General features: G+C 68.5%; 103 protein-coding genes (1 of these 103 only partly in view). 57 read left to right on the top strand and 46 right to left on the bottom strand.

Annotated elements, in window-relative coordinates; all coding sequences use genetic code 11:
* Positions 1 to 399: the 3' portion of a RibD family protein gene (locus KHC24_RS17320; RefSeq protein WP_213364568.1), read on the top strand. 306 nt of this gene lie to the left of the window's left edge; only the last 399 of its 705 coding nucleotides appear in the window; its start codon lies beyond the left edge, outside the window; the stop codon is at positions 397 to 399.
* 67 nt (positions 400 to 466) lie between these two features.
* A complete protein-coding gene (locus KHC24_RS17325) occupies positions 467 to 1,714 on the top strand; it encodes a flavin monoamine oxidase family protein (RefSeq protein WP_213364569.1) in 1,248 nt (415 codons plus the stop codon).
* Between the two features lie 51 nt (positions 1,715 to 1,765).
* Here the strand turns inward: KHC24_RS17325 and KHC24_RS17330 are convergent, their stop codons facing one another.
* From KHC24_RS17330 to KHC24_RS17360, 7 genes are all read right to left on the bottom strand, one after another.
* The gene (locus tag KHC24_RS17330) at positions 1,766 to 3,004 is read right to left on the bottom strand and encodes a (R)-mandelonitrile lyase (RefSeq protein WP_213364570.1); all 1,239 of its coding nucleotides are present in this window, start codon (positions 3,002 to 3,004) and stop codon (positions 1,766 to 1,768) included.
* Positions 3,005 to 3,044: 40 nt separating this feature from the next.
* A complete protein-coding gene (locus KHC24_RS17335) occupies positions 3,045 to 3,755 on the bottom strand; it encodes a DUF4405 domain-containing protein (RefSeq protein WP_246547099.1) in 711 nt (236 codons plus the stop codon).
* A gap of 54 nt (positions 3,756 to 3,809) precedes the next feature.
* Positions 3,810 to 4,280, bottom strand: a complete 471-nt coding sequence (locus KHC24_RS17340) for a cytochrome P460 family protein (RefSeq protein WP_213364571.1) — start codon at positions 4,278 to 4,280, stop codon at positions 3,810 to 3,812.
* Positions 4,281 to 4,341: 61 nt separating this feature from the next.
* Positions 4,342 to 5,658, bottom strand: a complete 1,317-nt coding sequence (locus KHC24_RS17345) for a multidrug effflux MFS transporter (protein ID WP_213364572.1) — start codon at positions 5,656 to 5,658, stop codon at positions 4,342 to 4,344.
* Between the two features lie 5 nt (positions 5,659 to 5,663).
* Entirely contained in the window at positions 5,664 to 6,404 is a 741-nt protein-coding gene (locus KHC24_RS17350; protein ID WP_213364573.1) for an SDR family oxidoreductase, read from the bottom strand.
* Between the two features lie 78 nt (positions 6,405 to 6,482).
* Positions 6,483 to 7,088, bottom strand: coding sequence for a flavodoxin (locus KHC24_RS17355; RefSeq protein WP_246547101.1), 606 nt, complete (start codon positions 7,086 to 7,088; stop codon positions 6,483 to 6,485).
* Between the two features lie 20 nt (positions 7,089 to 7,108).
* Positions 7,109 to 8,098: an aldo/keto reductase gene (locus KHC24_RS17360; RefSeq protein ID WP_213364574.1), complete on the bottom strand. Its 990-nt coding sequence runs from the start codon at positions 8,096 to 8,098 to the stop codon at positions 7,109 to 7,111.
* 461 nt (positions 8,099 to 8,559) lie between these two features.
* Here KHC24_RS17360 and KHC24_RS17365 point away from each other — a divergent pair, with 461 nt between their 5' ends.
* Entirely contained in the window at positions 8,560 to 9,909 is a 1,350-nt protein-coding gene (locus KHC24_RS17365) for a YadA-like family protein (protein ID WP_271180602.1), read from the top strand.
* The gene (locus tag KHC24_RS17370) at positions 9,903 to 10,646 is read left to right on the top strand and encodes a hypothetical protein (protein ID WP_213364576.1); all 744 of its coding nucleotides are present in this window, start codon (positions 9,903 to 9,905) and stop codon (positions 10,644 to 10,646) included. Before KHC24_RS17365 ends, KHC24_RS17370 begins: the two co-directional genes overlap by 7 nt.
* Positions 10,647 to 10,679: 33 nt before the next feature.
* Here KHC24_RS17370 and KHC24_RS17375 read toward each other — a convergent pair whose 3' ends face one another.
* The 6 genes from KHC24_RS17375 to KHC24_RS17400 all read right to left on the bottom strand — a co-directional run bounded on the left by KHC24_RS17375 (position 10,680) and on the right by KHC24_RS17400 (position 18,633).
* Positions 10,680 to 11,543 carry an alpha/beta hydrolase gene (locus KHC24_RS17375; protein ID WP_213364577.1) on the bottom strand — a complete coding sequence of 288 codons (864 nt, stop codon included), beginning with the start codon at positions 11,541 to 11,543 and terminating at the stop codon, positions 10,680 to 10,682.
* A complete protein-coding gene (gene fhuB / locus KHC24_RS17380; protein ID WP_213364578.1) occupies positions 11,540 to 13,576 on the bottom strand; it encodes a Fe(3+)-hydroxamate ABC transporter permease FhuB in 2,037 nt (678 codons plus the stop codon). The genes KHC24_RS17375 and fhuB overlap by 4 nt, the downstream gene beginning before the upstream one ends.
* Complete coding sequence (locus KHC24_RS17385; RefSeq protein ID WP_213364579.1) at positions 13,569 to 14,495, bottom strand: ABC transporter substrate-binding protein; 927 nt, start codon at positions 14,493 to 14,495, stop codon at positions 13,569 to 13,571. Before KHC24_RS17385 ends, fhuB begins: the two co-directional genes overlap by 8 nt.
* Complete coding sequence (locus KHC24_RS17390) at positions 14,492 to 16,963, bottom strand: TonB-dependent siderophore receptor (protein ID WP_213364580.1); 2,472 nt, start codon at positions 16,961 to 16,963, stop codon at positions 14,492 to 14,494. Before KHC24_RS17390 ends, KHC24_RS17385 begins: the two co-directional genes overlap by 4 nt.
* A 121-nt stretch (positions 16,964 to 17,084) precedes the next feature.
* Positions 17,085 to 18,080, bottom strand: coding sequence for a FecR family protein (locus KHC24_RS17395; protein ID WP_246547105.1), 996 nt, complete (start codon positions 18,078 to 18,080; stop codon positions 17,085 to 17,087).
* A 58-nt stretch (positions 18,081 to 18,138) separates the two neighbouring features.
* Positions 18,139 to 18,633 (bottom strand): RNA polymerase sigma factor, encoded by a 495-nt coding sequence (locus KHC24_RS17400; RefSeq protein WP_213364581.1) that lies wholly within the window; start codon positions 18,631 to 18,633, stop codon positions 18,139 to 18,141.
* Positions 18,634 to 18,969: 336 nt separating this feature from the next.
* On the opposite strand from KHC24_RS17400, the gene KHC24_RS17405 reads away from it, so the two are divergent.
* From KHC24_RS17405 to KHC24_RS17430, 6 genes are all read left to right on the top strand, one after another.
* Positions 18,970 to 19,422, top strand: coding sequence for a (2Fe-2S)-binding protein (locus KHC24_RS17405; protein ID WP_213364582.1), 453 nt, complete (start codon positions 18,970 to 18,972; stop codon positions 19,420 to 19,422).
* 5 nt (positions 19,423 to 19,427) lie between these two features.
* The gene (locus tag KHC24_RS17410) at positions 19,428 to 21,644 is read left to right on the top strand and encodes a xanthine dehydrogenase family protein molybdopterin-binding subunit (protein ID WP_213364583.1); all 2,217 of its coding nucleotides are present in this window, start codon (positions 19,428 to 19,430) and stop codon (positions 21,642 to 21,644) included.
* 457 nt (positions 21,645 to 22,101) lie between these two features.
* Positions 22,102 to 22,698 (top strand): D-sedoheptulose-7-phosphate isomerase, encoded by a 597-nt coding sequence (locus KHC24_RS17415; protein ID WP_213364584.1) that lies wholly within the window; start codon positions 22,102 to 22,104, stop codon positions 22,696 to 22,698.
* On the top strand, positions 22,680 to 23,900 hold the full coding sequence (locus tag KHC24_RS17420) for an HAD-IIIA family hydrolase (protein WP_213364585.1): 1,221 nt from the start codon (positions 22,680 to 22,682) through the stop codon (positions 23,898 to 23,900). Before KHC24_RS17415 ends, KHC24_RS17420 begins: the two co-directional genes overlap by 19 nt.
* A gap of 15 nt (positions 23,901 to 23,915) precedes the next feature.
* On the top strand, positions 23,916 to 24,911 hold the full coding sequence (locus KHC24_RS17425) for a GHMP family kinase ATP-binding protein (RefSeq protein WP_213364586.1): 996 nt from the start codon (positions 23,916 to 23,918) through the stop codon (positions 24,909 to 24,911).
* A 122-nt stretch (positions 24,912 to 25,033) separates the two neighbouring features.
* Positions 25,034 to 30,271, top strand: coding sequence for a glycosyltransferase (locus tag KHC24_RS17430; RefSeq protein WP_213364587.1), 5,238 nt, complete (start codon positions 25,034 to 25,036; stop codon positions 30,269 to 30,271).
* 76 nt (positions 30,272 to 30,347) lie between these two features.
* Here the strand turns inward: KHC24_RS17430 and KHC24_RS17435 are convergent, their stop codons facing one another.
* The 7 genes from KHC24_RS17435 to KHC24_RS17465 form a co-directional block, all read right to left on the bottom strand.
* Positions 30,348 to 31,193 carry an amidoligase family protein gene (locus KHC24_RS17435; protein ID WP_213364588.1) on the bottom strand — a complete coding sequence of 282 codons (846 nt, stop codon included), beginning with the start codon at positions 31,191 to 31,193 and terminating at the stop codon, positions 30,348 to 30,350.
* A 366-nt stretch (positions 31,194 to 31,559) separates the two neighbouring features.
* Entirely contained in the window at positions 31,560 to 31,886 is a 327-nt protein-coding gene (locus KHC24_RS17440) for a hypothetical protein (RefSeq protein WP_213364589.1), read from the bottom strand.
* Positions 31,887 to 32,020: 134 nt separating this feature from the next.
* Entirely contained in the window at positions 32,021 to 32,563 is a 543-nt protein-coding gene (locus KHC24_RS17445; RefSeq protein ID WP_213364590.1) for a flavin reductase, read from the bottom strand.
* A 40-nt stretch (positions 32,564 to 32,603) separates the two neighbouring features.
* Entirely contained in the window at positions 32,604 to 33,917 is a 1,314-nt protein-coding gene (locus KHC24_RS17450; protein WP_213364591.1) for an NtaA/DmoA family FMN-dependent monooxygenase, read from the bottom strand.
* Between the two features lie 5 nt (positions 33,918 to 33,922).
* Positions 33,923 to 34,759, bottom strand: coding sequence for an ABC transporter ATP-binding protein (locus tag KHC24_RS17455; RefSeq protein WP_213364592.1), 837 nt, complete (start codon positions 34,757 to 34,759; stop codon positions 33,923 to 33,925).
* A complete protein-coding gene (locus tag KHC24_RS17460) occupies positions 34,760 to 35,578 on the bottom strand; it encodes an ABC transporter permease (protein ID WP_213364593.1) in 819 nt (272 codons plus the stop codon).
* A gap of 340 nt (positions 35,579 to 35,918) precedes the next feature.
* Positions 35,919 to 37,001, bottom strand: a complete 1,083-nt coding sequence (locus tag KHC24_RS17465; RefSeq protein ID WP_213364594.1) for a putative urea ABC transporter substrate-binding protein — start codon at positions 36,999 to 37,001, stop codon at positions 35,919 to 35,921.
* A 148-nt stretch (positions 37,002 to 37,149) separates the two neighbouring features.
* Here KHC24_RS17465 and KHC24_RS17470 point away from each other — a divergent pair, with 148 nt between their 5' ends.
* From KHC24_RS17470 to KHC24_RS17480, 3 genes are all read left to right on the top strand, one after another.
* Positions 37,150 to 37,782, top strand: coding sequence for a TetR/AcrR family transcriptional regulator (locus tag KHC24_RS17470; protein WP_213364595.1), 633 nt, complete (start codon positions 37,150 to 37,152; stop codon positions 37,780 to 37,782).
* 323 nt (positions 37,783 to 38,105) lie between these two features.
* Positions 38,106 to 38,786 (top strand): cysteine hydrolase family protein, encoded by a 681-nt coding sequence (locus KHC24_RS17475; RefSeq protein WP_213364596.1) that lies wholly within the window; start codon positions 38,106 to 38,108, stop codon positions 38,784 to 38,786.
* A gap of 29 nt (positions 38,787 to 38,815) precedes the next feature.
* Entirely contained in the window at positions 38,816 to 39,871 is a 1,056-nt protein-coding gene (locus KHC24_RS17480) for a dipeptidase (protein WP_213364597.1), read from the top strand.
* A 9-nt stretch (positions 39,872 to 39,880) separates the two neighbouring features.
* On the opposite strand, the gene KHC24_RS17485 is transcribed toward KHC24_RS17480, so the two are convergent.
* On the bottom strand, positions 39,881 to 41,605 hold the full coding sequence (locus tag KHC24_RS17485) for a chloride channel protein (protein ID WP_213364598.1): 1,725 nt from the start codon (positions 41,603 to 41,605) through the stop codon (positions 39,881 to 39,883).
* Positions 41,606 to 41,753: 148 nt separating this feature from the next.
* Complete coding sequence (locus tag KHC24_RS17490; protein WP_213364599.1) at positions 41,754 to 42,011, bottom strand: DUF2188 domain-containing protein; 258 nt, start codon at positions 42,009 to 42,011, stop codon at positions 41,754 to 41,756.
* Positions 42,012 to 42,226: 215 nt separating this feature from the next.
* Between KHC24_RS17490 and KHC24_RS17495 the strand changes: the two genes are divergently transcribed.
* From KHC24_RS17495 to KHC24_RS17510, 4 genes are all read left to right on the top strand, one after another.
* A complete protein-coding gene (locus KHC24_RS17495; RefSeq protein ID WP_213364600.1) occupies positions 42,227 to 43,768 on the top strand; it encodes an MFS transporter in 1,542 nt (513 codons plus the stop codon).
* Between the two features lie 170 nt (positions 43,769 to 43,938).
* A complete protein-coding gene (locus tag KHC24_RS17500; protein ID WP_213364601.1) occupies positions 43,939 to 45,654 on the top strand; it encodes a solute carrier family 23 protein in 1,716 nt (571 codons plus the stop codon).
* Positions 45,655 to 45,764: 110 nt separating this feature from the next.
* On the top strand, positions 45,765 to 46,097 hold the full coding sequence (locus KHC24_RS17505) for an STAS domain-containing protein (protein ID WP_213365172.1): 333 nt from the start codon (positions 45,765 to 45,767) through the stop codon (positions 46,095 to 46,097).
* A 28-nt stretch (positions 46,098 to 46,125) separates the two neighbouring features.
* A complete protein-coding gene (locus tag KHC24_RS17510; protein WP_213364602.1) occupies positions 46,126 to 46,548 on the top strand; it encodes an ATP-binding protein in 423 nt (140 codons plus the stop codon).
* 15 nt (positions 46,549 to 46,563) lie between these two features.
* On the opposite strand, the gene KHC24_RS17515 is transcribed toward KHC24_RS17510, so the two are convergent.
* The 4 genes from KHC24_RS17515 to KHC24_RS17530 all read right to left on the bottom strand — a co-directional run bounded on the left by KHC24_RS17515 (position 46,564) and on the right by KHC24_RS17530 (position 52,244).
* A complete protein-coding gene (locus tag KHC24_RS17515) occupies positions 46,564 to 48,144 on the bottom strand; it encodes a Na/Pi cotransporter family protein (protein WP_213364603.1) in 1,581 nt (526 codons plus the stop codon).
* A 140-nt stretch (positions 48,145 to 48,284) separates the two neighbouring features.
* Positions 48,285 to 48,656 (bottom strand): response regulator, encoded by a 372-nt coding sequence (locus tag KHC24_RS17520; protein ID WP_213364604.1) that lies wholly within the window; start codon positions 48,654 to 48,656, stop codon positions 48,285 to 48,287.
* A 5-nt stretch (positions 48,657 to 48,661) separates the two neighbouring features.
* Entirely contained in the window at positions 48,662 to 51,013 is a 2,352-nt protein-coding gene (locus tag KHC24_RS17525) for a response regulator (RefSeq protein ID WP_213364605.1), read from the bottom strand.
* A 58-nt stretch (positions 51,014 to 51,071) separates the two neighbouring features.
* On the bottom strand, positions 51,072 to 52,244 hold the full coding sequence (locus KHC24_RS17530; RefSeq protein WP_213364606.1) for a PP2C family protein-serine/threonine phosphatase: 1,173 nt from the start codon (positions 52,242 to 52,244) through the stop codon (positions 51,072 to 51,074).
* Positions 52,245 to 52,395: 151 nt separating this feature from the next.
* On the opposite strand from KHC24_RS17530, the gene KHC24_RS17535 reads away from it, so the two are divergent.
* Entirely contained in the window at positions 52,396 to 52,584 is a 189-nt protein-coding gene (locus KHC24_RS17535; RefSeq protein WP_213364607.1) for a hypothetical protein, read from the top strand.
* A 51-nt stretch (positions 52,585 to 52,635) separates the two neighbouring features.
* Here KHC24_RS17535 and KHC24_RS17540 read toward each other — a convergent pair whose 3' ends face one another.
* The gene (locus tag KHC24_RS17540; RefSeq protein WP_213364608.1) at positions 52,636 to 53,391 is read right to left on the bottom strand and encodes an SDR family NAD(P)-dependent oxidoreductase; all 756 of its coding nucleotides are present in this window, start codon (positions 53,389 to 53,391) and stop codon (positions 52,636 to 52,638) included.
* A 144-nt stretch (positions 53,392 to 53,535) separates the two neighbouring features.
* Here KHC24_RS17540 and KHC24_RS17545 point away from each other — a divergent pair, with 144 nt between their 5' ends.
* Positions 53,536 to 54,429: an AraC family transcriptional regulator gene (locus KHC24_RS17545; RefSeq protein ID WP_213364609.1), complete on the top strand. Its 894-nt coding sequence runs from the start codon at positions 53,536 to 53,538 to the stop codon at positions 54,427 to 54,429.
* Between the two features lie 104 nt (positions 54,430 to 54,533).
* On the opposite strand, the gene KHC24_RS17550 is transcribed toward KHC24_RS17545, so the two are convergent.
* From KHC24_RS17550 to KHC24_RS17565, 4 genes are read right to left on the bottom strand one after another with little or no spacing between them, the layout of a single operon-like run.
* Complete coding sequence (locus KHC24_RS17550; RefSeq protein ID WP_246547107.1) at positions 54,534 to 55,259, bottom strand: SDR family NAD(P)-dependent oxidoreductase; 726 nt, start codon at positions 55,257 to 55,259, stop codon at positions 54,534 to 54,536.
* Between the two features lie 5 nt (positions 55,260 to 55,264).
* A complete protein-coding gene (locus KHC24_RS17555; protein WP_213364610.1) occupies positions 55,265 to 55,702 on the bottom strand; it encodes a GlcG/HbpS family heme-binding protein in 438 nt (145 codons plus the stop codon).
* A 3-nt stretch (positions 55,703 to 55,705) separates the two neighbouring features.
* Positions 55,706 to 56,605 (bottom strand): NAD(P)-dependent oxidoreductase, encoded by a 900-nt coding sequence (locus KHC24_RS25560; RefSeq protein ID WP_213364611.1) that lies wholly within the window; start codon positions 56,603 to 56,605, stop codon positions 55,706 to 55,708.
* Positions 56,606 to 56,610: 5 nt separating this feature from the next.
* Positions 56,611 to 57,444, bottom strand: coding sequence for an alpha/beta fold hydrolase (locus KHC24_RS17565; protein ID WP_213364612.1), 834 nt, complete (start codon positions 57,442 to 57,444; stop codon positions 56,611 to 56,613).
* A gap of 373 nt (positions 57,445 to 57,817) precedes the next feature.
* Between KHC24_RS17565 and KHC24_RS17570 the strand changes: the two genes are divergently transcribed.
* From KHC24_RS17570 to KHC24_RS17610, 9 genes are all read left to right on the top strand, one after another.
* Positions 57,818 to 58,771 (top strand): cyclase family protein, encoded by a 954-nt coding sequence (locus KHC24_RS17570; protein ID WP_213364613.1) that lies wholly within the window; start codon positions 57,818 to 57,820, stop codon positions 58,769 to 58,771.
* A 93-nt stretch (positions 58,772 to 58,864) separates the two neighbouring features.
* Positions 58,865 to 59,797: a 3,5-dioxohexanoate:acetyl-CoA acetone transferase gene (gene kce, locus KHC24_RS17575; protein ID WP_213364614.1), complete on the top strand. Its 933-nt coding sequence runs from the start codon at positions 58,865 to 58,867 to the stop codon at positions 59,795 to 59,797.
* A gap of 49 nt (positions 59,798 to 59,846) precedes the next feature.
* Complete coding sequence (locus KHC24_RS17580; RefSeq protein ID WP_213364615.1) at positions 59,847 to 60,848, top strand: Gfo/Idh/MocA family protein; 1,002 nt, start codon at positions 59,847 to 59,849, stop codon at positions 60,846 to 60,848.
* Between the two features lie 11 nt (positions 60,849 to 60,859).
* On the top strand, positions 60,860 to 61,618 hold the full coding sequence (locus KHC24_RS17585) for an SDR family oxidoreductase (RefSeq protein WP_213364616.1): 759 nt from the start codon (positions 60,860 to 60,862) through the stop codon (positions 61,616 to 61,618).
* Positions 61,619 to 61,951: 333 nt separating this feature from the next.
* Positions 61,952 to 62,980 (top strand): ABC transporter substrate-binding protein, encoded by a 1,029-nt coding sequence (locus KHC24_RS17590; RefSeq protein WP_213364617.1) that lies wholly within the window; start codon positions 61,952 to 61,954, stop codon positions 62,978 to 62,980.
* Entirely contained in the window at positions 62,977 to 63,810 is an 834-nt protein-coding gene (locus KHC24_RS17595) for an ABC transporter ATP-binding protein (protein WP_213364618.1), read from the top strand. Before KHC24_RS17590 ends, KHC24_RS17595 begins: the two co-directional genes overlap by 4 nt.
* On the top strand, positions 63,810 to 64,619 hold the full coding sequence (locus KHC24_RS17600) for an ABC transporter permease (RefSeq protein WP_213364619.1): 810 nt from the start codon (positions 63,810 to 63,812) through the stop codon (positions 64,617 to 64,619). Before KHC24_RS17595 ends, KHC24_RS17600 begins: the two co-directional genes overlap by 1 nt.
* Positions 64,616 to 65,470 carry an ABC transporter permease gene (locus KHC24_RS17605; protein WP_213364620.1) on the top strand — a complete coding sequence of 285 codons (855 nt, stop codon included), beginning with the start codon at positions 64,616 to 64,618 and terminating at the stop codon, positions 65,468 to 65,470. Before KHC24_RS17600 ends, KHC24_RS17605 begins: the two co-directional genes overlap by 4 nt.
* Complete coding sequence (locus KHC24_RS17610) at positions 65,467 to 66,162, top strand: hypothetical protein (protein ID WP_213364621.1); 696 nt, start codon at positions 65,467 to 65,469, stop codon at positions 66,160 to 66,162. The genes KHC24_RS17605 and KHC24_RS17610 overlap by 4 nt, the downstream gene beginning before the upstream one ends.
* Here the strand turns inward: KHC24_RS17610 and KHC24_RS17615 are convergent.
* The 7 genes from KHC24_RS17615 to hisD all read right to left on the bottom strand — a co-directional run bounded on the left by KHC24_RS17615 (position 66,159) and on the right by hisD (position 73,515).
* A complete protein-coding gene (locus KHC24_RS17615) occupies positions 66,159 to 67,034 on the bottom strand; it encodes a polysaccharide deacetylase family protein (RefSeq protein ID WP_213364622.1) in 876 nt (291 codons plus the stop codon). The genes KHC24_RS17610 and KHC24_RS17615 overlap by 4 nt on opposite strands.
* 2 nt (positions 67,035 to 67,036) lie before the next feature.
* Entirely contained in the window at positions 67,037 to 68,128 is a 1,092-nt protein-coding gene (locus tag KHC24_RS17620; protein WP_213364623.1) for an amidohydrolase family protein, read from the bottom strand.
* Positions 68,129 to 68,219: 91 nt separating this feature from the next.
* Complete coding sequence (locus tag KHC24_RS17625) at positions 68,220 to 69,296, bottom strand: ABC transporter substrate-binding protein (protein ID WP_213364624.1); 1,077 nt, start codon at positions 69,294 to 69,296, stop codon at positions 68,220 to 68,222.
* A gap of 104 nt (positions 69,297 to 69,400) precedes the next feature.
* Entirely contained in the window at positions 69,401 to 70,282 is an 882-nt protein-coding gene (locus KHC24_RS17630) for an ABC transporter permease (RefSeq protein WP_213364625.1), read from the bottom strand.
* Position 70,283: 1 nt separating this feature from the next.
* Positions 70,284 to 71,084: an ABC transporter ATP-binding protein gene (locus KHC24_RS17635; protein WP_213364626.1), complete on the bottom strand. Its 801-nt coding sequence runs from the start codon at positions 71,082 to 71,084 to the stop codon at positions 70,284 to 70,286.
* A gap of 198 nt (positions 71,085 to 71,282) precedes the next feature.
* Positions 71,283 to 71,927: a GntR family transcriptional regulator gene (locus tag KHC24_RS17640; protein WP_213364627.1), complete on the bottom strand. Its 645-nt coding sequence runs from the start codon at positions 71,925 to 71,927 to the stop codon at positions 71,283 to 71,285.
* Positions 71,928 to 72,198: 271 nt separating this feature from the next.
* The gene (hisD, locus tag KHC24_RS17645; RefSeq protein ID WP_213364628.1) at positions 72,199 to 73,515 is read right to left on the bottom strand and encodes a histidinol dehydrogenase; all 1,317 of its coding nucleotides are present in this window, start codon (positions 73,513 to 73,515) and stop codon (positions 72,199 to 72,201) included.
* Positions 73,516 to 73,710: 195 nt separating this feature from the next.
* Here hisD and KHC24_RS17650 point away from each other — a divergent pair, with 195 nt between their 5' ends.
* The 13 genes from KHC24_RS17650 to KHC24_RS17710 all read left to right on the top strand — a co-directional run bounded on the left by KHC24_RS17650 (position 73,711) and on the right by KHC24_RS17710 (position 86,513).
* Positions 73,711 to 74,187 (top strand): VOC family protein, encoded by a 477-nt coding sequence (locus tag KHC24_RS17650; RefSeq protein WP_213364629.1) that lies wholly within the window; start codon positions 73,711 to 73,713, stop codon positions 74,185 to 74,187.
* A gap of 11 nt (positions 74,188 to 74,198) precedes the next feature.
* The gene (locus KHC24_RS17655; protein ID WP_213364630.1) at positions 74,199 to 75,413 is read left to right on the top strand and encodes an acyl-CoA dehydrogenase family protein; all 1,215 of its coding nucleotides are present in this window, start codon (positions 74,199 to 74,201) and stop codon (positions 75,411 to 75,413) included.
* Between the two features lie 38 nt (positions 75,414 to 75,451).
* A complete protein-coding gene (locus KHC24_RS17660) occupies positions 75,452 to 76,144 on the top strand; it encodes a TetR/AcrR family transcriptional regulator (RefSeq protein ID WP_213364631.1) in 693 nt (230 codons plus the stop codon).
* A gap of 200 nt (positions 76,145 to 76,344) precedes the next feature.
* On the top strand, positions 76,345 to 77,088 hold the full coding sequence (locus tag KHC24_RS17665) for an FCD domain-containing protein (RefSeq protein WP_213364632.1): 744 nt from the start codon (positions 76,345 to 76,347) through the stop codon (positions 77,086 to 77,088).
* Positions 77,089 to 77,231: 143 nt separating this feature from the next.
* Positions 77,232 to 78,470, top strand: coding sequence for an LVIVD repeat-containing protein (locus tag KHC24_RS17670; protein ID WP_213364633.1), 1,239 nt, complete (start codon positions 77,232 to 77,234; stop codon positions 78,468 to 78,470).
* Between the two features lie 22 nt (positions 78,471 to 78,492).
* A complete protein-coding gene (locus KHC24_RS17675; protein ID WP_213364634.1) occupies positions 78,493 to 79,497 on the top strand; it encodes a CobW family GTP-binding protein in 1,005 nt (334 codons plus the stop codon).
* Positions 79,498 to 80,019: 522 nt separating this feature from the next.
* The gene (locus KHC24_RS17680) at positions 80,020 to 81,042 is read left to right on the top strand and encodes a tripartite tricarboxylate transporter substrate binding protein (RefSeq protein ID WP_213364635.1); all 1,023 of its coding nucleotides are present in this window, start codon (positions 80,020 to 80,022) and stop codon (positions 81,040 to 81,042) included.
* 395 nt (positions 81,043 to 81,437) lie between these two features.
* Positions 81,438 to 81,890, top strand: coding sequence for a tripartite tricarboxylate transporter TctB family protein (locus KHC24_RS17685; protein ID WP_213364636.1), 453 nt, complete (start codon positions 81,438 to 81,440; stop codon positions 81,888 to 81,890).
* Positions 81,891 to 81,907: 17 nt separating this feature from the next.
* On the top strand, positions 81,908 to 83,437 hold the full coding sequence (locus KHC24_RS17690) for a tripartite tricarboxylate transporter permease (RefSeq protein WP_213364637.1): 1,530 nt from the start codon (positions 81,908 to 81,910) through the stop codon (positions 83,435 to 83,437).
* Between the two features lie 9 nt (positions 83,438 to 83,446).
* Positions 83,447 to 84,472, top strand: coding sequence for an amidohydrolase family protein (locus KHC24_RS17695; protein WP_213364638.1), 1,026 nt, complete (start codon positions 83,447 to 83,449; stop codon positions 84,470 to 84,472).
* Entirely contained in the window at positions 84,469 to 84,939 is a 471-nt protein-coding gene (locus KHC24_RS17700) for a cupin domain-containing protein (RefSeq protein WP_213364639.1), read from the top strand. The genes KHC24_RS17695 and KHC24_RS17700 overlap by 4 nt, the downstream gene beginning before the upstream one ends.
* Positions 84,936 to 86,033 (top strand): Ldh family oxidoreductase, encoded by a 1,098-nt coding sequence (locus KHC24_RS17705; RefSeq protein ID WP_213364640.1) that lies wholly within the window; start codon positions 84,936 to 84,938, stop codon positions 86,031 to 86,033. The genes KHC24_RS17700 and KHC24_RS17705 overlap by 4 nt, the downstream gene beginning before the upstream one ends.
* 18 nt (positions 86,034 to 86,051) lie before the next feature.
* Positions 86,052 to 86,513: a cupin domain-containing protein gene (locus tag KHC24_RS17710; RefSeq protein WP_213364641.1), complete on the top strand. Its 462-nt coding sequence runs from the start codon at positions 86,052 to 86,054 to the stop codon at positions 86,511 to 86,513.
* Here the strand turns inward: KHC24_RS17710 and KHC24_RS17715 are convergent.
* Complete coding sequence (locus KHC24_RS17715) at positions 86,489 to 87,460, bottom strand: LysR family transcriptional regulator (RefSeq protein ID WP_213364642.1); 972 nt, start codon at positions 87,458 to 87,460, stop codon at positions 86,489 to 86,491. The genes KHC24_RS17710 and KHC24_RS17715 overlap by 25 nt on opposite strands.
* 71 nt (positions 87,461 to 87,531) lie before the next feature.
* Here KHC24_RS17715 and KHC24_RS17720 point away from each other — a divergent pair, with 71 nt between their 5' ends.
* The 5 genes from KHC24_RS17720 (at position 87,532) to KHC24_RS17740 (ending at position 92,123) form a co-directional block, all read left to right on the top strand.
* Positions 87,532 to 88,104, top strand: coding sequence for a flavin reductase family protein (locus KHC24_RS17720; protein WP_213364643.1), 573 nt, complete (start codon positions 87,532 to 87,534; stop codon positions 88,102 to 88,104).
* On the top strand, positions 88,101 to 89,201 hold the full coding sequence (locus KHC24_RS17725; RefSeq protein WP_213364644.1) for an LLM class flavin-dependent oxidoreductase: 1,101 nt from the start codon (positions 88,101 to 88,103) through the stop codon (positions 89,199 to 89,201). Before KHC24_RS17720 ends, KHC24_RS17725 begins: the two co-directional genes overlap by 4 nt.
* A 78-nt stretch (positions 89,202 to 89,279) precedes the next feature.
* The gene (locus KHC24_RS17730; protein WP_213364645.1) at positions 89,280 to 90,314 is read left to right on the top strand and encodes a Gfo/Idh/MocA family protein; all 1,035 of its coding nucleotides are present in this window, start codon (positions 89,280 to 89,282) and stop codon (positions 90,312 to 90,314) included.
* A 236-nt stretch (positions 90,315 to 90,550) separates the two neighbouring features.
* A complete protein-coding gene (locus KHC24_RS17735) occupies positions 90,551 to 91,099 on the top strand; it encodes a carboxymuconolactone decarboxylase family protein (RefSeq protein ID WP_213364646.1) in 549 nt (182 codons plus the stop codon).
* Between the two features lie 64 nt (positions 91,100 to 91,163).
* Positions 91,164 to 92,123, top strand: a complete 960-nt coding sequence (locus tag KHC24_RS17740; RefSeq protein ID WP_213364647.1) for a LysR family transcriptional regulator — start codon at positions 91,164 to 91,166, stop codon at positions 92,121 to 92,123.
* Between the two features lie 134 nt (positions 92,124 to 92,257).
* Here KHC24_RS17740 and KHC24_RS17745 read toward each other — a convergent pair whose 3' ends face one another.
* The 5 genes from KHC24_RS17745 to KHC24_RS17765 all read right to left on the bottom strand — a co-directional run bounded on the left by KHC24_RS17745 (position 92,258) and on the right by KHC24_RS17765 (position 97,678).
* A complete protein-coding gene (locus tag KHC24_RS17745) occupies positions 92,258 to 93,766 on the bottom strand; it encodes a tripartite tricarboxylate transporter permease (protein ID WP_213364648.1) in 1,509 nt (502 codons plus the stop codon).
* A 10-nt stretch (positions 93,767 to 93,776) separates the two neighbouring features.
* Positions 93,777 to 94,223: a tripartite tricarboxylate transporter TctB family protein gene (locus KHC24_RS17750; protein ID WP_213364649.1), complete on the bottom strand. Its 447-nt coding sequence runs from the start codon at positions 94,221 to 94,223 to the stop codon at positions 93,777 to 93,779.
* Between the two features lie 144 nt (positions 94,224 to 94,367).
* Complete coding sequence (locus KHC24_RS17755) at positions 94,368 to 95,384, bottom strand: Bug family tripartite tricarboxylate transporter substrate binding protein (protein ID WP_213364650.1); 1,017 nt, start codon at positions 95,382 to 95,384, stop codon at positions 94,368 to 94,370.
* Between the two features lie 90 nt (positions 95,385 to 95,474).
* Positions 95,475 to 96,611, bottom strand: coding sequence for a Gfo/Idh/MocA family protein (locus tag KHC24_RS17760; protein ID WP_213364651.1), 1,137 nt, complete (start codon positions 96,609 to 96,611; stop codon positions 95,475 to 95,477).
* Positions 96,611 to 97,678 carry a Gfo/Idh/MocA family protein gene (locus tag KHC24_RS17765; RefSeq protein ID WP_213364652.1) on the bottom strand — a complete coding sequence of 356 codons (1,068 nt, stop codon included), beginning with the start codon at positions 97,676 to 97,678 and terminating at the stop codon, positions 96,611 to 96,613. The genes KHC24_RS17760 and KHC24_RS17765 overlap by 1 nt, the downstream gene beginning before the upstream one ends.
* A gap of 352 nt (positions 97,679 to 98,030) precedes the next feature.
* Between KHC24_RS17765 and KHC24_RS17770 the strand changes: the two genes are divergently transcribed.
* The 11 genes from KHC24_RS17770 to KHC24_RS17820 all read left to right on the top strand — a co-directional run bounded on the left by KHC24_RS17770 (position 98,031) and on the right by KHC24_RS17820 (position 110,223).
* Entirely contained in the window at positions 98,031 to 98,612 is a 582-nt protein-coding gene (locus KHC24_RS17770; RefSeq protein WP_213364653.1) for a (2Fe-2S)-binding protein, read from the top strand.
* The gene (locus tag KHC24_RS17775) at positions 98,599 to 99,594 is read left to right on the top strand and encodes an FAD binding domain-containing protein (RefSeq protein WP_213364654.1); all 996 of its coding nucleotides are present in this window, start codon (positions 98,599 to 98,601) and stop codon (positions 99,592 to 99,594) included. Before KHC24_RS17770 ends, KHC24_RS17775 begins: the two co-directional genes overlap by 14 nt.
* 4 nt (positions 99,595 to 99,598) lie before the next feature.
* Positions 99,599 to 101,797, top strand: coding sequence for a xanthine dehydrogenase family protein molybdopterin-binding subunit (locus KHC24_RS17780; RefSeq protein ID WP_213364655.1), 2,199 nt, complete (start codon positions 99,599 to 99,601; stop codon positions 101,795 to 101,797).
* 146 nt (positions 101,798 to 101,943) lie between these two features.
* A complete protein-coding gene (locus KHC24_RS17785; RefSeq protein WP_213364656.1) occupies positions 101,944 to 102,816 on the top strand; it encodes a phosphate/phosphite/phosphonate ABC transporter substrate-binding protein in 873 nt (290 codons plus the stop codon).
* Positions 102,817 to 103,009: 193 nt separating this feature from the next.
* Positions 103,010 to 103,945, top strand: a complete 936-nt coding sequence (locus tag KHC24_RS17790) for a LysR family transcriptional regulator (protein WP_271180604.1) — start codon at positions 103,010 to 103,012, stop codon at positions 103,943 to 103,945.
* Positions 103,946 to 104,154: 209 nt separating this feature from the next.
* Entirely contained in the window at positions 104,155 to 105,138 is a 984-nt protein-coding gene (locus KHC24_RS17795) for a TRAP transporter substrate-binding protein (protein WP_213364658.1), read from the top strand.
* Complete coding sequence (locus KHC24_RS17800; RefSeq protein WP_271180605.1) at positions 105,135 to 105,614, top strand: TRAP transporter small permease; 480 nt, start codon at positions 105,135 to 105,137, stop codon at positions 105,612 to 105,614. Before KHC24_RS17795 ends, KHC24_RS17800 begins: the two co-directional genes overlap by 4 nt.
* Before the next feature lie 17 nt (positions 105,615 to 105,631).
* A complete protein-coding gene (locus KHC24_RS17805) occupies positions 105,632 to 106,918 on the top strand; it encodes a TRAP transporter large permease (protein WP_213364659.1) in 1,287 nt (428 codons plus the stop codon).
* A 30-nt stretch (positions 106,919 to 106,948) separates the two neighbouring features.
* Entirely contained in the window at positions 106,949 to 108,208 is a 1,260-nt protein-coding gene (locus KHC24_RS17810; RefSeq protein WP_213364660.1) for an aspartate aminotransferase family protein, read from the top strand.
* The gene (locus KHC24_RS17815) at positions 108,205 to 109,011 is read left to right on the top strand and encodes an SDR family NAD(P)-dependent oxidoreductase (protein WP_213364661.1); all 807 of its coding nucleotides are present in this window, start codon (positions 108,205 to 108,207) and stop codon (positions 109,009 to 109,011) included. The genes KHC24_RS17810 and KHC24_RS17815 overlap by 4 nt, the downstream gene beginning before the upstream one ends.
* A gap of 27 nt (positions 109,012 to 109,038) precedes the next feature.
* Complete coding sequence (locus tag KHC24_RS17820) at positions 109,039 to 110,223, top strand: MFS transporter (protein ID WP_271180606.1); 1,185 nt, start codon at positions 109,039 to 109,041, stop codon at positions 110,221 to 110,223.
* 33 nt (positions 110,224 to 110,256) lie between these two features.
* Here the strand turns inward: KHC24_RS17820 and KHC24_RS17825 are convergent, their stop codons facing one another.
* Positions 110,257 to 111,162 carry a dihydrodipicolinate synthase family protein gene (locus tag KHC24_RS17825; protein ID WP_213364663.1) on the bottom strand — a complete coding sequence of 302 codons (906 nt, stop codon included), beginning with the start codon at positions 111,160 to 111,162 and terminating at the stop codon, positions 110,257 to 110,259.
* A gap of 11 nt (positions 111,163 to 111,173) precedes the next feature.
* Complete coding sequence (locus KHC24_RS17830) at positions 111,174 to 112,667, bottom strand: aldehyde dehydrogenase (RefSeq protein WP_213364664.1); 1,494 nt, start codon at positions 112,665 to 112,667, stop codon at positions 111,174 to 111,176.
* Positions 112,668 to 112,715 lie beyond the last annotated feature (48 nt).

Consider the following 112,715-nt stretch of genomic DNA (forward strand, 5'->3'; position numbering starts at 1 on the left):
GACATGAGCGGCGACCATGTCGTGGTGCTGCTGGGGCCAGGCGTGCCGGACAGCCATCTCGCCGAGCTCGCGGCGGACGGGGTCTCCTACATCGTCGCCGATACCGAACCGATGGATCTGCGGGCGATGCTCGACGTGCTCGGCCGCGAGCTCGGCATAGGTCGGCTGCTGCTGGAAGGTGGCGCGGCCGTCAACGGCTCCTTCTTCGCCGCCGGACTGGTCGACGAACTCAGCCTCATCGTCGCGCCGGCGGTCGACGGCCGGCTGGATAGTCCCGCGATCATCGCCGCCGGCGAGAGCGGGCTTGCCGGCAAGGTGCAGCTGTCGCTCACCTCCTGCACCGCCCTGGAACATGGGCTTGTACATCTGCGCTACGCGGTGCAGACGACTGAAACCTGACGGCTTATCCGGCTCTACCTCCGGCCGCCGCCGGAAGTGCAGCTTCCGAGACACAACGGCAGACGCCATGACCGCCGAACCCGATATCGTCATCGTTGGAGCCGGTGCCGCCGGCATCGGCGCCGCGCGCCGGCTGGCCGGGTCCGGCCTGTCCGTGCAGGTGATCGAGGCCTTGCCGCGCACCGGCGGACGCGCCTGGACCTGCAAGGCCGCCGGCGTCCCCCTCGACCTCGGCTGCGAATGGCTGCATTCCGGCGACCGCAATCCGTGGACGCGCATCGCCGGCGAGGCCGGCTTCACGGTGGATCGCCGCCCGCCGGCATGGGGAACCCAGTATCACGATCTCGGCTTCCCGTCGGAGGAGCAAGAGGAGGCCGACCGCGCCTTCACCCAATGGAACCAGCGTCTTGCCGCCCTCGCCGGCACCAGCGATCGCGCGGCAGACGCGCTCGAGCCGGGCGGGCGATGGAATCCCTATCTGCAGGCGCTGAGCGGCTTCATCAGCGGCGACACGCTGGAGCGCATCTCGGTCCAGGATTATGCCGCCTATGACGCCGCCTCCACGGGCCAGAACTGGCGGGTGATGGAAGGCTACGGCACGCTAATCACCGCGAGCCTTCCCGACGGCGCCGCCCTCCGCCTGGCCACGCCGGTGGAAGCGATCGGGCTGGAGGGATCCGGCGTGCGGCTCGCCACCCCGGCGGGCACCATCAATACCCGGCTGGCGATCCTCACCGTATCGACCCATGTGCTGGCGAGCGACGCCATCCGGCTGCCGCCGGCGCTCGACCCATGGCGCGAGGCCGCCGCCCGCCTGCCGCTCGGCCGCGACGAAAAACTGTTCCTGGAGATCGTCGGCAACGGCCCCTTCGCGCCCGAAAGCCACGTGACCGGCGACCCGCACGACGCGGCGACCGGCGCCTATTACATCCGCCCCTTCGGCTGGCCGGTGATCGAGTGCTTCCTCGGCGCCGATGGCGCGCGCGCCGTTTCGCTGGAAGGCGCCGATGCCGCGTTCGAGCGGGCGATCGGGCAGATCGTCCGCCTGTTCGGCGCGCAGGCACGGCGCCACCTCCGGCCTTTGGTGGCATCCGACTGGTTCGGTACGCCCTCGATCGGCGGCGCCTACAGCCATGCCTTGCCGGGACAGGCGGCGGCGCGCGGCGAACTGGCGCGGCCGTTCGACGGCCGCCTGCTCTTCGCCGGCGAGGCGACGCACGCGACCGATTTCTCGACCGCGCACGGCGCCTATGAAAGCGGGCGGCGTGCCGCCGAGCAGGCGATCGCCATCCTGCAACCGGATCGCCGGTCCTAGGAGACGGGCCAGCCACGACACATGCAGGTCATGGCTGCCCCCCGCGGTCGATCAGCCCGGATTGCCATCCGCCGGCCGTGGGCCGGCGAGATAGGCGTCGTCGGCGACCTTCTCCATCCAGGTGACCACGTTGCCGTCGAGAGCCTCGGCAATGGCGAAATGCGTCATCGCCTCGTTGGCGGCGGCTCCGTGCCAATGCCGCACCTGCGGCGGAATCCACACCACATCGCCGGGCCGTACCTCCTCGATCGGGCCGCCTTCCTTCTGCACCCAGCCCCGGCCGGAGATGATGAACAGCGTCTGGCCGAGCGGATGCGTATGCCAGGCGGTGCGAGCGCCCGCCGCGAAGGCCACGGTGGCGCCACCGATGCGCGCCGGCGCGTCGCTCTGGTAGCGCCCGGACACCCGCACCTCTCCGGTGAAATACTCGGCCGGACCCGGCGTTCCGGCGCCGGGCGTGGCGCGGACGATCCGCAGATCGACCGGGGCCTGGGTCAGGGCTGGGGCCGGGGCATTGGCGGACGCGGCCGCCTCGCGGCTGGCGAACACACGCTGCAGCACGGGCACCGCCGACATCGCGCGCGGCCAGCCGGCATAGAAGGCGATGTGCGCCGCCACCTCGGCCGCCTCCGCACGGGTCAGCCCGTTGTCCATCGCGCGATTGGCGTGGAACGGAAGCTGCTCCGGCTGGCCGATGGCGATGAGGGCCGCCATGGTGACGAGGCTGCGGTCGCGCGGCGCCAGCTCCGGCCGGCGCCACAGATCGCCGAACAGCACGCGATTGGTGAGATCGGCGAGCGCCGGCGCTGTCGGCGCCACCGCGGTATCGACGGTGGCGGTGCGCGCGGCTTCCGCCGCCGCCTCCAGCTCGATCCGCGCCGCGTCACTGTCGACGACCGCGCCGATCTTGCGCTCGTCGAACACTTTCTTGATCTCGGCGACGGCGGAGATCGCGTTCGGCCAGCCGGAATAGAAGGCAAGCTGGGTCACCAGTTCGCCGATCTCTTCCGGCGTCATGCCGTTGTCGAGCGCGCGGCGCACATGGCTGCCGATCTGCGCGGTCTTGCCGGTCGAGACCAGCGTCGTCACGGTGACGAGGCTGCGGTCGCGCGGGGCGAGCGCCCCGCTGGGCCAGACCTCGCCGAACAATATGTCGTCGGTGAAATGGCCGAGACCCGGGGCGACGTCGTACACCGCCGGCGGCGCGACGCGCGGATTGCGGCGCTCCTGTGCATCGGCGGCGGTCGCGGCGAGCGCCGAGATCGCGACGGTGGCTGCAATGTTCCTCATGAAAACGCCTCCTTCAGGGGTGGGAATGCCGGGATGGGGCTCAGCGATGCTCGGGGAGCACCGGGAGCGGGGATGAACGCCGGCCGCGCCTCGGGATCAGCGCCAGGGCGTAATGTGCGAGCGCGGCATAGAGCCCGATGATCGATAGGTAGTTCACGAAGAAGCGCGGCGTCTCTTCGTTGAAATCCCACATGTCGAGCGTGGTGTGCAGCAACAGCTTCGAGCCGAAGGTCATCGCGAAAGAGTTCTCGATGCCGAAGGCAGCGATCACGCCGGCAACCACGCGAAGCGCCCAGCTGCGCAGCGGTCGCGCCCCCACGAGGCCGAGCGCATGGCGCACAACATTCATGACGATGGACCAGTTCAGGCCGAGGTGAAGGCCGAGAACCGCCACCGCCCAGTAGGCGGCAAGCTTGTGGATCTGCCGGACGGCGACATCGTCATCGAGAGCGAACGCGGTAAGCAGCGACCGCGAAACGATCAGGCTGGTGATCGCCAACGCCAGCATGACGGCCAGAAACGACAGGTTGACCGCGATGCCGATCCGCCTCCGCGTGTCGTAGCGGCCGTCGAACAACGCGCGATACCAGCGCCGGTTGAAGACGGCATGGGCGATGAGCAGCAGGAACAGCCCTGTCCCCATGAGCTCATGCGCCAGATTGTCCAGCCAGTAATAGGCCAGGCAGGCAAGCAGCAGCCCCATGCCGATCAGATCGAGCATCAGGCGCAGCAGGAAGCGGTGGCTCAGCATGTGCCGTGCCCTTCGCAATGACGCGGGAACAACACCGGCGCGCGCCGGATGCACCTAATCGAACGCGGTCATGTCCCTGAAGGTGAACATGTATTCGCTCTCCGCCCGCGACTGGTGGCAGGACTGGCAACGCGCGGTGTTCTCGCTGGTATTGATCGAGCGGTCGGGCCAGAACCACTGGAACTGCCAGTCGCCGGTGCGCCGCCGCGGCTCGAAGTCCGCGCCCCAGCCCTCGCCCTTCTGCATGACGAAATAGCGGTGGATCTTGCCGTCCCGATAGTCGGCCAGCACGACATGCGTGCCGGCGGGGACCGGGCGACCCTTCTTGACGGCTTCGATTGCCTCGCGGCTGGTCAGCATGTGCTCGGTGACCTCGCCGCGCGTCACCGTCGTATAGTGGACGAGCTGATCGATGTTTTCGGGAAACACCACGCGCGTGCTCTCGGCATGAACCTGCCAGCCGGCAAACAGGGCGACGCCGAATACCGGAATGATCGGCAACAGGTACCTGGAGATGTTCCGCATGGACGTCCTCTTCCGTGGTAATCGATCGTAGCGAGGCGGCGCCTGCCGGCGTGCCGGAGGTTCAGGCGGCATGGGAAGGCCCGGCCCCGGAAATCAGCCGTGCGCACAGCAGGCTGCCCACGCCGGTCACGGCGATGACGGCGGCCATCGGCCACGGCGTGCCATCGGCAAGGGCACCGACCAGCGCCGAGCCCAATATGCCGCTGCCGTAATGGATGGCGCCGATCAGCGCCGAGACGGCGCCGGCGCGTTCCGGGAAGCCGGCAAGCGCGCCGACAATCGAGTTGGCGACGATGAAGCCGGTTGCCGAGACGAAGAAGAACAGCGGGATGACCAGCCCCCAGAGCCCGCCCCAGCCGATCGAGGTCGTGCCGGCGAGAGCCATGCCGGACAATGCCGCCGCGGCCGTTCCCCACAGCAGCAGCCGGTCGCTGCCGAAGCGCAGGACCAGCCGGGAGTTGAGCATGTTGGTCGCCATGATGCCGACGATGCCGACGGCGAACAGCGCGCCGTAAAGCGCGGCCGGCACATGGTGGTAGGAGATGTAGGCGAAGGGCGTGCCGGCGATATAGGCAAACATGCCGCCATAGAAAAAGCCGCCTGCGCCGGCATAGCCGAGCAGCCGGCGATGGCGCAGCAATTCGCCATAACGCAGCATCGCCCTGCCGAGCGGCGACGGATTGCGCTGCGCCGGCGGCAGGGTCTCGGGCATCCGCAGCACCGCCACCAGCGTCGCCAGCCCGACGCCGACCAGCGCCCAGAAGATGGCATGCCAGCCCGCGACGGCGAGGATCTGTCCCCCCAGCAGCGGGCCGATCAGCGGCGCGATCGCCATCACCGTCATCAACCGCGACATCATCTGCGCCGCGCGCGGGCCGGCATAGAGATCGCGAACCATGGCCCGCGCCAGCACCACCCCGGCACTGGCGCCGACGGCCTGCACCACGCGCCAGCCGATCATGGTCCAGGCATCGTAGGACAGCGCACAGCCGGCCGAGCCAACGATGAACAGCACCAGCCCGATCGCCACCGGCCAGCGCCGGCCGTAGCGATCGCTGACCGGGCCCCATAGAAGCTGGCCGATGCTGAAGCCGACGAGATAGCCGGAAACCGTGAGCTCGATGGTGCCGGCATCGGCGCCGAGCGCCCGGCTCATGGCCGGCATGGCCGGCAGATAGAGATCGGTCGAGACCGAGGCGAAGCCCATCAGCGCGCTCAGCGTGCCGAGCACGCGCCAGCCGTGCCGGCCCGCCTCGGATCGCGCCGCGCCGCTGGTGCCGACCGTCGCCGCGGCTTCGGCCGCATCGCCGGGAAACACGTCGGCGGCCAGCGGCGCGGCGGCGTATGCGCGCTTGTCTTCGTCGGGATCGGCCAGCATCGGCGTCACAGTTCCTGCGCGGTCGGCCGGAACAGGATCTCGTTGATGTCGACCTCCTCCGGCTGGCTGATGGCGAACGCGACCATGCGCGCGAAGCTCTCCGCCGGAATGGCGTAGGCCTCGTAGAAATCCTGAATGCCGGCGGCGACGTCGGCCTCGGTGATGCTTTGCGGCAGCTCGGATTCGACCGCACCGGGCGAAATGATGGTGGTGCGGATATTGTACGGCTTCACTTCCTGCCGCAGGCCCTCCGACAGCATGCGCACCGCCGCCTTGGTGGCCGCATAGACCGCGCTGCCCGGCCGGACCTTGTGGCCGGCGACCGAGGACACGTTGATGATGTGCCCGCTCTTCTGCGCCTTCATGTACGGCAGCGCGGCGGCGATGCCGTACAGCACGCCCTTCAGGTTGACGTCGATCATCCGGTCCCAGTCGGCGATCTTGCCGCGCTCCAGCGGCGAGTGCGGCATGAGGCCGGCATTGTTGAGGATGACATCGACCCGCCCATGCGCGCTCACCGCCGCATCGACGAGATGCTGCACCTGGCCGGCATCGGTCACATCGGTCTGGACCGCCGCGCCCGCACCGATGTCCAGTTCGCGCGCCAGCGCCTGCAGCCGGTCGAGCCGGCGGGCGCCGAGAACCAGCCGGGCGCCCCGCGCGGCGAGATAGCGGGCGGTCGCCTCGCCGAGGCCGCTGCTGGCCCCGGTGATGACGACGACCTTGCCGTCGATATTCTCCGTCATGTCCTTCATCCTTCCATCTTCGGTTCCGTCGGCGGCGCCAAGCCCCACCTGGCGTGCGCCCGGCACGCGCCACGCCCGCTAGAGGGGAGCTTCGATCCTCGCCATCCATTGCGTGACGCGGGCGAGCGTCTCGCGCTCCTGGTCGGCCCGCAGCACGAACGGGTCGAGCACCCGCGCCCGGGGTGCATGCGCCGCGACGACGGCGAGGCTGTCGCCGGGGCCATAGCCGCCGTGAGTGATGAACGGCACCAGCGTCTTTCCCGACAGATCGTGCCGGGAGAGAAAGGAGCGGATCGTCGCCGGGGCACTGGTCCCCCAGATCGGGAACCCCAGGAACACCGCGTCATATGACGCGATATCGGCCACGTTGCGCGCCAGCGGCGGCTCATAGCCGCTGGCGCGTTCGCGCGTCGCCTGACGCACCGTCTCCTCATAGTCTTCCGGGTAGGCGGATGCCGGCAGGATCTCGAAAAGCTCGGCATCGTGCACCCGCCGGATCTGGCGGGCGACGACGCGGGTATTGCCGGTTCTGGACAGATAGGCGACGAGGATCCGCGCGCCTCCCCTCGCTTGCCGAACCGCCGCGGACTTGGCGGGCACGGTCAACCCGGCCGCCAGCGGCCACGACAGCGCGCCGCCAAGCGCCGCGCGCCGTGACATCGCTCCGATGTTGCCCTTGTCCATCCGCGTGCGTCCTGCGCCGGTCAGCGCCCCGTGGTCGCCATCAGGTGCGCGGGATAACGCTCGCCCTCGATATGGATTTCGCCGGCCGCGCGCGCGATCTCGGCCAGATCGCTCGCATTCAGCGCCACCTCCGCTGCTGCGGTGTTCTCCTGCAGGCGATGCAGCTTGGTGGTGCCGGGGATCGGCACGATCCAGGGCTTCTGCGCCAGCAGCCAGGCAAGCGCGACCTGCGCCGGCGTCGCCCGCTTCTCACCGGCGATCCGCTTGAGCAGGTCGACCAGCGCCTGGTTCTTCTGCATCGCCTCCGGGGTGAAGCGGGGCAGGATCTTGCGGAAATCATTGTCTTCGAGCTTGGTATCCTTGGTCATCGCGCCGGTCAGAAAGCCCTTGCCGAGCGGGCTGTAGGCGACCAGGCCGATACCGAGTTCCTCGCAGGCCTGCAGGATGCCGTTAGTCTCCGGGCCGCGGGTCCAGAGCGAATATTCGTTCTGCAGGGCGGTCACCGGCTGCACCGCATGCGCGCGGCGCACGGTCTGGGCCCCCGGCTCGGACAGGCCGAAATGCTTGACCTTGCCGGCGGCGATCAGGTCCTTCACCGCTCCGGCGACGTCCTCGATCGGCACGTCAGGATCGACGCGATGCTGGTAGAGCAGATCGATGACATCGACGCGCAGGCGCTTCAGCGACGCTTCGACAGCCTCGCGAATACGCTCCGGGCGGCTGTCCAGTCCGGCCTGCTTGCCGTCGGCGAACTTGAAGCCGAACTTGGTGGCGATGACCACCTTGTCGCGGACCGGCGCCAGAGCCTCGCCGACGATCTCTTCATTGGTGAACGGGCCATACACCTCGGCGGTGTCGAAGAAGGTGACGCCGAGGTCGACGGCCTCGTGGATGAGCCGGACGCTATCGCTCTGGCTGAGGGCGTGCCCATAGCCGAAATTCAGCCCCATGCAGCCGAAGCCTATCGCCGAGACCTCGAGGCCACTTTTACCGAGTGAACGTTTTTCCATCGTTCGTCTCCCGAATAGGTACAGACGCAGCAGTGCCGCTGCATCGGCCGGGAGAATAGGCGCCGCGCCGCCCGGCGATTAGAGGCCGCAAACGGCATGACGTGATATCGCCCGTTCATGAATGGCGCAGACGACCCGGCATCCGGCATGCGGCCGCCAGCTCTTGCCGATCCGTCGCCACCGCGCGGCGCCGGCATCCGTTTCCGCGCCATTTGCTCCGGCAGGTCGCTTGCGCCGGCGACCTCCCGGCAAGCGTTCCGACACCCCGATCTCCGAGCTGAATCAAGGTATTATAAAACCTTTATCGGGCAAAATTTACCGGGCGTTAACCATCCCGCGCTCATGCTCGCATCCGAGTCGGCCTCACTGAGAGGATGCGGCAGCTGGGCAAGGCGATCATGCTGACGAGACCGCAACAGCCGCGAAGCGGATGGAGGCAAGGCCTCGGCTCTTCCGTTGCCGTGCTTGCGGTCCTGCTCGCCGCACCGGCCCGCGCCGCCGATATCGTCTGCGATCTCACCGCCGCGGCGCTGAGCTGCGCGGGATCGGCGACCGGCGCCGACTCCACCGCCATCGGCGAGAGCGCGGAAGCGACGCAGGACGGCACCACCGCCATCGGTCAGGGCGCCAAGGCATTCGGCAGCAATGCCAGCGCTTTCGGCCAGCTCTCGGTGGCAAACGGGGTCTCGTCCACCGCCGTCGGCCAGAACAGCGCCGCCAACGGCGCCTCGTCCACCGCCGTCGGCCGCAACGCCGCCGCCAATGCCGACCAGGCCACCGCGATCGGCACCGATGCCGCCGCCAATGCGGTGGCGGCCACCGCCATCGGCCAGGGTTCGAGCGCCAACGGGCTGAACGCCACCGCCATCGGCCAGGGCGCCAACGCCAATCTCGACTACACCACCGCGGTCGGTTCCGGCGCGGCCGCGCAAGGAACCAATGCCTCGGCTTTCGGCTATGGCGCACAGGCCAATGCGACCGGTACCACCGCCCTCGGCCAAGGCGCCAGCGCCGGCAAGGAGCAGGCCACCGCCGTCGGCCAAGGGGCGGCCGCCAATGGCACCGGTTCGACCGCGCTCGGCCAGCAGGCGATCGCCAATGGCGATTCATCGACCGCGCTCGGCCAGAACGCCACCGCCAATGCCGAAGGCGCCACCGCCGTCGGGCGCATCGCCGCCGCCAATGCCGCGAGTTCCACCGCACTCGGCTGGAACGCGACGGCGAACGGGGTCGGCTCGACCGCGCTCGGCCAGGGCTCCATTGCCGCGTTCCAGGGCTCGACGGCAGTCGGCCAGGGCGCCAATTCCTCGGCCGCCAACGCCACCGCCATCGGCACCGCCGCCAACGCCTCGTTCGAGAACTCGACGGCCATCGGCAGCGGCGCGGCGACCACCCGCGCCAGCCAGATCGCGCTCGGCACCTCCTCCAGCACCTATACGATGCCGGGCCTCACCTCCTCGGCGAGCCGGGCGGCACAGTCCGGCGCGGTGCAGATCGTCACCACCGACGCCGCCGGCAACCTCGCCACGGCGCCGTTCAGCGACATGTACAATCTCGAGAACGTCTATCAGCAGATAGACCGCGTGCAGGAAGGCGTCGCCATGGCGCTCGCCATGGACACCCCGAACCTGCCCTCCGGCAAGGACATCGCGATGAGCGCCCAGTGGGGCACCTTCGGCGGCCAGAACGCGATGGCGTTTTCCGGCATTGCGCGGCTGATGGACGATACGCTGTTTCTCACCGGCGGCATCGGCTTCGGCCTCCAGGAAGGCACGGTCGGCGGCAAAGCCGGATTGGTGATGGCATGGTGATCCTGCGCGTCGCTCTGCTCGGGCTCGCCACGGGCACCGGGATCATGCTGGGATGGCCGGCGCAGACCAGCCAGCCGGCTGGCTTCGTCACCGCGACGGCGCCGGAGCCGGTCGTGCCCGCCCTGCCTGCCGCCGCGCCGGTGCTGACGCCGGTCTCGACCTCGGGCGCCGTGCCGGGCGAAAAACTGCACACCCCACCCGCCCCGGTGCTGCTTGCCCTGCTGCGCGGCACGCTGGCCGCCGTCAATCAGGCCAATGTCACCGGCAATTATTCGGTGCTGCGCGACCTTGGCGCCCCGGCCTTCCGCGAAAACTACAATGCCGCCGAGCTGGCCGACCAGTTCCGGCCATGGCGCGACAACGCGCTCGATTTCGCCGCCATCCTGCTGCTCGACGCCAAATTGTCGCGACCGCCCTCCATCGACACGAACGGCAACTTGCGGCTCAAGGGCTATTTCCCGACCGCGCCGCTGCGCATCGGCTTCGACCTCGGCTTCGAGGCGATCGGCGGCAACTGGCGGCTGGCGACGATTTCTGTCGATGCGCGCAAGCTGGAGGCCGGCGATGACGAGATCGCCATGGCCCGGCCCAAGGCTGTCGCGCGCCCTGCTCCGCCGCCGGTGAAAGTCACGACGGCGCCCATCACGCCCGTGCCTGTCACCAAGCCCGCCGCGAGCCCTGCGCCCGCCCCGTTCGCCATGGGCCAGCCGCCCCGGACCGGCAGCTGGTGGAACTGACCGAGGCACCCGGCGCGGCGGTCAGGCCCGAGGTCATCCCCGCCCGAAGGCGAAGCGGATGGCGAGGTTGAGGCTGGCGGGCAGCACCGACATATGCGTCTCGCCGGGCACCAGCGTGTAATCGGTGTGCAGGCCGGGAACCGCGGCGAGGCGCTCGGCCATCAGCCGGGTGTTGTCGACGATGCGGCTCTCCTCGAAGGCGGCGAGGCGCTTGGCCTCGTCTTCCGCCCCGATCTGGAATGGCGCCAGCGCCTGCTCGTATTCGCCGGCGATCAGCAGCGCCTTTCCGTTCGCCGGGCGCTGCTCGGCGATGAACGCCTCGGCCGCGCGCACGATGCCGGCGCCTTCCCACCAGATGGCCGGGCTCGCCGAAATCCAGCAGGAGAACGCCTCCGGCCGGCGGAACAGGGTGTGCAGCACGAACAGCCCGCCGAAGGAATGGCCGAGGATCGCCTGCCGGGCGGGGTCGATCGCCACGCGGCGGGCGATCTCCGGCTTCAGCTCGTCCTCGATGAAGGCGAGGAAGTGGTCGGCACCGCCGGTGCGCACCTCGGGACCGTCCGGCGTGTAGGGCGGATAGCTCTGGCCCGGCGGCGGCCCCATGTCCCAGCTGCGCCGGAGCCCGTCATAGGCGCCGTCCACCGGGTAGCCGATGCCGACCATCACCCCCCAGCCGATGCCGGTGCCGAGCGGCCAGGCCGCCTGGACCCGCATGATGTCCGCCGCGGTGCCGGCGACCGCATTGGCGTCGAGATAATACAGCACCGGCCACCCGCCCTCCGGCGCCTCGCCCGGCGGGCGGTACAGGAAGATGCGCCAGGGCGCGCCGCCCGCGCGGGAGGCGATGTCGAAGGTGACGGTGTCTGGGATCGCTACGGATGCCGATGCGAGGGTCATGACGCATTCTGCTTTCGGGACAGGAGCCAGAGGAAGGCCGGGGCGCCGATCATCGAAGCGACGAGGCCGGCCGGCATCTGCCAGGGGAACGCGACGACGCGGCCGGCGAAATCCGCCAGCACCATGATCAGCCCCCCGAGGAGCGCGGCGCCGTACAGCTCCGGCAGCGGACGCCGCAGGCCGATGAGCCGCGCCAGATGCGGTGCCATCAGCCCGACGAAGGACAGCGGTCCGACGAGCAGCGTCGCCATTGCCGTCGCCACCGCGGCGAGCACGAGCAGCAGCAGCCGGCTCAGCGCCGGCGGCACGCCGAGGGCGCGCGTCGCGGCGGCTCCCAGCGGCAACATGTCCAGCCAGCGGGCCAGCAGCGGCAGCAGTGCCAGCACCAAGGCGGCGGCGGCGAGGCTGGCGGCCGCCGTCGCCGCCCCCATGCCGTAGGTCGAGCCCGCCATCCAGTTGAACAGCAGCACGGCGCGCGGGTCGCCGCTCGCCATCAGCACGCTTACCAGCGCGTCGAGCAGCGCGCCGACGGCGATGCCGACCAGGATCACCCGCTCCGGCGCGCCCCGCGCGGTGCGGCCGAGCGCCAGCAGGGCGAGCAGCGCCAGCAGGGCGCCGAGCGAGGCGGCGGCGGTTTGCTCCACCGGCCCGAAATCGGCCAACAGGAACAGCGCGACGGTGAGGCCGCAGGCGGCACCGGCGCTCACCCCCATCACTTCCGGGCTTGCCATGGGGTTGCCGGTCATGCGCTGGAGCAGGCAGCCGGCAACGGCGAGCAGCATCCCGCCCGCCAGCGCCGCCAGCGCCCGCGGCAGGCGCAGGCTCCAGAGCGAGGCCGGATCGCCGGGCCACGCCAGCGACCATCCGTCGAGACCGGGCCCAAGACTGACCGAGACGAGGATCGCCAGCACCAGCAGCCCGGCGACGAGTGCCAGCACCCGCGCCGGACGAACACCGCCGGATCCGGCACCGGTGGGCAGCCCGGCCAGGGCATGCGGCGGCAGCCGCAGGCGCGGCACCAGCCACAGCAGCAGCGGTGCGCCCAGCAGCGCGGTGACCGCGCCGGTGGGCAGCATCTCGCCATAGGCACCCGCGGCGAGTTGTACCCCCTGGTCGGTCGCCCACAGCAGCACGGCGCCGAGAAGCGCCGAGACCAGCAGTTGCGCTCCCGCCCGGCGCGCGCCGCTGATGCGCGCCAGCGCAGGCGCGGCCAGCCCGATGAAGCCGATGCAGCCGACGGCGGCCACCACGCAGGCGGTAAGCGCCACCGCCACGAGGAGCGCGCCGAACCGCGCCGCCACGAGCGACAGCCCGAGGCTGCGGGCGCTGGCATCGTCGAGCCCGAGCAGCGCCAGCGGCCGCACCAGCAGCGCGGCGGCGAGGCCGAAGGCGGCGAGGCGCGGCGCCAGGAACGCCGGTTCCGACCAATCCTGCTGGCTCAGCGAGCCCGCCCCCCACAGGAACAGGCCGGCGAGGTAGTGGCTGTTGAACAGGGTGATCGACGCAGCGAGCGCGGCGCAGGTGAGGCTCGTCACCATGCCGGCGAGGATCACCACCAGCGGCGAGAAGCCGCTGCGCCGGGAAAGCAGCAGCACCATGGCGAGGGCGAGCACGCCGCCGCCCAGCGCCACCCATTCCCGGCCGAAGCCGATGAGGCCCGGCGCCCAGACCAGCCCCGCCGCCAAGGCGAGATTGGCGCCGGCCTCGATGCCGAGCGTGGTCGGCGAGGCGATGGGATTGCGCAGCACCTGCTGCAGCAGCGCGCCGGCAAGACCGAGCGCCGCCCCGGCGAGCAGGCTGACCGCCAGCCGCGGCGCGAAGCTGTAGGCGACCAGCATCTGCGCCGGGGACAGCGCGTCCGGCGCCAGAAAGGCTCCCCACCACAAGGCCGCCGGCAACCGCGCGGCGAGGTTGCCGATGGTGGCACCGATGGCGAGGAGGCCGAGCAGGATCACCAGGCCGGCCGGGCCGAAACGGCGCAGGCATCTCGCGACGCCGCCGGCGGGAAGCCGCTGGGCGGCGAGTTCAGCCATTGCCCCTCTCCTCCGCGAGCACGCCCGCCAGCAGGCGGGCGAAACGCATGGCCGAGGGCAGCATGCCGAACATCAGCGCCGCCGGCATGCGCTGCACCTGGCCGGCCCGCACGAAGGGCAGGCTGTTCCACAGCGGGCTCTCCGCCAGCCGGGCCAGCGTGTCAGGGGAGATCGGCTCGAGATAGACCAGCCGGCTCGCCGGGCTGTCGGCCAGCGCCTCGATGCCGACGGTGTTGAACCCCCAGTAATTGCTCGGCCGCGTCCAGCCATTGACGAGGCCGCAGCGCTCCATCACGTCGCCGAACAGGCTGCCGGCGCCGTAGACGCGCACATGGCGGGTATCGAGGAAGCTCACCACCATGATCGGCCGCCCGGCGACGCCGCTCTCGGCGAAGCGCCGCCGCAGCGCCGCCATCTCCGCCTCGGCGCGGGCGACCAGCGCCTCGCCTTCCCGCTCGCGCCCGAGGATGGTGGCGAGCGCGCGGGTGGCGGTCACGCTGCGGTCGAAGGGATGGCCGACCGGCGGCGCGTAGATGGAGAATTCGCGGGTCGGCGCGATGCCTTCGAGCAGCGGCCGGATGCCGGCGAGATAGGGCGTGGTGACGATGAGGTCCGGCCGCAGCGCGGCGAGCAGTTCGAGATTGGGCTCGCGGTCGGTGCCGATATTCACGGTATCGGCAGGCAGCGCCGGCTCGACCACCCAGTCCCCCCATCCGCCGGGGTCGGGCAATGCGATGGGAGGCAGGCCGATCTCGATGAGGGTTTCGGCAAGGCCGAAATCCATCGAGACGATCCTGCGCGGCGGTCGAGCCGGCACTTCGGCGCGCGCCGCACCCGCCAGCAGAGGGTGAGCGAGCGCACCGAGACAGAACCCGCCGCGCAGCACCGCCCGGCGGGAAGGAGGCGTCGGCTTGGTCACCAGCGATACTTCACACCGGCGAGGACGGTGCGCGGCGCACCGAGATAGCAATAGCCGGCATCGCAGGTGACATATTCCTCGTCGAGCAGGTTCTGGGCGTTGACCTGGAAGCTCCAGCCCTTGAACTTCTCGTTGAGCACGCCGAAATCGTAGCTCAGCTTGGCATCGACGAGGGTGTAGGCGTCGTTCTCGAAGCTGTTGAGCGAATCGCCCCAGGTCGCGCCGGTGTAGCGCACGCCCGCGCCGAGGCCGAGGCCGGCAAGCTTGGAGCCGGGCTGGAACTGGTAGTCCGCCCACAGCGCGAAGGCGTTCTGCGGCTGGCCCGAGGGCGTCAGCCCGATCGTCGTCGGGTCGCCGGCGACATTGGTGAGGTCGAGATAGGTGTAGGCGCCGCGCAGCCGCAGCCCGGCGCCGAGATTGGCCACCGCTTCCAGTTCGAAGCCGCGGGCGCGCACCTCGCCGGTCTGCACCTGGTAGAGCGGATTGGTGTCGTCGGTGACGAGACCGTTCTCCTGGTTGATCTGGAACACCGCGGCGGTGAAAAAGCCGTCGAAGCCGGCCGGCGCGTATTTCACGCCCGCCTCGATCTGCTTGGCCGTCGTCGGCGAGAAGGGATCGCCGTTGATGTCGACGCCGAGATTGGGCGCGAAGGAGGTGGAGTAGGTGACGTAGGGCGCGATGCCGTTGTCGAACAGATAGGTCAGGCCGACGCGGCCGGTGAACTCGCTGTCGTCATTGTTCTCGGTGGTACCGTTGAGCAGGTCGTCATCCTTGGTATCGACCCAGTCCTGCCGGCCGGTCAGGGTGAGGATCCAGCGATCGAGCTGCGCCTGCTCCTGGATGTAGAGCCCGGTCTGGTTCTGCTTCTGCTTGTAGCGGGAGTAGTTGAAACCGGGATCGTAGGTCGGGCCGAGCGGCTGCCCGGTGTTGAAGTCGAAATCGGAAGCGGTGCCGAAGCCGATGCCGCCGTCGAGCGACAGATAGGTGTAGTCGAGGCCTACAAGCAGCTTGTGCTCGACGGCGCCGGTGACGAAGTCGGCCTGCACCTGGTTGTCGACGGCGAAACTGTCGAGGATGTCGTGCACGTAGCCGGTGCCGCGCGTGCCGATATTGGTGTCCGGGTCGATGCCGTACAGGCTGGTGTAGCGGACCGTGGTGTCGGCGTTGCCGTAGCGCAGGTTCTGGCGGAAGGTGAAGATGTCGTTGAACTCGTGCTCGGCCGAATAGCCGACGCGCCACTGCTCCTGCGGCTGGCTGTTGTAGTCGCCGGGTGTGCGGCTGAAGGTCTCGGTGCCGGTGCCGTCCCAGCCATAGAAGGGCAGCGAGGCCGGGGTCTCGGATTTCTGGTATTCGCCGAGGAAGGTGATCTTGGTCTGCTCGCTCGCCTTCCAGGTCAGCGCCGGGGCGATGTAGGTCATGTCATTGACGCCGCCGCCGAGCGTGTTCGGCGAGCCGGCATCGCGCAGCAGGCCGGTCAGGCGGTAGAGCCACTGGCCATCCTTGTCGAGCGGGCCGCCGACGTCGAACTGGCCCTGCCACCAGTCGTAATTGCCGCCCTGTACCTCTACCTCGCCGAAGGCTTCCTCGGTCGGGCGCTTGGAGGTGACGTCGACCAGGCCTCCCGGCGAGCCGAGGCCATAGAGCGCCGAGCTCGGACCGCGCAGCACGGTGATGTTTTCGACGCCATAGGGCTCGATCTTGAACACCGACATGTTGGCGCCCGGCCAGCGCAGTCCGTCGCGATAAATGCCGCTATAAGTGGTGTCGAATCCCCGGATGGTGAAAACGTCGAAGCGCGGGTCGTAGCCACTCTGGCCGGTGCGCACGCCCGGCGTATAGGCCACCGCCTGGGTCAGCGACTGCACGTTGCGGTCGTCAAGCTCCTGGCGGGTGACCACCGAGACCGATTGCGGCGTCTCGATCAGCGGCGTGTCGGTCTTGGTGCCGGCGGTGCTGCGGGTGGCGACATAGCCGACCGTGCCGTCGCCGCTGCCCTGCACGGCGATGGTGTCGAGCTCGATGCCGACGGTCTCGCCGGAACTGGCCGCCGAGGCGGCGGGATCGACGATGGTCACGCGGTTCGGCGCGGTGAAGCGATAGCTGAGGCCGGTGCCGCGCAGCAGCGCGTCCAGCGCCTGCTGCGCGCTCATGGTCCCCGAGACGGCGGAGGAACGCCGGCCGCCGAACTTGGCGGTATCGAAGAACACCCGCACCCCGGCCTTCTGCGCGAAGGCGAGCACGGCGCCGTTGAGATCCTGCGCCGGGATGTCGAAGGCGATCCGCGCGGGAGCGATGCTTGCCGCCGCCTGCGAAGAGGCTTGCGACGGGGCCTGCGTCTGGGCCTGGGCGCGCTGCATCGGCGCCCCGAGGGCCACCGCCGCCACGCCGAGAACGAGGGCATGGCTGGCCGTGCCGCCGAGATAATGCCGCCGCAGGCGCTGCGCGCCGCCAGTCACCCGAAGCCTCATCGATCGTCCTTCCCTGCCAGATCGTGCAATCGCCGCGCTAGCCGGCTCGCGCCGGCTCGCAGGAAGGAAGACAACTCACGGGACCGTGACCGTAAAAAAAGTTACGGTTTCGTGAAAATTTTCAATAAAGCACGGTAATCAATGGATAAATCGACCGTGAGCTGATCCCGAGCTCGGCGGTGATCGTCTCGATGGCGTCGTCGAGGTCGCGGGTCGGGAACACGCCGCTGACCCGGCGCCGTGCCAGCTCATCGTCGAGAATGACGATGCGTCCGCGACGGTAGCGATTGAGCGTCTCCACCACATGGCCGAGCCGGGCGCCGTTGAACACCAGGAGCCCGCGCCGCCACGCCGTCGCCGTCTCGATGTTGCGGGTGCGGACACGACCGATGCCGCCATCGCGCCGATAGCGCACCTCCTGCCCCGGCGACAGCACGACGGCCTTGCCGGCTTCCGCCGTGCCGGGCGCGACTTCGACCTGGTGCTCGATGGCGAGCACGTCCGCCGCGTCGCCGCTCTCCTCGATGACGAACTGGGTGCCGAGCGCGGTGGTGGTGCCGCCGGCGGCCTCGGCGACGAAGGGGCGCGTCTCGGCACCGGCCCGCGGCGCCACCGCGAAGAAGACCTCGCCGGCGAGCAGCTTCACCCGGCGCTCGCCGTCACTGAAATCCAGCGCGATGGCGCTGGACGGGCCGAGTTCCACCGTGCTGCCGTCCGGCAGCGGGACGGTGCGCAATTCGCCCGGCGCGGTGCGGTAATCGGCGGCGAGCATCAGCCAGGGATCGCCGAACTGGAAGCGGGCGACGCCGGCGGCCAGCACCAGCAGCCCCACCAGCGCCCCGGCGCGCGCCGCCTTGCGGGCGGTCGAGACCCGTCGGCGCGGCGGCACCACCGCACGCAGCGGACCGGGATCGAGACGCAACGCGGCGAGTTCGCGCCAGGTGGCGCTCGCCTCCTCGAAGGCAGCGCGGTGCTCGGGATCCTGCCCCAGCCAGTGGCGCAGCTCCCCCTTCTCCGCCTCGCTCAGCGGCGAACCGTCGAGCCGCGCCACCCACTCCGCGGCCCGCTGCTCGATATCCTCCGCGCCCTGCCCGCTGTCGTTCACCGGCCGTTCCATGAAACGTGCATCCGCCCCAATATGACAACCGAGCCGGGGCGTGACCGTAAAAATCGCCTCAGCGCGCCCGCAGGCGCCGGGTCATATGGGCGATCGCCAGGGCGAGATGCTTCTGCACCGCGCTCTCGGAGAGGCCGAGGCGCTGGGCGACCTCGGCATGGGTGAGGCCGTCGATACGGTTCAGCACGAAGATTTCCTGCGTCCGGCGCGGCAGCTCCTGCACCAGCAGGTGGATGCGCTCCAGCTGCAGGCGGGAATCGACCGCCTCCTCGGGAGAGGGCTGGTCGGCGGCGATGTCGCCGAGGGTCTCCGGCGCGACCACGTCGGTGCGCCGCCGCGCCTCCTGCTTCAGATGGTTGAGCAGCAGATTGCGGGCGACGGTGTAGAGATAGGCGCGGAAGTCCTGGACGCGGGTTTCCGGCCGCTCGATGACGCGGACGAAGGTGTCCTGCACCAGATCGCTCGCCATGTGCTGATCGCCCAGCCGGCGATTGAGGTAGCGCCTCAGCTCGGTCCCATGCGCCGAGAAGACGAGCGACAGGTCTGGCTGCATGCGAGAGCGATCCACCATCCGCATCGAGAGGACATGAGGAGGCGTTTAACATGCGTGGGCGCGCGAAGTAAGCTCGGGAGGACCTAATTGGAATCGCTATAACTTGAGATATGTGAATCTGATTTGAACTGTTCTTATATATACACGGCTCCACCTGCCGAATTCCAGCCTCCCGCCCGCCGGTTTCGCGGCTGCCCGCCAGTCACGGACTGGTGATTAGATGATGCCCGTCATGAAGCCTAGCCTTTTGGCGGGAGCGTAGTGGTGTTCGCCGTCGGCCGGGAGTTCGGCGGTGCAGCATCCGCGCGTCCTCATCCCCGAAGGAGAGGGCGAAATATGAAATTCACACTCAATGGATCCGAACGCACCGTCGAAGCCGACGGCAACATGCCGCTGCTGTGGGCGCTGCGTGACGTGGTCGGGCTGACCGGAACCAAGTTCGGCTGCGGCGCGGCGCTGTGCGGCGCCTGCACCGTCCATGTCGACGGCGCGCCGGTGCGCTCGTGCCAGACGGCGCTGTCCGATGTCGAGGGCAAGAGCGTCATCACCATCGAAGGCGTCGGCGGCGAGGTCGGCACCGCCGTCGTCGCGGCGTGGCGCAAGCTGGACGTGGTGCAGTGCGGCTACTGCCAGTCCGGCCAGATCATGTCCGCCGTCGGGCTGCTCAGCGAGAACCGCAAGCCCACCGACGAGGACATCGACACCGCGATGGACGGCAATGTCTGTCGCTGCGCCACCTATCAGCGCATCCGCGCCGCCATCCACGAAGCCGCCTCCAACCTCGCGTGAGCGCCATGCACATCATCAAGCCCGCAGACTATGCCCGGATGCTTGAGCGCCTCGCGCCCGCACCGGCCCTCGCCGCCCCCTCGCGCCGCGGCTTCCTCAAGGCCGCCGCGGCCATTTCCGGCGCACTGGTCATCGGCGTGCGCCTCGGCCCGTCCGAGGCCTTCGCGGCCGCGCCGACCGACGGCCCGATGCCGAACGCCTTCGTGAAGATCGCGCCGGACAGCACCGTCACCGTGCTGATCAAGCATCTCGACATGGGCCAGGGCGTCACCACCGGCCTCGCCACCATCGTCGCCGAGGAAATGGACGCCGACTGGAGCCAGATGCGCGCCGCCTTCGCCCCCGCCGACGCCCAGCTCTACAACAACCTGCTGTTCGGGCCGGTACAGGGCACCGGCGGCTCGACCTCGGTCGCCAACAGCTGGGATCAGCTGCGCAAGGCCGGCGGCGCCGCCCGGCAGATGCTGGTCGCCGCCGCCGCCGAGAAATGGAAGGTCCCGGCCGACAGCATCACCATCGAGAAGGGCACGCTGAAGAGCGGCAGCCACACCGCCAGCTTCGGCGAGCTGGCCGCCGATGCCGCCCGCCAGCCGATCCCCGCCGAGGTGAAGCTCAAGGACCCGAAGGACTTCAAGCTGATCGGCACGCGGCTGCCGCGCCTCGATTCCGCCGACAAGACCGACGGCAAGGCGGTCTATGCGCTCGACATCCGCCGCCCCGGCATGCTCACCGCCGTCATCAAGCGTCCGGAGCGTTTCGGCGCGACGGTGAAGAGCTTCGACGCCGCCGCCGCCAAGCAGGTGCCGGGCGTCGTCGATGTGGTGGCCGTCCCCGCCGGCGTCGCCGTGCTGGCGCAGAACACCTGGGCGGCGCTCCAGGGCCGCGAGGCGCTCACCACCGTCGAGTGGGATGAAAGCAACGCGGAGAACCGCGGCACGGCCGAACTGCTCGACGAGTACAAGAAGCTCGCCGACACCGCCGGACGCAACGCCGCCAAGCGGGGTGATGCCGCCAAGGGCATTGCCGGCGCGGCCAAGACCATCGAGACCGAGTTCGCCTTTCCCTATCTCGCGCATGCGCCGATGGAACCGCTGAACTGCGTGATCGAGAAGACCGGCGACGGCGTCACCATCCATACCGGCTCGCAGTTCCAGACCATCGAGCAGGCGGTCACTGCCGGCATCATGGGCATCAAGCCCGAGCAGGTGAAGATCGAGACCCTGTGGGCCGGCGGCTCGTTCGGCCGGCGCGCCAACACCGCCGCCGACTATGTCGCCGAGGCCGCCACCATCCTCAAGGCCATTGACGGCCGGGCGCCGGTGCACCTGGTGTGGACCCGCGAGGACGACATCAAGGGCGGTTATTACCGGCCGATGTTCTACCACAAGGTCCGTGCCGGGGTGACCGCCGACGGCAAGATCGCCGGCTGGGAGCAACGCATCGTCGGCCAGTCCTTCATGATCGGCACGCCGTTCGAAGCCTTCGCGGTGAAGGAAGGCGTTGACGCTACTTCGGTGGAAGGCGCCTCCGACACCCATTACGACATCGGCAACCTCATGGTGGAGCTGCATTCGCCGCAGGTGAAGGTGCCGACGCTGTGGTGGCGGTCGGTCGGCCACACCCACACCGCGCATGTGGTGGAGGTGACGATCGACGAGCTCGCCCGTGCCGCCGGTCGCGACCCTGTCGAGTTCCGGCTCGAACTGCTCAAGGACAAGCCGCGCCACACCGGCGTGCTCAAGCTGCTGGCCGAGAAGGCGAACTGGGGCACCAAGCCCGGCGCCGGCAAGGGTCGCGGCATCGCGCTGCATGAGAGCTTCAACACCGTGGTCGGCAGCGTGATCGACATCTCCGTCGTGAACGGCCAGATCAAGGTCGACAAGGTGGTGTGCGCGGTCGATTGCGGCATCGCCGTCAACCCGGACGTCATTGCCGCCCAGATCGAAGGCGGCGTCGGCTTCGGGCTCGGGGCGGCGCTGCATGACGAGATCACACTGGACAACGGCGTGGTCGAACAGGCCAATTTCGACACCTACATCCCGCTGCGCATGTCGGAGATGCCGAAGGTCGAGGTGCATATCGTGCCGTCGGCCAACGCGCCGACCGGCATCGGCGAGCCGGGCGTGCCGGGCGTCGCCCCGGCGCTGTCCAACGCCATCTTCGACGCCACCGGCCAGCGGCTGCGCTCGCTGCCGTTCCGGCTCGAAGACTTCAAGGCGTGACGTGCCGGACGGGGGGAGGGCCGACACCGGCCCTCCCCCCGTCCTACGGTGTAGTGCGTACCCCGCCTCGGATTCGGCGGCATGGGATACAGGCCGCAGGAGAGCGGTTCGGACCGTTCGCGCGCCCATGCGAAGCCGCCGGCAAAGACGCCGGCCTGGGCCGTCACCGCCCCGCTGATATTCAAAAAACATCAAATACGACAGAGACTTAAATCAGAGCTACCCTCGGAGCCCGGTTGACCCGGACGCCGCCCATCCGGTGTGCGCGTCACCACGTCCGGCTCGCCGGCCTGGCTCCCGATCCCAGATCGTCATCCGACTGTTTCTAATTTTGAACTGTACAAAGCAGACACTGGCGTTTTCCGGGAGGAACGGCTATGTCGGATTCTCGCATTCGGGGAAGACGGACCGAAGCGATGAAAGGCCGGGGGGCACACCCGGCAAAGTGAGAGAACGCATGCTGACAAGTTCGACCGACCGGGCGGCGGTCATCTCGGCATATTTCGCTGAAACCGAGCGGTTGATGAAGCGGCTCACCGAGGTGAGCGACGATGTCGCCCATGCCGCCGAAGCGTGGATGACCGCGCTGACCAATGGCGGCAAGGTGATCTTCTGCGGCAATGGCGGCTCGGCCGCCGACGCCCAGCATCTCGCCGCCGAGCTCATGGGCCGCTTCCTGTTCGACCGCGAGCCGATGGCCGCGCTGTCGCTCACGGTGGACACCTCGGCCCTGACCGCCATCGGCAACGACTATGGCTACGAGAACACCTTCTCGCGCCAGCTCCGCGGCATCGGCCGGGCCGGCGACGTGCTGGTCGGCATGTCGACCAGCGGCAACAGCGCCAACGTGGTCAAGGCCTTCGAGGTCGCGCGCGAGATGGGTATCGTCACCATCGGCCTCACCGGCGCCAATGGCGGCAAGATGACGGCGCTGTCCGACATCCTCATCGCCGTGCCGCACGGCCAGACCAACCATATCCAGGAAGCGCACATCACGGTCGGGCACCTGATCTGTGCGCTCGTCGAGTCGACCCTTTGCTCTCCCAAGCGCTGATCCTCTGCGGTGGGCTGGGCACGCGCCTCGGTGAGCTGACCGCCGCCACCCCGAAGCCGATGCTGCCGGTGGCTGGCCGGCCGTTCCTGGATCACCTGATCCAGGAGGTCGCCCGCTACGGCATCACCCGCATCGTGCTGCTGGCCGGGCGCTTCGGCGAGCAGATCGTCGAAGCGTTTGACGGCAAGCGTCTCTACGGCGCCGATATCGAGGTGCTGGTGGAGCCCGCTCCCCTCGGCACCGGCGGCGCGCTGGCCTTCGCCGCGCCCGTGCTGGATCCCGAATTCCTGCTGCTGAACGGCGATTCTTGGATCGACGCCGATCTCGTGCGCTTCGCGCGCGCCTTCCACGACGCCAGCGCCGCCGAACCCGGCCTCGCGGCGCAGATGCTGTTGCAGCAAGTGCCGGATGCCGGGCGCTTCGGCAGCGTCACGCTGGAGGGCAGCCATGTCCGCGCCTTTCTGGAGAAGAGCCCGGAACGCGCGGGCAAGCCGGGCCTCATCAATGCCGGCGTCTATCTGCTGACGCGGGAGATTCTCGATCTCATCCCCGCTGGCACCGCGTGCTCGCTGGAGGCCGACGTGCTGCCGCGCCTCGTCGCCGCCGGCCGGGTGGTCGCGGTCGCCGCGCCGCCGGGCAGCTATTTCATCGATATCGGCGTGCCCGAGACCTTCGCCCGCGTGCAGGAGGAACTGCCGCGCGTGCGCACCCGCCCGGCGGTGTTCTTCGACCGCGACGGCACGCTGAACCGCGATGCCGGCTACACCCATCGCGTCGAGGATCTCGTCTGGATGCCCGGAGCCCGCGAGGCCGTCGCCCACGCCAATGCGGCCGGCTACCTGGTTTTCGTGGTGACGAATCAGGCCGGCGTCGCGCGCGGCCACTATGACGAAGCCGCCATCCTCAGCTTTCACCGGGCCATGCAGCACCAGCTGTCCGCGGTCGGCGGGCACATCGACGCCATCGAATGGTGCCCGCACCATATCGAGGCCACCGTCGAGGCCTATCGCCGCGACTGCCGCCGCCGCAAGCCGGGGCCGGGCATGCTCGAAGATCTTCTCGCCGCCTGGCCGGTGGACACGACGCGCAGCATCATGATCGGCGACACCGAGGCGGACATGCAGGCCGCCGCCGCCGCCGGCATTCGCGGCCGGCGCTACGAGGGCGGTTCCGTGCTGGATCTGCTGCGACAATCGATCTGAACCCCGAGGCACGACATGTGGATCAGCAGAACTCCCTTGAGGGCGAGCTTTCTCGGCGGCGGCACCGACTACCCCTCGCATTTCCGCACGCATCCCGGTGCCGTACTCGGCGGCACCATCGACAAATACGTCTACATCCAGGCGCTGCCGCTCGCCGCGATCGCCGAGCAGTCCTTCCGCGTGACCTACCGCACCACGGAGAGCGTCGCGCGGGTCGAGGACATCCAGCACCCGGTGATCCGCGAGGCGCTGAAGCTGCACGGCTGGACCGCGCCGCTCAACATCGCCACCATGTCGGATCTGCCGGGCTCGACCGGGCTCGGCAGTTCCTCCTCCTTCACCGTCGGCTTCCTCAACCTGCTCAACCGCATGCGCGGCATCGAGCTCACCCGCTATGAGCTCGCCCGGCAGGCGATCCACATGGAGCAGGACATCCTCAAGGAGAATGTCGGCGTGCAGGACCAGATCCACGCCGCCTTCGGCGGTCTGGCGCGCTACGAGTTCACCGGCGATTCCTTCTCCATCGAGCCGCTGCGGCTGACCACCAGCCGCCTCACCCTGCTGAACAGCTCCATGCTGCTGGTCTATACCGGCGGGCAGCGCAGCGCCTCCACCGTGCTGCAAAACCAGGACCAGCGCACCAAATCGGGCGCCAATGAGAGCTATCTGCGCGAGATGTACGAGATGACCCGCATCGGGGCATCGCTGCTGGAGGCGGCGGGCGACGACCTGTCGACCATCGTGCGTTTTGCCGAGTTGCTCGATCATGGCTGGCAGCTGAAGCGCCAGCTCGGCAACTCGGTGTCGAACTCGGCCATCGACGAGTTGTACATTCACGGCAAGGAACTGGGTGCCTGGGGCGGCAAGCTGCTCGGCGCCGGCGGCGGTGGCTTCGTGCTGTTCCTTGCCGATCCGAACCTGCACCCGGCATTTTCGGAACGTTTCGGCAGCGGCAACGTCGTCAAGGTGGCGCTCACCAATGGCGGCTCCACCGTCACCAATATTCACTAGGTCGCGGGGGCGTCGGGCGCGCGGCCAGATCGGGGACAGCCCGCCGCGGCCTTCCCCGCTTTCAGCCGATCCGCTCGACCACCGATCGGCATGCCGGCCCGAGACGCAGACAAGGACGTTCCATGAGCACAGGCCGCATCATCCTCGTACCTCCCGCCTCACCGGGCAGCAAGGGCGATGAGGGCATGGTGCGCGGTGCCCTGGAGTTGTTCCGCGACCATGCCGTCGTCATCGTCAATCCCTCGCCGGAATGTCTGTGGCTCGACCGGCTCGCCCTGTCGGCGGAGGGAGCAAGCGTTAGCGAGGCCCCCGGCCCGATCCGGGACTTCGGCGGTCAGTTGCGGCCGGACGACGTCCTTTTTCTGCTTGGCGCCGACATCATCGATGGCACGTGCGGGCTTGAGCCGAGCTTCGAGCGGCTCGATCTCATGGCGGAGGCGCTTCTGCACGGGCTTCCGGTTTTCGCCTCCTGCTCGTTCCGTTCGCGGGTCGCGTCGGAAATCCTCGAACGCCTGCGCCTCATGCCGGGCGTCGACTTCCTGCTGCGGGACGATCATTCGCTGGAGAATTTCCGGCGCCAGACCGGCTTGAAGGGGCGTTACTTCCCCGACATCTCCTTCTTCTGTTCGCCATTGCCCAGCGCGACGACGGAATCCGTGCTGGCGAAGATCGCCGCGTCCGAGGGTCGCCACCCGATCATCGGCCTCAATTTTGCCGAGCACTCGTTCCGTTCGTTTTTCAGCGAGCATACGCAGGAAAACCGGCTTCTCTTCATCGCGAGTATCTTGGAAGAACTGTCGCAGGCGCATCCGGAAGCGCTGTATGTGCTGTTCTCCAATGATGAGCGCCGCTGGGACAACCATCCCTCCGACAACGACTATCAGGATCTGGCTCTCGACTGGATCACCCGAAATCTCGGCGAAGGCTGTGCCGTCAAGGTCGATCCGGAGATCGGCTATAGCGGCAATATCATCGTGCTCGGCGCCGTCGATTTGCTCGTGACCGGACGCATGCATCTGTCGCTGGCGGCGTTCCGAGCGAGAACGGTACCGCTGGTGATGATGGCGGAGGGCACCGGCTATTCCTCCATCGACAAGATGCGCGGTGCCTTCGAGAAGCATCTCGGCACCACCGCAGCCGTCGTCTCCGATGTCGGGCGGCTCGGAGAGGTCAGCAAGACTTTCCTGTCGGAGCGGCCACAGCTTCAGGCTCGCCTTGCCGAGTTCGCCCTCGAACAGACATCATCCAACCTGCGGGACGTTGAACGACTCATGACGGACATCGAGGGCAGCCGGGTTTTGGCGGAAGACGACGGCGCCCCGTTGCGGGCCGCGCTGGTATCGGCGCTCGCCAGCGTCATCCGGCGGTCCGATGAGCTTGCGAAAGAGCGCACGCTGTCCGACAGCCTGCGCGACCGCATCGATGGCCTCGCCGCCGCCGCCCATGATGAACGGCTCAAGGCCACCGAACTTGCCGCCCGGCTACAGGTGAGCGAGCATGCGCTGGCCGAATTGAGCGGTCAGCTTCAAGAGCGCGAACGCATCGCCCTCAATCTTCAAGCGGGCATCGAAGCCCGGGAGCAGGCGCTGAAGGCGCGCGAACTCAAACTCACCGGCCAAGGTGAGGCACGCCACCGGCAAGAGATCGACGATCTGCGCCGGCAGCTCGCCGAGGCGAAATTCGCCGGAGAAGCGACACATCGGCAGGCTGAGCAGCGCAGCGCCGCCATGACCGCGGCCGGCGACCGGCTGGTGCGTGAGTTGCGCCGGGCCTATTCGAAGCCGCTGCGGCCGCTGCGCAAAAGCCTGGAGCGGGCGGCGCTGCGCTTTCTTCTTCTGGCGACGCCTGTGCTGCCCGAGCGCACCGCCTCCAGCCTCCGCCGCTCGCTGCAAAGCCGCAAGCCGGCCCGCTTCCAGCAGGACTGGCTGGTGGCCTGCGGCCATGCCGTCGAACCGGCCCGGCAGCGGACGAAAGCCGGCTCGTCTCTGCACGCCCTGGCGCTGCGCACGCTTGCGAGCCTGGTGGCACCGGTCTCGGCGTCCCGCGCGGTGCGCTTGCGCCGCTCCGCCGACAAGCGCGATCCCAGGAAGATCGCCGAGGCGCGGCGCGACGCTGAATTGCTCATCAGCCTGACCGCCGAGGCGGCGGAGCATGGCAAGGCCAAGGCACCGGTGGTGGATCCGCTGCGCGCGAAGCGGATCCTGGTCGCGGACTACCGGTTGCCACGCCCCGACGTGTCGGCCGGCGAGCGGGCTACCTTCGGCGTCATCGCCGATCTGCGTGCCGTCGGCTTCGAGGTGGTGTTCTGCGCCACCGACCTCACCGACACCGCGCCCTACCGGCAGAATCTCGAGGCGCTCGGCGTCACGGTGATCACCCATGCCAGCGGCTATAACAGCGCCAGCGATTACGTGCGGGCCGAGGGCGGGAAATTCGGCGCCTTCTACCTGGTCCGCTTCGATGTGGCGGAGGCACTGCTGCCGGCGGCGCGGCAGGTGGCCCCCGACGCGCTGGTGGTGCTGCACGCGCCCGATCTCTACTTCCTGCGCGAGGGCCGTGCCGCCGAGCTGAGCGGCGACCCGGCCATGCGCGCCAAGGCGGAGGCGACGCGCGCGCGCGAGGTGGCGATGATGCGCGCCGTCGACCACGTCATACTGGTCAGCCCGGCCGAGATTCCCTTCCTCGCGGAATATGTCGATCGCGACAGGATCTCGGTGTTCCCCGCGCTCTACAGCCCGGTCGACGAGAACCCGCCCGGCTATGCCGGCCGGGCGCATCTCTTCTTCCTCGGCGGCTTCAAGCATCCGCCGAATGTCGATGCCGTCCTGTGGTTCGTCGGCAAGGTGTGGCCGCGGATACGCGCGGCAATGCCCGATGTCGAATTCCACATCGTCGGCGCCGAGGCGCCGCCCGAAGTGGTGGCGCTGGCCAGCGAGCCGGGCGTACGCCATATCGGCTATGTCGCCGATCTCGAGCCGGTGCTGGCCTCCTACCGGCTCAGCGTCGCGCCGCTCCTCTATGGCGCGGGGATCAAGGGCAAGCTCGGCGCCAGCCTGGGCGCCGGCGTTCCTTCGGTGTGCACCACCATCGCGGCGGAAGGCATGGGCATCGTCGATGGCCTGCACGCGCTCATCCGCGACGAACCGGAAGCCTTCGCCGACGCCGTCGTCGCCCTCTATCGCGACAGCGCGCTGTGGTCGCGCCTCGCCGATAATGGCCGGGGACTGGTGCGGGAGAATTTCGGCGAGCTCGCCAATCGCTCCTCGCTGCTGCGGGTGCTGGACCGGGCGCGGGTGCTGCCGCTCGATCTCTATGTCGAGAGCTGCCGCGCCGCGGAGCCGGTGGCCTTCCCGTCCTACGACGCCAGCACGCCGATCGACGTGTCGATCATCGTGCCCGCCTACAATAAATGGGAGCTCACCCGGCCCTGCCTCAGCTCGGTGCTGATCGCCGGACGCGCCACCGGCATCCGCTACGAGGTGATCCTGGCCGACGACGGCTCGACCGACGAGACCGTGGACGCGGCGACGCTGTTCCCCGGCCTGCGGGTCGCCAAGGGCGAGCGCAATCAGGGCTTCCTGCTCAACTGCAAGACCGCCGCCGCCCGTGCCAGCGGCCGTCACCTTCTGTTCCTCAACAACGATACCGTGGTCCTGCCCGGCTGGCTCGAACCGCTACTGTCGGAGATGGACGCCGATCCGCGCATCGCGATTGCCGGCTCGAAGCTCATCTATCCGGACGGCGCGATCCAGGAAACCGGCGCCGTGCTCTATTCCGACGGGTCCGCCGGCAATATCGGTCGCGGCCGCGAGCGGCAGACGCCGCTCTATTCCCTGTCCCGCGAGGTCGACTACGCCACCGGCGCCTCGATGCTGGTGCGCGGCTCGTTCTGGCGCGAGCTCGGCGGCTTCGACGAGCGCTACGTGCCGGCCTATTGCGAGGATTCCGACCTTGCCATGACCGCCCGCGCCAAGGGCCACCGGGTGGTGTGCGTGGCGCCGTCGCAGGTGATCCATTTCGAGCACGGCTCCTATGCCGCTGAGAGCACGGCGCAGCCCAAGCAGCTGGCACAGCGCCACGGCGCCATGCTCGTCGAGAAATGGCACGACACCTTCCTGATCGACCACCTGCCGGCCGGCACGCCGCCGGACGTCGCGAGCGCCCATGCCGAGCGCCAGCCGCCGCTCGCCGCGCTGGAGCGGCGGCGGTCCGGGGCGCTGAACGTGCTGTATTTCAGCCCGTTCCCCTCGCATCCAGATAATCACGGCAACCAGGCCACCATCCAGGCCTTCGCCCGCAAGTTCCAGCAGATGGGTCACAAGGTGCATTTCGCGCTGCTGGAAAGCCACATGTACGACGCCAGGACGCTGGCAATGATGCACGCGGCATGGGACAGCCTCGACATCCTGCCCAACAGCTGCGGCCTCGGCTCCGACGGCCAGCCGATCCCGTTCGACGGCTGGTACGAGGAGGGGCTGGGCGAGCACATCCGGCTGCTATGCTCCACCCATGACATCGACGTGGTGTTCTGCTCCTACGTGTTCCAGTCGCGCCTGCTCGACTACGTGCCGGCCCACATCCTCAAGGTCATCGACACCCACGACAAGATGGGCGACCGCTACGAGATGCTGCGCCGCAACGGCCAGCCGCTCGAATTCTTCTCCTGCTCGCCGGAGGAAGAAGGCGCCTATCTGCGCCGCGCCGACCTCGTCGTCGCCCGCCGCGCCGAAGAGGCGGCCTATTTCAACTCGATGACCGGGCGCGAGACCGCCATCGTCATCCCGCATGTCGAGGAAGCGCGCTTCCTCGACCGCTCCTTCACCCGCATGGCCCATGTCGGCATGGTGGCGAGCGCCAACCGCATCAACCTTGCCATTGCGCTGCAGCTACTGCAGGCGATCGAGCGGCAGCTCGACGGCAAGCCCTGCCCGTTCACCCTGCATATTGCCGGGCAGGTGCGCGACATGATCCAGGATCTCACGCCCGAGGAAGCCGCGCTGTTCGCCCGGCCCTGGGTGAAGCTGCACGGCTTTGTGCCGGATATCGGCACCTTCTACGCGGCGGCCGACGTCGTCGTCTCGCCGGTGACCATGGGCACCGGCATCAATGTGAAGACCGTGCAGGCCATGGCCTATGGCATGCCGCTGCTGACCACCAAATGGGGCGGCAAGGGCATCGAGACCGGCGACCCGATGCACGGCCATGCCGATCTCGACGAGCTGGTGGCCAGCCTGCTGCGTCTCGCCAAGGATCCGAGCCCGCTGGCCGGACTCGCCGACACCAGCCGGCGGCGCTACCAGGCGTTCTATGACGACAGCATCGCGGCCATGGAAGGCATGTTCGCCGCGGTGAAGCACTAGCCATCCGGCCGGGTAGCCATCCGACTTGCCGGCGTTGCCGGCACCGCCTCCCCGCGCGCCGTCGCCGCGGCTCCGGTCAGTCGGCGGTCAGCGCGGCCGGAAGCGCACCCTGCGGCGCGAAGGCGGCGATCTCCTCCGCCAGCCGTTCGACCGTGCGCCACCGCTCCCAATCCTCGGCGATCGTCCAGCCGGTGCGGCCGACGCAGGCGAGCGGCAGGCGATAGTGGAAGGCCGGCCGCGACTTGACCTTGCCGGCGAAGCGGGGAAACGCCGCGTCGGCGCTGAAATGAAGCAGCAGCGGCAGCATATCGAGCGAGCGCTTGCGCGTCGGGTTTGCGGCGAGGTAGTCGCGGGTGAACGTCGCGAGATCGGGCCAGTATCCGGCCGCCAGCACCCGCCGGACATAGTCGGGCGGAAAAGCCGGCGGCGCGTGGGCGCGGGCGAGCAGGCCGGCGCCGACCTCGCGCCGCAATTGCGGCTCGAGGGTCAGGAACGCCTTGAAGGTGGCGACGATCTGGCGCGGATCGCCGCTCGGCTGCGCCACATTGAAATGCAGCCCCAGCCCGTCGAAAAGCGTGGCCCCGTCGCCGCGCGCCCCGGCTTCGTGAAGAACGGCGACGAGTTCGTTCACGCGCTCGAGCTCGGAGCGGTCGAACGGGCCGACGATCAGCTCGCGCGGCACGAAGGGCGCGAGCAGGTCGCCCAGCCCCATCACCAGGGCGGCCGGCAGGCCGGACAGCGGGTTGCCGGCGCCGCGATGCGGATGCACATGGCGGATATCGAGTTCGATCCGCATGTCGCCGAGGCGGCTTCCCAGCACGTGGAACGCCTGCGGATCCTCTTGCGCGACCCGGCCGCCGAAGCCGCGCTGCAACGCCTGCGCCGCGTCGCGGACGGAGAGGCTGGTGAACTCGATTTCCACGCCGACCCGGCTGGACGAAGGCTGAAAACCTCTGGTTTCGATGGATGTTGCCTGCATCGTAAGGACCGACATCATCCATGCATGAACCGATACTGCCGCAGGGTCAACCGGAGGCCCGATACCTCCCCCGCCGAATGCGGCCCGACCTAAAACCCACGCCGGTAAACGCGCCTGTCCGCGTCATACCCGCCGCCGACCTGCACGGCGTCCCCGCGCGCTGAGCACCCCTTGGTCCGAGGGCGCGGTCTCGAATGACAGCGATCACCGCCCTCAGCCGCTCCCGGCCGGCGTGCCCGGCAGCGGCACCGCCGGCGCGCTCCTGCCCCGTACGGCGGCGAGCGGCCCGGGACACCGCCCCCTGACGGATCAGGGAGTGGTGATGATCTTCGGCGTTCCGCAATTGGGCGGGGCACAGTTCGGCGTCGGCATGTCGTTCACCGATCCCGAGGGCGTCGTGGCGCCCGGAGGCGGTTGCCGCACCGCGGGCGGCGCCGGCGGCGGCGGCATGGTCGGCGTGGGTTGGTTCGCCGAGGGTTGCTGCAACGTCGGGTTGCCGGCCGGCGGCGACGAGAGCGCCGGGGCGGAGCTGTTGCCCGTGGAGGTCCCGCCGGATGTCTGGGCGCCGGCCGGTGTTCCGGCGGCCAGGATCAGCAGCGCGCCGGCCGCCAGCGATGTCAGATTATGCCCGTTCATGCGATCCTCCCTGCTCGGGAGGCAACGCGGCAATCGCCGGCCTGTTCCGGCCGCGAGGTCCGGCCTCGCCCGCCGCTCGCCTTGTCCACCCGGCTTGCGGGCAAGTCTGGCCGCCCCTCGGCCGGCCCCCGGCCTCAGTCGGACGAGGCGCCGCGCAAGGCGTGGTAGCCGCGCAGGAAATACATCAGCCCCTCGCGCGCGCCCTCGTCGCCGAGGCCGACCACCTCGCAGAACAGCACGTCATGCGTGCCGACCTCGACGAAGCGGGCGATCCGGCAGTCGAAGCTCGCCAGCGCGCCCAGAAGCACCGGCGCGCCGGTGACGCCCGGCTGCCACTTCCCCGCCTCGAAGCGCTCGGCGGGCGGCACCCGGCCGCCGAAGCGGTCGGACAGCTCCTGCTGCCCGGCCGCCAGCGTGTTGACGCACAGGACCCTGTTGGCGTGGACGATGGCGCTCGCCGACGAGCCGCGATTGAGGCACACCAGCAGCGTCGGCGGATCGTCGGTGACGCTGCACACGGCTGAAGCGGTGAAGCCGTGGCGCCCGCCGGGCCCGTCGGTGGTCACAACATTCACCGCCGCGCCGAGCCGGGCCATCGCGTCGCGGTACGGCTGCCGGCCGACCGGCACCAGCTCCGGCTCGGCCGGCACGACCTCCTGTCGCAGGCAGGGGCTCATCCTCGTCTCCTCTTCCGCTTCGGCTCGTGGGAAAGCCGCCTCAGAATTCGCGCAGATTGTCGCGCAGAAGCTGGTGCTTGTATTCGGTGCGCACAAGCCCGCGCGCCTGCAGCTCTGGCACCAGCCCATCGCAGATCTCGGTGATGTAGCGGCGCGAGACGCGCAGCACCGGGGTAGTGATGAGGAAGCCGTCGCCGCCGACCTCCGCCATCGCCTCGCCCATCTTCTCCGCCACCTGCGCCGGGGTGCCGATCAGTTCCATCGAGGAGACCAGGCCGCCGCCGCCGGCCGCCGCCAGCTGGCGCAGCGTCTTGCCGGAGCCCCATTGCTGGAACTTGTCGAGCGTGCCGGATTCGCCGTTGGTCACCAGCTTCGAAGGCAGCGGCTTGTCGAGGTCGTATTGCGAGAAGTCGATCTCGGTGATGGCGGAGATCGAGATCAGCACGTCGGTGACGAAATTATCCGACATGGTGACGTTGTCGTAGCGGGCGCGCGCCTCGGCCTCGGTCTCGCCGAGGCTGGGGCAGATGCAGAAGAACACCTTGATGTCGTCCGGGTTGCGGCCGAGCTTCTCGGCGCGGGCGCGGATGTCGGCGCGGAACGCCTTCATGCCCTCGACGCCGTTCGCCACCGAGACGATGGCGTCGGCATGCTGGGCGGCGAAGTCGCGCCCACGCGGCGAGGCGCCCGCCTGAAGGTAGACCGGGCGGCGCTGCGGCGAGGGAACGGTGTTGAGCGGGCCGCGCACCTTGTAGAACCGGCCTTCATGGTCGACGGTGTGCACCTTGGAGCCGTCGGCATAGATGCCGTTCTTGCGGTCGAGCACCACCGCGTCCGGCTCCCAGCTCTCGAACAGCTTGCCGACCACTTCCATATATTCGTCGGCCATGGCGTAGCGGTCCTCGCGCGGAGGCAGCTGGTCCATGCCGAAATTCTTCGCCATCAGGTCCTCGGCCGAGGTGACGACGTTCCAGCCGAAGCGGCCCTTGGTCAGGCTGTCGATGGTGGAGGACAGCCGCGCCAGCATGAAGGGCGGGTAGGCCATGGTCGACATGGTGGCGACGACGCCGAGATGCTTCGTGGCCATGCCCATGGCGACGGCGAGCGGCGCCGGATCGGCCTTCGGCACCATCATGGCGTGCTTGAGCGACAGGTCGCGCGAGGCGCCATAGGTCTCCGGCACCATCAGCTTGTCCTCGATCATGATGAGATCGAAGCAGGCCCGCTCCATCGATTGCGCCATCTCGATGTAGAACTGGCCGTCCCACGGGTTGCCGCCCTGCCCGAACGGCTCGCGCCACTCGTCGGGCGTGAAGTTCATGAACCAGGCGAGGTGGAAGCGCTTGTCGGCCATAGCTGTCAGTCCTTCACGAGTGCCGGGGCGCTGGCGCCGCCGGCGGAAACAAAAGAGTCGGAAACCAGGGTGAGGCGTGCCTGGGTGCGCTCGGCCTCGAAGCGGCGACTGTCGCGCACGATCCGGCACTTGGCCTCGTAGTCGGAGACGATGGTGGCGCCGAAGCGCTCCGGCGCCTGCGGATCGGTGCGGGGCCGGTCGACGGCGATGACCCGGGTGCCGAGCAGGAACGCCTCGGGCAGATCATGCGTCACCATGACGATGGTCATGGCGTTCTCCTCCCACAGCTCGCCGACCAGCTGGTGCATCTGCTTGCGGGTGCCGGGGTCGAGGGCGCCGAACGGCTCGTCGAGCAGCAGCACCTTCGGCTTCATGATCAGCGCCTGTGCCAGCGCGAGGCGCTGCTGCATGCCGCCGGACAGCTGCGCCGGGTATTTGCCGGCATGCTCGGCGAGCCCGACCCGGGTGAGCATCGCCATGGCGCGCTCCTCGACCGCGCGGCGGCGGGCGCCGAACAGCCGGCCGAGCAGCGGCGCCTGCGCCCATTGCGGGCCCATCATCACATTGCCCAGCACGGTGCGGTGCGGAAAAACCGAATAGCGCTGGAACACCACGCCGCGGTCGGCGGTGGGCTCGGCGGCGATCGGCTCGCCGTCGATCAGGATGCGCCCGCGGCTCGGCGTCTCCTGCGACAGCAGCATGCGCAGCAGCGTGGTCTTGCCGACGCCGGAAGGGCCGATGATGACGAGGAACTCGTGGTCGTCGAGCGTCAGGTTGACGCGCTCGAGCACGATGCGCTCGTCATATTCCTTCCAGACATTGTCGAATTGGATGGTGGTCATTCAGGCCGCCTTGATCCGGTCCCAGGGATAGGCCGCCGCCGCCAGCTTGCGCAGGGCGAAGTCCATGAGGAAGGCGAGCAGGGTGATCCAGGCGACATAAGGCAGGATCACGTCCATCGCGAGATAGCGGCGCACCAGGAAGATGCGGTAGCCGAGGCCGCCCTCGGCGGTGATCGCCTCCGCCGCGATGACGAACAGCCAGGCGGCGCCGAGCGAGAGCCGCACCGAATCGATGAGGCGCGGCATCACCTGCGGCAGGATCACCCCGATGATCATCTGCCAGGTGGAGGCGCCGAGCGTCTGCGCCTTGATGATCTGCTCGGTCGGCAGCGAGGCCACGCGCAGCATCACGTCGCGGGTGATGAAGGGGGCGATGCCGAACACGATCAGCACGATCTTGGACAATTCGCCGAGCCCGAACAGGATGAACAGGATCGGCAGCACCGCCAGCGGCGGAATGAGCGAGAAGGCGGCGAAGAACGGCTCGAAGGTCGCCCGCAGATAGGGCACGAAGCCGACGAGGATGCCCAGCACCAGCCCGATCAGCGCGGAGATGCCGAGGCCGAGGAACAGCCGCTGCAGGCTCAGCCAGGTGTCCCACCACAACAGGTACTGCTTGGTGGCGATGTCGAGCGTGGTGCCGAGCCGCATCATGCTGGCATAGAAGGAGGCGAAGCCCGGCATCAGCTTGTCGGCGGGATCGATGGCGAGCCGGGCGCTGGAGCCGAGGAAATAGACCCCCACCAGCAGCACGAATGGCAGGACGGCGAGGATCACCCGGACGCCCGGGCGGGGCGCATAGTTGATGATGCGACGCATGGATCGGCCTTTCCTGTAGCGGTCTTCTACGAGCCCGCCCTCTTGCTTCTTGCTTCCCTCTCCCCGCCCGAATCCGGCTGTTGCCGCGTTCAGGTCCGGCAAGGCCGACGCCGGAAACATCCGGCTTCGGTGGGGAGCCCAGCGGGCCTCTTCTGCTTCTTCTGTCCCTCTCCCCGTTGGGGAGAGGTGGCCCGCGCAGCGGGTCGGTGAGGGGCTCTAGCGATCGGGAAGCGTGGAGCCCCCTCACCCCACCCCTCTCCCTCACGGGGAGAGGGAGCCGGTCCTTCGGCTTGACGTGGCAGGCGCCCCCCAAACGCAACCTGTTGCGGGAAGGGAGCCGTCAGAGCTTGCCGTCGACGGCGAGCTTGGTGAAGGTCGGGTTGATGCGCATCTTGATGTTGCCCTTGTCGCCGAGCACCGTGCCGTCGGCGACTTCGATGCCGATGCTGTCGACGCTGGTGGCGCCCTGGCCGAACAGGCCCTGCGAGAAGCAGAAGGTGCGGATGCTGTCCCAGATCTTGGCGTTCTCCGCCGAGGTCAGGAACGCCAGCGCCTCGGCCGGGGTGTAGAAGAAGTGGGTGGTGTCGAGCTGGCTCTGCAGGCCGCCGGCATCGGTGCCCATGGCGCTGGTCATCACCGCCCGCATCTCGTCGCCCTTGGCGCCGCCGGCCTTCAGCACGCCGAGCGCCTCATACCAGGCGCCGATCACCGCCTTGGCGAAATCGGGATTGTCCTTGAGCACCTCGGTCTTGCCGACGAACACGTCCATGATCTCGCCGGGGATCTTCGACGAGTCGAACAGCACGGTGGTGCCGGCGACCTTCTCCATGTCCTCGGTCAGCGGCTTCCACGACACCGCATGCGCCAGATCCTTCTGCGAGACATAGGCGGCGGCAATCTCGCTGTCGGAGATGTTCACCGTCTTGGTCGCCGTCGGGTCGGTGACGCCGGCCTGCTGCAGGCCGCGGTTCAGCAGGTAGTGCGACACGCTGTATTGCAGCAGGTAGACGTCCTGGCCGGCCAGTTCCTTGATGTCCTTGGCGGTCTTGGAGAGGACGATGTCGTTGCCGTTGGAATAATCGGTGATCAGGAACACCGAGGTGTCGACGCCGCCGGCCGCCGGCATGGTGAGGCCGTCCATCGAGGCGACGCCAACCGCGTCGATCTCGCCGGCGATGAACTGGTTGACCGAGCCGACATAGTCGTTGGCCTGGATCAGCTCGATGTCGAGGCCGTATTTATCGGCCCACTTCTTCATGATGCCGGACGACTTCATATAGGCCAGCGGCATGAAGCCGATATAGACCGTGTAGGCGACCTTGAAACTCTTCTTGGGGGCGGCGTGCGCCGGGCGGTCGGCACCGGCAAGGACGACGGCGGCGAGGCCGGCGGCAAGCGCGGCGGCTCTCAGGAAACGCTTCATGGGGCGGGGCTCCGGGTCGCTGGGATACCTCGCTATTAAGCGTTGACTTAATACGGCATGCAAGCCTAACAAACAGGCACGCATAGCATATGAGCAAGGCAGAAAATGCCGTGCTTTTCCGATCGGTACTTCTACGGAGGAACGCATCATGACCGCAAAAACGGCACGCCGGCGCCTGCCCCCGGCCGAACGCCGGGCAATGATCCTCGACGAGGCGCTGCGGCTGTTCGCCGAGCGGCACTATGCGGTGGTGACGGTGCGCGACATCGCGCAGGTGTGCGAGATGAATGTCGGCTTGCTCTACCATTACTTCGACAGCAAGGACGATCTGGTGCGCCGGGCGCTGGAGCACGCCATCCAGCAGCTGATGCTCGGCTATGAGGCGCGCCGCACCCAGCAGCCCGACCCGCTCGCCGAGATCCTCGCCTGGCTGGAGAGCCATGTCGAGATCGCGCCGACGCTGATTCGCATGGTGAAGCTGATGGCGGATTATGCCAGCTCGGGGATGCAGGACGAGGTGCTCGACGCGCTGATCGCCGGCTTCTATGGCGGCGAGAAGGAGTTGCTGGAGGATGCGTTGCAGCGGGGCATCGCGGCCGGGCTGTTCCAGCCGCACGATATCTCCCGCACGGCGCGCCGCATCGGCCTGATGCTGGACGGCATCTTCTTCGCCTCCACCAGCCGCGGCGACAACCGCGTCGCCCAGGACATCCGCGATCTTGCCGAGGTGCTGCCGGGCTGGATCGGTGCCAGCTCCCCGCACGCACTTCCCGCCTCTTGAGAGTCCGCCCCTATTGGCCGAAAGAGCAGCGAGGCTCCCTCTCCCCGTCGGGGAGAGGGGTAGGGTGAGGGGTCTCCGACGCCTCCCAATATTTCCCAACTTGCCTCCCCTCGCCGCCTGCCTCGCGGGCCACCTCTCCGCCTAAGCCGCATGTTTCCGGCTTACGCCCTGCCGGAGCCGAACCCGACAACAGCCGGGTTCGGGCGGGGAGAGGGAATGACAGGCGGAGCCCGCCGTCGTAGCGGCATCTTGGAACCGGCGGCCGCTTCAGGCATGGTCGGCACGACTCGAGCCCCTCTCCCCATCCATCGAGACCTCCCCGCATGCCGAGCGTCGCCGCCCGCCCCTATGACTGGCCGCATGGCCGCGACCTCGTGCCGGCCACCACGGCACTCATCGTCATCGACATGCAGCGCGATTTCTGCGAGCCCGGCGGCTATGTCGACGCCATGGGCTACGATGTCGGTCCGGCGCAGGCGCTGATCCCCCGCATCGCGGCGCTGCGCGAGGCGGTGCGCGGCTTCGGCGGCCTCGTCGTCTACACCCGCGAAGGCCATCGACCGGACCTCAGCGACCTGACGCCGCAGAAGCGCTTCCGCTCGCGCGCCGCCGGCGCGGAGATCGGCAGCCAGGGCCCGCTCGGCCGGCTGCTGATCCGCGGCGAACCGGGCTGGGACATCGTGCCGGCGCTCGCCCCGGCGCCGGGCGAGCCGGTGATCGACAAGCCCGGCTTCTCCGCCTTCTACGCCACCGATCTCGACCGCATCCTCGTCGCCCGCGGCACCCGGCATCTGGTCATCTGCGGCGTGACGACGGATATCTGCGTGCACTCGACCTTGCGCGAGGCGGTCGACCGCGGCTACGAGCCGCTCCTGGTCACCGATGGCTGCGCCGCCACCGTCGAGGCCAATCATCATGCCGCGATCGATACCATCTGCACCGAGGGTGGCATCTTCGGCGCCGTCGCCGAGAGTGCGGCGGTGATCGCCGCCCTTCGCGGCTGAACTCTTGAAGACGGAACGGACGAACGGCAATGGAAGCGGTTTTCGACGGCCATAACGATGTGCTGCTGCGGCTGTGGGAACATGCCCGCGCGGGCGCCGACCCAGTGCGCGAGTTCGGCGAGGGCACCGAAAGCGGCCATATCGACGTCCCCCGCGCCCGCAAGGGCGGGCTCGTCGGCGGGCTGTGCGCCATCTACATCCCCTCCGGCGAACTGATCCTGAAGGAGGCCGACGCGAACGGCCATTATGCCACCCCGCTCGCCGAGCCGCTGGAGCGATCACCCTCACTGGACATCGCACTGGACATGGCGGCCATCGCCTTCCGGCTCGACCGGGCCGGCCTGTGGAAGCTGTGCCGCTCCACCGCCGAGATCCGTACCGCCATGGCCGCCGGCACCTTCGCCGCCGTGTTGCACATGGAGGGCTGCGAGGCGATCGGCCCCGACCTCGCGGCGCTGGAGACATTCTACGCTGCCGGCTTGCGCTCGCTGGGGCCTGTATGGAGCCGCAACAACATCTTCGGCCACGGCGTCCCCTTCGCCTTCCCGATGAGCCCGGACACCGGGCCGGGGCTGACGGAGGTCGGCTTCGAGCTGGTCCGCACCTGCAACCGCCTGGGAATCCTCATAGATCTCGCCCACATCACCGAGCGGGGGTTCTGGGACGTGGCGAAGACCACCGACCAGCCGCTGATCGCCAGCCATTCCAACGCCCATGCGCTGACGCCGGTGGCGCGCAACCTCACCGACCGCCAGCTCGATGCCATTCGCGAGAGCGAGGGGCTGGTCGGGCTCAACTACGCCACCACCATGCTGCGGCCGGACGGTAGGGAAGACGCCGACACGCCGCTTTCGGCGATGGTGGCGCATATCCGCCATCTGGTGGAACGCGTGGGCATCGACGGCGTGGCGCTCGGCTCGGATTATGACGGCGCCACCATCCCCGCCGCCATCGGCGACGCCAGCAGGCAGCAGATATTGGTGGAAGCGCTGGCGGCAGACGGTTTCACGGCGGAAGAGCTCGCCAAACTGTGCCGGGAGAACTGGTTGCGGGTGCTCGCCCGCGCCTGGCACGAGGCCGGCTGAGAACCGCGCTCAATCGGCGCGCTCGCCGGTGATCTCGCTCAGGCGACGACTCATCTCCTCGCTGTAGCGGCGAATGGCATGCGTTTCGCTGAGCACGCCGGCAAGCCGCCGGTGGCTTGTGTCGTCCACCACCGCGAGCACGTCCGCCTCCGCATGGTCGAAGGCATCCAGCGCCTCGCGAATGGTCATGTCGGGCAGCAGCACGTCGTCGGCCAGATGCAGCAGCGGGCGCAGCGTGGCCGGCGCCTCGCCTTCCGCCTCGGCCGCGGCGTAGAGCGACGCCGTCGGCACCATGCCGGCATAGCAACCATCCGCGGTGGTGGCGACGATATAGGCGGTGGCGCCGGCCGGATAGGTTCGGCGTGCAGTGTCGAGCGTGGTGTCGGCATCGAGCTGCGGCACCTCGATCCGCATCAGGTCCCGCACCTTGAGGTCGCGCAGCCAGCCGATGTCGTGCGCGCCGCGAATGCTCTCGCCGCGCAGATGGAAGCGCCAGGTCGCGAAGGAGAAGCCGAACAGCCGGCGCGTCATCAGCGAGGAGACGCCGGAAGCCGCCAGCACCGCCAACGTCAGCTGCAGGTCGCCGGTCATCTCCAGCGCCAGCAGCGTCATGGTCATCGGCCCGCCGACGACGGAGACCGCCAGCGCACTCATGCCGATCAGCGCATAGAGGGCATGGTCCGCCGCCAGGCCGGGCAGCACGAATTCCAGCCCGCCGGCGAATACCCGCCCCGCCAGCACCCCCATCAGCAGCGAGGCGAAGAACAGGCCGCCGCGAAAGCCGGAGCCGATGGAGACCGAGGATGCCGCCACCTTGGCGAACAGCAGCAGCGCCAGCGGCGCCAGCAATTCGGCGCTGACGATATGCTGGTAGACGGCGCCGTGACCGGCGGAAAGCACGGCGGGCGTGCCGAGCGCCATCAGCCCGACCACCAGCCCGCCCAGCGCCGGCCGGGCATAGACCGGCACCGGCGCGCGGCGGAAACCCGCCTCCACCAGCGTGGCACCGCGCATCACCGCGATGCCGATGAGGGCGCAGACCGCGCCGAGCAGCAGCACCGGCGGCAGGTCGGCGAGTGCCGGCTCGGCAAGCGACGGCAGCGACGGCACCGCCTCCGGCATCAAAAGCCGGCGCGTGAGGGCGGCGGTGAAGCTCGCCGTCATCATCGGCGCGAAGGCCGGTATGGCATAGGTGCCGAGGATCAGTTCGAAGCCGTAGAAGGCGCCCATGAGCGGCGCATCGAAGGCGGCGCCGATCGCCGCGCCAGAGGCGCAACCGACCAGCAGCCTCAGATCGGCACGGCGCAGATGCAGTGCCTGGCCGAGGCGGGAGGCCAGCCCGCTCGACGCCTGCGTATAGCCGGCTTCCAATCCGACCGACGCGCCGACGCCGCTCGACGCCATGGTCTGCACCGCGACGATGAGGCTGTCCCGCAGCGACATGCGCCCGCCATGCAGCGCATTGGCCTCGATGGGATCGACCGGCGCGCCGGAGGAAATCCGCCGCACCAGCAGACTGGCGATACCGAAGGCGAGCCCGCCGAGCGAGGGCACCAGAACGAGCAGCAGCGGCGCGAGCCCCACCGTCGTGGAGAGATGGGCATCCGGCGCGATGCCGAACAGCAGGACATGCAGAAACTGGGTCGCCAGCCCCAGCGCGACCACCACCACGCCGGCCAGGACGCCGATCACACCGGCAAGCGCGACGATCGCCAGCTCGCTCGTCCGCACCATGGAGCGCAGCCGGGCGGCAACGGATCGCGGTAGCGGAGCGGGATCGGGCGTCACGGGGCAGCCTTGCGGAGCGGCATTGCTGTCCCGTGTTTAGGCAGCACCGGCGTCGCGGGCAACCGGGACACCAGGGCAAAAATGCGGATCTGCGTCAGGACCTGCCGGCGCTCGGGTCTTCGATCTCGGCTTCCGGCCGGTCGGTGCCGTCGGCGGTCTCCTGATGCCAGGCCCCGGCGGCGTCCTGATAGAGGATCGGGCGGGTCTCGCCGGTCAGCGATTGGCGCGCCGCCGCCTCGCGGGCCGCCCTCAGCGCGCCCTCGTGGGTGGCATGGGTTTCGGAGAACACATCGCCGAGCTTGTAGGCCCAGCCACCGTCATGCTCGACGATCTCGTAACGTATATGGCTCATCTCACATTCCTCCCGGCCCTGAAAACGGCCGGCGCCGACGCCGGTTCCGACCGAAGCTGTGCCACCAGCCTAGCACCGTCGCCGCGGCGCGACTTGTCCATTCCCATGGCACCGGCACGCCTTCCGATGCGGAAAGCGGGTGGCGAGGGCGGTCGGAATGGGCTATCGAGCCACGCCCGGCCCGAGCGGCCCGTGCAGAGTGCGGAGTGCCGACCATGCGTGCCGAACCCTACGAGCCGACCGGGTCCGGCGTGCGGGCCACGCGCAAGGAGTGGGTCGGCCTCGCCGTCATCGCCCTGCCCTGCCTCGTCTATGCGATGGACCTGACGGTGCTCAACCTCGCGGTGCCGCAGCTCGCCCTGCATCTGGCGCCCAGCGCCACCCAGCTTCTGTGGATCATCGACATCTACGGCTTCATGGTCGCCGGCACGCTGATGCTGATGGGCACGCTCGGCGACCGCATCGGCCGCCGCCGCCTGCTGCTCATCGGCGCCGGGGCGTTCGCCTGCGCCTCGGTGCTGGCGGCCTTCTCGCGCAGCGCGCAGGAACTGATCGCCGCGCGGGCGCTGCTCGGCATCGCCGGGGCGACGCTGGCGCCCTCGACGCTGTCGCTCATCCGCAACATGTTCCTCGACGAGCGCGAGCGCACGCTCGCCATCGGCGTGTGGATCGCCTGCTTCTCCGCGGGCGCGGCGATCGGGCCGCTGGTCGGCGGCGCGGTGCTGGCGCATTTCTGGTGGGGGGCGGTGTTCCTGCTCGCCGTGCCGGTGATGCTCGGCCTGATCCTGCTCGGCCCGATCCTGCTGCCGGAATATCGCGACCCGCATGCCGGCCGGCTCGACATCGTCAGCGCCGCGCAGTCGGTGGTCGCGGTGCTGGCGCTGATCTACGGCATGAAGCATGTCGCCGAAGCCGGGCCGGGATGGCCGGCGATCGCCGCGGTGGCGCTGGGGCTGGCGGTCGGCGGGCTGTTCATCGCCCGCCAGAAGCGCCTCGCCGATCCGATGATCGACCTCTCCCTGCTGCGCCACCCGATGATCGGCACCGCGCTCGGCGTCAACATCATGGCGATGTTCGGAGCGATGGGGATCTTCCTCATCCTGTCGCAATATCTGCAGCTCGTGCTCGGCATGGGGCCGTTCGAAGCCGGATTGTGGACCGCGCCCTCCGGCGTGTGCTTCGCCATCGGCTCGCTGGCGACGCCGCATCTGGTGCGCCGCGTGCGTCCGGTCGATCTGCTGGTGGCGAGCCTCGTCCTTGCCGCGGCCGGCTTCCTGCTGCTGACCCAGATCGAGCGCGCGCCGCTGCCGGTGATGTCAGCCTCGATCATCATGCTCTGCCTCGGCCTGTCGCCGGTCGGCACCCTCACCACCGACCTGATGATGCGCGTGGCGCCGGCGGAACGGGCCGGCGCCGCCTCGGCGATCTCGGAGACCAGTTTCGAGTTCGGCGGCGCACTCGGCATCGCCGTGCTCGGCAGCATCGTGGCGGCGACCTACCGGGTGAACATGGAGCGCCTGGCGCTGCCGGAAGCCGGCGGCGAACTGCCTACCACCGAGCTGCTCGCCACCGCGCGACGCACCCTCGACGGCGCGGTGACGGCGGCGCAGCAGCTCGGCGGCCCGGCGGGAGAGGCTCTGATGCAGGCGTCGCATGAAGCCTTCGCCCGCGGGCTGGTCTTCGCCACGCTCGCCTGCGCCGTCATCACCCTCTTCGCCGCCCTCGTCGCCCGCCGGCTGTTGCGCGGGGTACGCTAGCCGACCCGGCAAAGGATCGAGTTGCGGCGGAACCGGGGAGGTTTCATAGTCAGCGCAACGGATTCCCCGATCGATGATCGCAGCGCGTGCGACCCCGCCGAGGTCGATGGCGGCGGAGGGAAGCGAGGCATCCGTCCCTGCCCTATCCAAACCCGCCGGTGCCTCCCTCCATGCCGCGTAAACCGTCCAACATCGTCTATGCCGCCGACGATAAGATTCCGCTCGGCACCTTGCTGATCCTCGGCGTGCAGCATGCCACGCTCGCGCTCCTGTTCGTGGTCTATCCGCTGGTGGCCGCCGTCGAGGCGGGATTGTCTTTCGACGACACCCAGATCCTGATCACCAGCTGCATCATCTTCATGGGGGTGGCGACCATCCTCGAATGCCTGCCGCGATCGAAATCCGGCGCCGGCCTGCTGCTGGTGCAGATCCCCAACATGGCGCATCTGCCGCTCGCGGTGCAGTCGCTCGCCGCTGGCGGAACCGCGCTCTACGCGGCGATGAGCCTCGTCGCGGCGATCTCGCAATTCTCGCTGACCCGTTTCCAGAGCGCCATGCGGGCGCTGTTCCCGCCCGAGATCTGCGGCGTGGCGGTGACCATGCTGGGCGTCGCGCTGGCGGCGCCGGCACTGCGCCGCATGTTCGGTCTCAGCGCCCATGAGGTGACGACGCTGCTCGACCTGCGCTTTCCGCTGGTGAGCTTCACCACGCTGCTGATCATCATCGTGCTGGCGATCTTCTCGCGCGGGCCGCTGCGGCTGTTCGCGGTGGCCATCGGTGCCGCCGTGGGCTGGGCCCTCGCCGCCTCTGTCGGCGTCGCCCGTAGCCCTGCGGAACCCGGCCTCGGCGCGCTTGCCTTCATCGACCTGCCGCGCCTCGGCTGGCCGGGGCTCGCCTTCTCCTGGGCCATCCTGCCCGCCGCGATCCTGACCGGCATCATCTCCGCCGTCGACATGCTGGGCACGGTGGTTTCCATGCAACGCATGGACGACGCCGATTGGCGCCGCGCCGATATGGGACAGGCGGCGCGGGCCATCCGCGCCAACACGCTGAGCGATGCCGGCGCGGCCGTCACCGGCGGCTTCGCCAGTGCCTCCTCCTCGGCGGCGATCGGCGTCGCCTTCGCCACCGGCGCCACCGCCTGGCGCATCGGCGTGGTCTCGGGGGTGATGATCCTGCTCGCCGCCTTCTCGCCGAAGCTGATCGGCGCGCTGACGGTCATTCCCGATCCGGTCATCGGTGCCATCCTGGTCTACAGCGCCGCCTTCCTGATCGTCGCCGGCATGGACCTCATCCTGTCGCGTCGGCTGAGCGACCGGCGCATCTTCACTGTCGGCCTGGCCGTCATGGCCGGCCTCGCGGTGGCGATCCTGCCGGAGCTCGTCCGTGCCGCGCCGAACTGGGCGCAGCCGATCCTCGAATCGCCGCTCTCGGTGTCAACAGCCATCGCCGTGGCGCTCAACCTGTTCTTCCGCATCGGCATCCGCCAGGAAGCCTCGGTGACGGTCACCGCCGCCGACAACCCGTTCACCGTCGTCACCGAGTTCCTTGAGGGTCAGGGTGACGTGTGGGGCGCTCGTCGGGACGTGATCGCCACCGCCATTCCGGTGGTCGCGGAGGCAGTGGAGATGCTGCTCGACACGGGTGTGGCTCCCGGCACGCTGGAGATGCGGGCGCATTTCGACGAGATGAATTTCGATATCGTCCTGCTCTATCAGGGCGAGCCGATCGAGATTCCGACCTTGCGCCCCTCGCCCGAGGACCTGCTCGGCGACAGCGCGGCGGTGGCCCGCTTCGTCGGCTACATGCTGAGCAAGCGCGCCGACAAGCTGGTGATCGGCAAGACCGGCGACCGGCAGGCGCTCACCCTGCGCTTCGAGCACTGAGGGCGGCGAGCCGGCTTGCCGGCAGGCGCCGATCTCGGATAGTTCTGGTGCGACCGAATGCGGTCGCACCCTGCGCCCGCCCGAATCCTTGAGCCGGAGCCGTGTCTTTTATGCAGATCGACCGCTTTGTCGAAAAGAATGTGGTGATTACCACCGTGAAGGGGCGCCTCGACAGCTCGACCTCGCCGAAGCTCGACGCATTCATGGCCGCGATCCCGGACGGCAGCAGCGTGCTGCTGCTCGATTTCGCCGAACTCACCTATATCAGCTCGGCCGGGCTGCGGGTGGTGCTGAAGGCCGCCAAGCTGGCGAAAGGCTCCGGCGTCGTCCTCGCCATTTGCGGGTTGATCCCGCCGGTGCACGAAGTGTTCGACGTCAGCGGTTTCTCGACCCTGATCCCGATCCATCCGAACCGCGACGCCGCGCTGGCAACGCTGGCCTGACTGTTCGATCCGATATGGCCGGGGGCACATGATCATCGACCGGATCGACTTTCGCCTCGCAAATGACCTAGCGGAACTTGAACCGCTGGTGCGGGCGCTCGACTGCTTCGGCGAAGCCGTCGCCCTGCCACCCAAGACGGCGCACCGGCTCACCCTCGCCATCGACGAGTTCGTCAACAACGCCGTCGACTACGGTTATCCCGACCATCGGCAGGGCGAGATCACGGTGTCGATCCGCCATCGCGTCGAGCATCTGGAAATCGTGATCGCCGATGACGGCGATGCCTTCGACCCCCTGACGGCGCCGGCGCCGGATCTGTCCGGCTCCATCGAGGAGCGCCGCATCGGCGGCCTCGGCGTTCATCTGGTGCGCACGCTGGCCACCAGCTTCGCCTACCGCCGCGAGGACGGGCGCAACGTGGTGACGCTCGCCCTGGCGCTCGACGCCTAGCACCCGGTTCGGCGCTCAGGCGCGATACGCCTGGGTGAGGCTGTTGACCAGCTGGCGCGCCAGCCAGACGATGCGCTCGAACAGGATGGTCATCCGGAACAGCGCATCCTGCTGCGTCGGCGTGACGGCGTTCTGCGAGGACAGGCGCTGGCGCAGTGCCTCCATCACCTGGTCCCGGTGCCCGAGCAGGCTGAGCACCATTTCGGGATCCTCGGCACCGAGGCTTTCGCCATGCTCCGCCACCGCGCCGAGCAGCGCGTGCAGCGACTCGATCAGTCGCCGGGCGGTGGGCAGAGCCTGCGCCGGCCCGGCGACCTCGGCGAATTCGCCCAGCGCGTCGTGCAGCGCGCTGACATTGGCGGCGGCATCGTCGAGCAACAGCGCCACCGATATCTGCCGCCGGCTCATCTGGCCGTCCAGCAGCGCGGCCAGATAGGCCTTGACGCTGCCGGAGAGGGTGACGCCCGCCACCCGCAGCAGCGCCGGCGCGGGCGTCGTCGCATCCGGCTCCTCGCGCACCTTGTCGAGCATCATCGGCAACCGGTCGGCAAGCCGCGCCAGTTCGCGGACGGTCAGGTCGAGCGCGGCGGCGGGATCCGACAGCGATTCCCGCAGCAGGAAGGCCGGCTGCGCCAGCGTCTCGGCAGGACTGGCCGGCAGATAGCGCTCCAGCAAGCGGCGGGTCGTCGGCTGGGCGAGCGAGGCAATGAAAGCGCCGCCGATCTGCGCCAGCAGGAACAGCACCGCGATCTGCGCTCGCGGATCGCCATCGGCGGGCAGCCCGCCGGCGACGGCCTGAGGAAAGACCGCGGCGACGACGCAGACCGCCGCCAGCAGCAGCGAGCCGGCCCCCTTCTGCACCACCTGGATGGCGAAGATCTGCCGTCCCGCCATGGTCTCGCCGGGCACCATCACGGCATTGTTGATCATGCCGGCGGCATTGGCGCCGGCGACCAGCGGCAGCGCCGAGCTGAGGTCGAGCAACCCGCCGCCCACCGCGGCGACGGCGATCGCCGCCGCGACCGAGGACGACTGCGCCGCCAGCGAGAAGCCGAAGCCGATCAGCGCCAGCAGCAGCGGATGCTGGAGCGCGACCTCCCACCAGGGATTGTGCATCAGGCTGTCGCGCACCGGCCCCACCGCCACCGCGACCAGATGCATGCCGAACAGCAGCAGCGCCGCGCCGAGCGCGGCTTCCACCACATGACGCATGCGCTCGCCGCGCGCGAGCTTGAAATAGGTGATGAAGCCGGCGACGCCGATGACCACCCCCGCCGCCGTCGAGGTATCGATGGCGACGATGAGCGGCAGCAGGGCGGTGCCGACATTGGCCCAGTTCGGCGCCCCGAGCGCCGGGCCGGGCGGCAGCACGCCGCCGCGGATGAAGGAAACGATGATCCAGGACACCGCGGTGGAGCTCTGGGTCACGATGCCGGCGAGGGTGCCGCTGACCGCACAGCTTATCGGCCCGCGCAGCGCGCGGGAGAAGGCGGCGCGTCCACGCCGGCCGACCAGCGGCACCAGATTGGCGGACAAAGCGCGCACGCCAATGAAAAACAGGCCAAGGCCGCTAAGCAGCAACGCCAGGGTCGCCATGCGATCAACGACCCCTAGGAAGCAAGAACGGCATTCAATCCCCTTGAAGGCATACGCACGAATGGTCCGGACAGGCTTTATGTAGCCCGGCCGCCGCCCCATGCAACACCAGGGCCGGGGGGCCCGGCATGGGAGCCGCCTCAGCCTGCCTCGCCGAGCAGCGCCTTGATCTTACCCATCAGGCGCGGCAGTTCGACCGGCTTGGTGTCGAAATCGTCGCAGCCGGCCGCCATCGCCGCCGCGCGGTCCTGCTCCATCGCATGGGCGGTCAGCGCGATGACCGGAATGGCGGCGGTGTCGGGATTGGCCTTCACCCGCCGCGTCGCCTCCCAGCCGTCCAGCACCGGCAGGCTCATATCCATCAGGATGATGTCGGGCCGGCGCGAACTGGCAAGGTCGACGCCCTGTTGCCCGTCCACCGCCAGCAGCACCTCGAAGCCGTTGCGCAGCAAGCGCCGCGAGAGCATGTCGCGGTTCATCTCATTGTCCTCGACGAGGAGTATCGTCGGCATGGCTGTTACCCTCCCCGGCCGGTGGTGATCTTGCTGCGCCCGGCGATCGCCGCCAGCGCCGCCCCCAGCGTGCCGATCGGCTGGGCGCTCTTGTTGAGGATGAGCAGCGTGTTCTGCGCCAGATAGCTGCGCTCGTCCTCGGTGAGTTCCTTCGCCGTCAGCACCACGATCGGCAGGTCGGCATGGGCGGGGTTGGCGCGCGCTTCGCTGAGGAAGGTGAATCCGTCCATCACCGGCATCATCAGGTCGAGCAGCACCAGCGACGGAGCCGGGTGGACGTTGAGCCACGCCAGCGCCTCGCGCCCGTTGCCGGCTTCGGCGGCGTGCAGCCCGCCATCCTCGATGGCGGCGCGCACCATCGCCCGCACATCCGGGTCGTCATCGACCACCAGCACCTGGCCCGCGCCGTCGCCGGGAGTGAATTTGTGGATCAGCCCCAGCAGGCGCTGACGGTCGATCGGCTTGGTCATGTATTCGGAAGCGCCGAGCGCGTAGCCGAGGTTCCGGTCGTCGACGATGGTGAGCATGATGACCGGGATATGCGCCAGCTCCGGCTCGGACTTCATGATGCCCAGCACCGACCAGCCGTCGATCTTAGGCATCATCACGTCGAGCGTGACGATGTCCGGCGGGTCATGGCGCATGATGTCGAGCGCGTCGATGCCGTCATGGGCATGGCGCAGCACATAGCCTTCCTTGCCGAGGGTGGCGGCCAGAACCTCGTGGACGGCGGGATCGTCGTCGACCACCAGCACGGTGATCGCCCCGGCATCGGCCGGCGCCCCGGCATCGATCAGCGGCTTGGCCGGCTCGCCGGCGACCGCCGTCTCGGCCGGCAGCTCGATGAGGAAAGTCGAGCCCTCTCCCGGCACGCTGGTCACGAGGATGGTGCCGCCGAGCATGGCGACGAAATGCTTGGTGATGGTCAGCCCGAGCCCGGTGCCGCCGAAATTGCGGGTGGTGGAGGAATCCGCCTGGGTGAAGGCCTGGAACAGCCGCCCGATCTGCTCCTCGGTCATGCCGATGCCGGTGTCGCGCACCTCGAAGCGCACCGAGCCGACCCCTTCCTTGTTGTGCCGCCGCGTGACGGTGAGGCTCACCTGCCCGTCCTTGGTGAATTTGGCGGCATTCGACAGCAGGTTGATGAGGCTCTGCTTGAGCTTGGTGACGTCGGTGCGCAGCGAGCCGAGATCGAGCGGGCAGTCGATGACGAGGCGGTTGCCGTTCTTCTCCATCATCGGGCCGACGATGGTGCGCACCTCGTCCACCGTGCGGTTGAGGAACACCTGCTCCAGATAGACGTCCATGCGGCCGGCCTCGATCTTGGACAGGTCGAGGATGTCGTTGATGAGGCCGAGCAGGTGCTTGCCGGCCGCCTGGATCTTGTCGAGGTCGGCCACCATAGCGGTGTTGCCCTCGTCGGCGGCGTCCTCGCTGAGGATCTCGCTATAGCCGATGATGGCGTTGAGCGGCGTGCGCAGCTCATGGCTCATATTGGCGAGGAAGGCGGACTTCACCTGGCTCGCCGATTCCGCCGCCTCCTTGGCCTCGCGCAGCTGCTGCTCCATCTGCACCCGGTCGGAGATGTCGACGAAGGTGGCGATGATGCCCGGCGCGCCGCGGAAATCGAGATCGCTGTGCGCCACCATGGTCCAGATCGGCTCGTCGTCCGGGCCCGGCAGAATGAATTCGCGGCGCTCGGAGGAAGGGCCGGACAGCACGTCCCACAGCTCCCGGCCCTTGTCCGGATCGTCGAACATCGCCTCGACAGGCCGGCCGGCGAGCGCGCTCGCGTCACGGCCGATCAGCCGGCTGATGCCGCCGTTCAGGTGCAGCAAGATATGGCTGGCGCGGTCGATGATGATGAGGCCGACCGGTGCGGCGGCGTCGATCGCCCGCAACTGTTCCTCGTCCTCGCGCAGCTTCATCTCGGCCAGCTTGCGTTCGGTGATGTCGGTATAGATGGCGATGAAGCCGCCGCCCGGCACCGGATCGCGGCGCACCTCCAGCACGGTGCCGTCGGGGCGGGTGCGTTCGAAGCGATGGGAATGGTCGAGCTGGGCCAAGCGCTTGGCCAGCACCTTATCGATATCGACGTTCTCGCCGAACTCGCCGCGGCCGCCGAGGTAGCGGATATAATCTTGGAAGGTGTGGGCCGAGGTGAAGAATTCCTCCGGCATGCCGAGATATTCGCGGAACAGCCGGTTCCAGGTGACGAGGCGGTAATCGGCATCGTACATGGCGACGCCCTGTGCCATGTTCTCCAGCGTCGCCCGCAGCAGCGTCGCCTCCCGCCCCAGCCCGCCGGCGTCGAAGGGACAGACCTCGCCTTCCCGCTGTTCCGCGTCGTTGCCCATTTGCCCGTTCCCCCAAGCTTGCGTGCCGGCCAGCAGTAAGGCCCGCCGGCGATTCCGGCTAGATCACGTCGAAGGTCAAGAGGATCGCTGCCATGTCGTCCGAGGGCGGTTCCCCGGCCTCGAAGGCGCGCACCGCGTCGACCAGCACGGGCAGGGCCGGCCCCTCCCCCGACGGCGCGGCGGCGAGCAGGTCGCCGATCCGCGCCTCGCCATAAAGCGTGCCGGCCGGATCCTGCGCCTCGGTGAAACCGTCGGTCACGATGAGGAGGCGGTCGCCCGGCGCCAATTCGCCACGGTCGGCGCGATAGGCGAAGCCCTCGACGATGCCCAGCGCCGGCCCGCTGCCGCCGCCAAGGCGCGCGACCCCGACGCCCCGACGCGCGAGATAGGGCGGCACGTGGCCGGCGCGCACATAGGCGAACGCGCCGGTCGCAAGGTCGACGCTGACCAGCGCGAAGGTGACGAACATGCAGCCGGCATTGCCGCGCGCCAGCGCCTCATTGACCAGCCCGACCGCCCGCGCCGGATCGGCGAACAGTTCCGGCGCGTCCGGCCGTGCCGCCAGCGCCCGAAACAGCGCATGGGTGCGCGCCATCATCAGCGCCGCGCCGGCGCCCTTGTCGGAGACGTCGCCGAGCGCCAGCACGACGTGGCCGTCGCCGATGAAGAAATAGTCGACGAGATCGCCGCCCACTTCCTTGGCCGGCTCCAGCAATGCCTCGATGGCGATGCGCCGGCCCGCCGCCTCGCCGGCGAAGGGCGGCGGCACCAGATCGAGCTGGAGGGTGCGCGCCTCGTTGAGTTCGGCCTGCTTGCGCTTCAGCTCGTCGCGGGTGCGGTCGCGCAGCGCCTTCTTCTCCAGCGTGGCGAGCACGCGGGCGCGCAGCAGAGTCGGATTGAACGGCTTGAAGATGAAATCGTCGGCGCCGAGCTCGATGCAGCGCACCACCGGGTCGAGCTCGTTGAGCGCGGAAACCACGATCACCGGCACCTCGTGAAGCCGCCCCTGGCGCTTCAGCGCCTCCAGCACCCCGAAGCCGTCGAGCTCCGGCATCATGATGTCGAGCAGCACGAGGTCGTAGGGCGTCTTGGCGATGGCGGCCAGCGCCTCGTTGCCGTTGGTCGCCTCGTCGATCCGATTGAGGCCGAGCCGGCGCAGGCGGCGGGCCAGCAGGTCGCGATTCTCGGCAACATCGTCGACCACCAGAATGGCCGCATTCTGGTCCACCATGCCGTGACACCACCACATTGCGCCTGATTGGGAAGGCGCCCTGCGGCGCCGGGCGGGACTATCTGCGCAATCGTCCCGCTTCGCAACGCCTTGGACGCTCCGGAACCGAGCCGCCCGCTCCCGCATTCACAGGCAAGAAGCGGAGAGCTCCATGCTGACGATCATCGTGCTGATCCTGATACTCGTGCTGCTGGGCGGCGGCTATGCCGGCCACCGGGCCTACGGCCTGCGCGGCCTCATCGGCGTGCTGGTCATCGTGCTGCTGGTGCTGGCCGTGCTCGGCTTCATCAGCGACGAGATCGCCGTCGGCCCGGGCGTCGCCCCGATCATGCGGGAATAGCCGGCTCGGCAACGACGCCCCCGCGGCGAGGAGCCCGCTTCCGCATGCCGCTCAGATGCCCTGGCCGCCGGAGACCTCGATCCGCTGGGCGTTGATCCAGCGATTGTCCTCGGCGAGCAGGCTGGCGATCATCGGCCCGATATCGTCCGGCACGCCGACCCGCCCCAGGGCGGTGATGCCGGCGAAGTAGTCGTTGAACGCCGGCGTGTCGCGGACGGCACCGCCGAAGAAATCGGTCTCGATCGCGCCCGGCGCCACGGTGTTGACGGCAATGCCGCGGCTGCCCAGTTCCTTCGCCAGATAGACGCCGAGCACCTCGACCGCGCCCTTCACCGCCGCATAGGCGGACCAGCCGGGAGCGGCGACGCGGGTGAGCCCGGAGGACAGGTTCACGATGCGGCCGCCATCGGCGATCAACGGCAGCAGCGCCTGGGTGAGGAAGAACACCCCCTTGAAGTGCACGTCCACCAGCCGGTCGAACTGCTCCTCGGTGGTGTCGCCGATCAGGGCATGTTCGCCATGGCCGGCATTGTTGACCAGGTGATCGAAGTCGTCGCGCTGCCAGGTCTCCTGCAACGCCGCGCGCAGATGCTCGACAAACGCGGGAAACGTCGCGACGCTGCCGGTGTCGAGCCGGAGCGCTACCGCCTTGCGGCCCATCGCCTCGATCTCGGCCACCACGGCCTGCGCGTCCTCCTCCCGGCTGCGATAGGTGAGGATCACATCGCCGCCCCTGCGGGCGATATGGAGGGCGGCATTGCGCCCGAGGCCGCGGCTTCCGCCGGTCACGATCGCGATTTTCGTCATGGGAACAGCTCCTGTGTCGTCGGGTGTTGAGACCACCCGATAGTCGGAGCGACACGCCGGCGCTTGTTGCCGAAAGCTCGACGTGTCTTGCCTATTCCTACGAGACCGCTTCGCGCGACGCCCCGGATCGGCTAGGATGGCCTCATGATCGACACCTTGCTCGCTGCCGTTCGCCGCTACACGCAGCTGCACGCCGATGCCGCCGGGGTGGCGCGCACGCCCATTCCCGGCCTCACCACCCTCCGCGCCATCGCGCCGAGCGGGCTCGATTATGCCATCGCCCGGCCGCTGGTCGCGCTGGTGGTGCAGGGAACCAAACAGGTCGCCATGGCCGGCCAGGCCTTCACCTTCAGCGCCGGCGACTCGCTGCTCATCACCGCGGATGTGCCGACGGCAAGCCGGATCCTGCGCGCCAGCGTCGGCGAGCCCTATCTCTCGCTGGTGCTGGATCTGGATCCGGCGGTGATCGCCGAGCTGGCCGTGGAGATGAAGGCGGCGCCGCTCGCCGATGCGGCGCCGGTGCAGGTCGAGCCCACCGATGTCGACGTCGCCGATGCGGCGCTGCGGCTGATGCGCCTCGTCGAGCGCCCGGCCTCGGTGCCGGTGTTGCAGGCGCAGCTCGTGCGGGAGATGCATTACTGGCTGCTGGCCGGCCGGCATGGCGCCGCCATCCGCCGCCTCGGCTATCCGGACGGCCATGTCCAGCGGGTGGCGCGCGCGGTTGCGGTGCTGCGCGCCGAGTTCGCCCGGCCGCTGACGGTGGCACGCCTCGCCGCCGCAGCCGGGATGAGCCCGTCCTCGTTCCACCAGCATTTTCGCGCCGTGACCTCGCTGTCGCCGCTGCAGTTCCAGAAGCAACTGCGGCTGATCGAGGCGCGCCGGCTGATGCTGTCGCTGGGGCTCAATCCGAGCCAGGCCGCCTTCTCGGTCGGCTATGAGAGCGTGCCGCAATTCACCCGGGAATATGGCCGCATGTTCGGCGCGCCGCCGGTACGGGATGTGAAGCGCGCCCGGCACGGGGTGGAAGCGGCGGCCTAGAGCAATTCTCGCAAAAGTGCGCAGCGGTTTTGCGCGAATTGCGTGGAAACAAAAAGCGAGAGCAATTCCCGTGAACCGGATTTCGCCGGAATTGCTCTGGCCGGTCAGCGCGCCGTCCAGCCGCCGTCGACCCTCAGGCTGTCGCCGGTGACGAAGCGCGCACCGGGCGAGACGAGGAACAGGATCGATTGCGCGATGTCTTCCGGTGCCGGCAGCTCGTTCAGCGGCACCATGTCGTAGACGAACTGCCGGAACGCGGGGTCCTCGAACATGCCCTGCGTCATCGGCGTCACCACGAAGGTCGGGGCGATGGCGACGACGCGAATGCCGCGCGGCGCCAGCTCCACCGCCATCGCCTTGGTCAGCCCCTCCACCGCGTGCTTGGTCATGCAGTAGACGGTGCGCTTGGGCGAGCCGACATGCCCCATCTGCGACGACATGTTGACGATGACCCCGCCCCTGCCCATGGCGCGCGCCGCGGCGCGGGCGACCCGGTAGACCGAGCGGATATTGAGGTCGATCATCCAGTCGAGCGTCTCGTCGTCGACATCGACCATCATCTTCGGCCGGTTGCCGCCGGCATTGTTGACGAGAATGTCGAGCTCGCCCATCGCCTCGATGCGCGCCAGGAAATCCTCGTCGCGCACATCCGCCACGCAGGGCTCGATTCGCCCCTCGCCTTCGCGGGCGAGGTCGTCGAGGTCGGCACGGGTGCGGGCCACCGCGACCACCTGCGCGCCCGCCTGCGCCAGTGCCAATGCGGTCGCCCGGCCGATGCCACGGCCCGCTCCCGTCACCACCGCCGTCTTTCCATCGAGCATCGGCAGCATCGGGCTCACCGCTCCTCGATATCGGCAGCGAGGCCGGCCGCCTCGATGCCGGCGACGGCGCAGGCCTCGTCGACATCGGAGGTGTCGCCGCTGATCCCCACCGCGCCGATGATGCGGTTGCCGCCGTCGCGGATGAGCACGCCGCCCGGCACCGGCACCATGCGCCCCTCGGTGACGGCGGCGAGCGCGGTGAAGAAGGTGCCCATCTTCGCCGCCCGCGCGGCGAGGCCACGGGACGAGATGCCCATGCCCAGCGCGCCCCAGGCCTTGCCATGGGCGATGTCGAAGCGGGCAATGCCGCTGCCATCCTCGCGCCGGGCCAGCTTCACATGGCCGCCGGCATCGAGCACCACCACGGTGAGCGGCTGGCTATTGCCTGCCCGCGCCCGCTCCAGCGCGACGCGGCCGATGATGTCGGCCTGTTCGAGGCTGAGGTCCGCCACGGCTCACTCCCCCTTGCCGTGTGGCTCGGTCATGCCCTTGAGCACCGCGAACAGCGAGGCGGTGTCCTCCTTGCCGCGCCCCTGCGCGAGCGCGGCGAAATAGAAGGGCAGGCTCGCCGTCATCAGCGGGGTGGGCGCGCGCATCTCGCGGGCGAAGTCCATGATGAGCTGAAGATCCTTGATGTAGATGTCCATCTTCATCGTCGCCGGCTCGTAGCGCTCCTCGATCATCATCGGCGCGCGCACGTCGAACATGCGCGAGCCGCCCGCGCCCGGACGGATCGCGTCATAGACGAGATTGAGGTCGAGCCCGGCGCGCTCGGCCAGCAGCAGCGCCTCGGCGGTCGACAGGTTGTGGATCGTCACCAAAAGGTTGGCGATGTATTTCAGCTTCATGCCGGTGCCGAAGCCGCCGCAATAGCGCACGTCGCGGGCAAAGCCGGCGAACGCCGCCTCCACCTTGCGGAAAGCCGCCTCGTCGCCGCTGGCATAGATGGAGAGGTCGCGCTTTGCCGCCTGCGCGCCGGTGCCGCTCACCGGGCAGTCGAGCACTTGCGCGCCCCGGCCTTCCAGCGCGAGGCGGCAGGCCTCCTTGGCCTCGATCGGCAGCGTGCCCATCTCGCACACCACCGCGCCGTGCCGCACCGCGCCGGCGATCTCCTTCGTCACCGCCTCCAGCGCCTTCACCGAGGGCAGCGCCAGCAGCAGGATGTCCGCCGCCTCCGCTACCTCGCGGGCGGAGGCGGCACGCCGGCCGCCCTGCCCGGCGAGCGCCGCCATCGCCGCCTCGGCCACATCGGTGCCGATCACCGCATGGCCGCTGTCCAGCAGGTTTTTCGCATAGGCCGAGCCCATGATGCCGAGACCGATAATCCCGACGGTCTCCTTGGTCGCAGTCGTCACGCGCGCTACTCCGCCGCTTGTCTGGAAATGTCGAGAAACTCCGCCACCCGCGCATTGAAGCCGGCGACGTCCTCCATGTTCGCGATATGCGCGACACGGGGCAGGATTTCGAACTGGGCGCCGGGCGTCGCCGCCGCCATGGCCCGCATCGCCTCGGCCGGCGCACCGGCGTCCTCGGCGCCGACGATGTACAGCGCTTCCGGCTCGAGGCGCGGCAGATGCCGTAGATAGTCGAGGCCCTTCAGTGCCTTGGCGCAGCCGATATAGCCGGTCGGCGAGGTCGCCAGCACCATGCGTGCGGCGCGATCCGCCACCTCCGGCCGGCTCTGCCGCGTCTCGGCGGTGAACCAGCGTTCAAGGGTGCCCGTCAGCACCGCGCCCATCCCTCCCGCCGCGACGGCGGCGATGCGCTGGTCCCAGCCGGCGACGAAGGGCGGTGGCGCATCCGCGCGGGCATCGGCGCAGATCAGCCGGTTCACCCGCTCGGGATGCGCGAGGCCGACGCCAAGCGCCGTCATGCCGCCCAGGGAGAGGCCGAGCACATCGGCCTGCCGGATCTCGAAATGGTCCATCACCCCGATGAAATCGGCGACCAGCACATCGAAGCTGTAGGGACCCGCTGGCGCGCTGCTGCGTCCATGCCCGCGGGTATCATAGCGCAGCACCCGGTAGCTTTGGGTGAGAAAGGGGATCTGGTCGTCCCACATGGTCAGGTCGGCGGCCAGCGAGTTCGATAGCACGATCCACGGCAGGTGCTCGGCGCCATCCACGCGCAGCGCGAGTTCCGCGTCGCCCGAGGCGACGATGTCCGTGATGCCCGTCGTCATGATGCCCGTCATGGGGCGCCTCCTCTCCCGTTTGTGTTTCCGGGGCGTTTGCTGCCTCCGGCCCGTCGCGACGCTAGCGGCGCCCCGCACGGGCGGCGAAACCATAAGTTCTGATCCCGCCGATCATGAATGCCGATTGCCGTCCGGCGGGCCGCGCCGGACCGGATGGTGGCCTCGCCTCTCCTCTCATTGACGTCGCCGGGCGATTGACAAAGGCGGCGGTTCGATTTGATATTTATCAAACGATAAACAAATCCGACGCGGTTGGAAAGCCCATCCTGCCGTCATCGATGCCGCAGTCGGAGGCCGTGCTGCACAGCCATTCCCTCCCGGTCCATGCCGCATGGCAGGCCGGGCCAAAAATCCAGAAAAGTGAGGAAACCCAATGGATATCGACGTCGGACTCGCTGCGATCGAAGAAGCCTCGCGCAAGCTCTCCAACTGGGGCCGCTGGGGCAAGGACGATCACAGCGGTACCCTCAACCTGGTCACGCCGCAGGACATCGTCGATGCCGCCAAGCTGATCAAGACCGGCCGCACCTTCGCGCTCGGCATCCCGCTCGACCGCGAGGGCCCGCAGAACGGCCTGTTCGGCGGCCGTTTCAACCCGATCCACCAGATGCTCGCCACCGGCACCGACGCCATCACCGGCCAGCAGGACTGGAACAAGATCCGCTACGCCGACGACACGCTGAACCTGTGCGTGCAGGGCGCCACCCATTGGGACGCGCTCGGCCACATCTTCTACGAGGACAAGGCCTATAACGGCCACGACCCGCGCCACATCAACGCCCGCGGCCTCAACGTGCTCGGCATCGAGCACTCCAAGTCGAAGATGAGCGGGCGTGGCGTATTGCTCGACATCGCCCGCTTCCGCGGCGTCGACTGGCTGAAGGACGGCGAATCCATCTCCAATGACGAGCTCGACGCCTGCGCCAAAGCCCAGGGCGTGGAGATCCGCCGCGCCGATTTCGTCATCCTGCGCACCGGCCAGATGGAGCGCTGCCTCGCGGAGGGCGAATGGGGCGGCTATGCCGGCGGCGACGCGCCGGGCGTCAAGTTCGAGAACTGCTACTGGTGCCACGAGAAGGAGGTCGCGGCGATCTGCTCCGACACCTGGGGCGTCGAGGTGCGGCCGAACGAGACCACCGAGGCCAACCAGCCCTGGCATTGGGTGGTGATCCCGGCCATGGGCCTGTGCATGGGCGAGATCTTCTATGTGAAGGAGCTCGCCGAGGACTGCGCGAAGGACGGCGTCTACGAGTTCTTCTTCTGCGGCCCGCCGCTGATCATCACCGGCGGCACCGGCTCGCCGATCAACCCGCAGGCGATCAAGTAGCGCGCCGCATCGGCCGACCTAGCCGGACGGCGGCACGGAAGCCTTCGACTTCCCCGCCGCCGTTCCCTCGCCGCTCACTTCAAGGAGCCGATCATGGCTGCCGCCCGCAAGGTCATCATCACCTGCGCCTGTACCGGCGCGATCCACACCCCGTCCATGTCGCCGCATCTGCCGGTGACGCCGGACGAGATCATCGCCGATGCCCTCGGCGCCGCCGAGGCCGGGGCGGCGATCCTGCATCTGCACGCCCGCAACCCGGAAACCGGCAAGCCGGACCAGACGCCGGAGGCGTTCGGCCGCTTCCTGCCGCAGCTCAAGCAGCGTACCTCCGCCGCCATCAACATCACCACCGGCGGCAGCCCTTATATGAAGGTCGAGGAGCGGGTACTGCCGGCCGCCCGCTTCAAGCCGGAAGTCGCCTCGCTCAATATGGGCTCGATCAATTTCGGCCTCTACCACCTGCTCGACCGCTACAAGGACTTCAAGTTCGAGTGGGAGCGCCAGCATCTGGAGGCCACGCGTGACTTGGTGTTCCGCAACTCCTTCAAGGACATCGAATACATTCTTGAGACCTGCTACGGCAACGGCACCCGCTTCGAGTTCGAGTGCTACGACATCGCGCATCTCTACAATCTGAAGCACTTCCTCGATCGCGGCCTCGTCAAGCCGCCGCTGTTCGTGCAGTCGGTGTTCGGCATTCTCGGCGGCATCGGCACCCATCCCGAGGACATCATGCACATGAAGCGCACCGCCGACCGGCTGTTCGGCGACCAGTACCGCTGGTCGGTGCTCGGCGCCGGCGCCTCGCAGTTGCGCATCGCCGCCATGGCCGCCTCGATGGGCTCGAATGTGCGGGTGGGGCTGGAGGATTCGCTGTGGATCGGGCCGGGCGAGCTGGCGCCGTCGAGCGGCGCGCAGGTGCGCAAGGCCCGGCAGATCCTCGAAGGCATGGGCCTTGAGATCGCCACGCCCGACGAAGCGCGCGAGATGCTGGATCTGAAGGGCGCCGACCAGGTGAGCTTCTGATCGGGCGGATGGCGGACGAGGTGAATTCTGACCGGAGGACTGTCTGAACATGCTGAACGCCGCCATCATCGGGCTCGGCCGCTGGGGCCAGACCCTCGTCGGGTCGGTGCAGGGCACCAGCGGCCTGCTCCGCTTCACCAGCGGGGCCACCGGCAATCGCGCCAAGGCGGAGGCGTTCGCCGCCACCGCCGGCATCGCCCTGAAGGACAGCTATCGGGAGGTGCTGGCCGATCCCGCTATCGAGGCGGTGGTGCTGGCGACGCCGCATCTTCAGCATGCGGCGCAGATCGCCGAGGCCGCCGCCGCCGGCAAGCACGTGTTCGTGGAGAAGCCCTTCACCATGAGCAAGGCCAGCGCCGAGGCGGCGGTCGCCGCGGCCGAGGCCGCCGGCGTCACCCTCGCCCTCGGCCATAACCGGCGCTTCCACCCGCACATGCAGCGGCTGCGCGCCCTGGTGCGGGCGGGCGAACTCGGCACCATCCTGCATTGCCACGGCGAGATGAGCTCGCCCACCGGGCTGTTCCTGCCCAAGGGGGTGTGGCGCACCGATCCCGAGCAGTCGCCGGCCGGCGGCATGACCGGGCTCGGCATCCATCTCGTCGATTCGATGATCGACCTGTTCGGCGAGATCGAGGCGGTCGCCTGCCAGAGCGTCAACCGCGCCGCGCCATCGGGCGCGCAGGACACCACCTCGGTGATGCTGCGCTTCCGCAGCGGGCAGACCGGCACCCTGCTCGCCTTCACCGCGACGGCGCCGGTGTTCCGCTTCTCGGCCTATGGCGCCAGGGCGGTGGCGAGCATCGCCACGCCGACGCTCGATGCCTTCAGCCTGGAGCCGGCCCCGCCGGCGCCGGGCCAGCCGGCCCCGGCCGCCAGCCATGAAACGCTTGCCGGCTTCGACACGCTGCGCGCCGAGCTGGAGGCCTTCGCCCGCGCCGTGCGCGGGCAGGCCCGCTACCCGATCACGCCGGCCGAGATGATCCACGGCGTCGCGGTGCTGGAGGCGATCGTCGCCGCCGTCGGCCGGGACCGCTTCGTCACCGTCACCTGAGGGAGATCGCCATGAGCGCTGCCACGCCCCGCACCCTGATCGTCACCGGCGGCTCCAAGGGCATCGGCGCCGCCATCGCCCGCGCCGCCGGCATCGCCGGCTTCCGGGTCGCGCTCAGCTACAAGGGCGACGCGGCGGGAGCCGAACAGGTCGCCCGCGCCATCGAGGCCGCCGGCGCCGAGGCGTTGATCGTCAAGGCCGATGTGGCACAGGAAGCCGACGTCCTCGCCCTGTTCGAGGCGATCGACGCCCGCTTCGGCCCGCCCGACGTGCTGGTCAACAATGCCGGCGGCGTCGGCCCGCTCGGCCGGGTGGAGGCGATCGGCGCGAGCGCCCTCGCCGAGGTGATGGCGATCAACGTCGTCGGCAGCTTCCTGTGCTGCCGCGAGGCGGTGAAGCGCATGTCCACCCGCCATGGCGGACACGGCGGCGTCATCGTCAACATGTCCTCGCGCGCCGCCGAGCTCGGCGGAGCCGGCGAATGGGTGCACTACGCCGCCAGCAAGGGCGCGGTGAACAGCCTCACCATCGGCCTCGCCCGCGAGGTGGCGGCGGAAGGCATCCGCGTCAACGCCGTCGCGCCCGGCCTCATCGCCACCAATCTGCATGCCGCCGCCGGCGCCCCCGACCGGCTGGAGCGCCTGGGCCCGTCGATCCCGATGCAGCGCCCCGGCACGGCGCAAGAAGTTGCCGATATCGTGATGTGGCTCGCCTCCCCCGCCAGCGCCTATGTGACCGGCGCGATCGTGCCGGTGGCCGGCGGCCGCTGACGGCTTTTTCCTTGCAGCTTTCCTTGCAGCGCCTCGATGACGCCATGGCCGCCGGCCGGGCGGCGGACGCTGCGGCGCGGCATGGATTCAGCTTGCGAACGAAGCGCAAATCATCTTGCATCGTTGACATGATCGAAAATCCGCGTGATTATCTACCGATAAATAAGCCGGCACTGCCGCATTGAAAACCAGCGGCAGGCAACGCCAAGTTGACGACAACAAGCCGACCGGGACGCCCATTGCCCGCGCGGGGTTCGTGGAACTGCCCGGACGACACTGCCCAGAACAACAAGCCACCCGGCAACGATCCGGGGGCATCGGGAGAAGACGACCATGGCAACACGACGCGGCGCTCTGGCGCTCGCGGCCGCTTTGGCGGCCCTCATCATCACCCCCGGCGGCATTTCGGCGGCACACGCCGATCCGGTGAAGATCCGCATCGGCTGGTCGACCATGCCGGGGCATCTCATCCCGGTGCTCTACAGCAAGCCGGAGATCCTCAAATATTACGGCAAGAGCTACACGGTGGAGCCGATCCGCTTCCGTGGTTCCTCGCCGCAGATCACCGCCATGGCGGCGGGCGAGATCGACATGGCCGCCTTCGGCCCGCTGGTGCTGGCGCTCGCCGTCACCAATGCCCGCCTCGACGCGAAGGTAGTGGCCGACATCATCCAGGACGGAGTCGGGGACTACCACAGCGAGACCTTCATGGTCCGCGCCGATTCCGGCATCGGGAAGGTGACGGACATGAAGGGCAAGCGGGTGGGCACCAATGCCATCGGCTCGGCCTCGGATACCGCGATGCGGGCGATGTTCCGCAAGAACAACATGCAGGACAAGCGCGACTACACCATGGTGGAGGTCGCGTTCCCGAACATCCCGGCCATGATCGACGAAAAGAAGATCGATCTCGGCACCGTGCTGCAGCCAATGTCGGACCAGTTGCTCGCCACCGGCAAATACAAGGTGCTGTTCACCTCCAAGGATGCGATGGGGCCCTCGCAGCTTGTCTTCCTGACGGCCAACGGCAAATTCCTGAACGACAACCGTCAGGCGCTGATGGACTTCTTCGAGGACCATGTACGCGCCGTGCGCTGGTTCACCGATCCGAAGAACCATGACGAGGCGGTGAAGATCATCGCCAACTTCATGCAGCAGCCGCCGGAGACGCTCGGCTACCTGTTCACCAAGGAGGACTATTTCCGCGATCCCTTCATGGTGCCGAACGTCAAGGCGATTCAGGAGAGCATCGACATCGCCGTCGATCTCGGTCTCGCCCCGCGCGGCATCAAGGTCGACCCGGACTATGTCGACCTCAGCTTCGTCAAGGAAGCCCAGAAGCGGATCGAGGCCAGCCAATGAGCATGATCCACACCGCGGCCGCGACGCGCGGCCGGGCCCACACCGCGAGCGCCATCTCGGTCAGCGACGTCTCCCATACCTATGGCGCCCGCACCGCCGGCGGCATGCTGGCGCTCGACGGCATCAATCTCGAGATCGGCGATGGCGAGTTCCATTGCCTGCTCGGCCCCTCCGGCTGCGGCAAGAGCACGCTGCTGTATCTGATCGGCGGCTTCATCCCGGTACAGGCGGGGGTGATCTCCACATCGGCCGGACCGGTCACCGCACCGGGCCCGGATCGCAGCATCGTTTTCCAGAACTTCGCGCTGTTCCCGTGGAAGACGGTGAAGGACAACGTCCTCTACGGGCTCAAGAAAGCCGGCTTCGCCGCGGCGGAACGCGAGCAGCGCGCCCAGCGCTACATCGACATGGTACACCTCACCGGCTTCGAAAACGCCTACCCCTCCCAACTTTCCGGCGGCATGCAGCAGCGCGCCGCCATCGCCCGCACGCTAGCGGTCGATCCCGGCATCCTGTTGATGGACGAGCCGTTCGGCGCCCTCGACGCCCAGACCCGGCGCGTCATGCAGGAAGAGCTGCGCACCATCTGGCGCGACAGCCGCAAGACGGTGGTGTTCGTCACCCATGATGTGCAGGAGGCGGTGTTCCTCGCCGATCGCATCTCGATCATGAGCGCCCGGCCCGGCCGCATCCAGCACGTCATCGACGTCGACCTGCCGAAGGATCGCGGCGAGGAAATCCTCGAGAACCGCGCCTTCATCGGCCTCAGCGAGCATATCTGGCGGCTGGTGCGCGAGCAGGCGGTGGCGGCGACGCGAGGGGCACATTGATGAGCGACGTCCTCGCCGGCAAGCCGGATCTGCGCCGCCGCGGCCCCTCGCTGTCCTACGCCGTCGTCAACACGGCGCTGCGGTTCTCGCCGCTGCTGCTTCTGGCGCTGGGCTGGGAGTTCCTCGGCCTCAGCGGCCTCGTCTCGCAGCAGATGCTGCCGGGGCTCGGCGAAATCTTCTCGGCCTTCTCCGCCATGCTGTTCGGCGGTGACCTGCTCTACAACACGGCGCGCTCGATCAGCCGCGCCGCCACCGGCCTCGGCGCCGCGATAGTGATCGGCGTTGCGGCGGGCCTGCTGATGGCGTCGTTCCGCACGGTGCGGCTGCTCATCAACCCGATCGTGCAGATCTTCTACCCGATGCCGAAATCGGCGCTGATCCCGGTGGTGATGATCTGGCTCGGGCTGGGCGACAGTTCGAAGATCCTGCTGATCTTCCTCGGCTGCCTGCTGCCGGTGGTGGTCGGCACCTATAACGGCGCGCGGGGGGTCAACCCGTTTCTGCTGTGGTCGGCCTCCAGCCTCGGCGCCTCGCGCTTCGAGGTGCTGCGCGAGGTGGTGCTGCGCGCGGCGATGCCGGACATCCTCAATGGCTGCCGCACCGCGCTGGCCTTTTCCTTCATCCTGATGGTGAGCTCGGAATTCGTCATCGCCACCGATGGCGTCGGCTTCATGATCTCTTCGCTCGGTGACGGTGGCCAGTATCCCGCCATGTTCGCCGCCATCTTCTTCGTCGCCGGCATCGGCTTCGCCGCCGACCGCCTCTACGCGATGCTGTCCCGGCGCCTGCTCCGCTGGAGGGAGGCATGATGAACATGGCCCAGGCCCGCCCTCTCGCCGACGCCCGCAAGTCGCCGGTGCAGAAAGCCCCGGCGCCACGCCCCGCCCGCTCGATCTCGCCGCAGGTGGTCGATATCGGCGTACAGGTGGCGGTGGTCGTCGTCCTCGCCGGCATCTGGGAGTTCGGCGCCCGGTTCGGCGCCCTCAATCCCTTCCTGCTGCCGCCGCTCAGCATGGTGCTGGTCAGGATCTGGGAAGATCTCATCGCCGGCACGGTGCCGGTCGATCTCGGCCTCACCCTCTACCGCGCCCTCACCGGCTTCGCGATCGGCGCCGTCATCGGCATCCCGGTCGGCATATTGATGGCGCGTTCGGCGGTGGTGCGCTGGTTCTTCGATCCGCTGGTGTCGATCGGCTTTCCCATGCCGAAGATCGCCTTCCTGCCGATCTTCATCCTGTGGTTCGACATCTACGACACCTCGAAGATCATCATGGTGGCGTTCTCCTGCTTCTTCCCCATCGTGGCGGCGACCTATGCCGGCTGCTCCAGCCTCGACAAATGGCCGATCTGGTCGGCCCGCTGCTTCGGCGCCAAGGAGCGCGAGCTGCTGTGGGAGGTCTATCTGCCGATGGCGATGCCGCAGATCCTCACCGGGCTGCAGGTGGCGCTGCCGGTGGGCATGATCACCACCATCGTCACCGAGATGCTGATGGGCGGGCGCGGCGTCGGCGGCGCGATGATCATGGCCGGGCGGTTCGCCGACTCCGTCGGGGTGTTCGCCGGCATCGTGCAGATCATTCTGCTCGGCTTCGTGGTGGTGAAGAGCGTCGAGCTTATCCGTCGCCGCATCCTGATCTGGCATCCCGAGAGCCGCCGATGACGTCGACGGCCGAGGTTTCGGCTGGGCCGGCGCCGATGGTCGTTGCCTATGGCACCGGCAAGCCGCCGGCGGAGGCGGCCGGTCTCGTCAACCTTCCTCGGGTGCAACTGCATCTGGGGGAGGTTCTGCGTCTCAACAGCGAGGAATTCGACCTGCCGCCGCCAGTCATCGGCCAGGAAACGGTCGCGCCCGACATAAGGCTGGCGGATCATCTCAAGCATCTGTCCGGCGGCTGGAACCGCACCGCCGTGCGGTTCATCGACGGCTATTTCGCCCATCTGCGCGCGGTCATCGCCGACCATCGCCAGGAGATCGCGCAGCGGCTCGGCCCCGTGGCCGGGTTGTTCGCGCCGGAGGACATGCTCTATTCCGCGCCGCTGCCGCTGCCGCGCACGCTGCTGCCGCTGCCGTCAGACAGCGGCGGAGACGAGCACATCCCGGTGGACATGTTCTTCTGGCTGGGTGGATATGCGGAGGCCGTGCTGTTCGCCCCCTCCACCCTGATGCCGGCCGCGGAGCGGCGCCGGCGCGAGCGGCTGGCGGCGGCCGGCATCCGCGTCACATGCCTGCCCGCCGGCGACATCGCCAGGCCGGAGACCTTCGCGGCGCTGCTGGGCGAGACGGGAGGCGCGTTCTGGCGCGACGACGCCTTGCCCGTCGCCCCCGGCGCCCCCCGGCTGCCGGCGTTCTAGCCGCCGACCTCGGCGCGGTACCAGTCGGCGATCTCCTCGCCGGTCATCATCGCCACCTGCCGTCGCGACAGCACATAATCGAGCAGTTCCTCGAAATAGCCGATGCGGTGCGGCACGCCGGTCAGGTACGGGTGGGTGCTGATCGCCATCACCTTGGCGTTCTCCCCGCCCTCCTCCCACAACCGGTCGAACTGGTCGACGCAGCGGCGCAGGAAGGCATCGGAGGGCTGGTGCTGCACCGCATGCACCACGATGTCGTTGGTCTCCACCGAATAGGGCACCGACAGCATCGGCCCATGCACAGTGGAGAGTTCCAGCGGCAGGTCGTCGATCACCCAGTTGGCGACATAGCCGACGCCTGCTTCCTTCAACAGGTCCAGCGTCTGGTCGTTCTCGGTGAGACCGGGGCTTTCCCAGCCCGGCGGCGGCCGGCCGGTGAAGTCGCGGATGGTGCCCACCGTGTCGAAGATCGCCTTCCGCTGGTCCTCCACATGATGCATCGGTTGCTGCACGAACCCATGCCCCATGAACTCCCAGCCGGCATCATGCGCCGCCCGCGCCACCCGTTCATAGGAGCGACACACATGCCCGTTCACCGCGAAGGTGGCGCGCAGCCCGCGCGTCTCGATCGCCTTGAGCAACCGCCAGAAGCCGACCCGCATGCCGTATTCGTGCCAGGCCCAGTTGGGCAGATCCGGCATCAGCGGCTGGCCCATGGGCGGCGGCAGCACCGTGCGCGGCATGGCGCGCGCGATCGACCATTCCTCGACATTGACGATGATCCACACCGCGACGCGGGCGTCGTCGGGCAGATGCAGGCGCGGCCGGTCCGGGAAGGCCAGATACGGCGCGCGCTCACTCAGCAGCCCCATGCTCACAGCCCCAGCAGCGCGCGCGCCGTGCCGCCGGCGACCTTGGCGCGGGTCTCGTCGTCAAAGCTCTCGACGCTGAGAATGTGCTGCACCGGGTCGTAATCGGCCATGTCATAGGGATAGTCGGTGCCCATGACGATGTGATCGGCGCCGTAGGTCTTCACGAGATATTCGAGCTGGTGCGGCGTGAACACCACGCTGTCGAAATAGACCCGCCGCAGATACTCGGTCGGCGGCTTGGGCAGCCCGCCATTCGAATCCTTGCGCGCGCCCCAGGCATGGTCGATGCGCCCGGAATAGCCCGGCAGATAGCCGCCGCCATGCACGGCGAGCAGCTTCAGCTTGGGATGCCGCTCCAGCACGCCGTCGAAGATCAGGTAATGCAGCGCGACAGTCGTCTCCAGCGGATTGCCGATGATGTTGCTGAAGTAGAACCGCGTGAACCGCTCCCCGCCGGTGAAGCCGTTCGGGTGGATCATGATCAGCGCGCCGAGTTCCTCGGCCTTGGCGAACACCGGCTCGAACTCCGGCGAGGAGAGTTCCCGCCCGTTCACATTGGTGAGCAGTTGCACGCCCTTGAGCCCGAGCTCGCGCACGCAGCGCTCCAGCTCGGCCGGCGCGCTGGCCGGATCCTGCATGGCGAGCGTGCCGAGGCCGGCGAAGCGGTCCGGCCGCTTGGCGACGAAGGCGGCGATGCCGTCATTCACCATGCGATTGGCGACAACGCCATGCTCGGCATCGACCGCGTAGTAGCACTGGAACGGCGGCGGCGCGACGACCTGGATGGAAATACCAAGCTTGTCCAGCACCTTAACCCGGTCGTCGATATCGACCATGGTGGAGGCGCGGTCCTGGTCCTGGCGCTGGTTCACCGCTCGCGTCTCGTCGCTGGAATATTTCACCATCGCGATCTGGCTGACATCGAGATACGGGGCGACATAGGCATGCGCCTCCGGCACTCCGACATGGGCGTGGATGTCGACCGTCACCGTGTCGAGCCGGGCGGGGGTGGGCGATGGCTGGCGCGCCGAGGTGGGGCCGTAGCGGTTCACATTGCCGCCCAGCGTCCGGGCGTCGATGATGCTGTGGTCCATGAAACGTCCTTTCGGAAAAATGGTCCCGGCCGGGTGCACGGCCAGGTACGCAACCGGGTGCGGCGCCGGTTGAGGCCGGCGCCAGCCGGGCTCACATGCTCTTGGCCTTCCAGGCGGCGACATCGGCGGCGACCTGCTCGCGCGAGAAGTCGTTGGCTGGGTCGATCAGGCTGCGGTCGAGGAAGGTGGCCGGGTCGATCTCCTTCTGCAGTTCGCCGAGCTTCACCATCGGCCCCTGCACCCGTTTCCAGACGGCGGGCTGGAGATCGCCGAGCTTCGGCGTCACCGAGTAGTTCATCGGGATCGAGGCATCGAGGAACTCGCGACCGAAGGTCGGATTCTCCCACTCCTCCGGCACCGCCTTGCGGCACATCACGGCGAGCGTGTCGACATCGACCTTGCCGACCTGCATGCCCTTCGACCAGGCGCGGAAGAAGCCGATCAGCGGCTGGCGCAGTTCGTCGAGCTTGCCGCCGTTCACCACGAAGGAGTTCGCCGGCGTGTCGGCGACCTCGGCCGGGGTGATCAGCCGGATCTTCATGCCGTTGGCCTGCAGCGACAGCCAGTCCGGCACCGCGCCAGAGATCGCCGACACCGTCTGCTTGCGGAACGCATTGGCAAGCGTCGGCCCGGCCTCGCCCACCACCACCGTCTTCACGTCGTCGATGGAGATGCCGGCGGTATCGAGCGCGATGGCGAGCGTGGTGCGGTCGCGGTCGGAAACGAGGCCGACGGTGGTGCCCTTCAGCTGCTCGACCGACTTGATCGGACTGTCGGCGCTCACCGCGATGCCTTCCGGCGCCAGTTGCATCCCCTCATACACCACCTTGATCGGGATGCCGGCCTGCACCGACTGGAAGGTCTGCGGCGCATCGAGCATGGCGAGCTCGGCCTGCCCGTTCTGCACGAAGGCGACATAGGGCACGGTGGTCGAGGACGGCAGCAGATTGACCTTGATGCCCTCCTTCTCGAAATAACCCAAAGCCTCGCCAGCGATCAGCGGATAGAAATTCGCCGAGCGTGGCAGCGGCATGATCACGTTCATCGTGCGCAGGCCCTGCGCCGCGGCTGGCCGGGCGGCAAACGAACCCAAGGAAAGGCCGGCGGCGGTCCCGGCCATCAGGCCGAGGCAGTTCCGTCGCGATATCAGCGTGTTGTCCGTCAACATGGCGTATCCTCCCATTCGGCGCCTTTGGCACCGTTATCCTTGTGGGGTCTGTATCTGGATGATCGGGCGGCGGGCGCGCCGTCGCCCGGCTTGCGCGCGGCGGCTTACGCCTGCCGGCGGCCGAGAAGGCCGGCCCAGGCCTTCGCCTTCTTGCGGCTCATGGCGGTCATGCGGGCGTCGTGGCGCCAGTAGACCAGCCAGTTGTCAGCCCATTCCATCAGCACGAACAGCGCGTAGCCCATCACGGTCAGGATCACGAGCACCGCGAAGGACGAAGCCATGTTCAGCGCGAAGGTGTAGCGCTGCATGAGCACGCCCATGCCCTCGCTGGCCGAGATGAACTCGCCGACGATGGCGCCGATCAGCGCGAGCGAGATCGCCGTCTTCAGTCCCGCCATGATGATCGGCATGGCGTTGGGCAGCATCAGGCTGAAGAAGATCTGCCGCTTCTTGGCGCCCAGCGAGCGGAACATCTCATTGGCGTCTTCATCGACGTTCAGCAGGCCTGTCAGCGTGTTGATGAAGGGCGGGAAGAAGCAGATCAACGCACCGATGGCGATCTTCGGCATCATGCCGAAGCCGAGCCAGGCGATCACGATCGGCGCCAGCGCGATGCGCGGCGTCACCTGCAGCGCGATGATGTAGGGCGAGATGTAGCGGCGGAAGCTGTCGTTCAGCCCGGCCGCCACCGCGAGGCCGATGCCGATCACCGAGCCGATGACGAAGCCGGCCACCGCCTCCCACAGCGTCACGCCGAGATGGAACCACACCGTGCCCTGATAGAGCACCATATTGACCAGCGAGGCGGCGATGGCGGTCGGGCGCGGCAGGATCAACGGGTCGACGAACTCATAGGTACTGGCGAATTCCCACACCAGCATCACGCCGAGGAACAGCGCGAGATGCCGCGCGACCCGCCCGGCAAGACTGCCGCGCGCCTGCGCGACGTCGGTCATGGAAAGGTTGCCGTCTGTGGCCAAGCTCATTTCAATGCCCTCCCAGAATGGTGCGGACCTCGCCGACCAGCCGGTTGAATTCCGGTGTCTGCATCAGGCTGATCTCGCGGGGCCGCTCGAAAGGCACGTCCACCACCTTGGCAAGGCGGCCGGGGCGCGGCGTCATCACCATCACCTGGTCGGCGAGGAAGATCGCCTCGGAGATGTTGTGGGTGACGAACAGCACCGTTGCATCCACATCGTCGACGATGCGCAGCAATTCGAGGTTCAGCCGCTCCCGGGTGAACTCGTCGAGCGCCCCGAACGGCTCGTCCAGCAGCAGGATGTTCGCCCCGGTCTGCAACAGCCGGGCGAGCGCCACGCGCTGCTGCATGCCGCCGGAGAGCTGGCGCGGGAAGCTGAATTCGAAATCCTTCAGCCCGACCAGTTGCAGCAGGTCGATGGCCCGCTTGCGGTCGGCATCGGTGGTTGCGCCCTGCACCTCGGTCGGCAGCAGCACGTTCTCCACCGCGGTGCGCCATTCCAGCAGCGTCGGGCGCTGGAACATCATGCCGACTTCGTGCGAGGGGCCGCTCACCCCATGGCCGAGCACGCTGAGCTCGCCGGCGGACTTGCCGATCAGCCCGGCGACCAGCCGCAGCAAGGTGGACTTTCCGCAGCCGCTCGGCCCGACCAGCGAGACGAACGAACCCCGCTTGATGTCGAAGCTGGCGCGGTCGAGCGCCACCACCTCGCTGTTGAAGGCTTTGACGAGGTCGCGGGCGGAAATGACGATGTCGGGGTCGATATGGCTGGTCGATGCGGCGACCAGATTGCTGGCGATGGCGTTCATCTCGCTCCTCCGCGTCGCGCGCGCAGCCGGCATCATTCGCCGGACAGGCGTCGGGACGGCATGTGGCGTTTCCTTCGCCCTCGGCCCATCTTCTGCATGATGCGGACGGGTCCGGGGCACCCCCTTGGCGGGGCCGTTCTCCCCCTGGGGGGCCTTGCGCGCAGCCGGAAACCGCCGGCCGCGTAGGCGATCCGTCCGTCAGGCGACGACGGGACGGCTTTCGAGAGCACGCAGAATCTGCGTCTGCGATCGCCCGATATGACGCTTGAGCATGCGCGCGGCGGCATTGCCGTTGCGGGCCTGCAGGGCGTCGATAATGTCGTTGTGCTCGCGCAGCGGCCCCTCATTGTGGTCATGCGCGACCACCGCCGACAGGCTGACCATGCAGAGCCGCTCATAAAGCTCCATCACCCGCCCCATCTCCTCGGCCAGCCGCTGGTTGCGCGACAGGCTCGCGAGGTGGCGATGGAAGCGGCGATTATATTCGGTGAATACCGGGATCGAGGTGGTGTCGGCGTCGCGATAGACGTCGAGCTCCGCGAGTTCGGCATCGGTGGCGACCAGCGCCGCCTTGCGAACGCCAGCAGCTTCGAGGATCAGCCGCAACTCCAGCATGTCGGCGGCGTCGCTGATCGAGACCGGGCGGACGCGATGGCCGCGACGCGGCTCGATCTCGACCAGCCCCTCATATTCCAGCTTCTGCATGGCGTCGCGCACGGGCGACTTGCTGACGCCGAAGCGCTCGGCAAGTTCGGCTTCCCGCAGTTCCGCGCCGGGCACGATGGCACAGGACATGATGTCCCGCCGCACCATCTCATAGACCCTGTTGCGAACCAGATTCATCCGAACCGCCTCACCTCTGAGATATCACCAAACGTATATTGATCGATCGATAACGTCAATATGTCGCGCTGATGACGCTGAGGAAATCAGGAAATATTCGCCGGAATCGCGCGCCGTGCCAGTTTCCTCGGCCAGCGGTGGAGATCGAAAGGGCAGCCTTTGTCCAGTCGAGATATCTCAAGCGGCCAGCACGGGCGCATAAAAAAGGCCGGAGCATGCTCCGGCCGCAGGGCAGGTTCAGGGGAGGAACCGCCCAAGGTTCAAGGGCGCGTCAGCCCGCCCGGCGCGCCGCCGTGGCGTAGTCGACATTGCCTCCGCCATAGCGCCGTACCCGCACATTGGCCTGCTCCGCATGGCCAAGGAAGCCTTCAAGCACGCACAGTCGCGAGCAGTATTCCCCCACCTCGGCGCTCGCCGCATCGGTGGTCACCCGCTGATAGGTGCAGGTCTTGAGGAACTTGCCGACCCATAGCCCGCCGGTATAGCGCGCCGCCCGCTTGGTCGGCAGCGTGTGGTTGGTGCCGATCACCTTGTCGCCATAGGCGACATTGGTGCGCGGCCCGAGGAACAGCGCGCCGTAATTGCGCATGTTGTTCAGGAAATAATCCGGATCGGCGGTCATCACCTGCACATGCTCGGAGGCGATGCGGTCGGCCTCGACGACCATCTCCTCGATGCTGTCGCAGACGATCACCTCGCCGAAATCGCGCCACGCCGCCGCGGCAATCTCCCCCGTCGGCAGGATGGCAAGCAGCCGCTCGATCTCCGCCATGGTCTCGCGCGCCAGCTTTTCCGAATTGGTGAGCAGGATGGCCGGCGAGGTCGGCCCGTGCTCGGCTTGGCCGAGCAGATCGGTGGCGCAGATTTCCGCATCCACCGTCTCGTCGGCGATCACCAGCGTCTCGGTCGGCCCGGCGAACAGGTCGATGCCGACCCGGCCGTAAAGCTGGCGCTTGGCCTCGGCGACGAAGGCATTGCCCGGCCCGACGAGCATGTCGACCGGCGCGATGCTCTCGGTGCCGAGCGCCATCGCCGCCACTGCCTGCACGCCGCCCAGCACCAGGATCTCGTCGGCTCCGGCGAGATGCATCGCCGCGACGATGGCCGGATGCGGCCCGTTGCGGAAGGGCGGCGCCGCCGCCACCACGCTCTTCACCCCGGCCACCTTCGCGGTCACCACGCTCATATGCGCGGAGGCGACCATCGGGTACTTGCCGCCCGGCACATAGCAGCCGACCCGCTCCACCGGCACGTTCTTATGCCCGAGGATGACGCCGGGCAGCGTCTCCACCTCCAGATCGGTCACGCAGGCGCGCTGCTTCTCGGCGAAATTGCGGACTTGCGCCTGCGCGAAGCGGATGTCGTCGAGATCGGATTTCGACACCTGCGACAGCGCCGCCTCGATCTCCTGTTCCGACAGGCGGAAATTCGCCGGCGACCATGTGTCGAAGCGCTCGGAATAGGCGCGGACGGCGGCATCGCCGCCGGTCTCGATGTCCTTGAGGATGGTCTCGACGGTGGCGCGCACCTGCGCGTCGGCGTCGGCGCGCTCCTCGACGGAGCGCGCGGTCTTGAGATGGCGGGCCATGTTTTCCTCCCGGCGCCGAGTTGTGACGCCCAACCTGATGCACCCGATCCGATGCACCCTTGCTTCCGATTGAAATCGACTGTTATTTATCGAGTGAAAACTAATTCGCATCGAGGTGTCAAGCGTGCCGCATCGCCTTGCCGGACATCCGACTCCATGTTATTTATCGAACGATAATTAACATGGAGGAACGCCATGCGAGCCACCGGCCTCAACCATCTGTCCATCGGCGCGAAAGACGTCGAGGACTCCGTCCGCTTCTATGTCGAGATGTTCGGCATGGAGGCGATCCCCACCTATAATTTCGGCTTCCGCACCCAGTATCTGCGCTGCGGCGACCAGCAGCTGCATATTTTCGGCCTGCCGGACGCGACGCCGCACTACCAGCACTTCGCCATCAACGTCGACGACTTCATGGGCGTTTATGAGCGCGCCCGCGACGCCGGCCTCATCGACCACAAAACCTTCGGCAACGGCGTCAACGAGATGCCGGACGGCACGGTCCAGCTCTATCTGCGCGATCCCGGCGGCAATCTTGTCGAGGTCGATTGGCCGGATGTCGCCAGCCTCGATACCGCCCGCATCCCGGAACTGAAGCGTCTCGCCGACCGCTTCGAGCAGGTGGGCGAGAACCTCGAGGCGACGCTGTTCCTCGACCGCCGTCGCGCCTGAGGGAGGCTGCCATGATGGACACCATTGCCGCCCCCCGCAGCATCCGCTCCCCGGCAGACCAGCGCCATGACGACCTGCTCCAGCGCGCCACCGACCTCGCCTCGACCTTCGCCGGCCGTGCGGCGCGGGCGGAAGATTTGCGCCGCCTGCCACGGGAGAACGAGCGCGACCTGCACGATAGCGGCCTCTACCGCATGCTGCAGCCGCGGGCGCTCGGCGGCTCCGAACTCGGCTATGAGAGCCTGATCACCATCGGCGCCGCGCTCGCGGCCGGCTGCGCCTCCACCGCGTGGAACCTCACCAACCTCGCCAGCCACCACTGGATGCTGGCGATGTTTCCGCCCGCGGCGCAGGATCGCGTCTGGAACGAAGACCCCGACGCGCTGATCGCCTCCTCCTTCGTGTTCCCCGCCGCGAAGGTGGCGAAGGCGCCGGGCGGCTATGTCGTCTCCGGCCGCTGGCCGTTTTCCTCAGGCGTCGATGTCTGCACCTGGAACATGCTGGCCGGCGTCGTCCGCACCGAGGGCGAGGCGCCCGACCACCGCGTGTTCCTGCTCCCCCGCTCCGACTACACCATCCTCGACACCTGGCACGTCACCGGCCTCAAGGGCACCGGCTCCAACGACGTGGTGTGCGAGGAGGTGTTCGTGCCGGAGGAGATGACCGTCTCCGTCGCCCACCTCAAGGGCGGCGCCACGCCCGGCAGCGAGCGCCACCCGGCCCCGCTCTATCGTGTGCCGGTGTTCGCGCTATTCCCCGCCATCCTGTCCGGCGTCGGGCTCGGCAATGGCGAGGGTGCGCTCACCGATTACGTCGCGTCCACCCGCAAGCGCTCGGCCAGCTACACCGGCGCCCGGCTGGCGGAATTGCAGAGCATCCAGATCCATATCGGCAGCGCCGCCACCCGGCTCTCGCATTCCCGCCGCATGATGCTGGCCATTTGCGAGGAGGCGATGGCCGATGCCGCGCGCGGCCATGTCCCCGATCTGGTGACCAAGTTCGCCTATCGCCGCGATCTCGCCTTCGCCACCGATCTGGCGACCGCCGCGGTCGACGAGATCAATGCCGGCAGCGGCGCGCAGGCGCTTTACCTTGCCGGCAGCCAGCAGCGACGCTTCCGCGACGCCCATGCTATAAGCGCGCATATCGCCTTCAGCACCGATGTCGCCAATGCCGCCTTCGGACGTCTGGCGCTCGGCATGGAGGCCGACAATCCGGTCGTGTGAGCAACGCGGTGCCGAACCAGGGGAACACGACGACACAGATGGCCGGAAGCTCATCCACATCGCTCGCGGCGGCGGAAAAGCCCGCGTCGCCGCGGCGCACGCGCAACAAGCCGGAGGAACGGCACAAGGAGTTCGTCCGCAAGGCCATCGAGCTGTTCGCCGAGGTCGGCTTCGAGGCCGGCACCCGCGAACTCGCCCAGCGCCTCGGCGTCACCCAGCCGCTGCTCTACCGCTATTTCCCCAGCAAGGACGACCTGATCGCCGCCGTCTACCAGGAGATCTACGTCAATCGCTGGAAGAAGGAATGGCGCGACGGCCTCATCGACGAGAGCCGCCCGATCCGCGAGCGCATCATCGCCTTCTATGAGGACTACACCAGCACCATCTTCACCCCGGAATGGATCCGCATCTACATCTTCGCCGGTCTGCGCGGCGTCGACATCAACCGCCGCTATGCCGCGACGGTGGAGGCGGAAATCCTGCGCCCGATCACTCTCGCCACCCGTCACAGCTTCGGCCTCGGCGGGCAGGAGCCCCCCACCGCCGAGGAGGTCGAGCTGTTCTGGACCCTTCAGGGCGGCATCTTCTATTACGGCGTGCGCGAGATCGTGTACCAGTTCCCGATGCCGGTCGATCGCGCCACGATGATCCGCAACGCCGTCGATACCTTCCTCACCGGCGTCGGCCCGGTGCTGAAGCGGCTCGCGGAACGTGAAAACGTGGCCGGCTAGAGCAATTCCGGTGACATCCGGTTCACCGGAATGGCTCTAGCTCTTTGTTTCTACGCAATTCTTTTCGCAAAACCGCTGCGCAGTTTTGCGGGAATCGCTCTAGACGATAGGCGCACCAACTCTCGAACATCTTCGCTTTGATCGAAACTCGGCTGCCCCTATGATCCATCGGGTGTTTCTACCCGTGGAGTGCCCCAGCCGTGTCCCTTCAGCCCGTCGCGCCCCCTGACGACGAGTCCACCACGCTGGGCATCGAGATCTATGCCCGCCTGCGGCGCGACCTCATCGCCGGACACCTCAAGCCCGGCGAGCGCCTGCGCTTTCGCCAGCTCAGCGCCGCCTATGGCGTCGGCATCGCACCGTTGCGCGAGGCGCTCTCGCGCCTCGTCTCCGATCAGCTTGTGCGCTTCGAGGGCCATCGCGGCTACACGGTCGCGCCGCTGTCGCTTTCCGATCTGCACGATCTGTGCGCGCTGCGCACCGAGCTCAGCTGCAACGCGCTGCGCCGCTCCATCGCCCGCGGCGACGAGGACTGGGAAGCGGAGATTCTCGCCGCGCTGCACCGGCTGGAGCGCACGCCGCTTCCCCACTCGGTCGAGGACCGCAAGACGGTGGACGAGTGGGAGCAGCGCCACGACCGCTTCCATTACAGCCTCATCGCCGCCTGCGATTCGCCTTGGCTGCTGCATTTCTGCGGCGCGCTCTCTGATCACTTCCAGCGCTACCGCCGGGCGGTGATCGTCGTCACCTCCTCGTCCGAAGCCTTGCTCAAGCGGGTGCGCGAGCAGCACCGCACCGTCGCCGAGGCGGCGATCGCCCGCGACGCCGAGCGCGCCACCGCCATTCTCGCCGAGCACTTCCAGGGCAGCGTCGAGGTGGTCATCCGCAACTATGAGGAAGTGTCGCGCAGCCTGTCGGCGGGGAATGGCGACGACGCCCCCTGACTGGCTGCTGCGACGCTCTTCGAACGAGCCATCAACCTCTCTCTTTATTGACATCCATATTTTGTTCGAACATCCTTGCGATTAACAATCACAAGGACCGTTCGACGGGCTGTGCTCGCGACGATCCGTCGGGAGGACGCCGCATGCTCGACCACACCAAAGTCGCCGATGTGAAGATCGACCTCATCTCCGGCATGCGGCTGATCGCCCATGACGGACTGGCCGGCTTCGGCGGGGTCGGCGAAGGCATGTCGCTGCAATCAGCGCCGGATGGAAGGCGCATCCTGTGGGTGGCGCATGAGGGGCCGCCGAAGAACTTCACCGGCGTCGATGTCACCGATCCGAGCCGGCCGAAGGTGATCGTGCAGACCGACCTGCCGCACAACAAGGTGCGCTCCAATTCGCTGGAGACCAGCGGCGACCTGATGGCCGTGGCCTACCAGACCGTTCAGCCGGGCCTGGAGCCCGCCGGCATCGACCTGTTCGATATCTCGGTGCCGGAATCCCCCCGGCTGATCAGCCATTTCGATTGCTCCGGCCCGCATTCGCGCGGCGTGCACCAGGTGTGGTTCGTCGATGGCGAATTCATCCATTGCGCCGCCGGCGCCGCCGACTTCACCCCGCGCAACCCGCTCGACGACCAGGCCTACCGCATCATCGATGTGCGCAATCCAGCAAAGCCGGTCGAGGCCGGCCGCTGGTGGATGCCCGGCACCGCCGAGGGCGACGATGCCGCCCCGCCGGAGCGGCTGAAGATCGACAGCGGCTTTCGCTGCCACAACACCAATGTCTATCCGGATCGGCCGGACCGCGCCTATGTCGGCTATATCGACGGCGGCTTCTACGTGATGGACATCTCCGACAAGTCGCGCCCCACCGTCCTCTCGCGCTTCAGTCCGAACCCGCCCTTCCCCGGCTTCGCGCACACGCTGATGCCGCTGTTCGGCCGCGACCTCGCGGTGGCCAGCCATGAATGCATCCACGACAACGGCTTCGATTGGCCCAAGCTCACCTGGCTGCTCGATATCCGCCGCGAGGACAATCCAGTGCCGCTGTCGACCCTGCCCATGCCCTCCTTCGAGGAATATGGCCGCAAGGGCGGGCGCTTCGGCTGCCACAACCTGCATGAGAACCCGCCGCGCGACACCGCCTTCCATTCCGAGACGCTGCTGTTCTCGACGCTGTTCAATGGCGGGCTGCGCGTCCACGACATCAGCGATCCGCTGGCGCCGCGCGAGGTCGGCGCCTTCGTGCCCTCCGCGCCTCCGGGCGCCCGCGTGCCGGCGATCCAGATCAACGAGGTCTATGTCGACGAGAACGGCATCGTCTATTGCGGCGACCGCCATGCCGGCGGGATCTACATATTGGAGCTCGACCTCTGAGCCCCACGGAAAGGGCACGGGCATGACCATCCCCGTCATCCTGATCACCGGCTTCCTCGGCAGCGGCAAGACCACGCTGCTCAACCATTTGCTGCGCGATCCGGAGATGGCCGACAGCGCGGTGATCATCAACGAGTTCGGCGATGTCGCCATCGACCACCTGCTGGTCGAGAGCGCCATCGAGAACACCGTGGTGCTGCAGAGCGGCTGTATCTGCTGCACCGTGCGCGGCGATCTCGTCGATACGCTGGATGATCTCTGCGCCAAGGTGGCGCGGGGGGAGTTGCCGGCCTTCTCGCGCGTCGCCATCGAGACCACCGGCCTCGCCGACCCCGCCGCGCTGGTTCGCGCCTTCCTCACCGAGCCGATATTGGCCGAGCGGTTCGACCTGCACGCCGTGGTCGCCACCGTCGATGCGGTCAACGGTGCCGGCCAGCTCGACAGCTTCGAGGAGGCGCGCCATCAGGCCGCCCTCGCCGACATCCTCGTCTTGACCAAATCCGATCTGGCGGCGCCGGCCGCGATCGCCGACCTCGCCGCGCGGCTGAAGACGATCAATCCCGGCGCCTCGCTCGTCCCCGTGGTGCAGGGGCAGATCGCGCCGGCGGCGCTGTTCGCCCAGGTGCCGGCGCATCCGTCGCGCCGCAGCGGCGATACCCTCGCCTGGCTCAACAGCGAGGCCTTCGCGGCCTCCGACTCTGCCGGCTCGCACCATGATGACGGCATCCGCGCCTTCGCCGTCACCCTGGACAGGCCGGTGACGCGGGACGCGCTGCGCGGCTGGCTGCGGTCGATCCTGTCGCTGCGGGGAGTCGATCTGCTGCGCATGAAAGGCATCGTCGCGCTGCGCGGCGAGGCCGCGCCGATGGTGGTGCACGCGGTGCAGCAGGTGATGCACCCGCCGGTGCAGCTACCGGCCTGGCCGAGCGACGATCACACCACCCGCCTGGTCTTCATCACCCGTAACATGGAGCCGGAAGCATTACGTGGCAGTCTTGAAGTTCTCGTCGCGCGGGCGGCGGCGTGAAGCGCGCGCCGCAACTGCCTCGGCATCTATGCCATAGCCGGCGTCGGAATTATGTATGCAATATGCTTCACCCATTTTTACAAAGCATTCCCATACATATTTCCGCACATAAGTCAGCACAACTGACATTTCATGCTCCTCCCACTGTTTTTATTTTAAGACACGCTAGCACATAACCCAGCGCCCTGTCGACAAATGGGAGTTAAAACTCGATGTACAAAAATAAATACGATAATTCTATATCTAAATAACCAACTATAAGCCGAATATTCTCGGCGACAACACGCCGCAGCAGCAAAAATTTGTCGCATCCACCCCTGGGAGCGGCAAACTCCGCGATCAGGTATTTTCAACAAATACAGCACCCATGCCGAGATGTACTACAGGTATGTCGGTTCGATATGGGTTTCTCTGGGATAAATATTTCATTTTAACTTGACATGCCCGCAACGGCATCTTTTCCTCAGAGCACAAGACGTCACAAGACGCTGTGCCACTGCAACGCCTGGGAAGGAACGCCACATGATGCCCTCTCGTGCCGCTCGGCCCTTACACCTGCGTCTGAAACACGCCGCGCTGGCGGCCGCTCTCGGTGCCGCGCTGGTCGCGGCGCCGGCCGCGCTGCGGGCGCAGACCGCCCCCACCGGCCCCATCGAGATCACCACCGGCACCAGCCCCGGCGGCACGCCGGACGTGCTGATGCGCCGCGCCGCCAAGATCCTCAACGAGCAGAAGATCATCACCAATCCGCTGGTGGTGCAGAACCGCACCGGCGGCTCGTGGATGGTCGCGGGCAATTTTGTCATGGGGAAGCAGGGCGACCGCAACGTCGTGCTGTGCATCGCCCAGCCGATCCTGACGACACCGATCACGCAGGGGCTGCCGACGCTCTATGACAAGCTGACCCCGATCAGCATGTTCATCCAGGGCGACCTCGTGCTGGTCGTGCAGGAGAATTCGCCGGTCAAGGACATGAAGCAGCTGGTCGAGCTCGCGTCCAAGCGCGAGCGCTCGGTCAAGGTCGCCGGCGCGCAGTCGGGCTCCACCGATCACATGGTGGCCGGCCTCGTCGAGAAGGCCGGCAAAGTGAAGCTGAACTACGTGCCCTTCGACGGCGGCGGCGCGGCGCAGGCGGCCTTCCTCGGCGGCAATGTCGACTTCATGACGCTGACGCCGGGCGAGGCGCTTCCGCTGGTGAAGGCCAACAAGGCGCGCATCATCGCCATTCTCGCCCGCGAACGCCGCACCGCGCCGGAGCTGAAGGACATCCCCACCGCGAAGGAGCAGGGCTACGACGTGGTGTGGGGTCAGGCCTGGGGCCTCGCCGGTCCGCCCGGCCTCGACGCCGCCACGGTGAAGTTCTGGGATGACGCCATCGCCAAGCTGGTGGCCAATCCGGAATGGCAGGCCAGCCTCAAGGACAACTTCCTGCGCAGCGAGATGGTGCCGGCGGCGCAGGTGAAGCCCTACATGCAGAAGCTGCATGACGAGCATCTCGCCCTGCTGCGCGACCTCGGCCTCGCCAAGCAGCCGGCGGTGCAGTGAGGGACGGGGCGGGGTCTTTCGACAGACCGCCCCCGCCCCACTCCCTCCCGCTCGGACGGGAAGCCTCCTCACCTCCTCCCTCTCCACGATGGGGAGAGGGAGGAGCGGTCGGCATCGCGTCCGCTGGCAGGGCGCGCTGGCGACCGGAAGGCGGTTGTTTCTCCGGCCGAGGCCTGACCGTCCCGCCAGCAGCGAATGTCTCCGTTTCCGTCCGGTGAACCGGAAGGACCGGCGTCATCGAAGACCGGCCGAGATCGAGAGGCTTCCAGCGAAAGCGGCGCCTCCCGCTTGAAACGGCCGGCTCCTTCTCCCCGTCGGGGAGAGGGCTGAGGTGAGAGGCCTTTCGCCTCTGCGACCAACCGCCTGCCCGTATCGCCCAAGCGACGGAGCTTCGCATGAAAGCCACCAACTTCATCGCCGCCTTCATGCTGCTGGGGCTGTCGGTCATGGTGCTGTCCGGCACGTGGTACCTGCCCTATTGGGCGGACTTCGCCCCCGGCTCGGCCTTCGCGCCGTTCTGGGTGGCGATGATAGGCGTCGTGCTGGCGGTCTCCCTGTTCGTCGCCACCCTGTTCGACGACAGCGGCGAGCCGCACAGCTTCCCGGACCGGCGCGGCATCGTCCGTGTCACCGCCCTCATGGCCGGCCTGTGGCTGATGGTGCTGCTCATCCCGCTCATCGGCTTCGTCACCGCCGGCATCCTGTTCAGCCTGTATCTGCTGATCGGCATCGAGCGACGGCCGCTCGCGCCGAGCCTGCTCACCACCGCCGTGGTGACCGGTCTCGTCTATGGCGTGTTCATCGCCTGGCTCGGCATCTCGCTGCCGGCCGGCCCCTTCGGCATCTGAAAGCGCAGGGAACTTCCATGGACGCCCTCGCCTCCCTCGCCCACGGCTTCTCCATCGCGCTGACCCCGACGAACCTGCTGTTCGTCTTCATCGGCGTCACGCTCGGCCAGTTGATCGGCGCCCTGCCCGGCATCGGACCCTCGGCCGGCATGGCGCTGCTGCTGCCGATCACCTTCGGGCTCGATCCGGTCACCGCCCTCGTGATGCTCTCGGGCATCATGTATGGCGGCATGTATGGCGGCACGCTCACATCGGTGCTGGTCAACGTGCCCGGCGAGGCGGCCAGCGTGATGACGGCGGTGGACGGCAACCAGCTCGCCCGGCAGGGCCGCGCCGGGCAGGCGCTGGCCGCCTCCGCCATCGGCTCCTTCCTTGCCGGCATCGGCGCGGTCACCGCGCTGGTCTTCCTTACCCCGGCATTGAGCGCCTTCGCGCTCAGCTTCTCGGCGCCGGAATATTTCCTGCTGGCGTTGCTCGGCATCACCGCCACCGCAAGTCTGGGCACCGGCTCGGCGATCAAGGCGATGATCGGCGCCACCCTCGGCCTGATGATCGCACTGGTCGGCACCGATCCGATCCAGGGCACGTCGCGCCTCACCTTCGGCTCGCTGGATCTGCTGGAGGGCATCGACTTCCTGCCCGTGGCCATCGGCGTGTTCGGCATCGCCGAAATCCTTGTCTCGATGGAGCAGACGCAGGCCGGCCACGTCGTGCGCACGCGGCTGAAGGATATGTGGCTCACCCGCAAGGACTGGCTGGAATGCCGCATGGCGATGCTGCGCGGCGGCGTCATCGGCTTCTTCATCGGGCTGATGCCCGGCGCCGGCCCGACGGTCGCCGCCCTGCTGGCCTATGTGGTGGAGAAGAAGGCCAGCCCGCATCCGGAGAAGTTCGGCCATGGCGCGCTCGATGGCGTGGCGGCGGCGGAATCCGCCAACAACTCGGCGGCGCACGGGGCGATGATTCCGATGCTGGCGCTCGGCATTCCCGGCTCGGCCTCCACCGCCGTGCTGCTGGCGGCGCTGGTGCTGCTCGGCATCCGCCCCGGCCCGATGCTGCTGACCGAACAGGCGGATCTCGTCTGGGGCCTCATCGCCTCGATGTTCATCGGCAACGTCATGCTGCTGATCATGAACCTGCCGCTGGCCCCGCTCTTCGCCAGCATATTGCGCATTCCCTACGCCTATCTGGTGCCGGGCATCCTCATCGTCTCGCTGGTCGGCGCCTATGCGATCAGTCTCAGCCTGTTCAATGTCGGGCTGACGCTGTTCTTCGGCATGGTCGGCTATCTGATGATCCGCGCCGATATTCCCCGCGCGCCGCTGGTGCTGGCCGTGGTGCTGGCGCCGCTGATGGAAAGCTCGCTGCGCCAGAGCCTGATGCTGTCGGAAGGCAGTCCGGGGATCTTCGTCCAGCGCCCGCTCTCGGCGGTGCTGGCGCTGCTGGTGATCCTCTCGCTGGCCCTGCCGCTGTTCAATTTCCTGCTCGCCCGCCGGGCGGCGCGCCGTGCCGGCGTCGCCGAGGCGCTGTCCCACTCATCCGACTAGGACACCTGCATGACCATTCCCGTAATCGACGTTCACGCCCACATCCTCACCGAGGAGATGATGGCCCGTATGCGCCGCGAGGCGCCCGATATCGGACCGACGCTCTCCGAGGTCGATGCCGAGGGCGGGGTGCTCAAGGTCGGCGACATCGTGCAGCGCCCGTTCCCGCGCGGCGGCTGGGATCTCGACCGGCGCCTCGCCGATCTCGAACTCGCCGGCTTCGACCTGCAGGTGCTGTCCAACTGCCCGCAGACCTTCCTCTATGACCGCGAGGCGGCGCTCACCGGCGCGCTCTGCCAGATCCAGAACGAGGCGATCGCCGAGTTGGTCCACCGCCATCCCGACCGCTTCCTCGGCATCGCCACCCTGCCGATGCAGGATCCCGTCCGCGCCGCCGACGAGTTGCGCCGCGCGGTGACGAAGCTCGGGCTGAAGGGCGCGCAGATCGGCTCGCATGTCGAAGGCAAGAACCTCGACGACCCGGCGCTGGAGCCGATCTGGGCCACCGCCGAGGAACTGGGCGCCTTCCTCCTCATCCACCCGCAGAAGACGGCGGCCGGCGAGCGCACCAAGGAATTCTACCTCAAGAACCTGATCGGCAACCCCTTGGAGACCACCATCGCCGCCGCCTCGCTGGTGTTCGGCGGCGTGCTGGAGCGCTACCCCGATCTCAAGATCTGCCTGGTGCATGGCGGCGGCTTCCTGCCGTTCCAGACCGGCCGGATGATCCATGGCTGGAAGGAGCGCCCGGAATGCCGGCGCTTCATCAAGGACAGCCCGGAAGTCTCGATCCGCCGGCTGTATTTCGACACGCTGACCCATTTCGGCCCGGCGCTGCGCTACCTCACCGACACCTTCGGCGCCGACCACGTTCTGCTCGGCAGCGACTACCCGTTCGACATGGGCACGCTGGAAGGCGCCCGGCAGGTCCGCGCCGCCGGCCTCGCCAAGGCCGATGAGACGGCGATCCTCGGCGGCACGGCGAGCGGCTGGTTCGGCCTCAATACGACCTCGCGCGAAACGGTGTCGGCATGAGTGAAGCCGCCATTCTCCGCCCCAGCGCCCTCCCCGTCACCGAGCGCGGCGGCGGTGCCCGCACCGTGCGCCTGGTCACCGCCGAACTCGGCTCGCAGAAGCTGCTCAACGGCATCACCCGCTTCGGGCCGGGCGCGGCGATCCCGCTGCACAGCCATAATTGCGAGGAAAGCGTCATCATCCTCGAGGGCGACGCGGTGTTCGAGATCGACGGCGTCGCCCATGAGCTGACGCAATACGACACCACTTGGATCCCGCCGAACGTGCCGCACCGCTTCCGCAATACCTCGCAGACGGCGCCGCTCGCCATTTTCTGGACCTATGCCGACACCGCCGCCACCCGCACCATGGCGGCGACCGGCGAAACCCATTCCATCGCCTCCGAACACGCGAACGACCGGCACACGAACGACCGGCGCGCGGGGCAAGCGCCCACGAGGGAAAAGCCTGCGGGGGACCGCCCATGAACGCCGCCGTGAAACCGGATCCGGGCGCCGCGCCCTCCACCGCCTCCGCCCAGGCGCTTGAAGACCTGATCGCCGATGCCATGCGCGCCTGCGAGCTGCCGCCGGAGGACGCCCGCGGCGTCGGACGGCTGATGGCCGAGGCCGACCTCACCGGCGCCGACGGCCACGGCGTGTTCCGCCTGCCGCAATATGTGCGGCGGCTGAAGGGCGGCGCGGTCAATCCGCGCCCGCGCATCGAGGTCGAGCGCGCCGCGCCCGGCGTCGCGCTGGTCGATGGCGACAACGGCATGGGCCATCTGGTGATGAGCACGGCGGCGAACACCGCCATCGCCATCGCCCGCGAGATCGGCATCGGCTGGGTCGGGGTGCGCCGCTCCAACCATGCCGGCCCGGCCGCGCTCTATGTCGACAGGCTGGCGCAGGCCGGCATGGTCGGCATCTATTCGGTGGTGGCGAGCTCCAACCACATGGCGCCGTGGGGCGGCACCTCGTCGCTGCTCGGCACCAACCCGCTCGCCATCGCCATCCCCGCCGGCGACGGCGCCCCGCCGGTGCTGCTCGACATCGCCACCACCGTGGTGTCCTACGGCACCATCAAGAAGCACGCGCTGAGCGACATCCCACTGCCGGAGGGCTGGCTGGTCAGCAAGGCCGACGGGCAGCCGATCACCGATCCCAAGCGCAGCGGCGAGGGGCTTTTGCTGCCGATCGGCGGCTATAAGGGTTCCGGCCTCGCCTTGATGCTCGGCCTGCTCGCCGGCACGCTGAACGGCGCCGCCTTCGGCCGCGAGGTGGTCGATTTCAACGCTGATTCCTCCACCGAGACCAATACCGGCCACTTCATACTGGCCTTGGACGTCGCCCGCTTCATGCCTCCCGCCATCTTCGCCTCGGTGCTGCAACACCAGCTCGACGAGCTGCGCCACGATGCCCCGCTGCCCGGCACGGAAGGGGTGCGCATCCCCGGCGACCGCCGCGCCACGCTGCGCGAAGCCCGCGCCCGCGACGGCGTGCCGATCCCCGCGCCGCTGCGCCGCCAGCTCGACGAGCTGGCCGCCACGCTCGGCATCCCAACCCTTGCCGCCCGGCAGTAGCAATCGGAGTTCCCCGCCATGTCCGCCACCGCAACCACCACCGAGCGCACCACCCTCAATGCCGGCGCCTTCAAGGCCGGCGACGGCGCCTATCTGTTCCAGCTCGACCAATTGTCCGCCATCGAGGGCGGCCCCGGCTATTCCACCGCCATCGGCTCGGTGGTGGAGGGCATCCGCACCCAATGCGGGCTGATGCGCAAGGCGCGCGGCACCGGCGCCCGCCCGCATTCGCACCCCAACGAGCAGTGGAACTATGTGGTGCAGGGCCGGCTCAGGGTGAACATAGAGGGCCAGCCGGAACGCATCGCCGGCCCCGGCACCCTCATCTATTTCCCGCCCGACGTGATCCACTCGACGGTGGCGCTGCCGGAGGAGGACGTGGTGTTCTTCGTGGTCAAGGATACCACCCACGGCATCGCCGGCAAGGCCGCCGACGGCACCATGAGCGGCGGGCACTACGACACGCCGGCCTCCTCATAGAGCCCGGCCCGCTCGCCCCAGACGTCGCCGATCCGCGCCGTCTCCTGCGCCAGCACCTCGAGAAACGCGGCGGCCGCCGGCTCCAGCGGCCGCCGCGCCGGCTCGATCAGCACCAGGTCCATCCCCACCGGCGGATCGGCGATCGGGTTGACGGTGAAGCGCCGCGGCGCCTGCGGCCCGACCGGCCGCGCGGCTTCCTCCGCCATCATCAGGCCGGGCAGGATCGCCACCCAGTCGGTGGAGGCGACGAAGTCGAGCGTGCCCATCATCGCGTCCAGCTCCAGCCGCCGCTCCACCACCACGCCGTTGGAGGCCAGATAGGTCTCGATATTGGCGCGCCGCGCATTCTGCCCGCTCGGCACCACCACCTTGAGCGGGCCGAGATCGGCCAGCTTCACCGGCTTCATGTGCTCGCGCCCCGCCGCCGCGCCGGAAACCAGCACCTCCGGCGTATAGGCGAAGCGGGTGGTCTTCACCCCCACCGTGCCGGTGGAGGCCGGCACGATGGCGAAGGCGAGTTCGCCCGCCCGCACCTGCTGGGTGAGGTTGGCGGAATAGGCCTCCCAGATCCGCACCCCGACATTGGGATGCAGGGCGACGAAGCGGGCGAGCGCCGGCGCCAGCACCGAGCGGGTCATGGTCGGCATCAGCCCCACCACCATCTCGCCGTCCAGCCCGGCGCCGAAGCGCTCCACCGAGCGGTTGGCCATCTCGTTGAGCCGCAGCAATTCGATGCAGTGGCGGTAATAGCTCTCCCCCGCCGGGGTCGGCTGCACGCTGCCGCCGCCGCGGGCGAACAGCTTCACCCCGAAGCGGTCCTCGATCTTGCGGATATGCTGGGAGACGCCGGATTGCGTGGCGTTCTCCCGCTCCGCGGCGGCGGTGAAGGAACGCTCCTCATAGGCCGCCACGAACAGCCGGACATCCCGCAGCGTATCGCTCATCATTACGTTTCCTGATGGAGATGAGCAGATCATATCATTTCTACAGCGGGCAGCATCCCCCTAAGCTCAGTGTCATGAGCGAACATGTCATCGACTTCCGATCCAGCGACGATCATGGCCATTTCCGGCGGGCGCTCGGACGTTTCGCCACCGGGGTCACCATCGTCACCACCCGCACCGCCGACGGAAAGCTCGAAGGCCTGACCGCCAACAGCTTCTCGTCGGTCTCGCTCGACCCGCCGCTGGTGCTGTGGAGCCTGCGGCGGCAGGCGCCCTCGCTGGCGAGCTTCACCTCCTCCGGCTGTTTCGCCGTCAATGTGCTCGGCACCCATCAGAAGCATCTGTGCCGGCACTTCGCCACCCCGCACCCCGACAAGTTCGACAGCGTGCCGCACGGCATCGGCGATCACGGCTCACCGCTGATCGAGGGCGCCATCGCCCGTTTCGAGTGCCGCACCGAGCAGGTCATCGAGGCCGGCGACCACCTCATCTTCCTCGGCCGGGTGCTGCGCGCCGCGCATCGCGACGGCGAGCCGCTCATCTACGCCACCGGCGCGCTCTGCGGCCCGGCCCTGCTGCCGGCCGATCCGCCGGCCAACGACACCTCCGCAAACGAAATTGCCGCGAACCGGGAACGCGCATCATGAAACTCGGCTTCTTCACCATGCCGATCCACCCGCTGCACCGCCCGCTCACCGAGACGCTGCGGGAGGACCGGGAATTCTGCCTCATCGCCGAGAAGCTCGGCTTCTGCGAGGGCTATTTCGGCGAGCATGTCACCGATGGCGCCGAGACCATCACCTCCTCGCTGATCTTCATCGCCTGGCTGCTGGAAGCGACCAAGACCATCAAGCTCGGCTCCGGCACCATCAACCTGCCGAACCAGCACCCCGCCCGGGTCGCCGGCGAGGTGGCGATGCTCGATCACATGGCGCAGGGCCGCTACATCATGGGCATCAGCCCCGGCGGCCTGCTCTCCGACGCCGAGGTGTTCGGCAATCTCGACAAGAACCGCACCGAGATGTTCGTCGAGGCCATCGACCACATACTCGGCATCTGGTCCGGCGAGCCGCCCTACAGCCGCGTCGGCCAGCACTGGACCATCACCACCGAGCGCACCTATCTGCCGGCGCTCGGCCAGGGGCTGATGCACAAGCCCTATCAGCGCCCGCACCCGCCCATCGTCGTCACCGCCGTCGCGCCGTTCTCCAAGGGCGTCACGGAAGCCGCCGCGCGCGGCTGGGAGCCGATCTCGGCCAATTTCCTGCTGCCGATCTGGGTGAAGACCCACTGGCCGAAATATGTCGAGGGCTGCGAGAAGGGCGGCCGCCCCGCCGATCCGGCCAATTGGCGGGTGGCCAAGAGCATCTTCGTCGCCGACGACCTCACCACCGCGAAGCGCTACGCCACCGAGCCGGGCAGCCCGTATTATGCCTATTACAACTCGCTGGCGACCAAGCTGGTGGGCAATGGCCGCGCCAACCTGTTCAAGCGCGACCAGAGCGCGCCCGACAGTTCGGTGACGGTGGACAGCGTGCTCGCCGACCTGGTCATCTGGGGCACCCCCGACAAGGTCGCCGACGAGCTCGCCGCCTTCGAGGAGGAGATCGGCGAATTCGGCACCCTGCTCTATGCCGGCCATGACTGGGCGGATCGCGATCTCGCCATCCGCTCCCTGGAGCTGATGGCCGAGCAGGTGATGCCGGCGGTGAATGCCGGCCGGCAATCCGCCGCCGCCGAGTAGGATGCAACATTCAGGAGCCGCCGGCACAAGGCGGCAAGAAACGGGAAAATGCCGCCCAAGGCGGCGTAGGGAGGACACATGATTCGCGCCGCAATCGCCGGCCTCGGCTGGTGGGGCAAGCACATGATCCGCCGCATGGCGGATTCCAGCGAGCTGCGCATCGTCGCCGCCATCGACACCTCGGAGGCGCAGGCCGCCTTCGCCGCCGAGCACGGCATCCCGCTGACGACCAACTGGGACGACGTGCTGGCCGACCCGTCCATCGACGCCGTCATCCTGTGCACGCCGCACTCGCTGCACACCGCGCAGGTAGCGATGGTGGCGCGCGCGGGCAAGCACGTGTTCTGCGAGAAGCCGCTCGCACTCACACGCGCCGATGCCGAGCGCTCGGTCGCCGCCTGCCGCGCCGCCGGGGTGAAGCTCGGCATCGGCCATGAGCGCCGCTACGAACTCGCCATGTTGCAGATCAAGGAGCTGGTGCAGTCCGGCGCCCTCGGCACCATCATGCATGTCGAGGCCAATTTCAGCCATGACAAGCTCGCCAGCGTGCCGAAGACCGACTGGCGCGCCTCGACCGTCGATGCCCCCGCCGCCGGCATGACCGCGATGGGCATCCACCTCACCGACGGTTTCATCGAGCTTTTCGGGCCGATATTCGAGGTCTACGCCGCCACCGCCACCCGCGCCTCCGACCGGCCGAATGGCGACGTGGTGTCGGTGCACACCCGCTTCGCTTCCGGCGCCACCGGCTATCTCAACGCCATACTGGTAACGCCGCTCTATATCGGCATCACCGTGTTCGGCACCGAGGCCTGGGTCGAGGCGCGCAACCAGACCCATCCCGACACCCCCGGCCCGACGACGCTGACCATCCAGCACAAGGACGGCCGGCGGGAGGTACGGGACTATGAATGGACCGACACGGTGCGCGCCAATCTCGAAGCCTTTGCCCGCTCCATCGAGAGCGGCACGCCCTATGTGTTCACCGACGCGCAGAAGGTCGGCAACATCGCGGTGCTGGAGGCGATCTGCCGCTCAGTGGCGACCAACCTGCCGGTCAAGGTCGAAGGCACCACCGAAGCCGACCACCCCGCGCTCAAAGCCAGTGCCTGAAGGCCTGAGTTAACGAAGCGGTGTCTTCTCCCTCTCCCCGACGGGGAGAGGGTTGGGGTGAGGGGTCTACAACGCTCCGCAATGTCGTCGTCCCTCGCCGCCCCGCTTCGCCGGCCACCTCTCCGCCGAAGCTGGATGTTTCCAGCGTCGGCCTTGCCCAAGCCGGATCCGGTAACAGCCGGGTTCGGGCGGGTGAAGGATAGTTTCGAGCCCGAGCCAAACACCAAGGACGCCGCATGGACAGCCTCGCCGCCGCCCCGCCCCGCTACCGCGAACTCGATCCCGCCGGGCTCGACGCCGACCAGCGCCGCATCTTCGAGGAGATCGGCCGCCCGCGCGCCGGCGCGGTTCCGGCGCCGTTCCACATCTATGTCGAGAGCCCCGAGCTCGCCGCCACCGCCCAGGCGGTCGGCGCCTTCTGCCGCTACCGCACCGGCCTGCCGCCGCGGCTGTCGGAGCTCGCCATCCTCACCACGGCGTCCTATTGGGGCGCCGCATACGAGTTCACCGTGCACGCCCGCGAGGCCCGCAAGGCCGGGGTGCCGGAGTTCGAGATCGAGGCGCTCGCCGCCGGCCACCGCCCGGATTTCACCGAGGCCGATGCGGCGCTGGTGCATGATTTCGCCAGCGCCGTCTACCAGCACCAGGACGTGCCCGACGCGCTGTTCGCCGCCGCGGTCGAGCGTTTCGGCCGCCGGACGGTGATCGAGCTGACCGGCCTGCTCGGCTACTACTCGATGCTGGCCATCGCCCTGCGGGTGTTTCGCGTACCGCCGCCCGCGTGAGAGGATCATCACCACAAAGGGGGGCGCATCATAACAAAACAGGCCCCTCCCGGAGGAAAACGCCATGGAACTGCGCAGCATCGAAGCCTTCGTGCGTGTTGCCGAACTCGGCAGCATCACCCGGGCGTCCCGCGATCTCGGCATCGTCCAGCCGGCACTCAGCCGCCACATCCAGCGCATCGAGACCGAAATCGGCACGCCGCTGCTGGTGCGCCTGCCGCGCGGCGTGCAGCTCACCCTCGCCGGCCGCCGGTTTCTGCAACATAGCCGCCGGATATTGCAGGAAGTCGCCCGCGCCACCGAGGAGATGAATATCGGTGGCGACTGCCTGTCCGGCCGGGTGGTGGTCGGCATCTCGCCGACGCTGTCCTCGCTGCTGGCGCCCGGCCTCATCGAGCGCTGCGCCTCGACCTATCCGGCGATCAACCTGACCATCGTCGAGGAGTTCACCCGCCGGCTGCAGGTCGATCTCGTCAACAGCCAGGTCGACCTCGCCTTGCTCACCAACCCGCCGCCGAACCGGGCGCTGCGCTTCACCGCCGTGCTCACCGAGCCGATCGTGGTGGTGATGCCGCGCCAGTCGCGCGGCGTCTCGCCGGTGGTGACGCTGGACGAGCTCGCCTCGACGCCGATGCTGGTGACGCGCGGCATCCGGGCGCTGGTCGACGAACAGCTGGCCTCGCATGGCGTGTGCATCGAGGTCGATTGCGAGATCGACGCGGTGGAGGCGATCCGGCGCATGCTGCTGCGCGGGCGCGGCGCCTCGATCATGCCGATCTCCGCCTTCCGCAAGGAGATCGACGAGGGCCTGCTCACCGGCCTCGCTGTGGGCGGGGTCAATCTCAGCCGCACCATCATGCTCTCGCATGTCGGCGACAATGTCAGCGCCGCCGCCCATGTGGTGATGGGGTTGCTGCGGGCCGAGATCGACGCCCTCGCCCAGCGCGGCATCTTCAGCGCCCTGCCGGACAGCGCCTCGCATTGGGCACCGCCGCAGCAGCGCGCGCTGGCCGGCGTCGCCTGACGCCGCTTCGCCCTTCCGCACATGAAAACGGCCGGGCAGCAAGCCCGGCCGTTGTCGTTTGCCCCCAACCTCGTTCGTCCCAACCTCGTTTGCCCCGGGCATCGGCCGGGCCTCCGCCCGGCCGATGCCCGCCGTCAGTCGGTGCTCTCCTCGAAGGCCCGCTGCCGGGTCACCCGGATCATCGGCGCGATCAGCACCACCAGCAGCAGCACGGTCAGCACCAGGAAGCTCAGGCTGATCGGCCGCTGCAGAAACACCATCGGGTCGCCATGCGAGATCAGCAGCGCCCGGCGCAGCGTCTCCTCGATCATCGGCCCGAGGATGAAGCCGAGCAGCAGCGGCGCCGGCTCGCAGTGCAGGCGCTTCATCAGGTAGCCGAACCCGCCGAAGATCGCCGCCAGCATCACGTCGAGGGCGTTGTTGTTGATGGAGTACACGCCGATGCAGCAGAACAGCATGATCGCCGGATAGAGCATGCGGTAGGGCACCGAGAGCAGCTTCACCCAGATGCCGACCAGCGGCAGGTTGAGCACCACCAGCATCAGGTTGCCGAGCCACATCGACGCTATGAGGCCCCAGAACAGGTCGGGCCGCTGGTTCATGAGCTGCGGTCCGGGCGAGAGGCCCTGCATCATCAGCGCGCCGATCATCAGCGCCATCACCGCGCTGGAGGGCAAGCCCAGCGTCAGCATCGGGATGAAGGCGGTCTGCGCGGCCGCGTTGTTGGCCGCCTCCGGGCCGGCGACCCCCTCGATGGCGCCCTTGCCGAACTCGCCGGGGGTCTTGGAGAGCTTCTTCTCCAGCGCATAGGTGGAAAAGGAGGCCAGCACCGGCCCGCCGCCCGGCAGCAGGCCGAGGCAGCCGCCGAGAAACGTGCCGCGCAGCGCCGGCTTGATGAAGCGCTTTATGTCCGCCCAGCGCGGCCACAGCCCGTGCACCTCCTTCACGAAGCTGCGCCCGCCCTCGCTCTGCCCGAGATTGGAGATGGTCTCGCCGATGCCGAACATGCCCATGGCGATGACGGCGAAGTCGATGCCGTCACCGAAGGCGGGAATGCCGAAGGTGTAGCGCTCCAGGCTGGTATTGGCGTCGATGCCGATGGTGCCGAGCAGGATGCCGACCAGGATCATGCCGATCGCCTTGACCACCGAGCCATGGGCGAGGATCACCGCCGCCACCAGGCCGAACAGCATCAGCGAGAAATAGTCCGCCGGCCCGAAGTCGAGCGCCACCTCCGCCAGCGCCGGCGCCGCCACCGCGATCACCAGCGTCGCCAGCGTGCCGGCGATGAAGGAACACAGCGCGGCGGTGGCGAGCGCGAGGCCCGCCTGCCCCTTGCGGGCCATCTGGTAGCCGTCGATGGCGGTGACCACCGAGGAACTCTCGCCGGGCAGGTTGACCAGGATGGCGGTGGTCGAGCCACCATATTGCGCGCCGTAATAGATGCCGGCGAGCATGATCAGCGCCGCCGGCGCCGGTAGCGCGAAGGTCACCGGCAGCAGGATCGAGATGGTCGCCACCGGCCCGAGGCCCGGCAGCACGCCGATGACGGTGCCGAGCAGCACGCCGAGGAAGCCGTAGAGCAGGTTCGCCGGCGTCAGTGCCACCGAGAAGCCGAGCAGCAAGTCGTTGAACAGTTCCATCGGACCGCCCTCACCAGAGCCGGGTGGCGGGCAGATGCAGCCCGAGACCATAGGAGAACAGCACGAGGCAGAAGCCCACCAGCCCCACCGCCAGCAGCGCGGTCTCCAGCGGCTTGTAGTGGCGGCCGGCGATACGCGCGCCGATCACCACCGCCAGACCGGCGACGGGGAAGCCCCAGTCCTCGATCAGCAGCCCGAACAGCAGGATGCTGCCGATGAGCAGCAGCAGCGGCCGGACGTCGATGGCGCCGATCTCCTCGGTCTCGGTCAGGAAGGAGCGGATGATGAGGATGCCGCCCAGCAGGATGAGACCGCTGCTCACCATCAGCGGGAAATAGCCGGCGCCCATGCGGGCGGCGGTCCCGATCGGGTAGTCCGAACCGATGATGATGGCGAGCGCGCCGAGGCTGCAGAAGAACAGCCCGGTGAGGAAGTCGGAGGAAAGCTTGATGTCCATGGATGACCCCGTTTCCACCTCGGCCGCGCGGAGCGCGCGTCGGCACGATGGCGGCAGGATGACCGGATGTGACGTGTCGAGGCCGGCACCGCTTGCGGCGGCCGGCCTCGACCTGTCGGAGCGAAAGGGCGCAAGTCGGCCGGATCAGTCGGCTTTCGCGCCGATTTCCTTGATGACGCCGCTCCATTTGTCGGCGTCGGCCTGGATGTAGGCCTTGAAGTCCGCCGGGCTGGGGCTGGAGACCGCGATCACGCCGGATTCACCCATGCGCTCGCGGATGGTCGGGTCCTTCATCGCCTCGACCACCGCCGCATGCAGCTTGTCGATGATCGGCTGCGGCGTGCCGGCCGGCGCGAGCACGCCCTGCCAGGAAGAGGAGACGCTCTTGGGGAAGCCCTGCTCGGTCATGGTCGGCACGTCCGGCAATTGCGGCACGCGCTGCTTGGTCGAGACGCCGAGCGCCTTCAGCCGCCCGCCCTTCACATGGTTGATGCCGGAGGAGATGGTGACGAACATCAGGCTGACATGCCCGCCCATGACGTCGGCGGCGGCCGGTCCGGCACCGCCCTTATAGGGCACGTGGATCATGTCGAGCCCCGCCTCGCGGCGGAACGCCTCCATCTCCAGCCGGTTGACCGAGCCGGTGCCGGGCGAGGCGAAGTTCACCTGCCCCGGCCGCGCCTTCACATACTCCACCAGTTCCTTGACGTTGTTGGGCGGGAACTTCGGGTTGGCGATCAGCAGGCCGGGAGTGTCGGCGACGATGGAGATCGGGATGAAGTCCTGCAGCGGCTTCACCCGGAGGCTGGAGAAGATGTAGGGGTTGATCGACACCGTGCCGACATTGCCGAGGAACAGCGTGTAGCCGTCCGGCTTGGCGCGGGCGGCGAGGTCCATGCCGACATTGCCGGCGGCGCCGTCGCGGTTCTCCACAACGATCTGCTGGCCGAGGATCTGCGACAGCCGCGGCTGCAGCAGCCGGGCGGCGAAGTCCGAGGCGCCGCCCGGCGCAAACGGCACGATCAGGGTGATCGGCTGGTTGGGATAGTCGGCTTGCGCCGAAGCGGGCCGCGTGGTGGCGAGGCCGGCGGCCAGCACGGCCCCGGCCAGGGCCACGCCGGAAAGCACGGCACGGCGGGTGACAGGCAGACAGGCTTTCATCGTTCCCTCCCAGGAATCGCGGCGCCGCTTCTTGTTGTGGCTGGCGCCGTTTCAGCTTGCAGTGTCAGGCACTCGATCGTCAGGCACGCCTCAGGCCATCGCGGCCTCGCGCATCATCTCGCGCTCGCCTTCGACTTCCAGCGGCAGCTTCACCGGCCGCTTCAGCTTGGCGGAGAGGTCGAGCGCCTTGGTCAGCATCAGCCGGTTATGCGCCTCCGCCGCCGTGGCGTGCTGGGTCGGCAGGTCGAGCGCGATGCGGTTGAGCCAGGATTCGGTCTCGGTGCGCATCGGCCCGCGCAATTCGCCGAGCGCCATGTCGCCGGGCGGGTAGCTGCCCATGAAGTCGACGAGGCGGGTCTTGTCCGGCAGGTAGCCCTCCTCCTGCGGCGCCGAGACCGCCAGCACGATATCGCGATGGGTGTCGTCGATGGTCAGCACGCCGGTGGTGCCGACGATACCGACCTCGAGGCTGTACACCGCACCGGGCCAGGTCACCGGCAATGCCCAGGAAATGTTGAGGTGATAGATCGAGCCGTCGCTCATCATGATCATGCCGGCGGTGCCGTCGATGCCGCGCCAGTCAGGGCCGAGCACCTTGTCGACCGAGCGGGCATAGACCTCCACCGGCGTCTTGGCCTCCAGGTACCACATGACGATGTCGAGGGCGTGGGTGCCGGAGATCACCATCGGCGAGATGGTCTCCGGCGCATTGGAGCGGCGGTAATTGTCGATCGCCACCAGCCGGTTCATGAAGGCGCGCGACGTCACCATGGTCACGTCGCCGAGCGCGCCGGTGCGCACCTTCTCCTTGGCGGCGAGCCAGCGGCGGCGGAAGCGCTGGGTGTAGCCGACCACCGCGTCGACGCCGGACGCCTCGATCTCGCGCAGCACCCGGGCCGAGTCGCCCAGATGCGTCGCCAGCGGCTTCTCGATCAGCATCGGCAGCTCGCGCTCCAGCGCCGCCATCACCGGATCGACATGCAAATGCTCGTCGGTGGCGACGATCACCGCCGTCACCTCCGGCCGCCTCAAGAGTTCGCGGTGATCGGTGGTGACGAAATCGGCGCCGATCTCGGCACCGACGCGCCGCCCCTTTTCGGGATCGATCTCGGCGAGGCCGATCCACTCCACCGCCGGATGGCGGGCGGCCACCGCGCCGCGGAACAGGCCGACGCGTCCGGCGCCGACGATGGCGAGGCCGATGCCCTTGGGCGAGTTGCGGCGCATCACAGGGCTCCCTCGGCGATCTTGACGGCGTCGGCATTGGAGAATGGCAGGTCCACCGGCTCGTTGGTCTCGGAGGACAGGTCGGCGGCGATATAGACCTCCATCACCGTGCGGGCGGCGGCGGGTGTCACCATGACGTCGCGGTCGAAGATCACCGCTTCGAGGAAGTGCAGCGTCTCCGGCCCCATGGCGCCGGCATAGACATGGTCGACCTGCTCGCCCGGCATGGTCGACATCGGGAACACGCTGCCGCCAGTCATGGTGTTGAGCCAGACATCGCGATGGGTGTCGTCGATGATCAGCGCGCCTTCCGAGCCGACCAGCTCGATCCAGGTGGAGGAGAAATTCGGATAGCCGGGCGGCAGGATCCACCCCGCCCCGACCACCACCACGCAGCCATTGTCCATGGTCACGGTGATGAACTGGCAGTCATAGGCCTGCGTCGCCGGGTACATCACCCGCTGCACGCCCTGGGCGTAGACGCGCACCGGCTTGGCCGGCTCCAGCAGCCAGAACACGAAGTCGAGGTCGTGCGTCGCTTCCATCGCCGCCGGCGAAAGCTTGCCGCGGCCGGTGATCTTCTTGCCGAGGCCGCGGGTGATGTGGCGGCTCACCAGCGCGCTCACCGGCACGCCCAGCGTGCCGTCGACGATCTTCTTCCTGGCGTAGGCGAATTTCGGGTTGAAGCGCTGCGAATAGCCGATGGTGAACTTCACCCCCTTGCGGCGTGCAATGGCGATGAGATCGTCCGCCTCGTGGAGTTCGAGCGCGATCGGCTTTTCGAGGAAGACATGCTTGCCCACCTCCAGCGCCGCCTTGGCTATAGGGTAATGCGTGCTCTCCGGCGTGGCGCAGACATAGACCGCCTCGATATCGGCATTGCCGACGATGTCGCGGTAATCCGCCGTCACGGTCTTGGCGCCGGTGCGCTCGGCGACCTCCTTCCGGCGCTCGTCACGGGTTTCCGCCACATGCAGGTTCTTGACGAGCGGGCTGGCCGCCAGAGTTTCGGCGCGAATACCTCCGCACCATCCTGTGCCAATGACGGCGACGTCTATCTGCCTCATCGTTCTCCACCCTAGGTCACATCTTTTATTTGACCGGGAGCGGATCATGCGGGGCTACGCCGCGCAAATACTCTTTCGCCATTGGCACATAGTGAAAGGGCATGGGTCGGGCGAAACGGGCGCGGCGGCTTTCGCCTGCGCAGGGCGACCTTAGCGCATGCTGTTAGCTTTCGTGTAATTCTGATAAAGTCAATTATACGCCCATCTATCCCACGCATACGAAGCCGTCACGCACGTATAGCCATATATGACTGAAGCATCCGGGGAATAGTGCTGAAGATACCGCTCCGTTGAAGGATCGGCTCGTGCCCGCCGGGACGTGGCGCGCGGCCGTCGAGCGAGGGGAGCACCGATGTCGTCATCCGCAACACTGCGAACCGGCGGACATCCGCCGACACCCGGCCGTGTCGCCGTCGAACTGGTCGTCAATGGCGTGCCGCTCGCGGCATCGTTGGACCCGCGCCGCTCGCTGCTCGACCTGCTGCGCGAGCAGCTCGGCCTTACCGGCGCCAAGAAGGGTTGCGACCACGGCCAGTGCGGTGCCTGCACCGTGCATGTCGATGGCCGGCGCGTGGCGTCCTGCCTGACACCGGCCGTGCAGGCGCATGGACGGCAGGTACTCACCATCGAGGGCCTGTCGCCGGCGGGCAGCCCGCTGCACCCGATGCAGCAGGCCTTCATCGACCATGACGCCCTGCAATGCGGCTACTGCACGCCGGGCCAGATCATGGCGGCGGTCGCCTGCGTCGCCGAGGGCCACGCCACCTCGCCGGAGCAGATCCGCGAATATATGAGCGGCAATCTGTGCCGCTGCGGCGCCTATGTCGGCATCGTCGCCGCCATCGAGGACGCCGCCATGAAAATGGCCGCGACCACCATGGCCACCGCCGGCCGCTCCGCCGAAATGCCGGAGGCCCGCCATGCAGCCGTTTGACTATGTGCGGGCGACCAGCGTCGCCGATGCGGTCCGGGCCTTCGGCGCCGCCGGACCCGATACCCGCCTGCTTGCCGGCGGCACCACCCTCTATGATCTGATGAAGCTGGGCGTGGAAACGCCGGCGCATGTCATCGACGTCAACGGGCTGCGCGAGCTGGAAACCATCGATACGTCGCAGCCCGACGAGCTGGTGTTCGGCGCCCTCGCCCGCATGAGCGACGTCGCCGCCGATCCGGTGATCGCGGGCGAATATCCGGCGCTGGCGGAATCGCTGTGGCGCGCCGCCTCGCAGCAATTGCGCAACATGGCGAGCGTCGGCGGCAACCTGCTCCAGCGCACCCGCTGCGCCTATTTCCGCGGCGGCGAGCCCTTTGCCTGCAACAAGCGCGCGCCGGGCAGCGGCTGCGCGGCGCAGGAGGGCATCGACCGCGGCCATGCCCTGTTCGGCGGCAGCGAGGCCTGCATCGCCGTCTATCCCGGCGACTGGGCCGTCGCGCTCGCCGCCTTCGAGGCACAGGTGGATGTCGAGGGCCCGCACGGCCCGCGCAGCCTTGCCATCGAGGCGCTGCATGTCGAGCCGGGCCGCACGCCCGATGTCGAGACCACGCTGGCGCCGGGCGAGATCATCGTGCGCATCCGGGTGCCGAAGACCCCGCTGGGCCGCGCCTCGACCTATCACAAGATCCGCGACCGCGAATCCTATGCCTTCGCGCTGGTCTCGGTGGCCGCCGCGCTGCGGATGGAAGGCGACATGGTGGCCGAGGCGCGTCTCGCCCTCGGCGGTGTCGCCACCCGGCCATGGCGGGTGCGCGCGGCCGAGGCGGTGCTGCGCGGCCAGCCCTTCACCCCGGCGCTCGCCCGCCGCGCCGGCGAGGCCGCGCTCAGCGGCGCCCGGCCGGGCCGGATGAACGCCTTCAAGGTCGAGCTCGGCATCCGTGCCGTCGCCGACGCCCTGTCCATCGCCCGGCAGAGGGGCTGATCCGATGAATATGATGCCCTTCGCCGACCTCGCCCGCGTCGACGCCCATGACAAGGTGCGCGGCGCGGTGGCCTTCGCCGCCGACGACGCCCGGCCGAACCTCGCTTACGGTGCCTTCGCCGTCGCCACCATCGGCAAGGGCCGGCTGGCCTCGCTCGATGTCGCCGCCGCCGAAGCGGCCGACGGCGTCCGGCTGGTGCTGACCCACGCCAATATCGGCGCGGTGGCCTCCGCCGGCTTCATCATGGGTGGCGGCTACGGCTTCCAGAGCCACCAGCCGCTCATCTCGCCGGAGATCGCCTATCGCGGCGAGCCCATCGCCCTCGTCGTGGCCGATAGCCTTGAAGCCGCCACCCATGCCGCCGCGCTGGTGCGCGCCACCTATGAGACCGCGCCCTTCGCGGTGGAGCTGGATGCCCCCGGCGTCGAGGTGGTCGATCAGGCGGAAACTCCGCTCGCCCATTTCATCCCGCCGGTGGCCGCCGGCGACGCCGACGCCGCCTATGCGCGGGCGCCGGTGCAGATCGACGCCCGGTTCGCCAGCGCGCCGCAGCACCAGAACCCGATCGAGCTGATCGCCTGCGTCGCCGAATGGCAGGCGGGCCGCCTCGTCATCCATGAGGGCACGCAGAACGCCGAGGCGGTGCGGCACGGTCTGGCCGCCGCGCTCGGCCTCGATGCCGGCCTCATCGATGTCGTCTCGCCCTTCGTCGGCGGCGGCTTCGGGCAGAAGAACTCGCTTCAGGGCCACACCGTGCTCGCCGCCGAGGCGGCGCGCCGGCTCGCCCGGCCGGTGAAGATCGTGGTGCCGCGCGCCCAGCTCTACCACCTCGCCAGCTTCCGGCCGGCCAATCGCCACCATGTCCGCCTCGGCGCCGACCGCTCGGGGCGCATGCTGGCGGCGATCCACGAGGCGCAGGCGCAGACCTCGCGGCACGACCTGTTTCCCGGCGAATACGCCACTACCTCGGCGCGGCTCTACGGCATCGCCGATTTCCGCGGCAAGGACGAGTTGCTGCGCACCGACGCGCAGACCCCCGGCTATATGCGGGCCCCGTTCGAGCACATCGCCTGCTTCGCCTTCGAATCCTGCGTCGACGAGCTCGCCTATGCGCTCGGCATCGACCCCGTCGCCCTGCGGCTCGCCAACGACACCACCGTCGACGCCGTCACCGGACGGCCGCTCTCCTCGCGCCATGTCGGCCAGTGCCTGGAGCGCGGCGCCGCGATGTTCGGCTGGGAGCGGCGCTCGATGGCGCCGGGCTCGATGCGCGCCGAGGATGGCGGCCTGATCGGCTGGGGCGTCGCCATCGGCACCTATGCCGGGCTGCGGGCGCCCGCCATCGCCAAGCTGAAGCTGACCGATGACGGGCGGGTCGAGATCCGCGTCGGCGTGCACGAGATGGGCCAGGGCGTGCGCACCGCGCTCGCCGCGGTGCTGGCCCGCAAGCTCGGCATCGCGCCGGAGCACATCGTCGCCATCATCGGCGACACCCGCGCGGCGCCGCAGCACCTCACCGCCGGCTCCTGGGGCACCGCCACCGCGATCCCGGTGGTCGAGGCGGCCGCCGACGCCCTGCTCGCCCGGCTGGCGGAGCTGGCGCCGGGCGGGGTGTCGAACCGCGAGCCGGCGCAGATCCTGCGCGCCGCCGGGCTGCCGGAACTCGCCGTCGAGGTGCAGGGCAAGGCCCCCGGCCAGCCGGACGCCATCTATGACCGGCTCAAGGCCGGCCTGCCCTCCATAGGCGGCCCGGTCTATCCGGAATTCGTCACCTACAGCTACATCGCGCATTTCGTCGAGGTGCGGGTGGAGGCGACGACGCGGCGGGTGCGGGTGCCGCGCGTGGTCAGCGTCGCCGATTGCGGCCGGGTGGTGTCGCCGCGCACCGCCGCCAGCCAGGTGCGCGGCGGCGTGGTCTGGGGCATCGGCGCGGCGCTGCGCGAGGCGAGCGAGGTCGACCCGCGCTATGGCGGCTTCCTCAATGCCGATCTCGCCGAATACGCCCTGCCGGTGAATGCCGATATCGGCGCCATCGAGGTCGCCTTCGTCGACGAGCCGGACACCCGCTTCAACAGCGCCGGCGTGAAGGGGCTGGGCGAAGTGTCGATGGCCGGGGTGGCGGCGGCGATCGCCAACGCCATCCATCACGCCACCGGCAAGCGGCTGCGCGAACTGCCGATCCGCATCGAGGACGTGCTCTGAGGCGGCGCTTCAAGGCCTGCCCCCCTGCACGGCGACGCCGAACCAAGTCCACGTGGAGAACCAAGTCGACATGGAGCACGCCGCCGTCGATGCTATAAGCGGCCACGTCGCACCGGAAGCTGCCGGGCCGTCGAGGGAGGCACGCCATGACCATCGCCGCCGCATCCGATACCGGCGCGTCTCCCCTGGCCGCTCCCGCCGCCGCCGTGGTGACGCTCGGCATGTACGATCCGCCGTTTCTGCATGCGGCGCAGGATGCGCTATGGGCGGCGCTGCGCCGCGCCCTCGTCGCCGAGGGGGTGGAGGCGCTCGCCGGCCGGCTGCCGCCGACGCTCGACCGCGCGCGGCCGATCGGCGAGGCGCTGGTCGATCCCCGCCTCGCGCTCGGCCATACCTGCGGCTATCCGCTGCGCACCCGCTATGCCGGCCGGCTGAAGCCGGTCGCCACCCCGGCCTATGCCACGCCCTATACCGAGGGCGGCTGGCACCGCAGCGCCATCGTGGTGCGCGTGGACGAGGCGGCGCCGGACCTCGCGGCGCTGCGCGGGCGCGTGGCGGCGATAAACGGCACCGACAGCAATAGCGGCATGAACCTGTTCCGCGCCGCGCTGGCGCCGCTCGCCGGCGGCCGGCCGTTCTTCTCGGCGGTGGTGGAAACCGGCGCGCATCTCGCCAGTGTCGAGGCGGTGGCGCAGGGACGCGCCGACGTCGCCGCCATCGATGGCGTCACCTTCACCCTCGCCGCCCGCCACGCGCCGGAGCGGGTCGCCGGGGTGCGGGTGATCGCGGTGACGCCGGCCAGCCCCGGCCTGCCGCTGGTCGTCCCGGTCGATACGCCGGAGCCGCAGGTCGCGGCGATCCGCCGGGCGCTCGACGCCTTCCTCGCCGATCCGGCGGCGGCCGACGCCCGCGCGGCCTTCGGCCTGGTCGGTTTCGAGGCGATCCCCGAAGCCGCCTATGACCGGGTGATCGAGCTGGAGGACGCCGCCATCGCGGCCGGCTATCCCCGCCTCGCCTGAACGCCGGGCGGCGCCGGCCGTGCCGCCGCCGGCGGCGGTCCACCGGCGAACCGCCGCCTCGGCCGCCTCGGCCGGCCTGCCTAATGCGGCATCATTCCCGCCCGGAAACTGCAGCTTATTCCCGCTTAAGGCGCCCTGGCCGCCGCGTTACTCTCCGCGGCGGATCGGGGGGTCGCAGCGGGAGAGGATGGACGTGCGCCATTTCGATAGCGATGCGCTGGCCGCGCTGGTCGCCGTGGCGGATTTCGGCAGCTTCACCGCCGCCGCCGAGCATCTCGGCAAGACCCAGGCGGCGGTCAGCATGTCGGTCGCGCGGCTGGAGGATCGCCTCGGCAAGAAGCTGTTCGAGCGCGGCCACCGCCGCGTCACCGCCACCGTCACCGGCGAATGCCTGATCGGCTATGCCCGCCAGATCCAGTCGATCGAGGCCGAGGCGCTGGAGGCGGTCGCCGACCGGGTGACCGAGAGCCGCGTCCGGCTCGGCATGCCGGACGATTTCGTCGCCTCGATGGGCGAGGCGCTGCTGCACCGTTTCAGCCCGCAGAACCGCGCCCTCTATATCGACCTCAGCTGCGACTTCTCGCGCAAGCTGCGGCTGATGATGCACAATGGCGAGCTGGACGTCGCCATCGTCACCCAGGGGCCGGAGGATCCGCCGGAGGCGGTGTTCCGCTATGAGCGGCAGGTCTGGTGCACCGGCCCCAATGGCTATCCCGAGCATGAGGACGTGCTGCGCCTCGCCATGTTCTCCGATGATTGCTCGGCCCGCCCGCGCGTCTTCGCGATTCTGGATCGCGCCGGGCGTCCCTGGCGGCTCGCCCACACCTCCTCGCATGTCAGCGGCATCCACCTCGCGGTAGCATCGGGCAGCATGCTGACCGTGCTGCCGGAATCGGCGGTGCCGGCCGGCTGGCGCCGCCTCGGCGAAGAGGACGGCCTGCCCGCTCTGCCGGCGCTGCCGCTGGTATTACTGGTCAGCCGCAGCGAGCGCCTCGCCGCCCGCCGCCTCGCCGCCTTCCTGCGCCATGAATTCGCCCGCCCCTACGAGCCCGATATCGGCGGCGTCAGCTGGATCGCGCCGACGGAGGAGCGCGACCTCCCCGCCGCCAGCAATAAAGCGGGCTTATGAAGCCATAAGAACTTGTTGGCTCGTCCCGGCCTGCCGGCGATTGACGCTGCGGGCACCGCAGGACCACAGTGTCACCAACTCGTCATCGAGAGCAATCTCCAGCGGTAATCCGTGCCGCTATGGGACAGCTTTTTCGTACAGAACGATATCCGGGCAGGAAACTCCGAGGGTTCATCTGATTTCAACGGGTGGGACATCTGGAGACGACTATGCGCCTTGACCGCAGGACTTTTATCGCCGGCGTAGCCGCCACCTCCACCTTCGCGATTACCGGGCGCGCTTCGGCCGCCACGACGCTGAAGGTGGCGCATTCCTCGCCCGAAGACAGCCTCATCCAGCAGGCGCTTCTCAAGTTCAAGGCCGATGTCGAGAAGTCGACCGGCGGCAGCGTGAAGATCACCATCTTCGCCAACGGCCTTTTGGGCGACGAGGGCCCGGTCTGCGAGCAGGTCGGCGACGGGTCGATCGACATGGGCCTCGGCGGCGTCGTCGACGCCATCGACCCGCGCATGAGCGTCGTCTCGCTGCCCTTCCTGTTCGACAGCTTCGCCAAGGTCCACACCGTCCTCGACGGCCCGGTCGGCAAGGAAATCTACGCGATGGCCCCGCCCAAGGGCTACGAGATCATCGGCGCGCTGGATTCCGGCTTCCGCAGCTTCACCAATTCGAAGAAGCCGATCGTGAAGCCGGAGGACATGGCCGGCCTCAAGATGCGCACGCCGCCGATCCCGGTCGCCATCGAGACCATCAAGACGCTGGGCGCGCTGCCGCAGGCCATTCCCTATGGCGAGGTCTACACCTCGCTGCAGAGCGGCGTGGTCGATGGCGCCGAGCCGGAGCTGCGCGATTTCTACGATGCCAAATGGTACGAGGCGCAGAAGTACCTGTCGCTGTCCAACTACATGTGGATGGCGAACTGGTGGTACGCCAACAAGGCCAAGCTCGACAGCCTCTCCCCGGCCGAGCGCAAGGCGGTCACCGATGCCGCCACCGCCACCCAGGGCTGGTACCGCACCGCCATCTCCGGCGCCTATGACGGCGTCATCGCCAAGCTGAAGGAGAAGGGGCTTCAGGTGAACGCCGTCGACACCGCGCCCTTCGCCGCCATGGTCGGCCCGGTCTACGAGACCTTCTCGAAGGAATACGGCGCCGATCTGGTGAAATCGGTGCGCGACGCGGCGAGCAAGGCGTGAGCGCCCCGACCACCCCGGCCGGAACCGGCCTCGCCCGGTTCGGCCGCGCCGTGCATCTCGGCCTGAACTGGGCCGGGATGCTGGCGCTCCTCGTGCTGCTGGTCTCCACCGGCCTCGGCGTCATCGGCCGCTATTTCCACATCCAGGGTGTCACCTGGTCGTTCGAGATGCTGTCGATCATGTTCCTGTGGGTCATCGCGGTCGGCACCGTGCTGGCCGAGGTGGTCGGCGAGAACGTCTCGGTGGATGGCACCAGCAGCGATCGCGGCCCGGTCTTCCGCACCTATCACGCGCTGGTCCTGCTGCTGGTCTCTGCCGCCCTGGCGCGCAGCGGCTATGCCATGCTGGGGCGCACCGGCTTCATGCCGACCCCGGTGATGCGCATCCCGTCCTGGACCATGCAGGGCATCGTCCTCTTCATGGGCGTCGGCCTCGGCATCATCGCGCTGCTGCGCCTGTTCCGCATTCTTCGCTGAAGCGCCGAAAGACAGTCATGACCCTTCTCGTTCTCTTCGGCGTGTTCGCGCTCACGCTGTATTCCGGCGTGCCGGTCGCGTGGTCGATCGCCATGTCCGCCCTCGCCGTCATCACCCTCGGCTTCGTGCCGCTGCCGCCGGCCTGGTTCGCCCAGCAGGTGTTCAACGGCGCCAACTCGATCGCGCTCGCCGCCATCCCGCTGTTTCTGGTCGCCGGCGGCATCATGAACGAGGGCGGGCTGACGCGGCGCATCATCAATCTGTGCGACGACGTGTTCGGCCGCATCCGCGGCGGCCTCGGCCTGGTGAATGTCGCCACCTGCATGGTCTATGGCGGCATCACCGGCTCGGCCACCGCCGATACCGGCGCCGTCGGCTCGGTGATGATCCCGGCGATGACCGAGCGCGGCTATCCGAAGGATTTCTCCGCCGCGGTGACCGCCGCCGCCGGCACGCTCGGCATCATCATCCCGCCCAGCGTGGTGATGATCATGTACGGCGTCATCACCAACACCTCGATCGGCGGCCTGTTCGCCGCCGGCATCATCCCCGGCCTGATGCTCACCATCACCTTCATGCTGACCGCCTACTGGATCGGCGTGCGCGAGAACTTCCCCAAGTCGGAGACCACGCCGACCCTCGCTTCCTTCTCCCGGCACCTGTTCCGCGCCCTGCCGGCGGTGCTGATGCCGGTCGGCGTGCTCGGCTCGATGCTCACCGGCATCGTCACCCCCACCGAGGCCGCCTTCGTGGCGGTGGTGTGGGCGCTGGTGGTCGGCGGCCTCATCTATCGCGAGATCGGCTGGGGCAAGCTGTGGAAGGTCGGCGACGAGACGGTGAAGATGACCGGCGCCATCATGATCATCATGGCGGTGTCGGTGCCGTTCTCCTGGATCCTCACCGTCGAGGAGGTGCCGCAATGGACCGCCGGTCTGCTGCACGACCTGGGCGCCGGCTACGTTGTCACCACGCTGCTGATCATCCTGTTGCTCACCTTCGTCGGCACCTGGGCCGATCTCGGCCCGACGCTGATCATCCTCGCTCCCATCGTCCACCCCATCGGCCTCGAAGTCGGCCTGCAGCCCTACCAGCTCGGGCTGATCTTCGTGATCTCCGGCGGCATCGGGCTGTTCACCCCGCCGGTGGGCACCAACATCTTCGTGGTCTGCAACATCGCCAAGATCGGGGTGAACCCGGTCACGCGGCGGCTGATCCCCTTCTTCATCAGCAGCAACATCTGCCTTTTGGTCGTCGCCTTCGTGCCGGCCACCACCGAGTGGCTGCCGAAGCTGCTTGGCTTCTGATCAAGTCTTTGAACGCATTGGAGTATTGAGATGAACGCACTCACGGTGCCGTTCGGCGTGTCGAGCCGCGCCCGCAGCCTGCCGCTGCTGGACGGCAAGGGCTTCACGGTCGCCCGCAGCCAGGGCGCCCGCCTCTTCGACACCGAAGGCCGCAGCTTCGTCGATTACGGCATGGCGATGGGCGCCACCCTCATCGGCCACGCCCATCCCGCCGTCGTGGAGGCCTGCAAGACGGCGCTGGAAAACGGCCCGATGCCGGGTTTTCCCAACGATATCGAGGAGTTGGCAGGAAAAGCGCTCGCCCGCATCGGCGGCGCCCGCGTCACCCGCGCCACCTTCGCCACCACCGGCACGGAAGCCGTGCACCTTGCCTGCCGCATCGCCCGCGCCACCACCGGCCGGCGGCTGATCGCCAAGGCGGTGGGCGGCTATGATGGCTGGTTCGACCCGGTCCGCTTCGGCCTGGTGGAATCCGCCGAGGCCGAGCGCACCAATATTCGCCCGGTCAAGGAAGACACCACGCTGTTCCGCGTCAACGAGATCGACGATATCGACCAGCTCTTCGACGAGATGGGTGCCGATCTCGCCGCCATCCTGGTCGAGCCGATGCTGGGCAACACCGGCTGCCTCGTCCCCGAACGCGCCTTCTTCGAGCATCTGACCAGGCGGGCGCAGGAAAACGGCACGCAGATCATCGCCGACGAGGTGATGGTCGGCCTGCGTCGCGGCGTGAGGCTGGTGTCGGAGGAACTCGGGCTGATGCCGGACCTCGTCACCCTCGGCAAGGCCATTGGCAGCGGCGTGCCGGTGGCCGCCGTCCTCGGCACGCCCAAAGCCTTCGAGGTGGTGGAAAACGGCACGGTTCCTTGCTTCGGCACCTATCACGGCAACCCGCTGGTCGCCTCGGCGGTGCTGGCGACGATGAAGCTCTTGGAGGACGAGAGCCACTATACCCGCCTGTTCGACTGGGGCGCCGCGCTGCGGCGCGCGGCGGTCGAGGCCTTTGCCGCCGAGGGCATCACCGCCATCACCACCGGCTTCGACAGCGTGTTCTCGCTGTGGTTCACCGACCGGATGCCGCGCAGCTATGACGAGGCCAAGACCAAGGTCCGCCCGGAGGCGACCAAGCGGGTGAGCGACACGCTGCGCCGGCACGGCGTGGTCAGCCTGCCCTCGCCCTGGGGGCGGTATTTCATCTCGCTCGCCCATGGCGACAGCGAGATGGAGCAGACGGTGCTGGCCTTCCGCGCCGCCGCGCGCGACCTTGCCGCCTCGGGCTTCAAGGGATGAGCGCCGCTACCGATGATGCGCCGGTCCGCCTGCTGGTGACCGGCGCCAGCCGTGGCATCGGCGCCGCCATCGCCCTCAGGCTGGGGCGCCAGCATGGTGCACGGCTGCGCATCGCCATTGCCGGCCGCTCCACCGGCGAGGCGCTCGCCGAGGTCGCCGCGGAGCTTGCCGATCTCGGCGCCGCCGTCACCACCCTCGCCGGCGATCTCGCCGATGAAACGGTGCCGGCGAGGCTGGTGGCCGAAGCGACGGCGTTCTGCGGCGGGCTCGACGGCGTGGTCGCCAATGCCGGCATCACTGGTCCGGCGCCGCTGGCGACGCTCGACCCTGCCGAGTGGGACCGGCTTTTCGCGGTCAATGTCCGCGCGGTCTGGCTACTGGCGAAGGCGGCTCATGCCGATCTCGCCGCCAGCCGCGGCGCCTTCGTCGCGGTGGCCTCGGCCTCCGGCATGGCGCCGCATCCCGGCATGGGCGCCTATTCGGCGAGCAAGGCGGCGCTGATCATGCTGTGCCGCCAGTTGGCGCAGGAATGGGCTCCTGCCGGCATAAGGGTGAACAGCGTCTCCCCCGGCATGATCCGCACCACCCTCACCGAAGCGATCTACCGCAACCCGCAGGTGGCGGCCGAGCGCAACCGCATCGTGCCGCTGGGCCGTGTCGGCGAGGCGGACGATGTCGCCGCCACGGTGGCGTTCCTGCTCGGCCCCGGAGCGGGCTTCATCATCGGCCAGAACATCTGCATGGACGGCGGCTATACCGAATCCGCCCTCAGCCGTATTCCCGGCCTGCCGCGCTCGGCCTGAACCGGGCGCCTTTCAAGGATCATTGCCGTGCTACGCCCCCCGACGAGCCGTGAGAGGCCGGTGCTGCTCCGCATCCTGCCGATCTCGTTCGTCAATTTCTGCACCTATCTCGGCGTCGGCGTGCCGCTGGCGATCCTGCCGGTCTATGTCATGCACCAGCTCGGCTACGGGCCGGTGCTGGCCGGCCTTTCGGTCAGCAGCCAGTTCCTCTCGACCGTGGTCACCCGCTCGCTCGCCGGCCGCATGTCGGATGCCATCGGCGCCCGCCGTACCGTGCTCTACGGCCTGACGGCGGCGCTGCTGGCCGGCCTCATGCTCACCTGCGTGCCGCTGGTCGAAGCGACGCCTCTCCTCGCCTATGCGGCCATCGTGATCAGCCGCCTGCTGCTCGGCTTCGGGGAAAGCTGCTCCGGCACCGCGACCATCACCTGGAACATCGGCCGTGTCGGCACCGCCCATACGGCGCAGGTGATGTCCTGGGGCGGGGTGGCCGCCTATGGCGCCATCGCGGCGGGCGCCCCCATCGGCGGCGCCGCCTTCGATGCCCTGGGCCTGTGGGCGGTGGGATTCGTCACCATCCTGGCGCCGCTGGCCGGGCTGCTGGTGGCGCTGCTGCATGGCGAGACCCCGGTCATTGCGGGCGTGCGCCAGAAGGCCGGGCGCACGCTGGCGCTGGTGCTGCCCTTCGGCGCGGCGCTCACCCTCGGCGCCATCGGCTTCGGCGCGGTGGCGAGCTTCGGCGGGTTGATGTTCATCGCCGCCGGCTGGGAGGGCGCCTCTCTGCTCGTCTCGGTGTTCGGCCTGTGCTTTGCCGGTTCGCGCGTCGTCTTCGGCGGTCAGATCGCCCGCGTCGGCGGCTTTCGCGTCGCCGCGCTCGCCCTCGGGCTGGAGACGCTCGGCCTCGGGCTGATCTGGCTCGCCTGGGCACCGCTGCCGGCGCTGATCGGCGGCGCGCTGGCCGGCCTCGGCTTCGGCATGGTGTTCCCCTCGCTCGGCGTCGAGCTGATGAAGCGGGTGCCGGCCGCCAGCCGCGGCGGCGCGCTCGGCATCTACACCGTATTTCTGGATCTCGCCTTGGCGATCACCGGCCCGCTGGCCGGCCTCGTGCTCGCCTGGCTGGATTATCCCGGCATCTTCGCCATCTGCGCCCTGTGCGCGGCGGCGGGCATCGGCATGGTCGCCCTCTGCCGCGCCCGACCGAGCGAGGCCTGACGCCGGGACCGGAGCCCCGGCGTCCGCTTCGGGTCACACCTTTGCGAGTGTCCCGTCGGCGACCAGCGCGCCGACTGCCTCGGCGAGCCGCGCCTCGGCAGCGGCGGAGAGCGCTCCGACCGGCGGCAGCGAGCGGCCGATCGGCAGGCCGATCAGCGCGAAGGCCCGCCGCACCGCCTCGGGGAACTGCTCGGAAAACAGCGCGTCCATCAGCGGGTGCAGGCGTCCCTGCATCGCCAGCGCTTCCTTCACCCGGCCCTGCTCCGCCCGCTTCTGCACCACGTCCCAATAGCCGGGCAGCAGCGCCGCCGAGGTGAGCACGCCGCCCTTGGCACCGAGCAGAACCTGCTCGACGAACAGCGTGTCCTGGCCGGACAGCAGGCAGAAGCGGTCGCTCACCAGCCGCGCCAGCTGGTCGAAATGGTAGAGGTCGGTGCTGGAGGCCTTCATCCCGACGATGAGCCCCTCCTCCTCCAGCCGGGCGATGGTGGCCGGCGTGGTCACCATGTTGGTGCGATAGGGATTGTCGTAGAAGACGATGGGCAGCTTCAGCTCCGGCGCCAGCGCCCGGAAATAGCGCAGCGTGCCGTCCTGGTCCGGGCGGGCGTAATAGGGCGGGATCACCATCAGCCCGTCAGCGCCGGCCTCGCGATAGGCGCGGCCGCTTTCCAGCGCGCCGCCAAGGCCGGGGTCCAGCACCCCGGCGATCACCGGCACCCGGCCGGCGGCGGCGGTGACGGTGATCTCGACGATGCGGCGGCGGTCGGCGAGGCTGAACGAATTCGCCTCGCCGGTGCCGCCGACCGGCACCAGGCCGGAGGCGCCGCGTTCGATCTGGTAGTCGACGATGCGGGCGAGATTGGCCTCATCGATCACCCCATCGGCCTTGAGCGGCGTGGGGAAGGCGGGGATCAGTCCGCGGAACATCAGCTCTGCCATTGCCGCCCCCATCAGCCCAGATTGATCCAGGTCGCCTTCAGCTCGGTATATTTCTCCAGCGCATGCAACGACTTGTCGCGCCCGAAGCCGGACTGCTTGAAGCCGCCGAACGGCGAGGAGATATCGCCATGGTCGAAGCAGTTCACCCACACCACCCCGGCCCGCAAGGCCGAGGAGGCCTTGAACGCCTTGTTGATGTCGCGAGTCCAAACCGCGGCGGCAAGGCCGTAGGTGGTGTCGTTGCCGATCCGGATCGCCTCGTCGATGTCCTTCGCCGCGAGGGTGGCGAGCACCGGCCCGAAGATCTCCTCGCGGGCGATGGTCATGTCGCTGGTGACGTCGTCGAACAGCGTGGTCTCGATGAAGCTGCCCTCCGAGGCGAGGCGCTTGCCGCCGAGCTTCAGCTTGGCACCCTCGGCGACGCCCTTCTCGATATAGCCCATCACCCGCTCGGCCTGGCGGGCATCGACCATGGCGCCCATCTCGGTGGCCGGATCGAGCGGGTCGCCAACCTTTATGGCGCCGCCGACCTCGACCACCTTCTCGACGATGCGGTCCTTCACGCTCTCCTCGACGACGAGGCGCGAGCCGGCGTTACACACCTCGCCCTGATTGTAGAAGATGCCCCAGGCCGCCGAGGTGGCGGCGGCATCGAGGTCCGGCGCGTCGGCGAGAATGATGTTCGGGCTCTTGCCGCCGCATTCCAGGCCAACCCGCTTCATGTTGGACTGGCCGGAATACTGCAGGAAGTACTTGCCGACCTCGGTCGAACCGGTGAAGGCGACGGCGTCGACATCCATATGCAGGCCGAGTGCCTGCCCAGCGGTCTCGCCGAAGCCCGGCAGCACATTGAACACCCCATCCGGGATGCCGGCCTCCACGGCAAGCGCGCCGAGCCGGATGGCGGTGAGCGACGACTGCTCGGCCGGCTTCAGGATCACCGAATTGCCGGCGGCGAGGATCGGCCCGAGCTTCCAGGCCGCCATCAGCAACGGGAAATTCCACGGCACCACCGCGGCGACCACGCCGAGCGGCTCGCGGCGGATCAGCGAGACGGCGGTCGGCGCGGTCGGGGCGATCTCGTCATAAACCTTGTCGATGGCCTCGGCGTACCAGTCGATGCACTGCGCCGACAGCGGAAGGTCGACGGCGAGGCTGTCGCGGATCGGCTTGCCCATATCGAGGGTCTCGAGCAGCGCCAGTTCCTCGGTGTGGGCAGCAATAAGCGCGGCGAAGGCCGCAAGCCGCTTCTTGCGCTCGCGCGGCGCCATGCGCGACCAGCTGCCGGCCTCGAACACCGCGCGCGCCACCGCCACCGCCTGGTCGACATCTTCCTTGTCGCAGGCCGCGACCTGCGTCAGCACCTTGCCGGTGGCGGGATTGACGCAGTCGAACAGCTTGCCGGACAGCGCCGGGACATAGCGCCCGCCGACGAAAGCCTGGCCGTTGAGGGAAAGCGACGCGGCACGCGCGTGCCAATCGATCGAAGCGGGCGAAGCGGACATGGGGGGAGATCCTGAAACAAGCGGCCGGCAGCGCGCGGACGGCCTCTG

Source organism: Ancylobacter defluvii (assembly GCF_018390605.1).
Taxonomy (GTDB): domain Bacteria; phylum Pseudomonadota; class Alphaproteobacteria; order Rhizobiales; family Xanthobacteraceae; genus Ancylobacter; species Ancylobacter defluvii.

What these genes read in the sequence shown, in the direction of transcription:
- KHC24_RS17520 (WP_213364604.1), bottom strand. Translation starts at nt 48,656, where the DNA reads ATGCCGACGATACTCCTCGTCGAGGACAATGAGATGAACCGCGACATG.
- KHC24_RS17775 (WP_213364654.1), top strand. Translation starts at nt 98,599, where the DNA reads ATGCAGCCGTTTGACTATGTGCGGGCGACCAGCGTCGCCGATGCGGTC.
- KHC24_RS17390 (WP_213364580.1), bottom strand. Translation starts at nt 16,963, where the DNA reads ATGAGGCTTCGGGTGACTGGCGGCGCGCAGCGCCTGCGGCGGCATTAT.
- KHC24_RS17570 (WP_213364613.1), top strand. Translation starts at nt 57,818, where the DNA reads ATGGATATCGACGTCGGACTCGCTGCGATCGAAGAAGCCTCGCGCAAG.
- KHC24_RS17335 (WP_246547099.1), bottom strand. Translation starts at nt 3,755, where the DNA reads ATGCTGAGCCACCGCTTCCTGCTGCGCCTGATGCTCGATCTGATCGGC.
- kce (WP_213364614.1), top strand. Translation starts at nt 58,865, where the DNA reads ATGGCTGCCGCCCGCAAGGTCATCATCACCTGCGCCTGTACCGGCGCG.
- KHC24_RS17345 (WP_213364572.1), bottom strand. Translation starts at nt 5,658, where the DNA reads ATGCTGGCCGATCCCGACGAAGACAAGCGCGCATACGCCGCCGCGCCG.
- KHC24_RS17830 (WP_213364664.1), bottom strand. Translation starts at nt 112,667, where the DNA reads ATGTCCGCTTCGCCCGCTTCGATCGATTGGCACGCGCGTGCCGCGTCG.
- KHC24_RS17755 (WP_213364650.1), bottom strand. Translation starts at nt 95,384, where the DNA reads ATGAAAGCCTGTCTGCCTGTCACCCGCCGTGCCGTGCTTTCCGGCGTG.
- KHC24_RS17565 (WP_213364612.1), bottom strand. Translation starts at nt 57,444, where the DNA reads ATGACGGGCATCATGACGACGGGCATCACGGACATCGTCGCCTCGGGC.
- KHC24_RS17425 (WP_213364586.1), top strand. Translation starts at nt 23,916, where the DNA reads ATGTGGATCAGCAGAACTCCCTTGAGGGCGAGCTTTCTCGGCGGCGGC.
- KHC24_RS17710 (WP_213364641.1), top strand. Translation starts at nt 86,052, where the DNA reads ATGTCCGCCACCGCAACCACCACCGAGCGCACCACCCTCAATGCCGGC.
- KHC24_RS17350 (WP_213364573.1), bottom strand. Translation starts at nt 6,404, where the DNA reads ATGACGGAGAATATCGACGGCAAGGTCGTCGTCATCACCGGGGCCAGC.
- KHC24_RS17550 (WP_246547107.1), bottom strand. Translation starts at nt 55,259, where the DNA reads ATGCTGCCGATGCTCGATGGAAAGACGGCGGTGGTGACGGGAGCGGGC.
- KHC24_RS17640 (WP_213364627.1), bottom strand. Translation starts at nt 71,927, where the DNA reads ATGAATCTGGTTCGCAACAGGGTCTATGAGATGGTGCGGCGGGACATC.
- KHC24_RS17825 (WP_213364663.1), bottom strand. Translation starts at nt 111,162, where the DNA reads ATGGCAGAGCTGATGTTCCGCGGACTGATCCCCGCCTTCCCCACGCCG.
- KHC24_RS17735 (WP_213364646.1), top strand. Translation starts at nt 90,551, where the DNA reads ATGGACAGCCTCGCCGCCGCCCCGCCCCGCTACCGCGAACTCGATCCC.
- KHC24_RS17625 (WP_213364624.1), bottom strand. Translation starts at nt 69,296, where the DNA reads ATGTTGACGGACAACACGCTGATATCGCGACGGAACTGCCTCGGCCTG.
- KHC24_RS17580 (WP_213364615.1), top strand. Translation starts at nt 59,847, where the DNA reads ATGCTGAACGCCGCCATCATCGGGCTCGGCCGCTGGGGCCAGACCCTC.
- KHC24_RS17325 (WP_213364569.1), top strand. Translation starts at nt 467, where the DNA reads ATGACCGCCGAACCCGATATCGTCATCGTTGGAGCCGGTGCCGCCGGC.
- KHC24_RS17705 (WP_213364640.1), top strand. Translation starts at nt 84,936, where the DNA reads ATGAACGCCGCCGTGAAACCGGATCCGGGCGCCGCGCCCTCCACCGCC.
- KHC24_RS17475 (WP_213364596.1), top strand. Translation starts at nt 38,106, where the DNA reads ATGCCGAGCGTCGCCGCCCGCCCCTATGACTGGCCGCATGGCCGCGAC.
- KHC24_RS17770 (WP_213364653.1), top strand. Translation starts at nt 98,031, where the DNA reads ATGTCGTCATCCGCAACACTGCGAACCGGCGGACATCCGCCGACACCC.
- KHC24_RS17605 (WP_213364620.1), top strand. Translation starts at nt 64,616, where the DNA reads ATGATGAACATGGCCCAGGCCCGCCCTCTCGCCGACGCCCGCAAGTCG.
- KHC24_RS17355 (WP_246547101.1), bottom strand. Translation starts at nt 7,088, where the DNA reads ATGGACAAGGGCAACATCGGAGCGATGTCACGGCGCGCGGCGCTTGGC.
- KHC24_RS17410 (WP_213364583.1), top strand. Translation starts at nt 19,428, where the DNA reads ATGCACATCATCAAGCCCGCAGACTATGCCCGGATGCTTGAGCGCCTC.
- KHC24_RS17445 (WP_213364590.1), bottom strand. Translation starts at nt 32,563, where the DNA reads ATGAGCCCCTGCCTGCGACAGGAGGTCGTGCCGGCCGAGCCGGAGCTG.
- KHC24_RS17485 (WP_213364598.1), bottom strand. Translation starts at nt 41,605, where the DNA reads ATGGTGCGGACGAGCGAGCTGGCGATCGTCGCGCTTGCCGGTGTGATC.
- KHC24_RS17670 (WP_213364633.1), top strand. Translation starts at nt 77,232, where the DNA reads ATGCTCGACCACACCAAAGTCGCCGATGTGAAGATCGACCTCATCTCC.
- KHC24_RS17525 (WP_213364605.1), bottom strand. Translation starts at nt 51,013, where the DNA reads ATGGGCAACGACGCGGAACAGCGGGAAGGCGAGGTCTGTCCCTTCGAC.
- KHC24_RS17500 (WP_213364601.1), top strand. Translation starts at nt 43,939, where the DNA reads ATGCCGCGTAAACCGTCCAACATCGTCTATGCCGCCGACGATAAGATT.
- KHC24_RS17810 (WP_213364660.1), top strand. Translation starts at nt 106,949, where the DNA reads ATGAACGCACTCACGGTGCCGTTCGGCGTGTCGAGCCGCGCCCGCAGC.
- KHC24_RS17535 (WP_213364607.1), top strand. Translation starts at nt 52,396, where the DNA reads ATGCTGACGATCATCGTGCTGATCCTGATACTCGTGCTGCTGGGCGGC.
- KHC24_RS17470 (WP_213364595.1), top strand. Translation starts at nt 37,150, where the DNA reads ATGACCGCAAAAACGGCACGCCGGCGCCTGCCCCCGGCCGAACGCCGG.
- KHC24_RS17760 (WP_213364651.1), bottom strand. Translation starts at nt 96,611, where the DNA reads ATGCGCCGCAACTCGCCCAAGGGCATCGGCCTCGCCATCGTCGGCGCC.
- KHC24_RS17690 (WP_213364637.1), top strand. Translation starts at nt 81,908, where the DNA reads ATGGACGCCCTCGCCTCCCTCGCCCACGGCTTCTCCATCGCGCTGACC.
- KHC24_RS17655 (WP_213364630.1), top strand. Translation starts at nt 74,199, where the DNA reads ATGATGGACACCATTGCCGCCCCCCGCAGCATCCGCTCCCCGGCAGAC.
- KHC24_RS17375 (WP_213364577.1), bottom strand. Translation starts at nt 11,543, where the DNA reads ATGACCCTCGCATCGGCATCCGTAGCGATCCCAGACACCGTCACCTTC.
- KHC24_RS17585 (WP_213364616.1), top strand. Translation starts at nt 60,860, where the DNA reads ATGAGCGCTGCCACGCCCCGCACCCTGATCGTCACCGGCGGCTCCAAG.
- KHC24_RS17615 (WP_213364622.1), bottom strand. Translation starts at nt 67,034, where the DNA reads ATGGGGCTGCTGAGTGAGCGCGCGCCGTATCTGGCCTTCCCGGACCGG.
- KHC24_RS17400 (WP_213364581.1), bottom strand. Translation starts at nt 18,633, where the DNA reads ATGCAGCCAGACCTGTCGCTCGTCTTCTCGGCGCATGGGACCGAGCTG.
- KHC24_RS17715 (WP_213364642.1), bottom strand. Translation starts at nt 87,460, where the DNA reads ATGATGAGCGATACGCTGCGGGATGTCCGGCTGTTCGTGGCGGCCTAT.
- KHC24_RS17360 (WP_213364574.1), bottom strand. Translation starts at nt 8,098, where the DNA reads ATGGAAAAACGTTCACTCGGTAAAAGTGGCCTCGAGGTCTCGGCGATA.
- KHC24_RS17730 (WP_213364645.1), top strand. Translation starts at nt 89,280, where the DNA reads ATGATTCGCGCCGCAATCGCCGGCCTCGGCTGGTGGGGCAAGCACATG.
- KHC24_RS17590 (WP_213364617.1), top strand. Translation starts at nt 61,952, where the DNA reads ATGGCAACACGACGCGGCGCTCTGGCGCTCGCGGCCGCTTTGGCGGCC.
- KHC24_RS17725 (WP_213364644.1), top strand. Translation starts at nt 88,101, where the DNA reads ATGAAACTCGGCTTCTTCACCATGCCGATCCACCCGCTGCACCGCCCG.
- KHC24_RS17680 (WP_213364635.1), top strand. Translation starts at nt 80,020, where the DNA reads ATGATGCCCTCTCGTGCCGCTCGGCCCTTACACCTGCGTCTGAAACAC.
- KHC24_RS17610 (WP_213364621.1), top strand. Translation starts at nt 65,467, where the DNA reads ATGACGTCGACGGCCGAGGTTTCGGCTGGGCCGGCGCCGATGGTCGTT.
- KHC24_RS17530 (WP_213364606.1), bottom strand. Translation starts at nt 52,244, where the DNA reads ATGGTGGACCAGAATGCGGCCATTCTGGTGGTCGACGATGTTGCCGAG.
- KHC24_RS17515 (WP_213364603.1), bottom strand. Translation starts at nt 48,144, where the DNA reads ATGGCGACCCTGGCGTTGCTGCTTAGCGGCCTTGGCCTGTTTTTCATT.
- KHC24_RS17330 (WP_213364570.1), bottom strand. Translation starts at nt 3,004, where the DNA reads ATGAGGAACATTGCAGCCACCGTCGCGATCTCGGCGCTCGCCGCGACC.
- KHC24_RS17785 (WP_213364656.1), top strand. Translation starts at nt 101,944, where the DNA reads ATGACCATCGCCGCCGCATCCGATACCGGCGCGTCTCCCCTGGCCGCT.
- KHC24_RS17660 (WP_213364631.1), top strand. Translation starts at nt 75,452, where the DNA reads ATGGCCGGAAGCTCATCCACATCGCTCGCGGCGGCGGAAAAGCCCGCG.
- KHC24_RS17780 (WP_213364655.1), top strand. Translation starts at nt 99,599, where the DNA reads ATGAATATGATGCCCTTCGCCGACCTCGCCCGCGTCGACGCCCATGAC.
- KHC24_RS17340 (WP_213364571.1), bottom strand. Translation starts at nt 4,280, where the DNA reads ATGCGGAACATCTCCAGGTACCTGTTGCCGATCATTCCGGTATTCGGC.
- KHC24_RS17675 (WP_213364634.1), top strand. Translation starts at nt 78,493, where the DNA reads ATGACCATCCCCGTCATCCTGATCACCGGCTTCCTCGGCAGCGGCAAG.
- KHC24_RS17650 (WP_213364629.1), top strand. Translation starts at nt 73,711, where the DNA reads ATGCGAGCCACCGGCCTCAACCATCTGTCCATCGGCGCGAAAGACGTC.
- KHC24_RS17740 (WP_213364647.1), top strand. Translation starts at nt 91,164, where the DNA reads ATGGAACTGCGCAGCATCGAAGCCTTCGTGCGTGTTGCCGAACTCGGC.
- KHC24_RS17370 (WP_213364576.1), top strand. Translation starts at nt 9,903, where the DNA reads ATGGTGATCCTGCGCGTCGCTCTGCTCGGGCTCGCCACGGGCACCGGG.
- KHC24_RS17700 (WP_213364639.1), top strand. Translation starts at nt 84,469, where the DNA reads ATGAGTGAAGCCGCCATTCTCCGCCCCAGCGCCCTCCCCGTCACCGAG.
- KHC24_RS17795 (WP_213364658.1), top strand. Translation starts at nt 104,155, where the DNA reads ATGCGCCTTGACCGCAGGACTTTTATCGCCGGCGTAGCCGCCACCTCC.
- KHC24_RS17595 (WP_213364618.1), top strand. Translation starts at nt 62,977, where the DNA reads ATGAGCATGATCCACACCGCGGCCGCGACGCGCGGCCGGGCCCACACC.
- KHC24_RS17505 (WP_213365172.1), top strand. Translation starts at nt 45,765, where the DNA reads ATGCAGATCGACCGCTTTGTCGAAAAGAATGTGGTGATTACCACCGTG.
- KHC24_RS17460 (WP_213364593.1), bottom strand. Translation starts at nt 35,578, where the DNA reads ATGCGTCGCATCATCAACTATGCGCCCCGCCCGGGCGTCCGGGTGATC.
- KHC24_RS17405 (WP_213364582.1), top strand. Translation starts at nt 18,970, where the DNA reads ATGAAATTCACACTCAATGGATCCGAACGCACCGTCGAAGCCGACGGC.
- KHC24_RS17430 (WP_213364587.1), top strand. Translation starts at nt 25,034, where the DNA reads ATGAGCACAGGCCGCATCATCCTCGTACCTCCCGCCTCACCGGGCAGC.
- KHC24_RS17630 (WP_213364625.1), bottom strand. Translation starts at nt 70,282, where the DNA reads ATGAGCTTGGCCACAGACGGCAACCTTTCCATGACCGACGTCGCGCAG.
- KHC24_RS17490 (WP_213364599.1), bottom strand. Translation starts at nt 42,011, where the DNA reads ATGAGCCATATACGTTACGAGATCGTCGAGCATGACGGTGGCTGGGCC.
- KHC24_RS17805 (WP_213364659.1), top strand. Translation starts at nt 105,632, where the DNA reads ATGACCCTTCTCGTTCTCTTCGGCGTGTTCGCGCTCACGCTGTATTCC.
- KHC24_RS17450 (WP_213364591.1), bottom strand. Translation starts at nt 33,917, where the DNA reads ATGGCCGACAAGCGCTTCCACCTCGCCTGGTTCATGAACTTCACGCCC.
- KHC24_RS17495 (WP_213364600.1), top strand. Translation starts at nt 42,227, where the DNA reads ATGCGTGCCGAACCCTACGAGCCGACCGGGTCCGGCGTGCGGGCCACG.
- KHC24_RS17685 (WP_213364636.1), top strand. Translation starts at nt 81,438, where the DNA reads ATGAAAGCCACCAACTTCATCGCCGCCTTCATGCTGCTGGGGCTGTCG.
- KHC24_RS17720 (WP_213364643.1), top strand. Translation starts at nt 87,532, where the DNA reads ATGAGCGAACATGTCATCGACTTCCGATCCAGCGACGATCATGGCCAT.
- KHC24_RS17455 (WP_213364592.1), bottom strand. Translation starts at nt 34,759, where the DNA reads ATGACCACCATCCAATTCGACAATGTCTGGAAGGAATATGACGAGCGC.
- hisD (WP_213364628.1), bottom strand. Translation starts at nt 73,515, where the DNA reads ATGGCCCGCCATCTCAAGACCGCGCGCTCCGTCGAGGAGCGCGCCGAC.
- KHC24_RS17395 (WP_246547105.1), bottom strand. Translation starts at nt 18,080, where the DNA reads ATGGAACGGCCGGTGAACGACAGCGGGCAGGGCGCGGAGGATATCGAG.
- KHC24_RS17695 (WP_213364638.1), top strand. Translation starts at nt 83,447, where the DNA reads ATGACCATTCCCGTAATCGACGTTCACGCCCACATCCTCACCGAGGAG.
- KHC24_RS17745 (WP_213364648.1), bottom strand. Translation starts at nt 93,766, where the DNA reads ATGGAACTGTTCAACGACTTGCTGCTCGGCTTCTCGGTGGCACTGACG.
- KHC24_RS17465 (WP_213364594.1), bottom strand. Translation starts at nt 37,001, where the DNA reads ATGAAGCGTTTCCTGAGAGCCGCCGCGCTTGCCGCCGGCCTCGCCGCC.
- KHC24_RS17815 (WP_213364661.1), top strand. Translation starts at nt 108,205, where the DNA reads ATGAGCGCCGCTACCGATGATGCGCCGGTCCGCCTGCTGGTGACCGGC.
- KHC24_RS17480 (WP_213364597.1), top strand. Translation starts at nt 38,816, where the DNA reads ATGGAAGCGGTTTTCGACGGCCATAACGATGTGCTGCTGCGGCTGTGG.
- KHC24_RS17545 (WP_213364609.1), top strand. Translation starts at nt 53,536, where the DNA reads ATGATCGACACCTTGCTCGCTGCCGTTCGCCGCTACACGCAGCTGCAC.
- KHC24_RS17440 (WP_213364589.1), bottom strand. Translation starts at nt 31,886, where the DNA reads ATGAACGGGCATAATCTGACATCGCTGGCGGCCGGCGCGCTGCTGATC.
- KHC24_RS17600 (WP_213364619.1), top strand. Translation starts at nt 63,810, where the DNA reads ATGAGCGACGTCCTCGCCGGCAAGCCGGATCTGCGCCGCCGCGGCCCC.
- KHC24_RS17540 (WP_213364608.1), bottom strand. Translation starts at nt 53,391, where the DNA reads ATGACGAAAATCGCGATCGTGACCGGCGGAAGCCGCGGCCTCGGGCGC.
- KHC24_RS17415 (WP_213364584.1), top strand. Translation starts at nt 22,102, where the DNA reads ATGCTGACAAGTTCGACCGACCGGGCGGCGGTCATCTCGGCATATTTC.
- KHC24_RS17765 (WP_213364652.1), bottom strand. Translation starts at nt 97,678, where the DNA reads ATGAGGCAGATAGACGTCGCCGTCATTGGCACAGGATGGTGCGGAGGT.
- KHC24_RS17750 (WP_213364649.1), bottom strand. Translation starts at nt 94,223, where the DNA reads ATGGACATCAAGCTTTCCTCCGACTTCCTCACCGGGCTGTTCTTCTGC.
- KHC24_RS17510 (WP_213364602.1), top strand. Translation starts at nt 46,126, where the DNA reads ATGATCATCGACCGGATCGACTTTCGCCTCGCAAATGACCTAGCGGAA.
- KHC24_RS17620 (WP_213364623.1), bottom strand. Translation starts at nt 68,128, where the DNA reads ATGGACCACAGCATCATCGACGCCCGGACGCTGGGCGGCAATGTGAAC.
- fhuB (WP_213364578.1), bottom strand. Translation starts at nt 13,576, where the DNA reads ATGGCTGAACTCGCCGCCCAGCGGCTTCCCGCCGGCGGCGTCGCGAGA.
- KHC24_RS17635 (WP_213364626.1), bottom strand. Translation starts at nt 71,084, where the DNA reads ATGAACGCCATCGCCAGCAATCTGGTCGCCGCATCGACCAGCCATATC.